Consider the following 115343-nt stretch of genomic DNA (forward strand, 5'->3'; position numbering starts at 1 on the left):
TTGGTGAGCGAACAGCCGGACCCATCGCCGAGCGACAAGCCGGGGACCGAATTCCGCTTCCACTACGACCCGGACCACAAGGTGTGGACTGAACTCCGGGCGTGGCGCGAGTTGCAGTACTTCGTCCTGGATGGCAACGGCAGGCTCCGCCACCGCGGAGAAGACCTGGAGACCGCACTCCGCATTTCACTCGTGCTCGCGATGTAACGCGTCACGCCTTTCCCGACTCCATACCAACCCAAAAGGAGACGAAAGATGACCCGAAGGAGCCTGCTTGCAGCGACCATGATCGCGCTGGCCATGACCATCATCCCGGTTACTCGCGACGCCGAGGCGACCCTCGGCGTGGGACTGTCGACGGCGGCGTGCGCCGAGGGCGGCTGCGGGTACTGGAATCCGCTCATGGACTGCATGTGCCCGGACATCCAGATACCCAACTACACGCCGCGCTGCGCATAGCATGCTGCGTCCCGCCCGCACCCTGTTGCGCCGCCCGGCGATCTGGCCGCTCGTCGTCGCCTCGGTCTGGGCGTGCGGCCCCGCGGATGGAGCCACGGTTCCAGGCCACGAGCCCCCGGTCGTGCTCGCCGCCGAGACCGCGTTCTCGGACGATGCCCTGGGGTGGATCGTGGATCTCGCAGTGGTTGGCGACCGGATCGTCGGGCTCGACGCAATGCTCGATCCGAGCGTTCATGTGTTCGACCCGGAGAGTCTGCGTCGCCGCGGTTCCTACGGCCGCAGGGGCGACGGCCCGGGCGAGTTCAAGGACCCCGAACAGATCGTGCCCGGGGCTCCGAACGCGTCTGGCGAAGTGTTGATTCTGGACGGCTTCCATCAGCGCCTGACCCGGCTGCGCCTGGACGCGATTGAAGCGGGTGTCGTAACGGACCCGCAGACGCTCTCCATGGATGGTCCCAACGCCGGGTCGCTCGTCCGCGCCCCGGATGGCCGGTGGTTCGCCGGGGGCTGGATCACGGAGGGGCGGGTCGCGAGCTACCGTCCCGACCGCAGCTACGATCGTACGATCGTGGGATTCCCGGCCGATGCGAAAGCAGCCGGAATGACGCTCGCGCAGGCGTACGAGAGCCGCGTGGTGGCCCACCCCGACGGGGGTCGCCTGGCCGCCGCGACGCTGCTCGGGGGATTACTGGAGATCTTCGACTACGAGGGCGTTCTCATCGCTCGCGCCGCGGTGCCCGACCCCTTCCGCCCCTCGTTTGAGCGGGGGAACTCCCGGGGCGACAAGCCGGTGATGTCAGTGGGCTCCGAGACCCGGTACGGGTTCACGGACGTGGCGGCGACGCGGCGCTATGTATACGGCCTCTTCTCCGGCGGGAGGGTCTTGGAGGAAGGGACGCCGTGGGCCACGAACGAGGTGCAGATCTACACGTGGGACGGCAAGCTCGCGAAGACCCTGTACCTGGACAGAACGGTGCATGCCGTCACCGTGGATGACTCGGATACGTGGCTGTACGCGAGCGGAGCGGAACCCGGCCCGTGGGTCGGTCGTTTCCGACTCCCGGAGCCCGGGCCTGACGACGCAACGTAAGGTTTCGCAGGCCTGCGGCATCCATGTATCAGGAGCACCCTTTTTTCGTGCGAATTCCGTACCGAACGACAAACCCGAAGGAGAGAGACATGCGACGTAACCACCGGCGCGGCGTCATCCGTCTCGGTTAGACGCGCGCGCACGACGGCTCCCCACGGAGCCACGCAAGGCACACGGCGGGCCTGCTCCGATCACCCGGGGCGGGCCCGCCGTGCGATGGGGCGTGCCGCCGCCGGCCGGGGGGAATTCCGTCGATGTCCGCACCCTCCACGCACCGACGGCGATCTCGTCGTCGACGTTGGCCAATCGGCGGAGGGCGCCCTGCTCTCGCCGATGGCATCTTCCGAAGCATCCGCTCCCCTATTGTGTTGCCAGAAATCCACTTAGCGATCAAAAGGACCCTCGTTCGTCTAACGGCGGATCGCGCTTCGCGCTTCGCTGGCGTGACGTTTGGCCCCTTCGTGGCATATGGAGGGTATGAGCAAGTACCTGCGTTTACCGAAACGCGCCTGCGGCGTCTGGCGGTCGAGGTTGCAGCCTCCCGCCCGGCACCGGCGAGACCGGAGGCAAGAATGCCCATTCACGATGACGGACGGAGATTCCCGTCGCGCCAACCGCGGAGTCTACGACGGTCGGTATCGCGCTCGTTGCCGGTGGCGGCATCGACCGCGCTGGCGCTTGCCGTCGGCGCGGATTCCGCCGTCTCCTCGCAGGTTGCGCAACAGCGGGACGAGAACTGCGGCGACCGGGCGTCGCTCGCCGTCACGGTCGGGGACGAATCCGGGCTTATTCGGGTTCCCCGCGCTACGGTCGTCTTGCGCTGGGCTGACGCGGTTCGGAGACCGGTGCGCGAAGCCGCCGATTCGGATGGGCACCTCCTCCTCTGCGTCCCCAAGGACGCCGAGCAGGCCACGCTGTGGGCCGAATTCGGCGATGCATCGAGCGAGGAGGCGGTCGTCACGTTCGAACCCGGAGCGGCGCACGAGGTCCAACTCCGGCTCCTGTTCGGAGAGACGAGAACCGGGCGGCTCATCGGCCAGGTTCGAGATGCACGGACCGATCAGCCCGTCGCCACGGCAGCGGTCTCCATCACGGGTCGCCCGGAGATGGTCGCCAGCGACGGACGGGGCCGCTTTGCCCTCAGTGGGCTCCCCGTCGGGGGGCACGAACTCTCGGTGCGGCACCTCGGATACGCTGCGCTGACGTACCCGGTTACCGTGACACGAGGCCTCACCACAGAGGTCGACATCGGCCTGTCGCCGGACCCCGTGGAGTTGGAGCCGCTGGTCGCGACCGCGACGAGACCGCGCCGCCTGGAGGTCAACGGCTTCTACGAACGCAGGTACTGGGGGGACTTGACCGGTAACGGCACGTACTTCACGGCGGCGGACATCGAGCGCCGGGCGCCCCTCCGCATCACGCACATGGTCGCGGACGCCCCGGGCGTTCGGCTCGCGAACTGCGGCCTCCAGGGACACGGCTGCAGATTGTACAGCACGAGGGCCTCGACCGGATTCTCGGATGAGGGGTGCCAGCTGAACGTATACCTCGACGGGAACCTCGTGGTTCGCGGAAGCGAAGAACGCTGGAGTCGCGCCGCAGGAGACGGTCCCTTCAGCAACAGGGCGCCCCCCGAACCACTCAACAATCTGGTCCTGCCGGTCGAAATCGCCGGGCTGGAGGTCTACGTGGGGGCGGCGGGACTCCCGGCCGAGTTCTCCGGCTCCGATTCTCGCTGCGGTGCTGTCGTGATCTGGACGAAGTAGCCACGGCTGGCGGACGGGGGATTGGAATCGATCCGCACCGGGTGGTGCCCCAGCCTCTGAAGACGGCGACCCCGAATTGACAGCTCCCTGGACTGTGTTGGCCGACTCGAATCGCATATACGTGCTGGACCCAGCAGCCTTCGGCGTCCACCAGTTCGACCGTCGCGGGCGGTGGATAAGCACCATCGGTGGCCGAGGGGACGGCCCAGGCGAGTTCCGGCGTCCGGTCGCCATGGGCCGGTTGTCCGATACGCTTTGGGTTGCCGACCGCGGCCGGAGCAGACTGTCCTTCTTCGGCGTGGATGGCGTTTATCTGAGATCAGTTCGGTTCAGTATAATATCTGGCCCAACCGTGGTGATGCCACAGAGAGCGTTTTCTGGGCGGCGGATCGCGAGCGTCCCCTACTTGTCGGCCGGAATAGCTGGCCAGATCGATTCACTTCCCATCTTGCTCTTCGACGAAGACGGAACGGTTCAGGATACGATTGCGTGGCAGACATTGGGCCAGGTCACCGTGTCCATCGCGACCCGGGAAGAGAACGGTGGGAGTGACGTCCGGACCATGTCGATCAATCATCCGTTCGACCGCCGAAGTCTGCTCGCGTACGATCCCCGAAGCCGTGGGCTATACTTAGGCACATGGCGCGCAGATTCTGCTGGCGCGGCTGAACTCGAGTTGCTTCAGCTCGCTTCCACCGGGGACACGGCGGCCGTTGCGCATCTTCCGTTGGGTCGTGCAACTCTATCGACGCGGGACGTTCGATCATATGCAACGCGGATTCACGGCGATCTGCCCGGATCGTTCCGCTCGCGAGTATCGGCAAGTGAGCTGGCGCGCGCGTTCATGCAGCAGATCGCCAAGCCTGCAGAGACGGCCGTTGATGCGATGATTGCTAGCGAGAACCGGACAATCTGGCTGCGTAGGACCGATCGAGCCTCAGTCGCGGCGCCCGAGTACTGGACTGCATACCGGTTCGGCGAGGGATTCACAGAATTGATCCAACTACCGATCGGGCATCAGTTGGTGGCCGCATCGGGACACATGCTCTGGACTGTGAGCCGAGACGAACTCGATCTGCCCACCGTTACGGGGTGGGTACCGGCATCGCCGGGAGCCGACAGCTGGGACCGAGGTTTCTCAAGAAACCACTAGCTTGGAGACGATACGGATGGTCCAGATGATACGAACGGCCCCGGCGATGTTGATCGGGGTTGTATCGCTGCTTGCGGCTGCCGCCGCTCCGGCGGCCGGGCAGGACACGGATGAATGTGGCGACCGCGCTTCGCTGCGCGTCGCGGTGCTGGACGAATCCGGGACCCTCCCCCTGCCGGGCGCCACCGTGGTTCTCCGCTGGAACGAGGCAAGGCGCAGGCCAGTGCGTGAAGCCGCCGATACGCAGGGCAGCTTCTTCCTTTGTGTCCCGCGTGACGCCAAGGAGGCGACGGTCTGGGCCGAGTTCGGAGACGCGTCGAGCGAGCAGGCAGTCGTGGCCTTCGACCCCGGGGCCCGGCGTGACGTGGAACTCCGGGTGGGTTTTGGGCAGATACGGTCGGGGCGGATCATCGGCCGAGTATATGATGGCGCGACCGGTGATCCGGTCGCCACCGCCGCCGTATCGGTTCGGGGTCGTGCCAGGCAGGCAGAGAGCAACCGGCGTGGCGGGTTCATTCTGTCCGGCGTCCCCGAAGGGCAACACGAGTTGGAGGTGCGACGCATTGGCTACGCCTCCCTTGGCCACCCTGTGACGGTGACGCGCGGGCTCACCACGGAAGTGGAGATCGGGCTGGTGCCCACGCCGTTAGAAATGGAGCCGCTCGTCGCGACCGTGACGAGATCTCGCCGCTTGGAGATCAAGGGGTTCTATGAGCGGAAGCTGTGGGGCGAACTCGTGAGCGGAGGCACGTTCTTCACTGAAGCCGACATTGAGCGTCGGCGGCCGCAGCGCATCAGTCACATGATCGCCGACATGTCTGGAATCAGGTTGGCATCAGGCGGGAAGTTCTACAGCACGAGACTGTCGGCCGGGTTCTCCGGCGGCGGTTGCCAGATCAAGACATTCCTCGACAATGTCGATGTGAGCAACGTCCCCATCCACACTCTCGTCCTACCAATAGAGGTAGCGGGAGTCGAGATATACAAGGGCCCGGCGTCGCTACCGGCCGAGTTCGGTGGCTCCGATGCGCGCTGCGGCGCTATCGTAATCTGGACAAAATAGCGCCCTGAGTCGGCCCCTCAGCCACGTTGCGCGGCGCGAGGGTTCGGGCGCCAACGCCAACCCCTCCGAAGCCGTCCACGGGGCGCCGGACACTTGATGGCTGTGGAGGCCGCGGACCGACGCCAGCCCCTCCATCGTCCCGTAGGCGCCCCTCGCCCTCGTCAACCTCTTCTGACAGTGCTGTGACGTTTTCCAGACTGGCGCTGTCAACGAAGATGGAGGCATCTGCTTCGGTCGGATGCAACGCGTGACGGAAAAAGAATGGGAGGCGAGATGTCTAAGCTGAAGCGGCACTGGCTGGCGGCGGTCGTCACCTTCGTCACTCTCTCTGGAGCGGACCTCGGTGCGGCCGCCGGACAGGAGGCGGACTGCGGTGACCGGGCCTCTCTCCTCGTCACGGTCCTGGACGAGTCCGGGAGTATCGTCCTACCCGGGGCCACGGTGGTTCTTCGCTGGATCGATGCGGAGCGAATGCCGGTGCGCGAGGCAACGGATGCCGATGGCCGTCTTCTCGTGTGCGTTCCACGCGACGCGAGTCGTGCGGTTGTGTGGGCGGAGTTTGGGGACCACTCGAGCGGACAGGCCGCACCCGAGGCACTCGTGTCCGGCGAGGACCGCGAGATCCGGCTACGGATTCTCAGTTCGGTGCCATCAGGACGTCTGATCGGGCGTCTGGTCGACCGGGAAACCGGTCGCCCCGTGGCGACGGCGGCGGTGAGTGTCGTCGGCCGGCCGGCGGAGGCCGCAAGCGACAGACAGGGCCGGTTCCGGCTGACCGGCGTGCCGGCTGGGCAGCACGAACTGCGGGTCCGACGGCTCGGTTACGCGCCCCTTCGCCACGCGGTCGACGTGACCACCGGTCACACGACGGAGTTGGAGGTCCGCCTTGTGCGGGACCCGGTGGCACTCGAGCCCCTGGTGGTGTCGACAACGCGGTCACGACGCCTGGAGATCAAAGGCTTCTACGAGCGGAAGCACTGGGGAGAGTTGCTCGGCCTCGGCACCTTCTACACGGCCGCAGACATCGAGCGCCGGAACCCGCTGCGAATCTCGCACATGATTGCAGAGCTCCCCAGCATCCGGATGGGGCTCCTCAACGCCCGCACTGGCTGTCGCTTAAGCGTTTATCTGGACAATGTGAAAGTCGGTGCCGACAACCTCGACGCGTTTGTGCTTCCGATCGAAGTGGCCGGAGTAGAGGTCTACAGAGGCGCGGCGTCGCTGCCGGCCGAGTTCGGGGGATCCGGGTCGCGATGCGGCGTGGCTGCCGTGTGGACCAAGTAGCTCGAGTTCGCCAGCCAGGCAAGGTGCCTCCGCGCCGTCACCACTCAGCAGACGCGGTTAGCTCACGCTCCTGGACGGCGGCGCGGCGGGCGTCATCGATTCGTACGAGCATCGGGCGAGCTGCATGGATACCGGCGGCGAGTCCGTTGATTTCGGCGCCGAAGGCGAAGGGGCCGGGCGAGTTCGGTGACGCGACCAGCGAGGAGAACGTGATCGCGGTCCCGCCGGGTGTGTCCCACGACGTGGAACTCCGTCTCCGCCTCGCGTCGGAGAGGACCGGGCGAGGGTTTCGTTGGGGTTGTCAGATTGCCGGCCACCCATTTCTTACTTGGCGTGACAGGGGAAACGATATGGACCGTGAGCTGGGACGAACTCGATCTTCCCACCATCACTCGGTGGGGATTCCAGGAGCCGAAGTGACCCCCGCGCACTATAGCGCTTTTCCGTGGTCAGCCAAGTGCCGAAGTCTAACGACGCGTACTACCCTCGCGTCAGTCGCTTTGTTGGCCACATCGGCCACGACCGGGGCCCAGCAGAGGGAGCAGTGTGGCGACCGAGCCTTGCTCCGTGTCAGGGTCGTCGATGAGTCGGGAACGATCTCGCTGCCGGGGGCCATCGTCGTCGTTCGGTGGTCCGACCTCGTCGAGAGACCGGCCCGGGCCGCTGCCGGAGCGGACGGCCATCTTTATCTCTGCGTCCCCGGGGATGTGGAGGGAGCCACGCTCTGGGCCGAACTCGGTGACGACTCGAGCCGGCAAGCGGTCGCGACATTCGAAGCGGGCGCGACTCGCGAGGTCGTGCTCCGTATCCTGACGGGGGGGATTCAGTCGGGACGCCTCATGGGTCGGGTTCTGGACGCTTCGACGGAAGCTCCCGTCGTCGCCGCGGCAGTGTCCGTGCGAGGTCGTCCGCTCGCCGTCGACACGGATCGGCAGGGACGGTTCGTCCTGACGGGCGTGCCGGCGGGGGAGCACGAAGTAGAGGTGCGACGGATCGGCTATGCCCCGCTGCAACATTCAATCACGGTGGATCGGGGACTGACTACGGAAATGGAGATCGGCCTGGTGCCCACGCCGCTGGAGATGGAGCCGATCGTAGCCACGGTCACCAGAGCGCGTCGGCTGGAGATCGTGGGGTTCTACGAGCGTAAGCACTGGGGTGAACTGACCGGGCTGGGCCACTTCATCACGGTCGACGAGATCGACCGCTGGCGTCCGCTCACCGTGAGTGGCTTCGTTTCCATGATGGTACCGGGAATGTCGGGGTTGGCGAACCGGCGGATGTCAACGGGATTCTCGAACCAGCCATGTCCGATGAAGCAGTACATTGACGGTGTTTTGCTCAGAAGCGGCGGGCTCGATCAGTACATACGTCCGTTCGAGATCGGCGCCATCGAGGTGTACAAGGGGCCTGCTTCGCTCCCGGCCGAGTTCACCGGCTCAGATGCCCGCTGCGGGGCTGTCCTGGTCTGGACCAGGTAACGGGGCCGGAGTAGAGGTGTACCGGGGGGCGGCGTCGCTCCCGGGCGAATTCGCCGGATCCGACGCCCAGTGCGGCATCGTGGCGATCTGGACGAAGTGAAGGAGAAACAGCCCTCCATCGTCCCGCAGGCGCCCGTCGCCCGCTGGTTGAGCTGGGTATCACGTCAGAGTGGAGGCGTCTTGGGCATACTGAGTTCGGCATCTCTGGCCTTCGGTTCGCTGCTCTGGGCGGCGTCGGTTACTGCCGCCCAGGTCGGCGATTTCCGCCTGGTCGAGGAACTCCAGTTGGGTCGTATCGAAGGGTTGGAGTCCGACCTGTTCGGCGATATCCACGACCTCGCTGTCGACGCCGATGGCCGGATCTACGTGGTCGACCCGGGCATGCAAAACGTGCGCGTGTTCGACCGCGATGGACAACTGGTCCGCGAGATCGCGCCCGAGGGCGAGGGCCCCGGCGAACGTCGTCATCGCCGCATGTCGTACCTCGGTCCCACCAGCTTGACGTGGGAACCGAACCGTGCGCGGCTCTGGATTGATGACGGTTTTCAACGGCAGGTGCTGGATTCGCTCGGGGTGGAGTACCGGCGAGACATGCGCACCGGCAACTTCTATACCAACCCGGATATTCCGGCCGGCAAGATCGCGCAGGTCGATGCGCAGGGCCATATCTACGAGTACCAGCGCCTGCCCATCGGGGACACCACTGTCTCATACATCGCCCGTGGCGTCCCGACGGCGGAGTACGGTGTGGTGTTCAGCGACACGCTCACCATCGATTCCCGGGCTCTCGAGAGCGGTGAGACTCGAACGACCGAGAGGACGATCGGCTCTTCCCGAGTCAGCATTGCCGTCTCCGACAAACGGCCCGAACGCGATGAACACGCTTGGACCGTCTCGACCGCGCGCGGCACGGTCTGGATATCCGTCAACGAGCGCCGCCAGTTGCACGAAATAGCGTTCACGGGCGACACGCTCCGCACGTTCGATCTGGACACGGCACCGACCGAATTGGATGTTTCGCCCGAGGGCTGGGTCTGGATTCGCCACAGCGGCGCCAACGCCGAAACTACATGGGACCTGCTGGACAACTGCGGCGAGCGCCGGGGTTCCGTCTTGCTTCCCGTTCCCGTCTCGTTGACGCACGTGGGCCGTGGCGGTGTAGTCCATGTGGTGTGGTCGGATGATCTCGACATCGAGTACATCATGCGCCTGCGACTGGAAGGTGACGTAGACCGCCGGACGTGCCAGGCAAACCAGACGCCCAGTGTGACTCAGGATTCCACGGTATGACAGCGCCCGCTTCCTGCGCCGCCGAGGCTCGACCGTGGACATCTACGATCGGCAGATGGGTGTGAAGCTGTATGAGGACGTACCGCTGCCGCAGCGTTCGCCGCGCCCGGTGCCGGACGGCTACTACGATGCCGAGATCGAGAAGCGGTTAGCCCGGCGGTAGCTCCGGGGTTGAACCCGCGCCGTCGTCCTCGCTCCCGGAGCCCACGGCGCGCTGCAGGACCTCCTGGATGTCGAGGCCCAGCACCGACGCGAGCCCCTCCATCGTCCCGTAGGCGCCGCGCACCCGCTGGTTGAGCGCGTTGGACACGCCCTCGCCCTGGCCCCCGTCCATGACGACGACGCGGTCGATGTCCACGCCCTCCACGGCGCCCACGGCGATTTCGAGCAGCTCGGGGAGCTTCTCGGCCATGAACACGGCGAACGCGGCCTCGCCTCCGGTCTGGACCTCGGCGTAGAGCCGCTTCAGGACCTCGACCTGGGCCTTCCCGCGCTCCAGGATGGGCGCCGCCTCGGCCTCGGCCCGCGCGAACGCGGCCATCTTCTCGGCCTTGGCGGGCTCGATCACGTCCGCCCGCAGGCGCTGCTCCTCGCGCTCGACGCGCTTCATCTCGAGGATCTTTTCGGCCTCGACCTCGGCCTCCTGCGCCTTCACGCGCGCGATCTTCTCGGCCGTGTCGCCCTCGCGGTGCAGTTCGGCCTTGCGCACGCGGAGTTCGTTCTGGGCTTCGGCGACCTTGATCGAGGCGGCGGCCTCCCGCACCTCCGCGCGCCGCCTCGCCTCGGCCTGGGCCTCGCGCGTGTCGGCTTCGGCCTGGGCTTCGGCAATCTCCGCGGCCCGGATCGCCTCGGCCGACTTCTCGCGCCCGATCGCCTCGAGGTAGCCGCGCTCGTCGCTCACGTTCTGGATCTTGAGCACGTCGAGGTGGAAGCCCAGCGACGCCAGATCCTCCCCCGCGTCCTCCGACAGCGCCTTGGCGAACCCCAGCCGGTCCTCGTTCACGGCCTCCGGCGTGAGCGTGGCGAGGACGCCGCGCAGGTTCCCGGTGAGCGTGTCCTGGGCCAGTTCGCGGACTTCCGTTTCCGTCTTCCCCAGCAGGCGCTCCACGGCGTTGTTGAACACCCACTCGGGCTCCGAGGCGATCTTCACGTTCGCGATCGCCTCCACGTTGAGCGGGATGTTCCCCTTCGAGAAGGCGTTGGTGACGAAGACCTCGATGGGGATGGTCTCGAGGTTCATGTGCTGGACCGTCTCGATGATCGGGATCCGGAGCGTGCGCCCGCCCGAAATGGAGCGGTAGCCGACGGCCTGGCCATCGGTCAGCATGCGGTTTCGGCCCGTGATCACGGCGGCGCGGTTGGGGGGAACGATCACGATCAGGTTCTTGATGGTGACGATCGCCACGAGCACGACGACGATGAAGACGGCCGCCATCGTGACGGGGGCGGCCAGGAGATTCAGAAAGTCTTGCATTTGGACCTCATTCCTCGAGCAGCTTCATGTCCACCGGCACGACGTTCGCGATGCCGTCCGTCATGCGCACGACGACGACCGACTGTCCGGCGCGCAGCGGCAGATCGTCCGGGCAGGTTGAGTCCAGGCGGGCCCGCACGCTGTAGCGGCGCTGCCCGCGCGACACCTTCACCGTACCCGCGCCGTCCGGCGCTATTTCCATCGTCACCTCGCCGGTCAACCCGGCCAGCGACTGTTCGCCGAGCGCGGTGCCGGCGCCCGACCGCTTAATGTAACGGAAGGCGGCGCTGATGAAGGCCCCGGAGGCCAGCCCCGTGATGCCGGCGACGACGCCCGTGACCGCGGGACCCGTGAACCAGTGCAGAATGGACCCGGTCGCGCCGAATCCGAACAGGGCGTAGACGATCGTCCGCAGCGAGAGGAGCCTCGCCACATCGGCCCCTCCTCCCGCGTCAAGTTCCGCGTCGACATCCACGTCGATGTCCATGCCGTCCAGGAAGTCGCCGAAGACGGACAGGGCAAGGAACCCGCCGCCTACCAGGAGACAGAAGACGTATATCGTGAACATGAACCGCTCTCCCTTCGGGACCGGGTGCGTCGAAACCTACCGGCCCGCCTCATGATGCGCCTCCGCCGGACCAGGCCGCGACCGTCTCGGCCACGAAGTCGTCGAACACGCGCGGCGCGTGACCCAGCACATGACTCATCGTCGCGAAGTCCTCCTCGGTCGCGATGAGCCCGTCGGAGAGGAAGTGCTCGGACATGACCCGCAGGTCCCTCACGAGCCAGTCCGGCAGGCGCCGGCCCGCGCGCGCCTCCCACGCGTCGAGGTCGTCGCCGACGTACTCGATCTCGCGGTCGAGGTGATCGCTCCAGACTCGGGCGACATCCTCGGACGCCAGGAGTTCGGGCCCGACGACCGGATACCGGATCCCGGCATGGCCGTCGTCGAGTAGCGCGTTCACGGTGGCGTCGGCGATGTCGCGCACGTCGACCCGGTGCAGTCCCACGGCCCCGAGCGGTGCGGGATAGACGCCGGCTTCGAGCGACCGCCTCAGCCACAGGTCGTTCTGGAAATAGTGGTTCGGTTCGATCGTCACCCAGGGGACGCCGGAGGTCTCGAGCGTCGCGAGGATCTCCATCTTGCTCGCGAAGTGGGGGATGTGGGGCGCCGCATGCGCGCGGTGCGCGGAATGGAAGACGATCCGCTCGACACCGGCCTCCGCGGCCGCGTCGATCGCCCCGATGCCGAGTTCCGCCTCGCGCGGGTGGAGCGCCGTGAGGAGGTGCATGCGCGACACGCCCTCGAGCGCCGGCCCGAGCGTGTCGGGCTGCTCCAGGTCGCCCAGTACGAATTCGACCCCGCCGTCCGCCGCCGCGGCCCCGTCCGCCGCTCGAACCCCGTCGTCCGACGCTCCGGCTCTGTCCGCCGAGCGCGTCAAGCACCGCACCGATACTCCGCGGGCCGCCAGCCCGTCGACGACCGGACGCCCAACGGTCCCTGTCCCGCCGATGCAAAGCACATCCGCCATCCATGCCTCCTGTTCTCCGTCGGTTCTCCGTGGCTCCGATTCGACTTCCGCAATCCCGCAGGATCCCGACGATACGCGGCATCCGGAGGGCAGGCGAGTGCCGTCAGGCGTCGCCCCGCCGCCGGTCCGCCGCGAGCGAGTTGAGGATCCGTTGATGGGCGGCCGGACTCTGGAGGTGAATCTCGGGAGGCACGGGGCGGAGGGTCCGTCCCGGAGGGTCGAAGCGGGCTGCGGCGGGACTGCGGCGGCCGCGACCCGGCCTCCCGAAGACCCGGAAAGGGAGGGGACGATGAAGACGATGAAGACGATGAAAGCCGGGCGCTGGGTGCTGCTTGGTTTCAACCTCGTGCTGGCGACGGCCATCCTGGCGCAACCCGGTCAGGCCGCGTCCGCGCGCGGGGGGGACGACTGCATGACGGAGTGTTTCCAGGGATGGACGGAGTGCGTCCTGGACCACATTTGGGGCTGCAATTACGAACTCAACCAGTGCATGCGGGGATGCCTGTTTCCCGTCTGGGGTCCCCCCACGGATCCCTATCTCTTCTGAATCGGTTCTGAACCGGTTCTGAATCCCTTCTGAACCCCTTCTGACGGTGATCACATGAAGCTCGATACCACGGGGGCCGGCCCGCGGCCCCGGTACTGGACGACACTCGCGGCGGCGATGCTGGCTGCCGCGTGTCTGGAAGGGGAGAACCCCGCCGACACGGTCGGTTCGGCGGAGCCGGGAACGGACATCGGAACGCACGTCGGAACAGACATCGGAACAGACGCCGGAGCGGACCCCGCGCACCTTCGCGCGGGGCCGCCCCGCGTGCGACTCGGAAGCCGGACCGGTGAGGGACACACGGACTTCTACGACATCGCCGGTGTCGTCGTCGACCGGTCGGCCGACGCTCTGATCGTAGCGAACCGGGGGGACGCGACCCTGCGCGCGTTCACCCTCGATGGGGAGTGGCGCAGCACGCAGGGAGGAGTCGGGAGCGGTCCGCGCGAACTCGAGGAACTGACGGCGCTGTTCGAATACCGCGGCGACTCCCTCGCCGCATACGATGGGGAACGGGGCGAGGTCTCCATCTGGCCGTATGCCGGCGGGGACGTGCGGCGAGTTCCCGTCCCGACCCCCTCGGGGGACACACTGCGGACCCCGGGGTTCCACGGTTCCACGGTCGACGGTCGGCTGGTGTGGTCGGTGTCGAGACTCGACCGGATCGTCGACGAGATCGGCGAGTCCCACCCGCGGCGCCTCGTCATCTTCCTGACGTCGCCGGAGGGAGCGGGCTTCGATCCCATCGCAGAGACCACCGGTGAACGGTTCTTCCAGTACGGGGGAGACACGTACATCTCGGGCAGGATTCCGTTTTCTCCCCGGGCCTTCGTGCTCCCACGCGACTCGGACATTCTCTACGGGTCCACGGAACGTCCGCGCGCGGAGCGCGTTGCGGATACCGGCGTCTCGCTGGCTCCGATCGCATTCTCGGTCACGGCGGCTCCCGTTACGGCCGCGCATCGGGAGACGGCGCTTGCGGGCATCCGCGCTCGGCTGGACCGGCCCCTCCCGACCTCGCTTCGGACCCTCATAGCGACCACGCTCGATGTGTGGGCGTTTCCCGACTCCTTCCCGGTTCTGGGCGATGTCGTGGCCGGCGAGGACGGGCGCGTGTGGGTGACCGGCTCCCGGCCGCCGGAGGCGGACCCCACCCGCGCGGCAGTAGAGACCACGGTCTGGCGCGTGTACGCGGGACCGGGAAGCCCGGGCCGGGACATCGAATTCCCCGGCGATTTCCGCCTGCTGTGGGCCGACGAAACGGAAGCCGTCGGAGTGGTGCGGGATGAACTCGACATAGAACACGTCCTGGTCCTGCCGCTTCCGTCGGTCGCCGGCCCGATGGACTCATGAAGCGGCCCGGAGTCCAGGACATCGGCCTGGCGGTGTGCTTCCTCCTCCTCGCTGCCATCGCGTTCCGGCCATCGGGGGTCGTGGGTAGCCGTATCCGGGAGTGGAACGCCGAGCGGCAGGTGCTCGCGCTGTATCGCGAGGAAGGGAAGAAGGCCGCTGCGACCAGGAAGAGTGTGCTCGGAAGCGGCGATGCCGCGCACGTGATCTTCGAGTTCAGCGACTACCGGTGCCCCTTCTGCCGCTCGTCTCACGAGATCGTGGACGAGTGGGTTGCCGGCGACAGCGTGAAGGTCGTGCTGGTTCACGTTCCGCTCTCCGATCGCACGCGAGAGGCTGCGCGGACGGCGATCTGCGCGGAAGAGAGCGGGGCCTTTCGGCGCCTGCACGACTACCTCATGACGAACGACGACTGGGAGTCCATGGACGTGGCCTGGGAGTCCGTTGCCGCAGCGGCCGGCGTTCCCGCGGGAACGCGGTTCGTCCGCTGCCTGGAGTCGGCGGCGACGACCGAGCGCCTCGCCCGCGACGCCGCGCTCGCCGCTCGCTGGCGGGTCACCGGCACCCCGACCTTCGTATCGGAGCACGCCCGGATCGCCGGAGCCGTGTCGGAGGCCGACCTCGCAGAGTTGCTCGGCCGGTAGGCCGGACGTCGTATGGACGAGATCGTGTTGAGACCGGGTTGACGCACGAAGCCAAGTATCCTCGTACAGCCCGGCAGGGCGGCGTCCACATGCGACTTCAACGACTGCACCTGCGCATGCCTGGAACTATGGGACAACTGCTTCACAGACTGGGACGAGGTACGGAAGTGCGACTGGTTGTACGGGATCTGCATGTGGTTTACGTCGTGCGAGGCGGAGCCGACACGACTCTGATGGTCGGCCCGTCAAGCACCGGTGCGAGGAGGATCGTAGCCATCGTGATGATGGCCGCGATCCTCTGCGCACTCCCTGGGTGCGGTGAGCCTCCGGTCGAGTGGCCGGAGTCGAGTCCGTTCCCCACCCGGTCCATTCACCTGGGTATGACGCATGGCGAATTGATGAGGGCACGTACCACGCTCTACGTCAACGAGGAGGGCAGGATCGAGGAAGCCGTCGTCCGAGGCTGGATGCACTACGGCTTCACGGCGTCGCGCCTTGGACCGCCAGACGCGGGCTCCAGACTCATCTACGTCGATATCGAGGAAAACGAGACGAATCGCCGGCGGGCAGAGACTCGATGGGCCGCACTCGTGGCCGACTTGGCGGACGATCTCGGCGTGGAGCCCGAGTGCATGGAACTGAAGTACGGGCGGCTCGACCTTCGGCGCGCGACGCTGCTCCCGCGCGATTCGACTCTCGCAGCGGCCGTCGAGGTCCACATCGAGTCGGAAGCTCCCGGGTCCGAAGTGGCCGGCGTGACCACCCGCATGTGGCTCCCGGAGCACCCGTCGTCGCTCGCCGACGGCACACGTCTCCCGGGCGCGGCACTGCCCGATTGGCAGCCTTGCGAGGAGTCGCCGGGCTTCCCGCCCGGTTAGCGCACTTCCGTCGGACGGGTCGCCCCGGGCCTCGCCCAGGCGGCGTCTCCCGTCGTGATGCGGGTCAGCGCGTTGTCGAGGTCGGCCATGTACCGGCCCACATCGACCTCGGCGATCGGGGGGCCGTGGATCGGCGCGATCCAGGCCGGGGGATGCCGTTCCAGCATGGTGCGCAGGGCGCCCATGACGCGCTCCGGGTCCGCGTAGCGCAGCCACGGCAGGGTCTGGGCGTGGAATTCGTGCACGCCTTCCGCGCGTCCGTCCTCCGGGATCCGTCCCCAATCGATGTCGCAGGCGCCGGGGGCGTGCAGTGTACCGAAGCCGTCCGCCACGAAAAGGGTGCGGGAGGCCTCGTCGTAGACCCAGGTCGTGTGGTTGCGGTCGGCGAGCGGGGGATCGAGGACGACGAAGCGTCGGCCCAGCACGTCGGTCACGTCCCCGATCTTCGTGCGGCGCGCGTATGGGAGTCCCTGCAGGTCGGGATCGCCGCAGGAGGCGATGATCTCGAAGTCCCCCCAGTCCCGGCGGAAAGCGGGGATGTTGCCCGAGTGGGGATAGTCGGAGTGGGAGAGCACGATGGCGCCGATGCCGCGCCCGGCGGTGACGTCGGTGATCCGGTCCGAGAGGCGCTGCCGGTGGTGGAACGAGCCGGAGTCCAGGAGGATCGCCCCCTCCGGCGCCTCGACGAGGTACACGGAGACGTGGATGTGGGCGTCCGTCTCGGGGAAGCACTCGTGGACCCAGGAGACCCCGCCGCCCAGATCGATGACGCTCACCGTGCGCCCCCGCTCAGGCGACGCGTCCGCATGCTCACAGGACGCCGCCGCGCCCGCCCGCCGCCACCCGCCGCACGACCTCGTTCAGGCGTTCGTAGTAGGGCGCCGCGTCCTCCCCCGGGATCGGGAGTCCGTGCGCCGGCGCGAACCCGTAGCCGTCAAAGCGGGTCGCAAGCGCGTCCGTCGCCGCGACGACCTTTGACGGAACCACGTACTGGAACCAGAACATGACGCGGCTGTGGAACTCCTCGAGGCGCCCCACGTCCACCGCCGTGTCGATTTCGTCCGTGCGGCGCAGGCACTCGCCGCTCTGGTGCGGGAACCCCATCCAGTCGACCGTGAAGAGCGTGCGGGTCGTCGCCTCGCTCATCCAGGTGTGGATGGCGGCGTCGAGGAAGGTCGCCTCCGGGAAGCGGACCCGGAGCCCGCCGAGATCGATTTCGTCATCGGGCCCCACCTTCATCGCGTCGTCGAGGTGGTACAGCGCGTGCGTCTCGCCGGTCGCCGGCGCCACGAGACGGCAGTCCGGGTAGCGCCGCAGCACCTGCATCGTGTTCCCCGCGTGCGGCACGTCGGGGTGTGAGAGGGCGAGGTAGTCGAGCGGCCGGCCTCCCAGCAGTTCATCGAGCGCCGGGAGAAGGATGTGGCCCGAGGCCGGGGAGAGCGTATCCCAGAGTAGCGTCCGCTCGCCCGCCAGCAGGTACGCGTTCTGCGGGACGTGAAGCTCGTTGCCGGGGGCGTACCAGTCCGCGCCGCTCGCCAGCACCGCGCGCGCGATCCCGGCCCGGTGTCCGCCGCACTCCTGGATCCAGTGGATGCCCGGCCACACGTCCCGCCGCCAGCCGGCCTCCGTGGGCGCCGTCGGCATCGGGGCCGCAGTCGGCGGCTTCGCGGCGGCGCTTCCGAGTTCGTTCATGCGCGGCAGTCTACGCGGCTCCCGCCCGTCGCCACCAGTCCGGGAGATCCGCGCCCGCCGGTCCTACCCCAGCCGGAAGTTCAGCGTCGCCGCAACCTCGGCCTGCCGTTCGTCGAGCGTGATGAACGAGATGGCCGAAGGCCGCGGGGCCACGTGCAGGGCGCACGCCACGTGCCAGAGATCCGCGCCCCGCAAATGGCCGGCCCGGAGCGCGGCCCGCATCTCTCGCGACAGAGGCCGGCTCGGCTGAATCCAGCTGAACCCGGCGACCAGATCCTTCGGAAAGGGCTGTCCCTCTCTGGCGCAGACGGATCGCAGTTCGGCTTCCAGGAGGTTGGATGACATGAGATCCCGAAATCCCCGCAACCGGCGGACGATCTCGTCCGCGCCCGCCTCGACGAAAGCGATCGAGACGATCGCGGACGTGTCCACATAGGCGGCGCTCACTCTCCCCGGTCGGCCAGAAAGCGTTCAAGGGCACCTGGCACCGGCGTACCGAGCTCGAGGGGCTTCCGGTGCTTCGGACGGGGCGTGAGGATCCCTCGCCGCTCCAGATCCGCCAGCCGTTCCTCGAGATCCGTGCTCTCGCGCCGAAGCGGTCGGATCTTGGCCACCGGCTCCCCCCGGTCCCGGGCTCCCGTGGCCTGTCCTCGACGAAGGCGTCACATTCCCTCCATGAATGTCAGAGGATGGTCCGCTCCATCATCCGCACGTCGACTCGCGTGGGCCGCGGCGGTCTTCGCGGCCGCCGGCTGTTCGCCGTCCGGAGAGGAGGCGGCGTTCCCGAGCCGGCCCATCGAGATCGTCTCCTGGGCGACACCCGGCGGACCGACCGACCTCCTCTCGCGGGCCCTGGCCGAGGCCGCGCCCCCGCACTTCGAGGGTCGGCGCGTCACGGTTATGACCCGGCAGGGCGGGGCGGGCGCCGCCGGCATGCAGTACCTGCAGGGGCGGGAAGGCGATCCGCATGTACTCGGGGTCTTCACGGCGAGCGGCACGGTGAACATGGCGACCGGGCGGATTCCGTTCTCTCCCGAGGACTTCACCCCCATCCTCCGCATCCAGATCGACCCCTTCCTGATCGCGGTGCGGGAGGACAGTCCCTTCCGCACGCTCGGGGACCTGTTCGCGGCGGCCCACGCCCGGCCGGGCGAGGTGTCGATGGCGGGGTTCGGGGCGGCGTCGGCCCACTTCCTCGGCTTCGCCCGTCTGAGGGCTGCGGCGGGCGACCCGGATGTCCGCTGGATTGCGTACGAGGGGTCGGCGGACGCGGTGGTGGCGGCGCTCGGCGGGCACACGGACGCGGCGCACACGAACTACAACATCGTGCGCGAGCACCTGAGAGCGGGGACGATGCGGGTGCTGGGCGTGGCGCTGCCCGTCGAGGCGCTGCCGGACACGCCGAGCTACGCGGAGCAGGGATACGACCTCCAGCCCGTCCATTGGCGGGGCGTCGTGGGACCGCCGGGGCTGGATCCGGGGATCCGCGCCGACATCCGCGCGCGGCTGATGGCCGCGATCGAGGACCCGGGGTTCCGCGAATACATGGAGCGGGCCGCGCTGGAATACGCGACGATGGCGGACGCGGACGCGTTCGGCGCCTGGATGGCCGAGGAGGTGGCGACGAGCCGGGACGTGCTGCGGCGGCTGGGAATCCTGGATGAGTAGTTCCTCCGCGGGCGGGGCCGCGCGGTTGCGCCTGCTCGCGGAAGCCGGATTGCTCGCCGTCGTGGCGGCGGGGGTTCTGCTGGACTCGCGCTTCTACCCGGGATCGCTGGCCGAGGGGGCGCCGGGTCCGGCCTTCTTCCCCCGGCTGCTCGCCGTGCTGCTCATGGGTTGCGCGGCCTGGCTCGCGGTCCGGGCCGCGCGACAGCCGCCGGAATCGGCCTCGGGACGTTCCCGCGGGAACGTCTCCGCGGGCCCCGGAGCCGGCCGCGGCGCCCGTCTGGGGCTGGGAGCCGCGTGGATCGCCGTCTTCCTCCTCGCCTGGCCACGGCTCGGGACCGTCGTGTCGGTGCCGTTCCTCGTGGCCGGGTTGATGTGGCTGACGGGCGAGCGCTCGCGGCTCGCGCTCGTCTCCGTGCCGCTCGTCTTCGCCGCCTTCATCTATCTCGTGTTCATGGTGGCGCTCGGCGTGCCGCTCCCGTCCGGGTTCTGAGCCGCCGCCCGTGTCCGCCTTCCTCGACGGCCTGCTGACGGCGCTCCAGCCGGGAAACCTCGCGGCCCTCCTCGCGGGAAGCCTGCTCGGCGTGTTCGCGGGCGCGATGCCGGGGCTGAGTTCGACGGTGGGCCTCGCGCTCGTCCTCCCGGTCACCTTCGCCCTCGACCCGACGCCGGCGCTCCTGATGATGGTCTCCATCTACATGGCGGCGGAGTATGGCGGTTCGATCACCGCGATCGCGATCGGCGTGCCGGGGAGTTCGCCCGCCCTCGCCACGACCTTCGACGGCTACGCGATGACCCGGCGCGGCGAGGCGGGACGCGCCCTGGGGATCTCCCTCTTCTCCAGCATGAGCGGCGGGCTCCTCGGCACCGTCCTCCTCGTCCTGGCGCTGGGGCCGCTCTCGCGGGCGGCGATCGCCTTCGGCCCGGCGGAGTACTTCGGGCTCGGCGTGTTCGGGCTTTCCATCGTCGCAAACCTCGTGGGAAAGGACCCGTTCAAGGGGGTCGTGAGCGCGCTCCTCGGGCTCCTCTTCTTCGTCGTCGGACTCGACGTGCTCACGGGGGCGCCTCGGCTGACGTTCGGCACGAACGCGCTCATGGACGGTCTCGGGCTCGTCCCGATGCTGATCGGCTTCTTCGCGATCGCCGAGGCGCTGGCGGCGGTGACCGGCCGGCGCAGGTCGACGCCCCCCGGCGGCGGCATCGCGGGCGCCCTCCCGAAGGCCCGCGAGTTGTTCGGACTGTGGCGCACGATTCTGCGGGGATCCGCCATCGGGGGTCTGATCGGCGCGATCCCCGGCGCCGGGGCGACGATCGCCTCCATCGTGGCCTGGAACGAGGAGCGTCGCGTCTCGAAGACGCCGGAGCGGTTCGGGACCGGCGTGCCCGCGGGCATCGCGGCGCCGGAGGCCGCGAACAACTCCTGCGTGGGGGCCGCGATGATCCCGCTCCTCGCGCTCGGGATCCCCGGTTCCGCCAGCGCCGCGGTCCTCCTCGGGGGCCTCACGGTGCAGGGCGTGGCACCGGGCCCGCTGCTCATGACCGAGCGCTCGGAACTCGTCTACGCGCTGTACGCGGGATTCGTGGTGGCGGTGCTGCTCATGCTGGCCGTGGGGCGCCTCGGGATCCCCCTGTGGACGCGCGTGGTCCGGCTGCGGCCGTCGATCCTCATGCCGCTCGTCGTCGCGATCTCGCTCGTGGGCACCTTCTCCCTGCGCGGCAACGCGGCGGATGCGTGGGCCGCCCTCTTCTTCGGGCTCGTCGGCTTCGCTATGCTGCGGGGCGGCTACCCGCTGGCGCCGGCGGTGCTCGGCCTCATCCTCGGTCCCATGATCGAGACGAACTATCGGCGGGCGTTGAGTCTGTCCTCCGGGTCGCACTCGATCTTCCTGGAGAGTCCGATCAGCCTGGTGCTGCTCCTGCTGGCGGCGGTGAGCTTCGCGGCCCCGGCGGTCCGCGGCCGCCTGATCTCCGGGAGGACGCGAGCGGCCGAACCCGGACCCGACACACACGACAACGAACCGCTGGAAACCGAACCCCGACAAAACGAACCCCGGCAAGAGGAATACGAGTGAGCGCGACGCGTGCGGTCATCGACTTCATACTCGAGACGACGATGGACGGCTTTCCGGAGCGGCTGCTGTCCGAGGGACGGCGCTGCGTCACGGATGGGACGGGCGTGATCCTCGCCGGGTCGACGGACGCCTGTTCCCGCATCGTCCAGGACCAGATCGCGGCGCAGGGCGGGAACGCGCAGGCGACGATCCTGGGTCCGCCGGACGTGCGCGCGCCGGCGTCGCTCGCGGCGCGCGCCAACGGAACGGCGGGCCACGCGATGGACTTCGACGACACGCAGCTCTCGAACGCGCCCGACCGCATCTTCGGACTCCTCACGCACCCGACGGTCGCGCCGCTGTCGGCGGGATACGCGATGGCGGAGCGGGAAGGGGCGACCGGAGCCGAGTTCCTGGAGGCGTTCCTCATCGGGTTCGAGGTGGAGTGCAAGATCGCCGAGGCGATCGACCCCAGGCACTACATGGAGGGCTTCCACTCGACGGCGACGATCGGGACGCTCGGCGCCTGCGCGACGGCCGCGAAACTCGCCGGACTGCAGGCGGACGACCTCGCCATGGCGCTCGGGATCGCCGCCAGCCTCTCGTCGGGGATCCGGCTCGGGTTCGGCACGATGACGAAGCCGCTCCACGCGGGGCGCGCCGCCGAGAACGGCATCCTCGCGGTCGACCTCGCCGCCCGCGGCTTCACCGCCGGGCATGACGCGCTCGAGGCGCCGTGGGGCTTCTTCCGCGTCTTCGGCGGCGGCTTCGAGGCCGAGCGACTCGTCGGCGCCCTCGGCTCGCCGTACACCCTGCTCGACCCCGGCGTCTCCGTGAAGCCGTTTCCGTCCGGGAGCCTCGGCCACCCCAGCATGGCCGCCATGCTCGAACTCGTCACCGAACACGACCTGGCGCCCGACGACATCGCGCACATGACCTTCCGCGCCGGGCACAACATCCTGAACCCGCTGCGGTATCCGCGCCCGCACAACGAACTCGAGGCGAAGTTCTGCATCCCCTTCGTCCTCTCCAGCATCGTCCTGCGGCGACGGGCCGGGATCCGCGAGTTTCACGACGACTTCGTCCTCTCCGACGAGGCGGCGGAGATGATGGACCGCGTGACCGTCCAGTTCGACGAGGAGATCGACGCCCGCGGCTACGACCGCATGCGGAGCGCGATCGACGTGCGGCTCCGTGACGGAACCGAGCTTCGCGCCGAGGCGGACACGTATCCCGGCGGACCGGAGCGGCCGCTCAGCCGGGAGGAACTGCACGGCAAGTTCCGCGACTGCGCGAGCCTGGTGATGGACGACGCGCGGATCGATGAGGCGCTGGACCGGCTCGAACGCGTGGACGACCTGGGCCACATCGGCGACCTCGTGGACGCGCTCTCGACGGCCCCGGTCGGCGCCCCCGCCAGAGGCCCCACCATAGGCCCCACCCTGGGCCCCCCTGGAGTCCCCGCGTGAGAGGCGCGAGGGTCGCGCTTCTGGGCGCGCTGTGGCTCGCGGCCTGCGGCGACGCGACCCGCTCCAATGAGGAGACACAGGCTGCCCTGTATGCGGCGGCGGACGCGGCCGGGCGCGGCCCGTACGACGCGCTCCAGGTCGAGACCGATCTCATGGTGGAGATGCGCGACGGCGTCCGCCTCGCGACCGATGTCTACCGCCCCTCCCGCGAATACGAACCCATCGCCGAGTCGTTTCCCGTCCTCCTCCACCGGACTCCGTACGACAAGACCTCGCGCGGACTCGTGGACCAGGCGCGCTGGTTCACGACCCACGGCTACGTCGTCGTGCTGCAGGACACGCGCGGGCTCTACGCCTCCGAGGGCACGTTCCAGAAGTACCACGAGTTCGACGCGCCCGACGGCTACGACACCATCGAGTGGATCACCGGGCTCGACTACGCGGAGGGATCCGTCGGCATGTGGGGCACCTCCTACGGCGCGCACACGCAGGCCGACGCCGCCAAGCTGAACCCGCCGGGGCTCCGAACGCTCGTGCTCACGATGGGAGGCCTCTCCGACTCCTGGACGCACAAGGTGCGCAACCACGGCGCGCTCGAACTCGGCCAGCAACTCGGCTGGGCCCACCTCCAGCTCGCGGCGGTGGCGGACGACCCCGAGATCCGCCTCCGGCTCGCCGAGGAACCGCCATCTGACTGGTTCCCGGACACGCCCTTCCAAAAGGGGGAGAACCCGCTCTCCGTCGCGCCGAATTTCGAGGACTACTACCTCACCATGCAGAACCACGGCGACTACGACGACTATTTCCGCGGCATCGGCCGCAACTGGGTCGAGTACTACGGCGAGACGTCGGACATCCCGATGCTGCATGTGGGCGGGTGGTACGACTCCTACGCCCCGGGCACGATCCAGAGCTTCGTCGAACTCTCGCGGCGGAAGTCGTCGCCCATGACGCTTCTCATGGGTCCGTGGACGCATGGGGGCAACAGCCGCTCCCATGCCGGCGACATCGAGTTCGGGGCCGAGGCCGCGGTCGAGGATTTCTCGCGCGAGTTCCACCTGCGCTGGTTCGACCGGCACCTCCGCGGGCAGGTCGCGAACGACCTGTTCGCGAGCGACGAGAGGCTGGCGGGCGAAGCCGCCGGCCCGGTCACGATCTTCGTCATGGGAGGCGGCGATGGCCGCCGGGACGGGAACGGGCGCCTCTTCCACGGCGGCGAGTGGCGCACGGCCGAGACCTGGCCGATCGAGGATACGGAAGCGACGCCCTTCTACCTCCGTGCGGGCGGCGGACTTGCGCGGGCGGCGCCCGGCGCGGACGAGGGATCGACGGCCTACACCTACGATCCCGAGCACCCGGTACCCACGATCGGCGGGGCCTTCTCCGGCGCGCTCAAGCGGGGCGGCTACGACCAGCGCGAGCGCACCTTCCGGTCGCTCGAGGGCGGCTCCGAGAACGGTTTCTTCGCTTCCGAGGTCGACGGCCGCCGCACCGCCGACCGGCCCGACGTCCTCGTGTTCGAGACCGAACCCCTGGCCGAGGATGTGGAGGTCATCGGCCCGGTCACCGTCACGCTGTGGGCCTCGTCGAGCGCCCCGGACACCGACTTCACCGCCAAGCTCGTCGACGTCTATCCGCCGAACGACGACTATCCCGAGGGATTCGACCTCAACATCACGGACGGCATCCTCCGCGCCCGCTACCGGGATTCCCGCGAGAGGGAGACGCCGATGACGCCCGGCGAGGTCTACGAAATGGAGATCCGGCTCTTCCCGACGGCCAACCTCTTCCGGGCCGGCCACCGAATCCGGCTCGAGATCTCGAGTTCCAACTATCCCCGCTTCGACGTGAACCCCAACACGGGCGAACCGCTCGGACGCCACACGCGCACGGTCCCGGCGAAAAACACCATCCACCACGCCGCCGCCCGCCCGTCGGCGATCCATCTTCCGCTCCAAAGGAGATAGACCGTGCACGACGTCAACTGGCTCGCCGTCCTGGTCGCCGGAATCATCCCGCTGGTCGTCGGTTTCCTGTGGTACGGCCCGATCTTCGGAAAGCAGTGGCTCTCGCTCATGGAGACCACCGCCGAGGAGATCCAGAAGGACTTCAACCCGGTGAAGACGCACGGGGGGAGTTTCGTCCTTTCGCTCGTCACCGCCTACGTCCTGGCGCAGCTTCTCGCCGTGATGGAGGGCTCCGGCGCCATGGTCGGGGTCCATGTGGGACTGCTCGTCACGATCGGGTTCGTCCTCAACGTCGGATACCAGGGCGTGGCCTACGAGCAGCGCAAGCCGGGCATCTTCTTCCTGAGTCTGGGCTACAACGGGGTCGCCCTCATCGGGCAGGCGGTGCTCCTCGCCGCCTGGCGCTGAACGAGGCGCTTGAAGGAGGTCGCCGAGGCGATCGGTCTCTCCACCCGGTCCACGCGGACTCGCCTGGCCCGGCTCGTCGAACGCGGGCTGGTGCGCGAAGTCGGCACGGGCCCGAACGACCCGAAGCGGGTCTACGTCAGGTCTTCCTCGCCCGTCGCGGATGATCTGGAGGATTTCCGGGGCTTCAGGACGAAGCGGTAGATGAGGTAGCCGGCGACGCCGAGCACGAGGACGGTCGGAATCCAGCCCAGGAAATTGAAAATCGTGCCCGCGGCGACGGCGGCCGCGATTCCCTCGATGCGTCCGACGATTCGGTGTCGCCGGCGGGCCTTGTCCAATTCCTGCCGGGAGTAGAGTTCGGGCAGGAGATCCGAATCCAAGTCCTTCATCGGGCATACCTCCGGTGTCCGGGGCTGGAAGATCCTACGATGGCGGGCCGCGGACCGTTTCCGCCACCGCCGCCACCGGCTGCGCTCTCTCCGCGCCCCCGGGCGCGCCCCGCCCGAATGCGCCGGCCCGAGCGCTCCCCGCCGAACCCTCTCCCGCGCGCGAGCGGATTCGGTAAGTTCAGACCGTCCCGCATTCCAACGGAGATTCCAGATGCGCGTTTCGACATTTCGCTCCAGGCCAGGCTCCAGAGCTTCCCGGGCGCAGCCGGCCGGTCTGCTCCTCGCGCTGACCGCGGCCCTCGCTCCGTCGCAGGCGACGGCCCAGGCGGCGCAGTCGGCCCACCCGCCGCACGACGGGTTCGCGGACGCCCAGCGGACGGCTGGGGCGATGCCCGTCATCCTCCCGCTGCGCGAGCGGGCCGCCGTCATCGACCGCTGGCTTGAAAGGCGGCTCGAGACCGTCGCGCCCGAGGTCATGCGGCGCGAGGGCGTGGACCTCTGGATCGTCGCCGCGCGCGAATACAACGAGGATCCGGTCATCGAGACGATGTTGCCCTCCACGTACATGGCCGCCCGCCGCCGCACCGTCCTCATCCTGCACGACCGGGGGCCGGGGCAGCCGCTCGAACGGCTCGCGGTGGCCCGGTACGACATCGGTCCCTTCCCGCGCGCCTGGGATCCGGACAGCGAGCCCGACCAGTGGGGGCGGGTGGCGGAGGTCATCGCCGAACGCGACCCGCAGCGCATCGCGGTGAACCGTTCCTCGACCTTCGCGCTGGCGGACGGGCTCACCGGAACGGAGTACGACGCGCTGATGGCCGCGCTGCCGGCGAAGTACCGGGAGCGGGTGGCCGGGACGGAGCGCCTCGCGATCGGATGGCTGGAGGCGCGGACGCCCGAGGAGATGGAGGTCTATCCCCAGATCGTCCGGATCGCGCACCGGATCATCGCCGAAGGTTTCAGCGCGAAGGTGATTCAGCCGGGCGTGACGACGACCGAGGATGTGGTGTGGTGGTACCGCGAACGGATCCTCGAACTGAAGCTCGCGACCTGGTTCCAGCCCAGCGTGTCCGTGCAGCGCCATGAGAAGGCGGGGGGCGCGAGGGAAGGGGAGGGGGATTTTTCCGCCCGTCCGGACGAGAACGTGATCCGCCCGGGCGACCTGCTGCATGTGGACTTCGGGATCAAGTACCTGCGGCTGAACACCGACACGCAGCAGCATGCCTACGTGCTGAAGCCGGGAGAGGACGCGGCCCCCGAGGGCCTCGTCCGCGCGCTGGCGGCCGGGAACCGCCTCCAGGACATCCTCACGGAGAACTTCGCGGAGGGGCGTTCGGGGAACGAGATCCTCGCGGGCGCGCTCGAGCAGGCGAGGGCCGAGGGGATCGACGCGACGATCTACACGCACCCGATCGGCTTCCACGGCCATGGCGCCGGACCCACGATCGGTCTCTGGGACAACCAGGGCGGCGTGCCGGGGCGCGGCGACTATCCGCTCTTCCCGAACACGGCGCACTCGATCGAACTCAACGCGGCCGTCCCGGTCCCGGAATGGGACGGACAGACGGTGCGCATCATGCTGGAGGAGGATGCGTTCTTCGACGGCGAGCGCACATGGTACATCGACGGCCGCCAGACCGGCTTCTGGCTCATCCCGCGATGACCGCGGCTCGGAGGCTGGCGTCGTCGTCGATCGTCGCGTTCGGAGCGCTGGCGGGGGCCGCTGCCGGCGAACTCGCCGCGCAGATGCCGGACGCGTGGGTCCTCGTCGGACAGGACGCCGCGGATTATCGCCTCAGGCTAGACCCCGAGGTGGCCCATTCCGGGTCTTCCAGCATGCGGCTCGAGGCGCGGGGCAACCGGCGCCGCAGCCAGTGGGCCGCGAGCGTGCAGCTCGTCGACGCCATCGCCTACCGCGGAAAGCGGATGCGCCTGTGCGGATATCTGCGGGCCGACGACGTCGACTCCGGCGGCCTCTGGGTGCGCGTGGACGGCATCCTCGAAGGGAAGTACGCCATGCTCGCGCTGGACAACAGCGAGGACCGGCGCGTCGAGGGAACGCAGGACTGGGAGACACGCGAGATCGTGGTGGACATCCCCCCGGAAGGCGTTACGATCCTCATCGGGGCGATGATCACGGGCGATGGAGAACTGTGGGTGGACGACCTCTCCTTCGAGGCGGTCGCCGAAGATGTGCCGCTTACGACGGAGCCGGAGGTCGTCATCACGGACCAGCCGTACGCTCGCCCGCCCGGCGTCTTCCCCACACCCACGAACCTGGATTTCGAACGAGAGATGAACGGGAGATGAACGCGAGATGAAGCATGCGATGGAATCTGGAGCCGAACCGATGAGGCGCGCAGTGTTGGCGGCCCTGGCCGTGGCGGCTTTCGCGACCGGTTGCCGCGGGGGTGAGCGCACCGGAGCGGCGGGAGACACCGCGCGGGCCCCGGAGCCCACCGAAAGCGCGCCGGCCGAGAGCGCGCCGGCCTCGTATCGCCCCCTTCCGGCGCTCGAGGTGACATACCTCGACGGCCGCTCCGCGGATCTCGACGAGTTCCGCGGCCGGGTCGTCGTCCTGAACCTGTGGGCGACCTGGTGCATCCCCTGTCGCGACGAGATGCCCGAGTTGCAGCAGATGCACGCCAGGTACGCGGCGGATCCCCTCGACGTGGTCGGGATCTCCATCGATGAGGGAGACGTGGCGCTCGTCGAGGGATTCCTCGAAGAGTTCGACATCACCTATCCCAACTTCCTCGGCGATGGTTCCGGACTCACGCAGGCGCTCGATCTCTACCCCGGCGTGCCGCACACGCTGCTGGTGGACGCGGAGGGTCTGATTCGGGGGTACTGGGGCGGCCGCTTCCACCCCTTCGAGCCGGAAACCGCGGCGCTCGTCGAGAGGGTTCTTTCGGAAGCCCAGTAACCCGCCGTGGAGACGTCGTCCCGAGTGAGACCGCCGAGTGGGACCGCAGCGTGAGACCGCCGGATGATCAGGATGATGGCGGGTTGACGCGTCCGGACATCCTCCGGATCCGCCCGCTCCGTCCCGAGGACTGGGGTCCGGTGCGAAGGATCTATGAAGAGGGGATCGCGACGGGGGACGCGACGTTCGAAACGGAGGCGCCCGGCTGGGAAGCGTGGGACGCGAGTCACATCGAAAGCTGTCGGCTCGTGGCCGAGCGGGAGGGGCGCCTCGTCGGGTGGGCGGCCCTTGCTCCGGTCTCCGGGCGTTGCGTGTACGGCGGCGTGGCCGAGGTGAGCGTCTACGTCGACGGGGACGCGCGCGGGGGCGGAATCGGCCTCAGGCTCCTGACCGCGCTCGTCGAATCCTCCGAGCGGGCCGGACTCTGGACGCTGCAGGCGGGGATCTTCCCGGAGAACGTCGCGAGTGTCCGCATCCACGAGCGAGCCGGCTTCCGCCGCGTGGGGCGGCGCCAGCGGCTGGGAAGGCTCCACGGCGAGTGGCGCGACGTCCTTCTGCTCGAGCGGCGCAGCCTCCGCGTGGGGACCGAGACCGACTGACACCCGGCTGACACCGGGCTGATATCGGGCTGATATCGGTGCCCCCCTTGACGTTTCGGGTACGAGAGGCGATCATTGCGCGCGTTCGGACGAGCCCGGCGGTGCCGGGTACGGCTGAATTGAGAAGGCAGGATCGCAGGATCGGGGGGGCCTCTCAACAACGGGTCGCCCCTTTTTCTTTAGTTTCTTTGGTTTTTTTCTGCGTGGCGAGTGCCACGACCCTGGCGCGGGGGAGACCGCGTCGAACAGGTCAGCGGTCGGCAGCGACGGGTTTCCCGAACTCCGACATGACTAACGAAGGAGTAGGAAATGCGTACGAGAGGTACCGTGAAGTGGTTCAACGACCAGAAGGGCTTCGGGTTCATTACCCCGGAAGAGGGTGGTAAGGACTGCTTCGTACACCACACGGCGATTCAGGCGGATGGCTTTCGGACCCTCAAGGAGGGCGAGGCCGTCGAGTTCGACGTTACGGACGGGACAAAGGGCCCGGCCGCGGAGAACGTGACCCGAGTCGCGTGATTTGCCGACCGCCACCAGGCGTAAGGTGAGTTCAGAAAGGGCCGCCCGGCGACGGGCGGCCCTTTTTTTGATATGATCCGGGGGTTCCCGGCCAGCGCGGACCCGATCCCACGGAGAACGTCATGACCGCCCGGCGCAGCAGTATCCGAGTCTCCTCCTTTTTCGTCGTCTTCGTTGCCGGCCTCGCGCTTCTTTCTGCCGCTCCTCCGGCGGCGGGGCAGGCGGGGGCCGAGTCCGGGCCGCTTCGCATGGAGGACATCTTCGAGGTCGAGATCGCGGGCGACCCGCGGATCTCCCCGGACGGGCACCGGGTCGTCTATGTTCGCCAGCGGGCCGACATCATGACGGACAGCCGCTTCTCGAACCTCTGGATCGTGGGCTCGGACGGGTCGGGGCACCGGCCTCTCACGACGGGGGACTTCAACGACAGTTCGCCCCGCTGGTCGCCCGACGGTACGCGGCTCGCCTTCATCTCGAACCGGAGCGGGAGCGCGCAGATCCACGTCCGCTGGATGGATTCGGGTGAGACCTCGGTGATCACGAACGTAACCGAGCCGCCCCGGTCGTTCGCATGGTCGCCCGACGGGACGCAGATCGCGTTCGGGAAGTTGGTGCCGACGCCGGCGCCGACGATCGGGGGGATGCCGACCCCGCCGGAGGGCGCGCAGTGGGCCGAGCCCGCGCAGGTCGTCGAACGGCTCGTGTACCGCTTCGACCAGTTGGGCGATCTCCCGCACGGGTTCGTCCACGTCTTCGTCGTCCCGTCCGAAGGCGGAACGGCCCGCCGGATCACGAGCGGCGACGGCCACTGGGCCGGGAACGGGATCGGCGGCACGCACTTCTCGTGGACTCCGGATGGCGCGGGCCTTGTCATGTCGCGCGACCCCCGCGGGGGCGACACGGAAAGCGTGTTCGTGGCGGACACGGAGGTGTTCGAGGTCTCCGTGGCCGACGGCACGGCCACGCAGCTCACGGATCGCCGGGGGCCGGACGACCGGCCGATCGTCTCTCCCGATGGCCGCCACATCGCCTACTTCGGCATGGACGACCGCTTCCAGGGCTACCAGCTCACACGGCTCTACGTCATGAACCGGGATGGGAGCGACCCGCGTTCGCTCTCCGACGGTCTCGACCGCGAGGTCTACGGGGCCGCGTGGACTCCCGACGGGTCGGGCCTGTACGCCCTGTACGACGACAAGGGGATGACGAAGCTCGCGCTCTTCCGCCTCGACGACGACGGGAGCGGCCACCGGGTGCTGACCGCGAACGTCGGCGGGGTCGGCCGCGCCTACGCCGGAGCGACGTACTCCGTGGCCGACGACGGCAGCTTCGCGATGAACTACACCACGCCGGCCGTCATCTCCGAAGTCGCGACGGGTCGCCCCGGGAGCGAGGTCCGCGTGCTCACGGGGATCAACGACGACCTGATGGCCAAGCGCGAGATCGGCGAGGTCGAGGAGATCCGGTACGAGTCCTCCCATGACGGCCGGCCGATCCACGGCTGGATCATCAAGCCGCCGGGCTTCGACCCGTCCCGCGAATATCCTCTCATCCTCGAGATCCACGGGGGACCGTTCTCGAACTACGGCGCGCGCTTCGACCTCGAGAAGCAGCTCATGGCAGCGCAGGGGTACGTCGTCCTCTACACGAACCCGCGCGGGAGCACGAGCTACGGAGAGGAGTTCGGGAACCTGATCCACCACGCGTACCCCGGCGACGATTTCTACGACCTCGTCTCGGGGGTGGACGCCGTCATCGACCGCGGCTACGTGGACCCCGAGCAGCTCTACGTCGTGGGCGGGAGCGGGGGCGGCGTCCTCACGGCCTGGCTCGTGGGCCGGACGGACCGGTTCCGCGCCGCGGTGTCGTGGTATCCCGTCATCAACTGGTACAGCTTCGTGCTCACCGCGGATATGGCGGCCTACGGCGTCAACTATTGGTTCCCGGGCTTCCCCTGGGACCATGTGGAGCACTACGAGTCGCGGTCGCTCCTGAGCGTGGTCGAGAACGTGACGACGCCGACGCGGATCGTGACGGGCGAGGAGGACTGGCGCACGCCGATGTCGGAATCCGAGCAGTACTTCAAGGCGCTCAAGCTGCTCGGAGTGGAGACGTCGCTCGTACGCTTCCCCGGCGAGCCGCACGGCATCCGGCGCCGCCCGAGCCACCACATCGGGAAGATGCTGTCCACCCTGGAATGGTTCCGCCGCTACTCCGCCACGACATCCTGATCGGCGACAGCAGAGGCTTCAGATCGGAAGATTGTTGAATATCGAACTCCTGGCGTCCGATATTCAACAATCTCCGCGTCTCAAGGAGGGGTCAGCGAGCCACCTGGAAGGGAACGGTCGCGACCTGGTCGTCCCACCAGATCGTGAACACGCCGCCCTCCTGCGTCATGTCCATGAACGAGATCGTAAGCTGGTCGGCCGACATCATGATCGTGTCCACATCCATCGTCGTGCGCAGCACGTCGCGGTCGGGCGTGTAGCCGTAGGATCCCCAGAGCGCGTCCGGGTTCTCCTCGCGGAAGTTGTCCTTCGCGCCCCAGTTCGAGAAGATGAGCGTCCACTCGGCCTCGGTGAGTTCCGCGAACACGCTGTACTCGCCGGCCGGCAGCCGCTCGCCGCCGAACATGAGGTCCACCTCGGTCATGAAGCGCGTGGACTGGTCCGCGCCGACGCGCCACAGCGGCGCTCCGCGAAGGAACTGCTGCCCATACTCATCGCCCGATCCGAACAGGTCTCTGCCGCGCAGGATGGGGCGGCCGTACGTCACGACGACCCAGGAGCCGCCCTCGTAGCCGCCTTCGTCGTTGACCGAGCCTCCGACCTGGGTGGCGGCCTCTCCGCGCGGGCTCATGCGCCGGTCCTGGGCCTCCCCGGCCGTGGCGAAAGCAAGGGCGACGCCGAGGGCGATCGCCAGACAGGGGACGGCGCGGAACATCTTCTTCATTCGTACCTCCAAGCAGGTTCAAGCGCGGCATCGCCGGCCGGCGATGCGCGAACAATCCCTAAGCGCGACGGGCATCCTACGGCGGCGCGCGCGAACCCGAAAGCCGGGCGCGTCGCCGCGGCACGCGGCCTCCGATACAATACCGACCCATGAAGAGAATACGGCCCGCAAGAGGAACGTTTCGGTTCATCCTTGCGGCGGGCGGCCTGGTCGCGGCGGCGGCGTGCGGAGGCCGGACGCCGGAGGTGGGCGAGACCGGCGGGGCGGTCGCCGTCGAGGCGGTGCGAGCGGAGATCGAGCGCGTCACCCGGCGTTGGGAAGCCTCCTTGATCGCGGGAGCGCCCGGCGAGGCCGTCGTCGACGTCTTTACGCCGGACGCGGTGCGTCTGCCCTCCGGGGAGCCGGCGGTGCGGGGGCACGACGCCATCGTGCGCGCGCTGGCCGGTTCCGCGCCGCTGCGCGAGGCCAGGTTCACGATCGAGGACATCGAAGTGGACGGAAACCTGGCGTTCGCGAACGGGACGTACCGGGTGCGCGGTCCCGACGATGTCGAACTCGATGGCAAGTTTCTCGAGGTGTGGAAGCGGCTCGAAACCGGGTGGCGTATCCACCGCGTCATGTGGGACTGACGCCCCCGTTCGAAGCGCTCGCGCGCGCGGCAAAACGTTCCCGCGGGAACGTCGCCGCGCGTTGCATGGCTCGTTGTATGGCCTGTTGTACGGCCTGTTGCTTGGCCCTTGGATGACTCCAGGAGATACGGACGAATGATGGGAACGGCGAGAACACCGGGAACACCGGGAACGGGAAGGGCGGCGTCCACCGACGCCGTGCACGCGGGCGAGCAGGAGCCGAGGCCCGAGGGGGCCGTCGTCACGCCGATCTACCAGACGGCGAACTACGAGCTTCGCGGCGAGGACTACCACGACATCGGGTACATCCGACTCAGCACGACGCCGAACCATCGCGTGCTGGCGGAGCGCATCGCGGCGCTCGAGGGGACGGAGGCGGCGCTCGCCCTCGCGAGCGGGATGGCGGCGATCTCGGGGTCGCTGCTCACGGTGCTCTCCTCCGGGGACCACGTGCTCGTGCAGGACACGCTGTACGGCGGCACGGCCAGCCTGCTGCAGCAGGACCTGCCGCGCTTCCGGATCGGGCACACCGTGATCGACCCGCAGGATCCGTCGGGCTGGGCCGCCTCGCTGACGCCGACGACGCGGGCGATGTACGTGGAGACGCTGACGAATCCGCTCGTGCAGGTGGCGGATCTCGAGGCCGTGGTGGCGTTCGCGCGCGAGCACGGACTCGTGACGATGATCGACAACACGTTCGCGAGCCCGATCAACTTCCGGCCGGCCGAGATCGGCTTCGACCTCGTCCTCGAGAGCTGCACGAAATACATGAACGGGCACAGCGACATCGTGGCGGGGAGCGTGGCCGGGCCGGCCGACCTGGTGCGCCGCGTGAAGGTGATGCAGGACCATCTTGGCGGCTCTCTCGACCCGCATGCGGCGTTCCTGCTCGAGCGCGGGCTGAAGACGCTGGGCGTGCGCGTCCGCGAGCAGAACGCCTCGGCCGGACGGCTCGCCGCGCGCCTCCAAGCCCACCCCGCCGTGTCCGTCGTGCACTACCCGGGGCTGGAGAGCCACGCCCAGCACGAGCGCGCCGCCCGTTTGTTCGACGGCTTCGGCGGGATGATGTCGTTCGAACTCGAGGGCGGAACCGACGCGGCCGAGGCCTTCATGTCCGCGCTGGAGATCCCGATGGTCGCGGCCAGTCTCGGGGGCCCGGAGTCGCTCGTCGTGAGGCCCGCCGCCGCCGTCCACGCGGGCATGTCCGCCGAGGAGCGGGCCAAGGCCGGCATCAGGGACGCCCTCATCCGCTTCTCCACCGGACTGGAGGCGACGGAGGATCTCGCGGCCGACCTCGACCGGGCGCTCGCGAGCCTGCCGCGGGCGGTCGCGGGCCTCACCGCGTGAAGCCTCCGGGGCTGCCGGAGATGAAGGCGGCACGGGAACGGGTCTACGCGGCGGCCCTCCGCTCGCCGCTCCTCCGCCTCGGCGTCGACGAGGGGCCCGAGATCTGGCTCAAGCTCGAAAACCTGCAGCCGATCGGATCGTTCAAGATCCGGGGATCCGCGAACGCGATCGGCCTGATTCCGCGCGAGGAGCTGGCGGCGGGGGTATGGACGGCGAGCGCGGGGAACATGGCGCAGGGCGTCGGCTGGAACGCGCGCCGTCTCGGCGTCCCGTGCTCGGTCGTCGTCCCGGAGACGGCGCCGCGGCTCAAGCTGGACGCGATCGCCCGCCTCGGCGCGACGGCCGTCAAGACCTCCGTCGCCTCCTGGTTCGAGGTGTTCCGCACTCACCGCTTCGATGGAATGAGCGGGCGGTTCGTGCATGCCTTCATGGACCGTGACGTGATGGCGGGGAACGGCACCATCGCGCTCGAACTGGTCGAGGATCTCCCCGACGTGGACGCCGTCGTCGTCCCCTTCGGAGGAGGCGGCCTCGCATGCGGGATCGCGGCCGGCATGCGGGCCGTCGCGCCGCACGTTCCCGTCTTCGCGTCCGAGGTCACGGGTCAGGCGCCGCTCGCGGAGTCGCTGCGCGCGGGCCGGGCCGTCTCGATCTCCTATACGCCCTCGTTCGTCGATGGCATCGGGGGACCGCACGTGGAACCCGCCATGTGGGAACTGGCACGCGACCTGCTCGCCGGCTCGGCCGAGATCGCGCTCGAAGACACCGCGGCGGCGATCCGACTGCTCGCGACCCGCAACCGCGTGGTCGCCGAGGGAGCGGGCGCCTCGTCCGTCGCGGCCGCCCTGTCGGGCGCGGTGAAGGGGGACAAAATTGTCTGCATCGTGTCCGGGGGGAATCTGGATCCGTCCAGCTTGGCCACCATCCTCACGGGAGGCGTGCCATGAGCGGCGCCGGCGCCGGACTACTCCCCGCCGGTCCTGAACGGCCTTTCAGGAGGCGTGACGCATGACCGAACCGCTCGCCCCCCGTGAGCCGCCCGCCCCCCGCGAGCCGCCCGCCCCCCGCGAGCCGCCCGCGACGCTCACCGCCTCACAGGTCTCGCAGATCCTGAAGCGGGCGGCCGAGATCGATGCCCGCGGCGATTCGATGACCGTCGAGGAGTTGGAGCGCATCGCCGGCGAGGCGGGGATCGACCCGCGTGCGACACGGACGGCGATCGCGGAACTGGTCGCGGAGGAGACGCCGGTGCCCGCTCCGGAGCCGCGACCTCCGGCGGTCCCCGCGGCGCGCACCGGAAACCCGGCCTCCCCCTCTCCCGGACGCATCATCGCGGGCGGGGCGGTCGGCGTGGCCTTCGCATTCCTCTTCGCGAGTTCACTCGGGGGCGCCATCGCGGGATCCGGCGGCACGGCGATCTACCTCATACTGCGCGCCGTGCAGGCGATGAAGCGCGGCAGCCAGCTCGACTTCCAGCTCCAGAACTTCATCCTCTGGTTCGTGTCGACGCTGATCATCGCGGCCGCGCTGGGGCCTGAGGGATTCATGTTGACCTTGCTCTGCTGGATCCTCACCTCGGTTATCGGCGGACTCCTCATCCGCTTCGGCCCCCGTGAGGAAGAGCCGGAGGAACCGGAGAAAGAGGTTCCACAGCTCGAATCCGGAGGCCGCTGACGCATGACCGACCCGCCGCTGAAGCTCACCACGTCGCAGGTTTCCCTCATTCTCCAGCGGGCGGCCGAGATCGACGCGCGCGGCGACACCTTGAGCGTCGAGGAGTTGGAGCGCATCGCCGCCGAGGCGGGGATCGACGTGCGGGCGACGCGGACGGCGATCGCGGAGTTCATCGCCGAGGAGATGCCCGTTCCCGCTCCGGAACCCGGCGTTCCGGCGGTCCCGCAGCCTCCGGCGGCCCTCCGCAAGCGCACCCGCAAGTCGAGTTCGCCTTCTCCCCTGCGCATTCTCTCGGGCGGAGCCGTCGGTGTCGCGTACGGCTTCCTCGTGACCGTCTCCGAGTCGGCCGCGTTCCTCGGTTTCGGCGCCGCCGCGCTCTACCTCGTGCTGCGTGCGGTGCAGAGCATGAGGCGCGGAGACCAGCTCGATTTCCAACTCCAGAACTTTGCCCTCTGGCTCTGCACGATGGTGAGCGGCATCACGGGTGTCATCGACGGTGAGGAGTTCACCGCGGCGGTCCTCTTCATCTGGCTGATCACGTCGTTCCTGGGCGGCCTCCTCGTCCGCTTCGGCCCCCATGAAGAGGAGACGGAGGAAGACGTCCCGCAGATCGAGGCCGGAGGCCGCTGACGCAGGGCGGTTTCGCCCAGCCCCGCATCGCCTTCGCAACTCCAGTTGACATCTGCATGCACTACGCCATCATTACGATATCAGAGGTCGAACCTGGAGCGTATCGGAGTATGGGAAACCTGACCGTAAGGAACCTGGACGACAGCGTCATCGCGCGGCTGAAGGCACAGGCGAGGGAAAACGACCGCTCGCTCGAGGGGGAGATCCGGCATGTGCTAAGAAGGGAAGCGTCGAAGCCTCGGCGCGCGGCCGAGTTCTTCGCGCGAGCCGATGAGTTGGCGGCGGCGACGGTTGGCACGCGGCAGACGGACAGTGCGGCCCTGGTCAGGGAGGATCGGGCTCGGTGAGAGTCACGGTGGACGCGAGCGTCGCCGTGAAATGGTTTGTCGAGGAGGAAGGGCGCAGCCAGGCCCTCACGTTGACAGCCCCCCGACTCGAAAGGCACGCCCCGGACCTCATGCTGCCCGAGTGCGCCAACGTGATCTGGAAGAAGCAGCGCCGCGGCGAGATTGCCTCGGCGGAGCCGTTCATCGACCAAATCGCGCAGCTGTCGGAAGTCATGACTCTTCACCCCGGTGCAGAACTGGTGCGCGAAGCGGTAGGGATCGCTCTGGAAGCCGGGCACCCGGTGTACGACTGCTTCTACATTGCGTGCGCGAAGCTTACGGACTCGGTCCTGGTGACGGCGGATCGTCGACTGGCAGAGATCGGATCGCGGTCGCCCCACCCGGTGACCGCCGTGACCCTCGACGACAGAGAAGAGATGGCCCGAATCGAAGCTGCCGGCGTCCGGCCCATCATCAGCCCCGGGAGGGTCGCGCAACCAGAGGGAGGTCGATGATGAAGAAGCTGGACCTCGACGAGCGCGCGGATCTGCTCGTGCCGGGCTGGGCAGGAAGGGGCGAGCCGATGACGCGACGACGGCTCCTGGAGCATGCGCTCCACATGGTTGACCAGTTGGACATCCGGTACATCGCGTACCTGGGTGGCCACTGGCGTGCAGGTCACGCGCGACTGGCCGGGTAAGCCTTCGAGCCAGGCGTGTACGAGGACCTGCACAGCGAGTACGGCTTCCATATCCTGGAGAGCTTCCTCGCGGCCCGGCTCGTGGTGGATCCGGGGATGAACTGTTTCGGCATGACCCGGGAGGAGGGGAGTGATGACGGCTCGTACGACACTCATCGCGCTGCTGGCGCTCGGGGTCGGGGCGGCGGAGGCCGAGGCGCAGGCGCCGGGTGCGATCCCGACGCCGGAGTCGGTGCTGGGGCATGCCGTGGGGGCGGACTTCCGGCTCGCGACCTATGAGACCTCCATCGAATACTTCCAGGCGCTCGACGCGGCGACGGACCGGCTGGAACTCAGGGAAGTCGGGCGTTCGTCGTTCGGCCGGCCGGTGTACCTCGCGCTGATCTCGAGCGCGGACAACCTCGCGAACCTCGACCGCCACCGGGAAATCGCGCGGCGGCTGGCGCATCCCCGCGGACTGACCGACGAAGAGGCGCGGCAGCTCGCGGCGGAAGGGAGAGCCCTGGTCTGGATCGACGGGGGCCTCCATGCGTCGGAGGTGGCGCACGCGCAGCACACCATTCAGCTCGCCTACGACCTGGTGACGGGTGACGCGGACCCGGAGATCGCGGCGATCCTCGAGAACGTCATCCTCCTGCTGTGGCCCTCGATCAACCCCGACGGGCAGACGCTCATCGCCGACTGGTACGACTCGAACGTGGGCACGCCGTACGAGGTCGCGCCCGCACCCTTCCTCTACCAGAAATACATCGGGCACGACAACAACCGGGACGGCTACATGATCAACCAGATCGAGTCCCGGTACACGACCCGCGTGGCGCGCGAGTGGGAACCCCACATCCTCTACAACCACCACCAGAGTTCGCCCTTCCCGACGCGGATCTGGATCCCGCCCTTCGCCGAGCCGATCTCGCCGCACGTACACCCGCTCATGTGGCGCATGGTGAACCTGATCGGGATGGCGATGTCGCAGGCGCTCGAAGAGCGGGGGCAGCGGGGCGCGACGCACATGGGCACCGGGTTCGACAACTGGTATCCGGGGTTCATGGATCACGCGCACAACTTCCACAACGTCGTGTCGTTCCTCACGGAGACGGCGCTCTACCGGTACGCGACGCCGGGCTTCTACACGATCGGCGACTTCCCGCCCTCGGACCGGGACCTGCGCCCGGAGTCGCTCTACTCCAGTCCGTGGGAAGGCGGCTGGTGGCGGCTGAGGGACGCCGTCGACTACATGCTCACCGCGTCGATCTCGGTGCTCGATGTCGCGGCGAAGTACCGGACGGACCTCCTCTACAACCGCTACCAGGCGGGCCGCGACATCATCGCCCAGTACGAGGAGGGTCCGCCGTACGCCTACTTCGTGCCGCAGGACCAGCGGGACCCCGTCGCGGCCGTGGAGCTGCTGCGCCGGCTCGCGTTCAACGGGATCGAGATCGACCGCCTCGCGCGGGCGGCGAGCCACGAGGGACTGGACCATCCGGCGGGCACGTGGGTCATCCGCATGGACCAGGAGTTCGCCAACTTCGTGCGCCAGTTGTTCGTCCTCCAGGACTATCCCGATCTGCGGGAATACCCGGAGGGACCGCCCGATCAGCCCTACGACGTCTCGGGGTGGACGCTGCCCCTGCAGATGGGGGTGCGGGTGATCGAGGCGACGTCCCCGCTCGGGTCGGACGTCCGTGACGCGCTGGAGCCGCTCTCGGGCGAGGCGCTCGCGTGGGATGCGGAGGTGGAGGATGCCTCGCCGTTCGATTCGCCCTTCGGCGTCGGGTTCGACTCGCATCCGGTGGCGGCGGCGATCGTGCCGCCTCCCGGGCGGGTCACGGGCGGCGGATCGGAACTCGTCGTGGACCCGGCCCAGAACAACGCCTTCAAGGCGGTGAACCGGGCATGGGCGGAGGGGGCGCGCGTCTCGTGGGCGCCGGGGGCCCCGGGGGCGGACGGCGAATCGGGGACCGGCGGCCGGTACGCGATCTCCGGGCTTTCGGGCGAGGCCCAACTCGTCCGCGACCTGGGGCTGCAGGCGACGCGCGGCTCGGGCAATGTGAATCTGCGCGCGCCGAGGATCGGCCTTTACCGCCCCTGGAACGCCAGCATGGACGAGGGCTGGACGCGCTGGGCGCTGGAGCGGTACGGGTTCCGCTTCGCCAGCCTCCGCAACGCGGACGTGCTCGCCGGCGACCTGGCCGACCGTTACGACGTGATCCTGTTTGCGGACATCTCGCGCGGCCAGATCCTTAACGGCTTCGCGAAGGGTTCCGTGCCGCCGCGCTACGAGGGCGGGCTCGGGCCGGAAGGCGTGCGCCGACTCGACGCCTTCGTGAGGGCCGGCGGCACGCTCGTCACCCTGAACCGCAGTTCGCTGTTCGCGATCGAGGAACTGCACCTGCCGGTGCGCAACGTCGTCGCGGGGCTCAGCCGCGGGGACTACTTCCAAAGCGGTTCGATCGTGGAGATGATCGTCGATCCCTCGCATCCGGTGATGGCGGGGATGCCGGAGCGGGCGGCGGTCGTCGTCGGGCAGAGCCCGGTGTTCACGACCGAGGAAGGGTTCGAGGGACGCGTGATGGCGAAGTACGCGGAGGAGGGGTCGCCGCTCCTGTCCGGATACCTGCTGGGAGCGGAACACCTCGCGGGTTACGCCGCGGCGGTCGAAGTGGCGCACGGAGAGGGACGGGTCGTGCTGCTGGGCATGCGGCCGCAGTGGCGCGGACAGCCGTTCGGGAACTTCCGCATCCTCTTCAACGCCGCGCTCTACGGCCGTGAACTCGCCGCCGCCGCGCCGGAGTCGCCCGAGTTCTGGACGGCCCCTGACGAGGAGGACGACGGGAGCGACGGGAGCGGGGGCAGCGGCGGGAGCGGGCCCCGGGGGGACGGATCATAGCGCTGCGGCGACCGCGCCCCGGCTGGACGGGCTGGATGCTCCTTTTTCTCCTCGCGACCGCGGTCCTGCTCGCCGCGTGGGCGTTCTGGTGGGAGCCCGGTCGACTGGTCCTCAACCGGACGGACCTGGAGGTGCCGGGGTGGCCCGAGGGGGAGGAAACCCGCATCGCGCTCATCGCGGACCTGCACGTGGGCTCGCCCCGGAACGGCCGGGACAACCTGCGTCGCGTCGTGCGACGGGTGAACGAGACGCTGCCGGATCTTGTTCTCATTGCCGGTGACCTGACGATCGACAACGTCATGGGCGGCCGATTCGTGCCGCCGGAGGAGATCGCCGAGGACCTCGCCGCGCTCGACGCTCGCCACGGCGTGTTCGCGGTGCTCGGCAACCACGACCGCTGGCTGTCGGCCGAGCGCGTGGAAGAGGCGCTCTCCGGCGTCGGGATCACCGTCCTCGACAACCGGGGCCGGCGGGCGCGCGTGCGGGGCAACGACGTCTGGATCGCGGGCGTGGCGGACTTCTGGACGGGCCATCCGTCGGTCGAGGATGCGCTCGATGGGGCCCGTGCCGGGGAGCCCGTGATCGTCCTCACGCACAACCCGGACATCTTTCCCGAGGTGCCGGCGCGGGCCTCCCTGACGCTGGCCGGGCACACGCACGGCGGACAGGTCGTCATCCCGTTCGTAGGGCCGGGGATCACCCCCTCCCGTTTCGGGGAACGATACGCGGCGGGTCATGTGGTGGAGGACGGACGACACCTCTTCGTGACGACCGGCGTGGGGACGAGCCGGCTCGGCGTGCGCTTCCTCGTGCCGCCCGAAATCGTCGCGCTCCGCCTCACGCGCTGCGAATCCTGCGAGTCGCCGCCGGAGTGACTATCATCCCGCCCACGCGGGCCCTTGCGGCACGGGCTGCCGGCCCGCGATTGGAACCTCGAACCGGATCCGAAATCGGAGCGACACCGAACATGCCGTATCATTCGACATCGCGCGTCCAAAGCGGGCGCGTCGTCGGCGCCGCGTGGCGCCTGGCCATCGCAATCCTGGTCCTGCTTCCCGTCGCCGCCTCCGCCCAGGAAGACAAGCTGCCGCCGCCCGAGGGCTGGCTCGCCCGCGCGGATCACGGAGGCGACGGAGTGGAGGCTCTTCAGGAAATGCCGCCCGGCTGGCACGTCACCACGGGGCCGGCCGGCATCTTCTACGATCCCGAGACCCGGGCGGACGGCGACTTTCGCGTCGAGTCCACGGTCTTCCTGTTCGACCCGGAAGGCCGGAACGAAGGGTTCGGCGTCTTCATCGGCGGGGCGGATCTCGAGGGAGCCGGCCAGGCCTACACCTACCTCCTCATCCGGGCGGACGGGAGCGTGATCGTGAAGCGCCGGGATGGCGACGGGACCTCCACGCTCCTCGACTGGACGAAGCACGAGGCGGTCGTCACCTGGGCGGCGCGGGGCGAGGGTGCGGCGACGGCGAAGAACGTGCTCTTCGTGGAGGCCGGGGGCGAAGAGGTGATCTTCGGCGTGAACGAGCAGGAGGTGTTCCGGACGGCGAGAACCGGGCAGCACGTCGACGGCGTCGTCGGGCTGAGGGTCAACCACGGCCTCAACCTGCACTTTTCCTCGCTGGAGGTGACCGATGGCTGAGTCCACCGCGGGGCCCGCCGGCTCCGGATCGGCGCGGCTCGAAGCGATCTGGCTCAAGTCGGCGCGGAAGGGCGCCATGGAGCCGGTACCGGGTGCCACCCTCGTCGCGGGGAAGGGTCTGGAGGGCAACGTCGACCGCGGCGGCTACCGGCAGGTGACCCTGCTCGACGCGGACGCGTGGGAGGCGGCGACGCGGGAGATCGGCGTCGATCTGGCTCCGGAGGCCCGCCGGGCCAACCTGCTCGTGCGGGGCGTCGACTTCTGCGAGACGGCGGACCGGGTGCTGCGGATCGCCGGCTGTCGCATCCGCATTCGCGGCGAGACGCTGCCCTGCGGGCGCATGGAGGACGCGGCGCCCGGGCTCAAGGCGGCGCTGGCGCCCGACTGGCGCGGCGGCGCGTACGGGATGGTGCTCGAGGGCGGCCCCCTCGCCCTCGGCGATGTGGTGGCCTGGGAATCCTGACGCCCGGCCCGCGGGCGCCGGCGAGCGGGTGAACCCGTGACGAGCGGCCGGCCGGCGGCGGTCGTCTTCGGCCTCGTCGTCCTCGCGGCGACCGTGGCGGGGTGCGGCGATCCGGGCTCCGAAGCGGGCCCGCCGACCCGAGCGGGCTCGCTCTCCGTCTTCGAGGCGGAACTCTTCTACCAGACGGTCGGGGTCGGAGAGCCCGTCGTCGTCGTGCACGGCGGGCCGGGCCTCGACCACTCGTACCTTCGTCCGTGGTTCGGACCGCTGGCGGAGACGCACCAGGTCATCTTCTACGATCAGCGGGGCCTGGGGGGGTCGAGGGCCGTGGTGAACGCGGCGAGCCTCTCGATGGAGCGCTACCTCACGGATATCGACCGGATCCGCGAACACGTCGCGCAACGCGAGAAGGTCACGCTGCTCGCGCACTCATGGGGAGCGATTCCCGCCCTCCTCTACGCGATGGAGCGTCCCGAGCGGCTGGCCGCGCTCATCCTCGTCGCGCCCGTCGAACCGGGCAGCCGCTTTCGCGAGCAGACCGACGAGAACCAGTTGGCCCGGCGGGACTCGGCCGACCTCGCGGCCATCGACTCGATTCGGGGAACGCCGGAGTTCGCGGCGCGGGAGGCGGAGGCCATCAGCCAGGTTTTCTTCCACGTTTTCCGCGGCACGTTCGCGGACGCGAGCGTCGCGGACCACCTGCTTCGTCTCTCCCTGCACGAGAGGACGGCGAGCCAGGGCCAGCTCGTCGCGACCCTGCTCATGACACCGCTCCAGGGGCTCGACTTCTGGGACCGTCTGGGCCAGATCGAGGTCCCGGTGCTCATCATGCACGGCGCGGAGGATCCGATCCCCACCGAGATGGTGGAGGAGATGAACAGCGCCCTGCCGAACAGCCGCCTGATTCGGGTCGACGGATCGGGGCATTTTCCGTTCATCGAGAAGCCGGCGCCGTTCTGGGACGGCGTGCGGGAATTTCTTCAGCAGCGGTTGCGGGAAGGACCGTGACCGCGGGCGGCCCGGCGCCGGGCCCGATCCGCGACCCGGCTCCTCTGCGAGGCGCCCTCTCCCGCCTCAATGAAGCGCGGCTCGCGCCCGAAGGCAGTTTCGCCCGCCTCGCCGCTCTGCTTTCGGGGTTCGAGGAGCTTGCCGCGGTGCTGCCGGGCGAGGACCGCCGGCCGGGGGCGGCGGGGGCGCTGGCGGAACTCGAAGCGCTGCTGGCCGAACCGGGCGCGGAAACCGGCGCCGCGGCGCTGCGCGGATACCTCGAACCCATCCTCGAACGGCTGATCGAGGCTCTGCTCGACCATCCGGAGCGGCGCCTGGCCGCGTACGGGTCCCTCCTACCCGGCGAGAACAACCATCATCACGTGGCGACGCTCGTCGGACGCTGGGTGGACGGGACGGTGGAGGGCACGCTTCACGACCGAGGCTGGGCGGCGCGGCAGGGCTATCCCGGGTTCGTCCCCGGAACGGCGGGCGACCGCGTGGGAACTTCCGGCGAGCGCGTGGCGGTGAAGGTGTTCGAAAGTCTCGCGCTCCCCGAGGCGTGGGATCGGCTGGATGCGTTCGAGGGCGCGGCCTACCGGAGGATCCTCGCCCCCGTGGAGACGAGGGTGGGAACCGGGGCCGGAAGCGAGACCGCGTGGCGGGTCTGCAACATCTACCAACTCACGGACCTCGCGCCCCGGCCGACCCGCGCGCCGGATCGCGCTTCGGATCGCGAGAGCGACCCCGCCTGAGCGGCGGCAGGCGGTCGGGGGTCCTACTCGTCGGCCTTCACTTCCTCCCACACGGCGTCGAGCGTCGCGAGATCCGCGCCCTTCCACTCGAGGCCGCGGCTCTCCGCCAGTTGGATCATGCGCCGGCAGCGACGCTCGAACTTCTCGACCGCGCCGAGAAGCGCGTTGGCCGGGTGGGCGCCGGCCCACCGCGAGGCGTTCACCACCGCGAAGAGCAGGTCCCCCACCTCCTCGACGACCTCCGGGCTCGCTTCTCCGATCCGGGGCGGCGCGGCCGATCCGGGAGAACCGGACGCGCCTGCTGCGGCTTCGGCGGCTTCGGCGGCGGCCTGCTCGAGTTCCGCCGTCTCTTCGCGCACCTTCTCCATCGGCCCCGCGAGGTCGGCCCAGTCGAAGCCGAACCCCGCCATCCGCTCCTGCACGCGCGCCGCGCGGCTGAGCGGATCGAGCCCGGCCGAGACCCCGTCGAAGGGGTCGTCCGGAGACTCGCGTTCCGCCGCCTTGAGCGACTCCCAGTCGGGTGGGGCGTCGGCGTCGCCGTACACATGCGGGTGACGGGCCTCCATCTTCGCCTCGAGCGCTTCGACGACATCGGCGGCCGCGAAGGCGCCGCGCTCTTCGGCGAGCACGATCTGGAAGGCGACATTCAGGAGCAGGTCGCCCAGTTCTCCCGAGAGGTCTCGGTCGTCTCCGGCCCGGATCGCGTCCGCGACCTCGTGCGCTTCCTCGAGCAGATACGGGCGGAGCGTCTGCGGCGTCTGCTTCGCGTCCCAGGGACAGCGGATGCGCAGGAAGCGGACGAGAGCGAGGGCGCGGGCGAGGGCATCATCCCCTTCGCGCGCCTCGTCCGCGTGGAAACGCTCGAGGTCGGCGGCGGCGGTTGGCTCCGGCATGATGGCGAAGGTATCACCCGGTGGCAGGACGCCGCTCCATTCGACAGGTTGCTCACCTCCGGGCCGGCCCCGCCGACGGGCCGACAGGAACCTTCTCCCGAACCCCCGGCGACGCTTGACCCGCAGCCGCGAAGACCCCCCGTACCGAGCGTGGCTCGAGGTCGATCTGGCCGCGCTGTCGCGGAACGCCCGGCGCATGGCGAAACATGTGGCCCCCGCCCGCTTCGTCCCCATGGTCAAGGCGGACGCGTACGGCCTCGGCGCCATCGAGGTCGCCCGCGCCCTGGACCGGCTGGAGCCCTACGCCTTCGGGGTCGCGACGCCGCCGGAAGGGGCGGAACTCCGGCGGAGCGGGATCGAGCGCCGCATCGTCGTATTCGCCCCCTCGGCCGCCGCCGAGATCTCCCAGCTTCTCGAGGCGCGGCTCGAGAGCGCGGCGCTGAGCCTGGCCTCGCTCGCGAAGCTCGAGGCCGCGGCGCGGGCGGCGTCCGCGCGGATGCCCGTCCATCTCGAGGTCGACACCGGCATGGGTCGCGCGGGCCTCCCGGGGGCCGAGGCCGCGGCGTGGACGCCCGAGGTGGCGGCGATCCTCTCGCGGGGCGGCGTGTCGCTGGCGAGCGTCTACACCCATTTCCATTCCGCCGGCACGGATCCGGCCGCGACCTCCCTTCAGTTGACCCGCTTGCGGCGGGCCGCATCGATCCTGGAGGAGGCCGGCGTCGAGGTCCCCTTCCTGCATGCGGCGAACAGCGATGCGGCGATGGGAGATGAGCAGTATCATCTGGGGCTCGTCAGACCGGGGATCTACCTGTACGGGGGACGGCGGGGAGCGGGCGCCGCGGGCGCGCCGGCGGACCCGGAGAGTGTGGCGCGGGTACGCGCGAGGGTCCTGGAAGTTCGTGACCTCGCGCCGGGCTCGACCGTCAGCTACGGGGCCACCTACACGACGAAGCGCGCCGAACGTCTCGCCACTCTCGGGATCGGGTACGCGGATGGGGTGCCGTGGCGCCTGTCGAACCGGGGACAGGCGCTCATCCGCGGAGTCCGGACGCCGATCCGCGGCGGCGTCTGCATGGACGTGACGTCGGTAGACGTTTCCGGCGCGCCGGGTGTCGAAGCTGCGGATGTGGCCACGCTGCTGGGCCGTGACGGAGGGGAAGAGATCGCGCTGGCGGACTTCGCGGAGACCGCCGGGACGATCGAATACGAAGTGCTGACGGCGATCGGACGGCGCCTGCCCCGACACTACGTGGGCAGGCCGGCCGACGCCGCGGATGGGAGCCGATGACGGAGACTCGAGTGACAGCCGGAGAGCCGCTTTCGTGGGAAGATCTCGCCGTCCGCGCGAGGGTCGCCCGCGAACGGGCGTACGCGCCGTATTCCCGTTTCCTCGTCGGCGCCGCGCTCGAGGCCGATGACGGCCGGGTCTTCGCCGGGTGCAATGTGGAGAACGCCTCCTACCCGGTGGGGACGTGCGCGGAACGCGTCGCGCTGGGGCACGCGGTCGTTTCGGGGGCGCGCGCCTTCTGCCGCATCGCCATCGCGACGAGCGGCGCCATCCCGGCCCCGCCGTGCGGCATGTGCCGCCAGGCGCTCGCCGAGTTCGGCCGGGAACTCGAGGTCATGAGCATCGGAACGAACGGGGAGTCGATCACCTGGCGGTTGCGGGACCTTCTGCCGGCGAACTTCTCGCTCGAGCGGATGGCCGCGCCGGCGGAGACGGGCCCGTGAGCGGACGGGGACTCGCAGCGCTCGTCACGATGGTCGTCCTGGTCATGCTGGCCGCCTGTGCGGAGGACCCGCTCTCCCTGGGCTCCGAGAAGGCGCCCGGCGCCGGCGTGGAGACGCGCGACGTCACCATCTCGGCTTCCGAACTGTTGTCCTGGCGGGATACGACGCTGACCGGTTTCGCCCGGCCCTCCACCGCGCCGTTCGTGTATGTCTCCGCCGAGACGGACGTGTCGAGTCGCGGGCTCGCGCGCTTCAACGTCCCCGACACGGTCCGGACGTTCGTCGACACGCTGCCGGTCGCGAAGTTCGAGGAGGTGGAGTTCCTGCTTCGCTTCGACACGATCCGCTCCGAGTTCACGACCTTTCCGCTCACGGTGAAACTCGTCGAACTGGGGGAGCGTTTCGAGCCTCATGATGCGACGTGGCGGGAGGCGGCCCCGGGGATCCCGTGGGCGGTGCCCGGGGGCGACCTCGGGGTCGAGATCGCGTCGGCGGTGCTGGAGGCGGTCTCGGATACGCTCCTCATGACGCCGGCCGTGGCGGAGGACTCGCTGATGAAGGCGTGGCAGCGGGCGGACGGGGGCAACGGCTTCGCCATCGTGCTGGACGGCCCGGAAACGAAGCTCCGGGTGACGCAGATGGTCCTCCGATACGATCCGACCCTCGTCGGGCGAACCCTCCCGGTACCCCAGTCCCAGTTGTGGGAAGAACACGCGTTCATCCTGGATCCTCCGCAGCCGCCGACCGGCACGGAGCTTCGCGTCGGCGGCCTCCCCGCCTCGCGCATCTACTTCGAGTTCGTGCCGCCCGGAATCCTCGGGGAAGCAGGGCTTGAAGGGGCTACGGTCAGCCAGGCCGAAGTCATCCTCCATCCCCTGGCCGCGCCCGATCCGTATGCGGCGGAGCGCAGCATCCAGGCCCGAAAGATCAGTCTGCTCGCCGACCCGTTCGAGGCCGGTGAAAAGACCCCGATCGGGAGCGGGGATCTGATCGCGACAACGCTCGATCCCGCCAGACTCCGCGAGGGTGAGCCGGTTCGCCTCGACATCACGCTCCTGATGGCGCGGGCCGTCCGGGATTCGCTGAGGCGCATCCGGATCGGCTTGCGGGCGGATCCGGATGCGCAGGCGCTGGGCTACTGGGAGTTCGGCTCCGCCGAATCGCCGCCGGAATTCCAGCCGCAGGTCCGCATCGTATTCAGTTCGGCGCCCCGCTTCACGGTGCCGTGATGCGGACCGTCCGAAGGTTCCGGGGCAGGGTCCGGGGAACGTTCCCGGGATGGGGTCGGGCCGGGTTCGTGCTCGCCGCGCTGGCGGCCTCGCCCGTTGCCCTCTCCGCCCAGACGCCGCTCACGGCGGTCGGCCTCGGCTATCCCGTCGCGCCCGTGGATGGCCGGTCGGCGGCGCTCGGTGGATCGGGCTCCGGCCTGCTCGGCGGATCATACAGCCTCACGAATCCGGCCGACCTGCTCCTTCACTCCGAACCCGGCTTCTCGGTCTCGCTGGCCAGCGAGGGTGTCACGCTGGAGGGCGAGAGCGCGTCGCTCGACACGGGGCGGGGGCGTTTCACGACGATCCGGGCGCTCGTTCCCTACAACGACTGGGCCTTCAGCCTGGCCTTCGGCGGCGAGTTCGACCAGGACTGGTCCAACATTCTGCAGGACACGCTGCGGCTGAACGATGGTTCGGTTCCCTTCGAGGAGACGCGGGAGCACAACGGCGGGATCAGCACGATCGATGCGTCGCTGGCGCGTCGCCTCGGGCCGCTGGGCATCGGGGTCTCGGCGCAGCGGCTGACCGGCTCCCTGCGGCAGTCGTTCTTCCGTCAGTTCGGCGATCCGATCGGGGGGGCGCCCACGCTCGGCGGCATCGCGGGGGCGAGGGAGCTGTCGTGGCGAGCCTGGCGCTTCCGGGCGGGTGGATCGATCCGGCTGGGGGACCGCATCGTGGCGGGCGCCGCTCTCGGGACGGGAGGGACGCTGTACGCGACCCCCGAAGGGGCGGACGAGCCCGAGGCGGAGTTCGACCTGCCGACCTCGATCCAGCTCGGCGGCAGCGTGCGTGTGACGGACCAGATCCTCGTCACCGCCGGCGGCGGCCGGGCCGGGTGGTCGGCCGTGGGGTCGCGCGATGCGGTGGCGGGCTCCGCGTTCCAATCCCACGACCTCGCATGGCTGGGCGGAGGGATCGAATACGGCGCGCTCTCCCTGCTCGGCGGAAGGCTGCCGCTTCGGGCCGGCTGGCGCAGGACGGGACTCCCGTTCAGCCGGGGTGCGGAAGCGCTCGACGAGTCCGCCTTCACCGGCGGTTTCGGCTGGGAGTTCCAGGATGGACTGGCCGTATTCGACCTCGCCTTCGAGAGCGGATCGCGCGGCGACGTCGCGGCGGCCGGCTTCGCGGAGAGCTTCCGGCGCGTCACGTTCTCCTTCTCCCTCCGCCAGCGCTGAGCCACCCGTGGAGAGGGCGAAGCTCGTCACCCTGAAGACGCCCGGCGCGGATCGCCCCCGCGGCCCCCGTCCGCTCGGGGGTCGGGTCTACATCGAGACCTACGGGTGTCAGATGAACATCAACGACACCGAGTTGATGGAGGGGCTGCTCGTCGACGAGGGCTTCGTGAGCGTGGATGCACCCGAACGCGCCGATGTGATCCTCGTGAACACCTGCGCGATTCGCGAGCACGCGGAACGGCGCGTTCGTGGCCGGATCGGCGAGCTGCAGCGCCACCGCAAGCGGCATTCCGGACTCGTGCTCGGGGTGACGGGCTGCATGGCGCAGCGGCTGGGCCCGAGGCTCATCGAGGAGGCGGCGGGCGTGGATCTGGTGGCCGGACCGGATGCGTACCGCGCCCTCCCGGAACTCATCGGTTCGATTCAGACGAACGCGATCGAGCGCGGACAGACGCTGCTTGGACTCGACGCGGAGGAGAACTACGAGGGCGTGGACAGCGTGAGGCGGGAAGGCGTAAGCGCCTGGATCACCGTCCAGCGCGGCTGCGACCACCGCTGCACCTTCTGCATCGTGCCCTACGTGAGGGGATCCGAGAAGAACCGCACGCCCGAGGCGGTCCTCGCCGAGACCCGGCGCGCCGTGGAGGAGGGGTTCACCGAAGTCGTTCTCCTCGGACAGACCGTGAATTCGTACGAGTCCGGAGACTGGAACTTCGCGACGCTGCTGCGGGCCGTGAGCCGCGCGGACGGCATCCGCCGCGTGCGTTTCACCTCGCCCCATCCCAACGACGTGACGCCGGAACTGCTCGAGGTGATGGCGGGCGAGCCGACGGTCTGCCGTCAGCTCCACCTGCCGGTGCAGTCGGGCTCCGACCGCGTGCTCAAGCGCATGGTCCGGCGCTACACGAGCGAGGGGTTTCTCGACAAGGTCGAGGCCGTCCGCCGCGAGGTTCCCGGCATCGCGCTCTCCACGGATGTCATCGTCGGTTTTCCGGGGGAGACGGAGGCGGATTTCGAGGCCACGCTGGAGCTGATGCGGGACGTGCGCTTCGACGATGCCTATCTGTACAAGTACTCGCTGCGCGAAGGGACGCCGGCTACGCGCTTCCCGGCCGCGGATTTCGTGCCGGACGAAGTGGGTTCGCAGCGGCTGGAACGCCTGATCGGCGAACACCGCGCGATCCAGCGCGAGATCAACGAGTCCGAGGTGGGTTCGCGGCGCGAGGTCCTGATCGAGCGCTCGGCGCGCTCACCCGGGGATGTGCTCGGCCGGACGGAGCAGAACAAGGTCGTCGCTTTCCCCGGAGACCCCTGCCGGATCGGCGCGTACGCGCAGGTGCGCCTCACGGGGACGACGGGCGCGACCTTCATGGGACGGCCCTGCTGATGCGCTTCGTGCTGCGGCTGCTCGCCTTCGTTGTCGTCATCCTCGCCGCGTTCTGGTTTACCGCGAGGAACGCGGGCGAACTCGTGAACGTCGTGTTGCCTTTCCTCCGCATTCGCGCGTCGCTCCCGCTCGTCGTCTTCGCCTGCATCCTCGGGGGGATGGGCCTCTCGGGCCTGCTCGCCTGGCGGGCCGAGCGCCGGACCCGGCGCCTGGCGGACCGGGCCGCGTCGGCGCGTCTCGCGCATGAGGCGCCCGCCCCGATGGAGTTCGCGACGGCGGCGGAGCCCCTGACGGCGGAGCCCCCGGCCCCGCCCGAGCCCCCGGAACGGTCGGAGCCGAGTCCGCTCCTCTGACGCTCCGTTGACGGACGGTTGACGGACGGTTGACGGACGGTTGACGGTCTCTCCGAGCGTAGAGGTGAACTCTGCGCCCGGAGGCTGATCGACGTCCCACTCCCTCTCGCCCCTGCTCCTGACGGCCCTGGCGCTCGCCGCCGGGGATGTCGCCGGGCTCGCGCTCGCCCGAGCCGACGCCGTCGCTTTCCATGCTCCCGCGGCGATCGCGGCGGGGCTCTCTTGCGTCATCGTCGGCCGGGCCGTGCTGCGGGCCGCCCGCCGGGCCCGCCCCGGCCGAGCCGGCGGCATTTCACCGCACGCGACGGTGGGTTTCTCGGTCGTGCTTGCCGCCCTCGCCGGGTTGCTGGCGGGTCTGCCGAGCGGCACGGCGGCGCTGCGGGCCTGCGTCGCCACGTTGGAGGCGGGCGCGCCGGTCGCGGTGGTCGGCACGCTCGCGGACGCGGCGCCGGAACGGCGGGCGGGCCGGGATGCCGGCCCGGTCCGGGTGTCGATCCGCGACGTCCACATCGTCTCGGGCGGGCGGATCTGCCGCCTGGGCGCGGTGCGCGCCTTCCTGCGGTCCGGAGCGGCGCACGAGGCGGGCACGGCGGTGCTCGCCCGGGGCACATGGCGCACGGCGGGCGGGACGAAACCCGAAGCGGCCCGACCCCGGCTGCCCCGTCCGCCCGCGACGATGGGCTGGATCGGCGGCGCGACGCTGGAGCCGCTGGAAGTGCCGGCGAACGCGGTGGGCCCGCGGGGTCTCGGCCGCCGGATCATCGAGTGGCGCGCCGGGCTGCTCGCCCGGCTCGACGCCCGGCTCGCCCCGGAGCACCGGGCGATCGGCAAAGCCCTGCTGCTCGCCGACCGCAGCACCCTCGACCCTGCGACGAGAGAGGCGTTCGTCGGGGCCGGGATCATCCACCTGCTCGCGATCTCCGGGCTCCACGTCGGCCTGATCGGGGCTTCGCTCTCCTGGCTCATCGGCCTTCGCGTGCGCGGTCCGCGGCGGCTGCTCTACGCCGCCGCCTGTACGAGTGCGTACGTATGCCTCATCGGCGCGCCTCCCTCGGCGGTGCGAGCGGCGCTGATGTTCTGGGGCTGGGCGCTCGCCTTCCGTCGGGCGCGCCCTGCGCGCATCAGCGATCTCGCGGCGCTCGCGGCGACGCTCGCCATTCTGGCCGACCCGCTCATCGTGACCGATCCGGGGTTCCAGCTCTCCTTCGCCGGTTTCACGGGCGTCGTGTTCGGGGGCCGCGTGCCGCTGCCGCGTTGGCTCTCCACCCGGCGCCTGCGGGGCATCGGGCGGGCACTCGCCGTGAGTTGCGGCGCCTTCCTCGTCACGGCGCCCATCGCGGCCTTCCATTTCGACCGCATCGTCATCGCCTCGATCCCGGCCAGCGTCGTGGCGGGCGCGGTGGTGGGTCTCGCGCTTCCCGCCCTCGCGCTCACGCTGGTCCTGCCGTGGGGTCTCTGGGTGCTGTTCGCCGGCGCCGCGGACGTCGCGCTCGGCTGCCTCGCGGCGATCGCGTCCTTCTTCGCGGGGCTCCCGCTGAGCTGGGCGGGCCCCGGCCTCGGCCCCCGCGCGTGGGCGGTCGCGGCCGCGCTCGTCGCCCTCGCGCTCGACCGTACGCGCGCCCGGCGCGGCCTCGGCGTCCTCTCGGTCGGGGCCGTGCTGGCACTCACGGTCGCCTGGCCCCTCGTCAGGGCCGGCCTCGAGCGGGGCACGGCGCTCGTCTGCACCCTCGCCGTGGGGCAGGGCGACGCCGCCGTGGTGCGGACCGGCGCCGGCCGATGGCTCGTCTTCGACGCGGGCCCGGGCTCGGCCTTCCGGACGGCCGGCACGGCACCCGGCCCGCCGATGGCCGACGCGGGAAGCCGCGTCGTCGTGCCCTTCCTGCGCCGCATGGGCGCCCGGACCGTGGAGCTGTTCGCCATCTCCCATCCGCACCTCGACCACTACGGCGGCGCCGCGGCGGTGTTCGAGGCCCTGCGGGTCCGCCGTGTGCTCGATCCCGGCGTCCCGGAGCCCAGTTCCTCCTACCTCGCCTTCCTCGAACGGCTTCAGATGGAGGGCGCCACCTGGCATGCGCCCCGCGCGGGAGATCGCCTCCGCATCGACGATGTCGAACTCGAGATCCTCTGGCCCGAGGGCCCGGCGGGCTCGGATGCGAACGAAGGTTCCCTCTCCTTCCGTCTCACGGTCGGCGGCTTCCGCTACGTGAACACGGGCGACGCCGGCGTCGAGGTGGAGCGCGAGATCCTGGAGCACCTTGCGCCGCTCCGTCCGGAGACGGATCTCCTCAAGCTCGGCCACCACGGCAGCCGGACTTCGAGTTCCGTCGAATGGCTGAAAGCGACGCAACCGGAAATCGCCGTGATCTCGGCGGGGACACGGAACCGGTACGGGCACCCGCACGCCGTGACGCTGGCGCGGCTCGACTCCGCCCGGGTACCGCGCGTGTGGCGGACGGATCTCCAAGGCCCCCTGTGCGTAGAGGTCGACGCGCGCGGATGGAGGATCGCGGACGCGCCTTGACGCGAAAAACCGCCCCTCCGTAACCTCTCAGCCCACCTTCCCCGAGTTCCGCGGAGCCACCTTGACCGGATCCATCGTCACCGTCGAGCACTTCATCGCCGAGCAGGAGCGCGAATATCCCCAGGCCACGGGTGCGCTGACAGACATCCTGCTCCAGATCAGCCTCGCCGCGAAGGTCATCTCCACGGCCGTGAATCGCGCGGGCCTCATCGACATCCTCGGCGTGAGCGGGAGCACGAACCTGCATGGCGAGGAAGTGCAGAAGCTGGACGACTACGCGAACGATGTCCTCGTGAGCCTGCTGGCGCGCTGCGGCAGCCTCAGCGGCATGGTGTCCGAGGAAGAGGAGGGATTTGTCCGCGTCCCCGAATCACGCGACCCCGGACCGTACATCATCGCCTTCGACCCGCTCGACGGAAGTTCGAACATCGACGTGAACATCTCCGTGGGGACGATCTTCTCCGTCTACCGGAAGCGGAGCGAGGGGCGCAAGGTGCGGAGACGCGACCTGCTTCAGCCGGGATCCGAACAGGTCGCCGCAGGCTACGTCCTGTACGGCTCCTCCACCATGCTCGTCTTCACGACCGGGGCGGGAGTACACGGCTTCACGCTCCACCCGGAGATCGGGGAGTTCCTCCTCTCGTACCGGAACCTGCGCATTCCCTCGCCCGGAAAGAACATCTACAGCATCAACGAAGCCTACTTCGACAAGTGGACGCCGGGTCAGCAGCGGCTCGTGGAGCGGTTCCGCCAGCCTCCCCGCGACGCGCCGTCGTTTTCCGCGCGCTACGTCGGGTCCATGGTCGCGGACTTCCACCGCACCCTCCTCCGCGGGGGGATCTTCATGTACCCGGGAACCGTCGCCAGGCCGGAGGGGAAGCTGCGCCTGCTGTACGAGGTGGCTCCCATGGCCATGATCTGCGAGCACGCGGGCGGCCGGGCCACCGATGGTCGGCGGCGTATCCTCGACATCGAGCCCGAGGGGCTGCATCACCGCGTGCCGACCTTCCTGGGCGCCCCCGACCTCGTGGAGATGGCGGGGCGTTACCTGGCCGAGGATTGACCCCGACGGGAACCCCGGCCCGCCAACCGACCGGGCCGGATGCAAACGACGGAGCCGGATGCACGAAAGGGGGCCCGAAGGCCCCCTCTTTCGTGCTCGCCGCGGGAGTCGCCGCTCCCGCTTCCTGCCGCAGCTCCTACCGCAGCTTCCTACCGCATCAGAACGAGATCCGCGCCCCGAGCTGAAGCGCCCAGCGCGACAGGATGTTGTCGATCGAGTACACGTCCTCGATGTCGAGCACGCCGTTTTCGTCGAGGTCGCGCGGCGAGAAACGGACGACCGGCACGCCCGTCTCCGAGTCGTAGCGCCGGAAGGACAGGATGGTGGAGGTTCCGAACTGCGTGTAACGCTGCCGGCCCCACTCGGAGTTCAGGAAGTTTCCGAGGTTGATGAAGTCGAGCGTGACCTGGATGTTTCGGCTCCCCGGCCCGGGAAGCGGCACATCCTGCGCGATCCGCAGGTCGAGGCTGCGCACCCAGGGTTCGCGCGAAGAGTTCCGGCCCACGATCCCGCCGCGGTACTCGTCCAGCCCCGGGATGTCGCTCACGAACGCATCCCACGCGGCGAAGTCCATGCAGCCGCGGCAGTCCGTCTCGAAGATCGCGTCATCGGCATCGCCCGGCACGAAGGCCAGGTCGTTGAAGCGCCGCCCGTCGTTGTTCGCGTCCCCGAAGTAGGTCCAGCTGAAGGGCCGGCCCGCGCGGGCCTCGTAGAACGCCGTGATTGTCGTTCCGACGTTCTCGCTCCACTCGATGCGCTGCGAGAGCGAAGCGATGATCCGGTGCTTGATCTCGAAGTCCGCCGTTCCCTCGCCGGGGTTGTTCGGGTCGACGCCGATCTCGTTGTACTGGAAGTTCGAGATCGCGCGGCTGGACTGCCCGCTGTTCACGTCCGTGGCGTCCGTCCACGTGTAGGCGAGACTTCCGAACATGTTCGGAAGGAAGTCGCCGCCGAAGCGCTTCTGCAGCTGCGTCGTGAACTGGATCTGGCGGCCCTGGTTCGTGTTGTCGAGCAGGAAGACGCCGGGCGAGAACTCCCGGTCCACGGGGTCGTCGGCGAAGAGCACGCGACCATCGCTCGTCCTACCCTCCGGCCGGATGCTGAGATCCTGGTAGAGGATGTCGTTGACGTTCTTCGTGTAGATCCCCTCGACCGTGAACACGACGCCGTCGCGCAACTCGCGGTCGATCCCGATCGTGGTCCGCCAGGCCTGCGGGAACTTGAAGTCCGTGTCCGTGAGGTCGACTTCGGTCGTCGCGATCTCGGCGCCGGGTACCGGCACCGGGGTGGGGTCGCCCGTGAACGGCGGCGGGGTGCAGCCCCGCCACGGGGCGCAGTCGATGCGGATGAAGTCCATCCCGGTGTTCGAGTACTGGTTCGAGAGCCACACGAACGGGTTACGGCCCGTGAAGATGCCGGTTCCGCCCCGGATCTGCGTCCTCCGGTCCTCGTCCAGCGCGGCGTTGAACCCGAGCCGCGGCGACCACATGACATTGCCGCTCGGCACGTCGCTCGTATGCCGTCCGAAGGCGGCGTAGAAGCTTGGGTTCTCGAGCGGCGCATCGGGCATCGCCATGATGTCGGCGCGCAGCCCCAGCGTGATGTTGAAGCGGTCGCTCAGGTCGATCTGGTCCTGGCCATAGAAGCCGAACTGCATCGCGGACCACGCCGCCCGCGGGAACGGATCCGAGAGCCGTGAGATGGACGCCCGGTACCGGGTCGCCATCCCGTTGCGGAAGTTCTCGAGCGCGTTCTCGCCATCGAACTCCCACTGACCGTACGCGTCCTGGATGAAGAGGTTCGAGAACGAGTAGAATTCGTTGTGCGTCCCGAAGGTGAACGTGTGGTCGCCCCGGAAGAGCGTGAGGTCGTTGGTGATCTCGAACACGTCCTGGTCGAGCGCGTTCTGCTGCGAGAAGCGCTCGATCCCCATGGTCACGCTCTCGCTCTCGCCATCGTAGGGCTCGATGTCGACCTCCGGGAAGATCGCGAAGTCGGGGGTCCGCGCGTCGCGCTGACGCTGGTACGAGAGGCGGAGCATGTTGGCGGTGGAGGCGCCCAGCCGGCTGTCGAGCTGGATCACCGTGGAATTGGACACGGCGTCGAACGAATACCCCTGGCCGGGCAGTCCGATCTCGCTCGAGTGCCGGCTGATCCCCCGCTGCGAATTGGCGTTCACATGGTTGTGCCGCACGATGAGGTGGTTGCTGTCCGAGAGGTTGAAGTCCAGGCGTGCGAAGAACTTGAGGTCGTCCGTCTCCCGCTGGAGGCTCTCTTCGAAGCGCCCCGGGTCGTAGTTGTAGACGGAGTTCGCGATGTCGACGATGTCGTTGATCGTCCCCAGGTCGACATTGATCGTGTTCGTCTGGCTGCTCCCGAGGAGCCCGAGCGCCAGCGGGCGGCTCGACTGCTTGATCTCGCCGCTCGTGAAGAAGTGGATCTTGTCGCGCTGGATCGGCCCGCCCGCGCGGAATCCGGCCTGCAGTTCGCTGAAGTCGGTGAGCGGGTTGTCGTCGAGGTTGCCCGTGAAGCCCTGGTTCCGTCCGAAGGCGTAGCCGGAGGCGTCGAAGTCGTTCGTTCCCGAGCGCGTGACGACGTTGATCGAGCCGCCGGTGAAGCCGCCCTGCCGCACGTCGAAGGGCGCGATCGCGACCTGGAACTCCTGAACCGCGTCGAGCGAGATCGGCTGCGAGTTGGCCTGGCCGCCGGGGGTGCCGCTGGCCGGGAGTCCGAACACGTCGTTCAGGATCGCGCCATCGACGGAGATGTTGTTGAAGCGGTTGTTCTTCCCGCCGATGCTGATCCCGCCAATGTTCTCGCTGCTCCCGATGTTCGTGCCCAGCGCCTGTGGCGTGAGCCGCGCGAAGTCCTGAATGCTGCGGGCGATCGTCGGAAGGTTCTCGATCTCGCGCGTGGTCACGGTCTGCTGCGGCCCCGTGCGTCCGCTCGAAAGGATCGCGCCCCGTTCCGCCGTGACGGTGATTTCGCCCACCGCGACGGCCTCGACACCGAGCACGAAGTCGATGCGCCGGTTCTCTCCCAGCGCGAGGACGAGGGCGTCGGCCGACTCGTCCCCGAAACCGATGAGCGAAACGGCGATCGCGTAGGGTCCGCCGACCCGCATGCCCGGGATGTTGAAGCGGCCGTCCTCGCGGGTGAGCGTCGAGTACGACGTCCCGCTGGGGCCGTGCACCGCGGTGACCACGGCGCTCGCGAGCGGCGCGAGATCCTGCCCGGTTACGCGCCCGTTGACGGCGGCGGTCGTGACGCCCTGAGCGAGCGCCCCGGACGGCGCGAAGAGGCCGCCGAGCGCCGCAACGGCGGCGAACGCCGCGGCTCGTAGGGAGAGGTTGTATTTCATGGCATGCTCCTGCTTGAAAGAGGACGAATCCGGGCTCGGTGCGCCCGGGATCAAGCTACCCAAAATCACGCGCAACATCGCGTTCGAATGTAACGACGGCCCGCGGTTTGCGTAACGGGTGCAGAGCGCCGAACGGGCACGCTATTCGTACCTCAGCGACTCCACCGGATCGAGCCGGGCCGCCTTGCGGGCCGGGAGGATCCCCGCCACCAGACCGATGGCCATGAGGATCCCCGCGCACACCGCCGCGATGGGGATGGAGAGCTTGGGGTTCACGATGTACTGCATGGCCGGATCGTCGATCGGCATCGCATCGACGCCGGTCACGAGGAGCGCCGCGATGCCGAGCCCCGCGAGACCCCCGCCGACGGCGATGAGGATCGCTTCGAAGAGGAACTGGCTCACGATGTGCCGTTTCCTCGCGCCGACGGCGAGCTTGACGCCGATCTCCCGCGTCCGTTCACGCACCACGACATACATGATGTTCGCGACTCCGACTCCGGCCACGATCAGGGTGAAGGCGCCCACCAGTCCAAGGAAAATCTGGATCCCGAGGCCGATCTGGCCCACGATCTTTTCGTCCTCGATGAAGTCCCAGATCGCAAGCGCCCGTTCGTCCGCCGCCGCGAACCGGTACCGGCCGCCCAGCACCCGGTACAACTCCTGCTTGGCGATCGGCGCGTCCCTCACGTCACGCGGCCGCAGGAGCAGGTGGTTCACGAACTCCTGCCCGTAGATGCTCCGGAACGTGGAGGCCGGTATCACGGCCCGGTCCTCGTCCGGCCCGTTGTTGCTCGAGTCCTGGAACTTCGACTCCATCACGCCGATCACGCGGAACGGAAGTCCGTCCAGCGTCACCGTGCGCCCCACGGGCGGCGCATCGCCGAACAGGCGTTGGGCGATGCCGTCTCCGAGGAACAGTACGCGCCGCTTCTCGTCGATGTCGCGCTGGTTGATGAACCGGCCGCCCGGAGCGGGGAACATGCGCCGCAACTCGGAGAAGACCGGGTTCACGCCCTCCATGTAGGTCGTCGTCTGGTTCTCCCCCACCTTCAGGTACGTCCGGCCCCGGCCGTAGGAGGGACTGCCCATCTCGAACTCCGGCACCGCGCGCAGAAGCAGGTCGAGATCTTCCTCCCGCAGCCGGATCCGCCGTCCCTTCGACAGCCCTTCGTGCTCCACGCTCGTCTGGCCGCCGTAGACCATGAAGATGCGTTCGCCGGCGTTGAGCAGCCCCGCCGAGAACTGGTTCCGGAGCCCCTGGCCGAACGCGAGCAGGAGCACGATCGAGATCGTCCCCCACACCACGGCGAAGATCGTGAGGAAGGCGCGGGTCTTCTGGGCCCGCAGGTCGCCGAGGAACTCTTCAAGGAGGATTTTCCACATGAGTCAGACCGTTGGCGGAGGGAGGGCCGCCGACCGCCCGTCGGCGAACCCGGCTAGTCGCGCAGACATTCGACGGGGTCGAGCGCCGCGGCGCGGCGGGCGGGGAAGAACCCGGCCAGCATCGCGATGAACGCGAGCAGCGCCATGGTCACCGCGGCCACCTGCAGCGAGATCGTCGGCGTCCCGACGAACTCCTGCATCGGGACCAGCGACATGAGTTTCACGATTCCGAGGGAGACGACGACGCCGAGCGCCGCGCCCGCGACCACGATGAGCATGCTCTCGGTGAGGAACTGCCACATGATGGAGCGCCGGGTGGCGCCGAGCGAGCGCTTGATCCCGATCTCGTCAGTCCGCTCGCGCACCACGATGTACATGATGTTCGCGACCCCGATCCCGCCCACGCTGAGCGTGAAGCTGCCGACGATCGCGAAGAAGATCTTGAACCCGAGGAAGAGGAACCCGAACATCCGTTCCCACTCGGCCGTGTCCCACACGCCCAGCGCGTCGTCATCCCCGGGGTTGAAGCGGTATTTCACTCCAAGGACCTCGTAGACCCGCGCCTCCACGGCCTCCGTCCGCGCCGCGTCCGCGGTCCGGTAGACGAGGTTGGAGACGAAGCGCGAGCCGAACAGGGCCGCGTGCGTGCCGGCCGGGATGAACACGCGGTCTTCGTCCCGCGAGTTGTACGACGAGTTCTGGATCTTGGGCTGGAGCACGCCGATCACGGTGAAGGGCGAATCGCCGATTCGGACCTGCTCGCCGACGGGGTCCGCGTCCCCGAACAGGACGCGGGCGACTTCGTCGCCGAGAAACACGACGCGTCGCCGCTCCCGCTGGTCCCGCTCGTTGATGAAGCGGCCGCCCGGGAGCGGGAAGATGTTCCGCATCTCGCCGTAGATGGGGTAGATGCCGGTGATGTTCGGGTTCACTCCGTTGCGGCCGTAGCGGACGGGCGCCGCCCGCGTCGAGTACTCCGGGCTGATCATCGTGATGTCGGGGATCCGCCGGGCGAGAATCTCCGCGTCCGCCTCCCGCAGCCGGATCGACCGCCCCTCCCGGAACCCGGCGTGAGGCATCGTCGTGCGTCCGCCGAAGAGGATGACGATCCGGTCGCCCAGCCCGTGAAACCGCTTGATCGTCTGCCGCTCGAGCCCCACGGAGAAGGCGAGCAGCACGACGACCGCCACGGTGCCCCAGGTGATGCCGAGCACCGTGAGCGTGGTCCGGACGCGCTGGGCCGACAGATCGGCCCACAACTGGCGCGCAGCGTCGAGCAATCTCACCGGTCGCCGGCCTCGCCCGCCGTCATTCGGCGGCTACGTGATCTCGCGTCGCGGGGGCTCCAGCACGCGCTCGCCCTCCGCCAGCCCGTCCAGCACCTCGACGCTGATGCCGTCGCTCAGTCCGGTGCGGATCTCGCGTTCCTCCGTCTCCTCGGGTCCCAGCCGAACCGTGACGAGCGTGCGCTCGTCTTCGAACCGGACCAGGCGCTCGGGGATGACCAGCACGTCCGAACGGCGCTCGATGATCACGTGCGCGTTGGCGGAATAGCCCGCCCGCAGCGCCGCGCCGTCCACCGGAACCACCGCGATCTCGACCGGGAAGAGCGTCGCGTTCTCTTCGTCGCGGCCCTTGAGCGAGATCTTCGTCAGCCGGCCCTCGATGCGCGCGTCCGGGAGCGCGCCGATCGTGATCTCCACCGGCATGCCCTCGGCCAGCCGCCCCACGTCGATCTCATCCACCGTGCCGCGGAAGAGCAGTTCGTCCATCTCCGCCATCGTCATGAGGGCGGTCCCTTCCTGGAACGTCGTCAGCGGGACGACGGGATCGCCGATCTCGACCATCTTCTCGAGGATGAAGCCCTGGATCGGGGAGGTGATGACCGTCTCGACGGCTTCGTCGCCGATGGTCACGCGGCCCTCGGAGAGGAGGGCCAGCCGTTCCGTCGCCATCTGGACCTGGAGCGAAGCCTCGTCGAACTGCCGGGCCACGGTCTCGTACTCCTCCTCGGACACGAAGCCGCGGCCGCGCAGCGCGGAGAGCCGGTCGCGCTGTCTCACGAGTTGCTGGAGTTCGATGTCCCGGAGTTCCACGTTGCGCCGGGCCTCGACGAGTTCGATCGGGGTGGGGTTGGGCTGGACCTCGACGAGGGGCTGGCCGCGCCGGACGTACTCGCCGGGCTCCTTGAACATCCGGCGTACGACGCCCGCGAGCTGCGACTTCACGCTCACTTCGACCAGCGGCTCGATGCGTCCCACGGCGAGCGCCCGGTCCACGATCTCGCCGCGCTCCACGGCCACGGTGCCGGTCTCGCCATCTTCGCTGCCCCCGGCGCTCGATACCGCGAACGCCGTCGCTCCGAGCCCGCCGATCACCACCGTGCAGGCCAGTATCTTCGTGCCTCGCTTCATGCGAACCCGCACTCCTCCGCCGGGATTGAAACAGGTCGGCCGTCCGCCCCGTCGGCCGCGGGGCGGGGACGGCCCTACGCGTGGGCCCTACGGAGAGCGACCGGCGTCGGGTTTCGTGCGAGACTCGATCCAGCGGGGGGCGCGTGGGATGGGGAAGGGTTGCGGCTGTGCCTCCAGATAGGCGACGAGCGCCTCCAGGTCGGCGACTTCCGTGGGGTCGATGACTTCGGCTTCGGCGAATGTGGCGTAGCCGCCGCCCCCGGTCGCGATGAAGTCGTTGGCCGTGATCAGATAGCGGTCCTCGGGCCTGAGCGGCGAGCCGTCATCGAGCGTCACGTCGAGAATCCGCTCGCCATCGGGCGCGGCCGGGTCGTAGCGGACGACGATGCCGCTCGCGTGCAGGTCCACCTCCCCGTCGCGCACGGAGTATTCGAGCGTCCGCAAGAGCTGCGCGCCGGTCATCGTGTGGCGGACCAGCATGTTGTTGAAGGGTTGAAGTTCGAAGAGGTCGGCGAAGGTGACCGGCCCGGCGGGCAGGGACCGGCGGATGCCGCCGTTGTTCATGAGAGCGACATCGGCCGCGCTCGCGTGCCGCTGCGCGTCGGCCACGATGCGGCCGAGCGGGAAGTCGCCGTCTCGCGGGGCGGGAAGCGCCTCGGGGAGCTCCACGATGACGCGGTCGACGAGGGCCGCGATGTCCACGCTGTAGGAGGCGACGAGCCGCTCGACGTCCGGATCCGGCGCGACCTCGTCTGCCCACACCTGTCGAATGCCGAGGCGGTGCGCGCTTACGGCCCCTTCCGCGCTCCGGTCGATGCGTCCGAGTCCGTACGCCGTCGTGTTCGAGTACGACTGGATGACGGGAACGCCCCGAATCTCGGTCTCCACGCGCGAGTGCGTATGTCCCGTGACCGCGTAATCGAAGCGTTCCGTCGCCGCGGCCAGCGCGTCCATGGCCGGGCCCCGGCACGCGGGGTCCGCCGCATCCCCCGCCGCACCGACGTTGCAGAAGGCGCCTTCGTGCATGACCGCGACGACGAAGTCCGCGCCGGCCGCCCGCACCTCCGGGATGTAGCGGTCGAGCGCGTCGGAAATCGGCCGGAAGTCGAAGTCCGCCACGAGCGAGGGCCGGGCGACGACCGGCGTGGACGGCGTCGTCATGCCGATGAAGCCGACCCGGACGCCGTCCCTCTCGATGATCGTCCACGGCCGGACCCACTCCGGGTGCCGGCCGGTGTCCTTGAGATAGATGTTCGCGCCGAGCATGGCGAAGTCCGCATCGGCCACGCGCTCCACGAGGATCTCGACGCCCCAGTCGAACTCGTGGTTCCCGATCGCGGCGGCGTCGTAGCCGATCCCGTTCATCGCTTCGATCGTCGAGCGCCCGTCCGTGAAGTTCGAGATCGGCGTGCCCTGCATGATGTCGCCGCCGGAGACGACGAAGAGGGGGCACTCGGGCGTCGCGGAGCGCTCCCGCGCCACGTAGGCCGCGAGCGCGGCGGATCCGCCGACCGGGCGTCCGTTCGACCAGCTCTGTGCCGCCGGCAGCAGCCGCCCGTGCGTGTCGTTCGTGGAGAAGATCAGCGCGCAGGCCTCCGGGTCCGCGGGAGCGCACGCCGCCGACGCCGTGATGACGGCGCAGAGCAGAGCGGGGAGGTAAGCGGGGAGAGCCGACCGGCAACGGGTGGCGGAGTGACGCGGCATCAGACCGTCTGCAACGTCTTCAACCGGTCCATGTCCACGAGGGGCGCGGCGTAGTTGCCGGTCCAGCAGGCGTCGCAGAACGGACCGTGATCCGCAACCGCGTCGCGCATGCCCTCCATGCTGAGATAGCCGAGCGAATCGACCTTCAGATGCTGCCGGATCTCCTCGACCGTATGGCTGGAGCCGATGAGTTCCTCTTTCGTGGGCATGTCGATGCCGTAGTAGCAGGGGGAACGCACCGGCGGGGAAGCGACCCGGAAATGCACCTCCCGCGCCCCCGAGTCCCGCAGGAGCCGGACGAGGCCGCTGCTCGTCGTACCGCGGACGAGCGAATCGTCCACGACGACGATGCGCTTGTCGTCGACGAGTTCGCGCACGGGGTTGTACTTCACCCGCACCTTGAAATCGCGCCCCGTCTGCGTCGGATGGATGAAGGTCCGGCCCACGTAGTGGTTGCGGATGAGCGCGAGCTCGAACGGGAGGCCGCTGACCTCCGAGTACCCGAGCGCCGCCGAGTTCGACGAGTCCGGCACCGCGAACACGCAATCGGCGTCGGCCGGGTGCTCGCGGGCGAGCTGGCGGCCGAACGCCCGCCGCGCCTCGTCCACGCTGCACCCCCACACGCGCGAATCGGGACGCGCGAAGTACACGAGTTCGAACAGGCAGGCGCTGGGCTCGGCGGGAGGCAGCGGCCGGAGCGATTCCACGTGGCCGTCGCGGACCTTCAGCACTTCGCCCGGTTCCACATCGCGCACGTAGGCGGCCCCGATGATGTCGAGGGCGCACGTCTCGGATGCGAAGACGACGGCTTCGCCCCGCCTGCCCATCACCATGGGCCGGAAGCCTCGCGCATCGCGTGTCGCGTACACCGTGTCGCCGATGCAGAGGAGGAGGGAGAAGGCGCCGACCAGCTGCGAGAGGGCGTCGTCGATCTTGCCGTCCAGGTCGCGGTGCCGGGAGCGGGCGATGAGGTGGACGACGACCTCCGAATCCGCGTCCGTCTGGAAGATCGAGCCGTCGCGGGCGAGCGACCGCTTGAGCTGGTGCGCGTTCGTCAGGTTGCCGTTGTGCGCGAGGGCGAGCGGCTTGTCCTCGTACTGCACGAGGAGCGGCTGCGCGTTGCGGAGGCTGGATCCCCCCGCCGTCGAATAGCGGACGTGCCCGATGGAGAGCGACCCCTCGAGGGCGCCGAGCACCTCGTCGTCGAAGACGTCCGCCACGAGGCCCATGCCCTTGTGGACCCTCGACCTGCCGGACTCGTCGACCGTGACGATCCCGGCGGACTCCTGCCCCCGGTGCTGCAGCGCGTACATCGAGAGAAACGCGAGTTCGGCGGCGGCGCCCGAGCCGCTGACCGCCACGATGCCGCACTCCTCGCGCGGCTTGTCCAGCTCGAACGCTCCGTCCGCCGCGCCCGCGACGCCATTCGTCGGGAGTTTCCTCATGACGTGAGTCCCGCCTCCTCGCTCATGCGGCGCGGGATCGCCTCTTCGTAGATCCGCGCCAGCTCGACGGCCGGCGGGGCGATCGCGTGGCCGGCGCCGGTCAGCCGGCACGGGCTGTCCGGCCCGTCCACGGCGCCCACGCGCGCCACGGGCACGCCGTGACGCCGCCCGTGCAAGGCGATCCGCTCGCCCTCGCCGGGCCGGCACGTCAGCACGACGCGCGAGTGCGATTCGCCGAACCAGCGTCCCGCGGCCAACACGTTCGCCCCGGCGGGCGCCGCGTCGAGATCGACCGTGCAGCCGAGCGGCCCGCCCGCCGCCCGCACCGCGCACTCCGCAAGCGCGACCGCCAGCCCGCCGTCCGAGCCATCGTGCGCCGACGCGAACGCCCCGTCCGCCGCTCCCTCGACGAGAAAGTCGACGAGGGCCGCCGCCTCATTCAGGTCCAGAGCCGGCGGCAGGCCGGCGACGACGCCGTGGCAGGCGGCGAGATACTCGGACCCTCCGATCTCATCGCGGGTGACGCCCGCGACCCAGATCTCGTCCCCTTCGCGCTGGAACGCCGAGGGGACGCGCCGCTCGAGGTCCTCGATCACGCCCAGCATGCCGATGACCGGCGTGGGATAGACCGGCTGGCCCCCGGTCTCGTTGTAGAGCGAGACGTTGCCGCCGGTGACCGGCGTGCGCAGCGCCCGGCACGCTTCTCCCATCCCCTCGACGGCCCCGGCGAGCTGGAAGTACACCTCCGGCCGCAGCGGGCTGCCGAAGTTCAGGCAGTTCGTCACGGCGAGCGGGCGCGCCCCGGAGCAGGCCACGTTGCGCGCCGCCTCGGCGACCGCCGCCCGGCCCCCGGTTTGCGGGTCGAGCCACGTGTGCCGCCCGTTCCCGTCCGTGGAGGCCGCGAGCGCGCGCCCCTCCGCGGGCAGTCGCAGCACGGCCGCGTCGGAGCCCGGTCCCTCGAGCGTGTTCGTCTGCACCGTGGTGTCGTACTGCTCGTAAATCCAGCGCCGCGAGGCGATGGAAGGGGCGTCGAGCAGCGTCCGCAGCGCCGCGTCCACGTCTCGGTCCGCACCGAAGGAAGCGTACGCGGCGAGGTCGGCGGACCGGGCTTCGGCCACGGCCGGGCTCATGACGCCCTCGCGCACGTACGTCGGACAATCGTCCACGAGCGGCTTCACCGGGATCTCGACGCGCACGACGCCGTCTTCGCGCACCCGGAACATCCCGTCGTCCGTCACCTGCCCGATCGTCGCCGCCTGCAGGTCCCAGCGCTCGAGCACCTCGCGCACCGCCTCCTCGTGCTCGGGCTTCGCGACGAGGAGCATCCGCTCCTGCGACTCCGAGAGCAGCATCTCGTACGGCGTCATCCCCTCCTCCCGGACGGGGAGGTACGTCACGTCGATATCGATGCCGGAACCCGAGCGCGCCGCCATCTCCGTCCCGCTCGAGGTCAGGCCCGCCGCCCCCATGTCCTGGATGCCGACGAGGAGGTCCCGCTCGATGAGTTCGAGGCTCGCCTCGAGGAGGAGTTTCTCGGTGAACGGGTCGCCCACCTGCACCTGCGGGCGGCTGTCCACCGCCTCCTCGTCGAGTTCCTCCGATGCGAAGGTCGCGCCGTGGATCCCGTCCCGCCCCGTGCGGGCGCCGACCGCCATCACCGGGTTGCCCACGCCTTCCGCCTCCCCCCGGATGAGGCGCTCGAGCGGGAGGACCCCGATGCACATCACGTTGATGAGCGGGTTTCTCTCGTAGGCCGGGTCGAAGATCGCCTCGCCTCCCACCGTGGGTACGCCGACGCAGTTCCCGTAGTCGCCCACGCCGCGCACGACCCCATCGAAGAGGTAGCGCGATTGCGGCGAGTCGAGCGATCCGAAGTGGAGGCTGTCGAAGATGGCGATCGGCCGCGCCCCCATCGTGAACACGTCGCGCAGGATCCCGCCCGACCCTGTCGCCGCGCCCTGGTAGGGTTCGACGGCCGATGGGTGGTTGTGGGATTCGATCTTGAACGCGACGCCCCATCCGCCGCCCACGTCGATGACGCCGGCGTTCTCCCCCGGACCCTGAACGACGGCGGCGCTCTCCGTGGGCAGTGTGCGGAGCAGGGGCCGCGAGTTCTTGTACCCGCAGTGCTCCGACCACATGGCGCTGAACACGCCGAGTTCCGTGAAGGTGGGTTCCCGCCCCATGAAACCGAGGATCTGCTCCCACTCCTCCGGACTCAGCCCGTGCTCCGAGACGAGCGCGGCGCTGATGACGGGATCGCCCGGCCGGGCCTCCACGCGTTCGAGCGAGGTCCGGGTCATGACGACACCCCCGCCCCCGCCACGGCTCCGGCCGCGAATTCCGCCGCTTCCGCCGCCGGATGGTCGGGATGGTCGCTTCGGCGTCCCCTCCCGCGGGAGACGGCCGCGAGCAGCGACTGGAACACGCCGAGTCCGTCCGTGCTGCCGAGCACCGACAGCGAATGTCGCTCCGGGTGCGGCATGAGCCCGAGGACGTTCCCCGCCGCGTTCATGATTCCCGCGATGTTGCGAGCCGAGCCGTTCGGGTTCGCGGCGTCCGTCGCCTGCCCGCGCCGGTCGACATAGCGGAACACGACCAGGTCCTCCGCCTCGAGTTCGTCGAGCGTCGGGGCTTCCGCGACGAACTGGCCTTCGCCGTGCGCGATCGGGATGTGGAGCAGGTCGCCCTCGGCGTAGGCCGATGTGAACGGCGTCGCGGCGTTCTCCACGCGGAGCCCGACGTCATGGCAGCGGAAGCGCAGGTTCCGGTTCCGGACGAGGGCCCCCGGCAGGAGGTGCGCCTCGCACAGCACCTGGAATCCGTTGCAGATCCCGAGCGTGAGCCCTCCGGCGCGCGCAAAGTCGATCACTTCGCCCATGATCGGGCTGAAGCGGGCGATCGCTCCCGCCCTCAGGTAGTCCCCGTAGGAGAACCCGCCCGGCAGCACGACGACATCCACGCCCTCGAGGTCCGTGGACTTGTGCCACAGGTAGGTGGCGCGCTCTCCCAGCCCCTCCGTCACGGCCCGGTACACGTCCGCGTCGCAGTTCGAGCCCGGGAACCGCACGATGCCTATCTTCATCCCCGCCTTCATCCGTTTACCCCTCCCGCACGCGCACGACGTAGTGTTCGATGATCGGGTTCGCGATCAGTTGTTCGCACATCTTCTCCGCGGACGCCCTGGCGGCCTCCGGCCCGTCGGCTTCGACCTCGAGGCGGATCAGCCTCCCGGCGCGCACGGAGTGGACGCCCTCGTACCCGAGGTTTCCGAGCGCCCGGCGGATCGTCTCTCCCGCCGGATCGAGGATCCCCTCGCGCGGCGTGACCCGGACATCCACGGACCAGACCCGGCTCATGAGGACGCCTCGTAGAGTTCGTGGCCCGCGATGCGGCGGAAGGCCTCGAGATAGCGCTCCGAAGTCGTGCGGATGACCTCCTCCGGGAGCGCCGGCGCCGGCGGCGTCTTGTCCCATTCCCCGCGCCCGACGATCTCCTGCAGGTGGTCACGCACCGGCTGCTTGTCGAGCGAAGGCTGGCCGCCTCCGATCCGGTACGAATCGGCGGGCCAGAAGCGGGACGAGTCGGGGGTCATCACCTCGTCGATGAGGATGATCCGCCCGTCGACCCCGCGTCCGAACTCGTACTTCGTATCGGCCAGGATGATGCCGCGCTCGCGGAGCGTGTCCCGGCCGGCGGCGTAGAGCGCGAGGCTGATGTCGCGCAGTTCCGTCGCGAGTTCCGTCCCCACGATGTCGCACATCTGCGCGAAGGTGATGTTCTCGTCGTGAAGCCCTTCCTCGGCCTTCGTGGAGGGCGAGAAGATCGGCTCCGGGTATGCCTCCGACTCCCGCAGGCCCTCGGGGAGGGGTTCGCCCGCCAGCGTCCCGTGGCGGCTGTACTCCTTCCACGCGGAGCCGGAGATGAAGCCCCGCACGATGCACTCGACGGGCAGGGGCCGCGCCTTCTCGACCAGCATGGCGCGATGTCCCAGGCTGGCGGCGGTGCCGGCGAGTTCAGGCGCCGCCTCGGCGATGGCCGCCGGGTCGCTCGCGACGCGGTGGTTGCTGACGATGTCCGTCGTCCGGTCGAACCAGAACGCGGAGAGCTGGGTGAGCACGGCCCCCTTGTGAGGGATCGGGTTCGGGATCACGCAGTCGAAGGCGCTGATGCGATCGCTGGCGACCATCAGGATCCGGTCGCCGAGGTCGTACATCGAGCGCACCTTCCCCTTGCGGAGAAGCGGCAGCGGCAAGTCGATCTCATGGAGTGCGGCCGGCGGGTTCCCGCCGAGCGTGGTCTGGGTCATGGCGTCCTTTCGAGTGTCGCTGGTGCGGGTCCGATCGCGTTCCCGCGGGAACGCCTCATACGCGGACCTCCTCGGCGGGCCGCGGCGCGTCCGCGGCCTCGAACAGCGGGTCGATCCTTGTGGTCAGGAAGCGCTCCACCTGGCGGGCGGAGCGGCCGACGAGCCGGTGCGGGTCGGCCAGCGCGCGGAGATCCTCCATGCCGAGCCCGAAGGCGTCATCGGCGGCGATGCGCGCGAAAAAGTCGTTGTCCTCCGCGCCCTCGTCGAGCCGTTCGCGCGCGGCGAGCGCGTGTCCCCGCACCCGTTCGTGCAGGTCCTGCCGGTCGCCGCCCCCCCGCACGCCCGCAATGAGGATCTCTTCGGTGACCATGAAGGGGAGGGCCCGACCCAGCCGGCGCGCCACGACGGCCGGGTGAACGACGAGCCCCGCGCTCACGTTGCGGGCGAGAATGAGGAGCGCGTCCGCCGACAGGTAGCCCTCGGGGAGCGAGATGCGGCGGTTCGCGGAGTCGTCGAGCGTGCGCTCGAACCACTGGACGGAGGCGGTCCACGAGGCGTCGAGTTCCAGCGTGCAGAGGTGCCGCGCCAGCGCGCAGATCCGCTCGCTCCGCATCGGGTTGCGCTTGTACGGCATCGCCGACGAGCCGATCTGCTGCTTCCCGAACGGCTCCTCGATCTCGCCGAAGGCCTGCAGGATCCGGATGTCGTGCCCGAAGCGGGCCGTCGAGGCGCCGATGCCGGCGAGCGCCGCGAGCGCCCGGTGGTCGACCTTCCGCGGGTACGTCTGACCGATCACATCGTACGTGCCGGCGAAGCCGAAGCGCGCCGCGAGCCGCTCGTTGAGCCGGTCCACCTTCTCGCCGTCCCCGTCGAACAGTTCGAGGAACGTCGCCTCCGTCCCCGTCGTTCCCCGGGCTCCCCGGAAGCGGAGTTCCGCCCGCACGGCTTCGATCTGCTCGAGGTCGAAGAGGAGATCCTGGAGCCAGAGGCAGGCGCGCTTCCCGATCGTCACGGGTTGGGCCGGCTGGAGGTGCGTGTAGCCGAGCGTGGGCTCGGCGGCCTGCTCGCGCGCGAAGGCCGCGAGATCCTCGATCGTGCCCAGCAGCCGGTCGCGCACGATGTCGAGACCCTGCCGGTGCTGGATGAGGCCGTGATTGTCGCCCACGAAGGCGCTCGTCGCGCCGAGGTGGATGTACTTGCGGGCCTCCGGGGCGACCTCGCCGAAGTGATGCACGTGCGCCATCACATCGTGACGGAGGTCGCGCTCGATCACCGCGATCCGGTCGAGGTCGATCTGCTCCCGCGCCGCGTGCATCGCCACGATGGCGTCGTTGGGAATCTCGACGCCGAGCGCGCGTTCCTCCTCGGCGAGCGCAATCCACAGGTCGCGCCAGACGAGCGCCTGCATGCGAGGGGAGAAGATCGCCGCCATCTCGCTCGAGGCGTAGCGGTCGATGAGAGGATGTGGGTAGTGACGTTCCGCCATCAGGCGCGTAGTCCGGATCCAGCGGCCCACCCGGGGCGACCTCGGTCGCCGTAAGGTCGCAGTCTAGCCTCTCGGCGTCCCGCGCAAAAGTCCCGGAGGGGTCAGCGGACGCGGAAAGGCTGGAGGTATCCGATCTCCGTCCCGCGCGCGATGTAGAGTTGCACCGAGCTGTCGCGGGACCGCGCGTAGTAGTCGAAGAGTTCGCCCGCGTCCTCGGCGGAGCGCACCTCGTTGCGGTTGATGCTGAGGATGACGTCGCCCTCTCGGAGCCTCGTCCCGCGAGCTTCCTCCCCGACGGAGGCGATGAGCGCGCCGGCGTCGACCCGCAGGTTGAGTTCCTGCTGGATCTGCGGCGTGACCGTGATCAGCCGGAGTCCCGCGAGGACTTCGATCCGCTCGGCCCGCCCCGTGGGTACCTCGTCCAGCCGGAATCGCGCCTGTAGTTCACGTCCCCCTCGGTGGAAGGTCACGTCCACCGTCGATCCCACTCCGGCGTCCACCAGTCCCACCTGCCAGTCGAGATCGTGATTGATGACGCGCCCGTTGAGCGTCACGATCTCGTCCCCCGCCCGCAGTCCGGCCGCGTCGGCCGGCGTGCCCTCCAGGACCTCGACGACGAGCGGCCGGCCGAAGACGGACTCGGGGTCGGGCCGGTCGGTGAGCACCTGAAGTCCCGCCCATGGCCGGCGCACGCGCCCGAACTGGAGGAGTTCCGAGGCGACGACGAGCGCCCGGTCGATGGGGATCGCGAAGCCCATCCCCTCCGATCCCCCGGAGCGCGAGAAGATCGAACTGTTCACGCCGATGACGTCGCCTTCCGCGTTTGCGAGCGGGCCGCCCGAGTTGCCCGGGTTGATCGACGCGTCGGTCTGGATCATGTCGGCGTAGAGCACCTCCTGGCCGCCCGCCGCCTGGATGTCGCGCCCGACGCCGCTGACGACTCCCGAGGTGACGGTCGCCTCGGTGTTGCGGAGGGCGTAGCCCGACGGATTCCCCAGCGCCACCGCGGGCTCCCCGATGAGAAGATTCGAGGAGGTGCCCAGCGGAGCCGCCGGCACCCGGTCGGGAGGAACCCTTACGACGGCGAGGTCGGTGAGTTCGTCGAAGCCGACCACTTCGGCCTCGAACCGCTGCCCGTCGCGGTCCACGACCTCGATTCGGTCCGCCCCGCTCACGACGTGTGCGTTGGTGATGATGGTGCCCGCGTCGTCGATGGCGAACCCGGAACCGAGGCCGGCCTCGACCCGGGAACGGCCGCGCCGGTTGAAGAAGCGGTCGAACATGTCCTGCGACTGAACCGCCCGCTCCGTCCGAAGGCTGACGACGGAGGGGAGCACGCGGACCGCGGCGATCACCGTGGGCGTCCGCCGGGCCCCGGAGATCTCGGCCACCGACTGGGGAGCGGTCCGGTTCGCGGGATCCGCGGGGTCCGCCAGCGACGTGCGGGCAAACCGGTTGTTCGCAGGCCGGCTCTCCTCCGGCTGCGGAGGCCCGTTCCCCAGTGTGGTGACGAGCGCCCCCACTCCGAGGCCGGCAAAGATCAGGACCGTGGCCGCGACGACCACGCGGGCGGCCGACACCAGCATTCTCCTGATCCGATTTTCCTCGTTCATCTTCCCTCGCTCATGGACCCCGCTACCCCGCATACGATAACTGTACGCCGAACCACCCCGCAGGGTTCACGTTCAATGCCCGCGGGCGGGGAGCCACGGGATCCCGGGGCCGGAATTCCATTCGCCGCCGTAGCGCACCCCCGTCAGGTAGAGTCCGCCGGGCGGGGCGGGGAAGACGGCCCGAGTCCCGGCCTCTCCCGCCAACAGTTGCTCGAAGTCTTCGAACGGTCGGCGCCCCGCGGCGATCTCCACGGAAGTCCCCACCAGGTAGCGCACCATGTGGTGGAGGAAGCGGTCGGCGACGATCTCGAAGAAGAGGAAGGGAGGACGATCGAAGCACCAGGCGGCGCTCGCGACGCGGCATCGCGTCCCCCGCCGGGGCTGCCCGGCGCGGGCGAACCGGTCGAACGACCGTTCCCCGGGGATGGCCGCCGCCAGCCGGGCGAGCGCGTCGCGGTCGAGCGGCCGCTGCGGGATCCAGGCGCGGTCGCGCAGGAACGGCCGCCTCCGGCCGCCCTCCGCGATCACGTATCGATAACGGCGCCCCTCGGCGTTGAAGCGCGGATGGAAATCGGCCGCCGCGTGACTCACTTTCCGCACGGTGATGTCGCCGGGAAGAGTGGCCCCCAGCGCCCGGGCCAGTGCCTCCGGGCTCCAGGCGGGGGGCGGGCCGAACGCGATTTCCTGCGCCGTCGCGTGAACCCCCGCGTCGGTGCGGCCGGCGAGGTCGACTCGGACAGGCCCATCGAAGAGTTTTCCGAGCCTTTCCTCCACCTCGCGCTGGACGGTGCGCACTCCGGGCTGTAGTTGGGATCCGTGGAACGAGGTCCCATCGTACTCGATCGTGGCCCGGAAACGGGCCGGCGGGGCCGTGGAATCCGACATGCGCGAAGATTAGCGACTTCCGGGCGGCGAGGGGAAACCGACGAGGGGAGACCAGTGTGGTGTCGCAGAAGTCCGCGAGCCACCGAGAGCGTCGAGGCGCCGAGTACTGCAAGGCGCTCCGACGAGGAATAGCTCTGCTATCTCGCATAGCAGAGCTATTGCGAGGAGGAGCAACGCCGCAGGGGCGGATGCATCGGCGCTCGAATGGCCGTGGGATTTCCGCGGCACCACACCAGGAGGCATCGAGGTGACGAACACGATCCGGCGCGTCCTCTCCGGGGAAACCCTGGATGCGGCGACCGCCGAAGCCACGTTCGACCGCTTCATGAGCGGCGAGGCCACGCAGGCGGAGATGGCCGCGCTCCTTGCGGCGCTCAGGATGCGCGGCGCAACGCCGGCCGAGGTGGCCGGGGGGGTCCGCGCGCTGCGGAAGGCCATGATCCCGCTTGCCCTCGATGACGATCGCATCATCGACACCTGCGGCACGGGCGGCGGCACGCTGACCACGTTCAACATCTCGACCGCCGCCGCCATCGTCGCCGCGGCCGGCGGCGTCCGCATCGCGAAACACGGAAACCGTTCGTTCACCTCCAAGTGTGGCAGCGCCGACGTGCTCGAGATGCTCGGCATCCCCATCGAGCTTCCTCCGGAAGATGCGAAGCGGATGTTCGAGGCGACCGGGTTCGTGTTCATGTTCGCGCCGGCCCACCACCCGGCCATGCGGCACGTGGGCCCGGTGCGCGCGGCACTCGGCGTGACCACGATCATGAACCTGCTCGGACCGCTCGCGAACCCGGCGGGCGTGCGCCGGCAGATCGTCGGCGTCGCCCACCGGGACGTTCAGCGCCTCGTCGCGGACGCCCTCCTCGAACTCGGCCACGTGCGCGCGCTCGTCGTCCACGGCGAGCCCGGCATGGACGAGTTGAGTCCGCTCGGCCCGACGCGGATCTTCCGCGTCGAGAACGGGACGCTGTCCGAATTCGAGGTTGCGCCGTCCGACTTCGGCTGGCCGGAATACGCGCCCGCCGATCTGGCCGGAGCCGAGCCGGAGGAGAACGCGGAGCGGGTCCGGCGCGTCATCGGCGGCGGCGAGGCCGGGGCCGGCCGCGCGGCCGTCGTGCTCAACGCCGCGGCCGCCTTCTGGGTTGCGGGCGCCGTGGACACCCTGGCCGCCGGCGTCGCCGCTGCCGAGCAATCCATCGATTCGGGTGCCGCAGAAGCGCAACTTCAATCCCTGCAATCGTTTCAACCGAAAACGTGACTCTTGTTGTGCCGGCGTGTGTGCCGGCGACGGGAACCTCCGCCCCGACGGTTGTTGTGGGAGGTGGGTGGCCGTCGGGACGGGAACTCTCGGGGAGTCGAGAGCGGTCCTCCGTCAGTTGCGCTGAGATGCCGCGTTCCGGGCGTTCAGTAGCGCCGGATCACTCCGATCACCACGCCCTGGACCGTGACCTGCGATGGGTGCAGGTATAACGGCGTGAGCGCCGGATTCGCGGGCTGAAGCCGAACCTGCCCGTGCTCCAGGTAGATCTTCTTCATGGTGGCGTTCTCGCCGTCGACGAGCGCGATCACCATCTCGCCGTTGTGCGCCGTCTCCCGCGACTGGACGATGACGTAGTCTCCGTCGCGGATCTGTTCGTCGATCATCGAGTCGCCGCGGACTCGCAGCACGTAGTGTTCGCTCAGGGAACCGGAGATCATGTCTTCGGGAACGGAGACCGTCTCCTGCTCCTCGATGACCTCTATGGGCTGGCCGGCCGCCACGTTGCCGTACAGCCGCAGTTCGACCGCGGCGACCTGGAGTTTTCCCTCCACCAGTTCGACCGACCGGCTTTCGTTGTAGTTTTTTCGTATATACCCCTTCGCCTGCAGGTTCTCGAGATGTTCATGGACCGTCGCGAGCGAGCGGTAGCCGAACTCCTCCGCGATCTCCTCGAAGCTCGGGGAATACCCGCGGAACCGTATGAAGCCCTCGAGGAAGTCCAGCATTTCGCGCTGTCGCTTGGTTAGCGCCATCGTTTCTCCCTCCGCTCGTGCTTCCGCGTTTGCGCGGCCCGCCGCAGACCCTTGCCGCGGACCGAATATTGTCCGAAGCTACCCGAATACGCACCGAAACGCAAGCTTCCGCGCGAACCGTCGCGACGGCCGGGGGTTTTGCGGCGGAATACCGACGGTCGCAGCTTGGCGCCCATGGCAACTCACACGATTCTTGAAGAGATCCTCGCGGCGAAGCGGGAAGAGGTCGCGCGACTCCAGTTGTTCCGGAGCGCGATCCGCGGCCAGGCGGAGGAAGCCGCGCCCCCGCGCGGTTTCGAGGCGTCTCTGCGGCGGCCCGGAGAAGTCTCCGTCGTCGCGGAGTTCAAGCGCCGCTCTCCCTCCGCCGGCGACATCAACCCGTACGCCCAGGCGGCGGGCGTGGCGAGCGTGTACGCCTCCGCGGGGGCGGCCGCGATCTCGGTCCTCACGGATGAACGCCATTTCGGCGGCTCGCTGGACGATCTCAGGTCGGCGAAGGACGCCGTGGGGGTCCCCGTTCTGCGCAAGGACTTCACGCTGGATTCCGTCCAGTTGTACGAGGCGCGGGCCGCCGGCGCGGATGCGATCCTGCTCATCGTGCGCGCGCTCGGCGACGCCCGGCTGCGGGAACTGCTCGAACTCGCGGCCGACCTCGGCCTCGCGGCACTCGTGGAGGCGCACGACGAGGAAGAGATGGAGCGGGCGCTCGAAGCCGGGGCCCGGATCATCGGCGTGAACGCGCGGGATCTCGCGACCTTCAAGGTGGACCTCGAGCGCTCGCTGAACCTGATCGCGGAGCTCCCGGCGGACGTCGTGGCCGTGGCGGAGAGCGGGATCCGGTCCGCGGAGGACGCGGCGGCGGCGGGCTCCGCGGGGGCCGACGCGGTTCTGGTCGGCGGCTGGCTGATGGCGGGCGATCCCTCGGCGGGGGTGGAGGCGCTCGTCGGCCATCCCAAGCGCCCCCGCAGCGCTCCAATGCCCCGGGGCGCGCCGTGAACGAGGTTCGGGTGAAGATCTGCGGCCTCAGGGATCCGCGGCACGCCGCCGCGGCTTCACGAGCGGGCGCGGACTACATCGGCGTGGTGTTCGCCGGCCGCGTGCGGGAGGTCACGGCCGAGGAGGCCGGCGCGGTCGTGGCCGCGTTCGAGGGCGGCACGCGGGCCGTGGGCGTGTTCCTGGACGCGAGCCCGGCGGAGATCCTCCGGACCCGGGACGCCGCGGGGCTCCACGTCGCCCAGCTCGCCGGCGCGGAGCCGCCCGACGTCTGCGATCGCCTGGGGGATGAGGGGCTGGGCGTGTGGAAGGGCCTCCGGCCCACGTCGAGCGACGCGCTGATCCGCGCGTGGGACGAGTACCGCGAGGCGGCGGACGCGATCCTCGTGGAGGGGTTCTCGCCGCGCGGACCCGGAGGTACCGGGACCGCCTTCCCGTACGAGTGGTTGTCGGAACTCGCGCGGGAGGGGTGTGCGCTCGCGCTCGCGGGCGGGCTGGAGGCGGCTACCGTGGCGCGCGCGATCCGCGACGCGCGCCCCGATATCGTCGATGTCTCCTCGGGCGTCGAGCGGGCCCCGGGGGAGAAGTCGATCGACCTCATCCTCGAATTCCTGACGGCCGCGCGGGGGGCGACGAACCCCGTGCCGCGCCCGGCCTCCCTCCCCGCCGAGGCGCGATGAGCAGCACGGCTCCCGGCTGGTTCGGCGACTTCGGCGGGCAGTTCGTGCCCGAGACGCTGATCCCGGCGCTCGACGAACTGACCGCGGCCTGGGCCGAGGCCCGCGACGATCCCGCCTTCGGGGAGGCTCTCGAGGCCAGCCTCGCGCACTACGTGGGACGGCCCACGCCGCTCTACCGGGCGCCGCGCCTGGGGGCGGATCTCGGGCTCGACCTCTGGCTGAAGCGCGAGGATCTCAACCACACGGGCGCCCACAAGATCAACAACACGATCGGCCAGGCCCTGCTCGCGAAGCGGATGAACAAGGCCCGGATCATCGCGGAGACCGGCGCGGGCCAGCACGGCGTGGCCACGGCCACCGCCTGCGCGGCGCTCGACTTCGAGTGCGCCGTCTACATGGGCGAGGAGGACATGCGCAGGCAGGCGCTCAACGTCGAGCGCATGGAGATGCTCGGAGCCGAGGTCATCCCGGTCTCGAGCGGGAGCCGGACGCTCAAGGACGCGACGAACGAGGCGATCCGCGACTGGGTCACGAACGTGGACACGACGCACTACATCATCGGCTCCGTCGTCGGCCCGGCGCCCTATCCGGCGCTCGTTCGGGACTTTCAGCGCGTCATCGGCGACGAGACGGTCCGGCAACTCGACGAGCACGGCGTGCGGCCGGACGCCGTCTTCGCGTGCGTCGGCGGCGGCTCCAACGCGATCGGCATCTTCACGCCGTTCATCGAGCGCAACCGCGACGTTCCGGCGGAGGCGCGCATCGCCCTCGTCGGGGTGGAGGCGGCGGGGCACGGCGTCGAGACCGGCCGGCACTCCGCGTCGCTCACGGCGGGCGAGCCCGGGGTTCTCCACGGCAACTACAGCTACCTGCTCCAGGACGAAGACGGCCAGGTGATTCCCGCCCATTCCGTCTCCGCCGGCCTCGACTATCCCGGCGTCGGGCCGGAGCACTCGTGGCTCAAGGAGACCGGACAGGTCCGCTACGAATCGGTGACGGACGAGGAGGCCCTCTCGGCCTTCCAGGATCTCTGCCGGCTCGAGGGGCTGATCCCCGCGCTCGAGAGCGCCCACGCGCTGGCGGGTCTGCGACGGGAAGCCGCGCGCTGGGCCGGGAACCGCGTCGTGATCTGCTTGAGCGGGCGGGGCGACAAGGATGTGGAGGAAGTCGCCCGCATCCTGGCGGCCGATCGCGAACCCGGCTCCGGCGCGCGCTGACCGTGGCCTTCATCGACTATCCGGATCCGGCGGGGATCCCCGAGGAGGACCGCGTCGCGGACGACGACAACATCATCCGCATTCACGGCGTCCACAGTCGCGTCATCCGGCTCCACTACGATCTCTACCGCGAACTCATGTACGGGCCGGGTCCCCTTTCCCGGATTCAGCGGGAGATGATCGCGGTCGCCGTGTCGGGGCTCAACGCCTGCCGCTACTGAATTGTCCATCACGGAGAGGGTCTCCGTCGTCTGCTCGAAGTCGCCGGCGCCGGCCGTTCCAGCGAGGAGAACGAACGCTTGATCGCCGCCCTCGCGACGGACCATGCGACGGCCGAACTGGACGATGAGGACCGGGCGATGCTCGACTACGCCGCGCGACTGACGCTCGCGCCCGGCAGTGTGAACGAGTCGGATGTCGACAGGTTGAAGGCGCACGGTTTCGATGATCGCGCGATCCACGATATCTGCGCGGTCACGGCCTACTATGCGTTCGTGAACCGGATCGCCGACGGACTCGGCGTCGAACTCGAAGACGAGGGAGGCTGACGGAATTGGCCATGCTTCCGCCGACACCGCCGGCGAGCGGACCGGGTGCCCAGAGCGACCCGGACGCCCAGGCCGTTCCGGCGAATCTCGACCATCTGCTGTTGGGGACCGCCGACCTCGAGGAAGGGGTCGCGTGGGTGGCCGACCGGCTCGGCGTCGAAGCCGCGTTCGGCGGGCGTCATGCGAACCTCGGCACCGCGAACTACCTCCTCTCGCTCGGGGGCGACATCTATCTCGAGATCCTCGGTCCGGACCCCGACGCGCCTCCCCGTGAAGCCCCGCTCCCGTTCGGGATCGAAGGACTCGACGAGCCCAGACTCGTCGCATGGGCGGCCCGGGGAACGGATCTCGAGGCGCTCGTCGCGCGGGCATCGGGCCGGGGCGTGTCGCTCGGGCCGGTGCGGCCCGGCTCCCGGCTGCGGCCGGACGGCACCGAACTGCGCTGGGAGATCACGGCCTTCACCGCCTTCCTCCACGACGGTCTCGTACCTTTCTTCATCGACTGGGGAGCGACGCCGCACCCGGCCCGCGCCACGCCGGCGGGCGGGCGGCTGATCTCGTTCCGGGCCGAACACCCGGACCCCTCCGCAGTACGATCCACCCTCGATGCGCTGGACCTGGCGCTCGAAGTGGACGAGGGGCCGGAGCCCGCCCTCGTGGCGCGGATCCGCACTCTCGGTGGCGACGAAGTGGCGTTGCGCTAGAGTTTTGGGGGCGCAATTTCACGGGACGTGCGGGACAGACATGTCTTCAGGTTCGAGGCGATATTCGTGAGACTTGCGAGTGGCACTGATCGAGCAGGGGGGTGGAACGGACGGCCAGAGCGGGAGCACGCGATGGTCCAACGGCTGGCAGAGGCGGGAGTGGTGAGGGCCGCGCGGATGCTCTCAGCGATGCTTGCGCTGGTGTTCCCAGGAACGCTCGCTGGCCAAGTAGCAGGGGAGTGGAGGGTAGAGACCGAGACGGACCCTATGACCGATGCACGGGAGGCGTCCGTCAAGCATGCGCGCGCCGATGAGGAGAGCGGCCAGCAGTATGGTATCATCTCCTATAGCTGCTCTTCGGCCACGAATGACGACGGGCAGCCGACCTCGGATAGTGTTTACCTAGGAGCCTGCGCCGCAGGAGCGCGGCGGAAGCGATCGGATGCCGCCCGCGGGGTCCCGCGAGCCGAAGTATCGGTCGTTTTCCGGGCGGGAACGCGTTGTTGGCGGGGAGACGGCCCGGCGGGCGGCGTTCGGGCGGGGTCGCGGACCCCTTCTTGTGCCCCGGGGAACGCCCGACACGGGTTTCCGGCCCCTCACGCGGCCCGAAGGATGTGGAGGCGCCGCACGTTGAGCGCCAGACACACGAGATCCCACTCGCCGCGCACGTTCTCCAGGCCCCTCATGCTGAACCGCCGGAACCCCATCGCCTCCTTGATCCACCCGATGGGAGCCTCCGCGATCCACTTGCGCTTCGCGTACACCGCCCGGCCCTCCGGAGTCTTCAGCCTCTTCGCCATGCGCGCCCTCGCCGGGCACGTCTCCGGGTCGGGCTCCGCGGCCGCCCCGCCCTCCCGGCCCAGCGCCACGTAGCCGTCGATCCCCCGCGCATCCAGAGCCGCCAGGTCCTCCTCGTTCGAGTAGCCCGCGTCGGCCAGCACCTCGCCCGGCGTCTCCCCCAACCGCCCGGACACCTCGTCAACCCGTTCCACCAACTGCCCCTGGTCGCTCGCGTTGTCGGTCACCTCCGCCCCCAACACCAGCTGGCTCTCGCCGTCGACCACCGCCTGCGCGTTGTAGCACTGCTGGTAGCCCTCCGTGCTCGTCCGCATGATCCGGCTCTCCGGATCCGTGAAGTTCGTCTGCGAGTCCGCCTCCGGCTCCCCGTAGTCCAGCTTGTACGGACTCCCCCCCTTCGGGTTGCGATCCCACTCCGGCTCCCGGCCCCGCGCGTCGTCGCGCTCGCGGGCCTCCGCCTCCAGACGAGCCTGCGCCGCCCGGATCGCCGCCAGCCGGTCCTCCCGCCGCTTCAACTCCTTCGGCAGCTCGTCGCCCCGAACGTCCTCCCCGTGCCGCTCGTCCTCCTCCGCGTCGGCCGCCTCCGCACGCGCCAGCAACTCCGCGATCTCCGCCTCCAGGCGCGCCTCCTCCGGACCCATCCGCCCGTAGCTCATCGCCTTCCGCTTGCTCGCGTTCGCCCGAACCTTCGTCCCGTCCACCGCCACCCGGCCCAACCCCGCCAGACCCAGTTCCCGCGCCAGAAGCACCACCTCCGCGAACAACGCACCGAACGCCTTCAGGTTCCTCTTCCGGAACTCGCACAGCGTCCGGTGCGCCGGAAAGTTCCCCGCCGCCAGCATCCTGAGCGGCACGTCCTCCTCCAGCTTCCGCGCCAGCTTCCGAGACGAAAACACCCCCGTCGCGTACCCGTACACCAGCACCTTCACCATCATCCGCGGATCGTACGGACTCCGCCGCCGCCCGTCCCCCTCGTAACGCGCGTAGAAAGCCGACAGGTCCGCCGCGTCCACCAGATCGCTCACATGATGCGCCAAGTGCCCCGCCGGCACCCACTCACGAAGATCCTGAGGCAGCAGCAACTGCTGGTCCGGATCGTACGGACGGAACCTCGTCCTCATCCTCTCCGGATCGTACGGTAGAGACCTCGCACTCATCGCCAACTCCCCGCGCCGAACGTGAACCCGTCACAGCACGGCATCACCATAGCCAGCCGAACCGCGCCGCACCATCGGCTTCTACGGCGCAAGCTCCTAGTCTTCGGCCGGGCTGATTCCGTGGAAGTACGATTCGACTCCAAGCCTATGGAACGTCACGGAATCATCGTGGATGCCGGTTTCCGCGCAACCGAGGATCGGGGCCTGCACCGCGCCTTCGTGGACAACCTACTCACGTCCGACGTCGTACACGTTCGGGCGTTGGGACGGCTCTATCGGTTCAGTCTCGAAGGTTTCGCACCGCTCTACCGTCGCGCCCGGGAGTGGTGCGGGTTAGAGGATGGCGAGGTGGTGTTGCAGCGGAGCTGACAGGTCCCACCATCGCCGAAACAGGCTTCAAAAGACTTGGCAACCCCGACCTTGAAGCGCTGGCCGAGAGCGCGTAAGCGGCGCTCTGAGCCTTCTTCGTTGACGGTGAGCCCGACGAAACGATGAGGATTCGATGGCGGGGACACGGAAGACGATGGCACGGTCGGACGCGACGTACCGAGCGATCTGGCTGTGCTATCTTGCGGCTAGACCGGAACGCCGTTCGTGGTGGGTTGGCCTCGCGATGCAAGGGCTGGATGCAGCCGAAGCCGCTGACTTCAGAATGAAGCTCGCGCTGGAGGCCGACCCGGACACGGGTTGCATGGCTGGCCGTGTCTGACGGGAGGGAACATCCCGCGGACCCCGATGCCTTGTCTCCAGAGATGCAAATGGTCTACGCGGACTGGCTCCGGGCCGCTGCCCGTGCGAAGGTGGCGGACGCAGAGGCGGGCGAGGCACTCGCGGACCGAGTGGGCGAGACGGGAGGAGGACAATGAAGAAAAGAGCGTTTTCGGGCGGGTGGGTGCCGGCTTGCCACAGCGGGATTTTGTCACCGGGTGCTGCTGGGACCCCAGGTTCGCGAAGGGCGTGGGGGCGGGATTCCTTCCGGGTCGAGGCGATTACTCATGAGCTACACGTATCGTGCGCGTCGAGCAGCCAACATTGGGCTGGGTGTCTTGGTCCTGACGCTGGCTCTGGTCGTGGCCGGCTGCGTGGACGACCCGACGGACCCCACCGGGCCGCCGCCGGACGAGGGAGGATCGATCACGCTGGCGGCGGCCGTCGCCGAGAGCGGGCGGCACGGTCCGGAAGGGATCGAAGTCGCCCGCGGGTATCGTCTCGCCGTCGAGATCCTCAACGAGAACGGCGGGATTCGCGGCCGGCCGGTGCAACTGGAGATTCGTGACGACGGGAGCGATGCCCAGGCGAGCGCGCGCCTGTACGCCGAACTCATCGCGTCCGGCACCGTCGATGCCCTGCTGGGACCGTTCAGCAGCCCGATCACGGAAGCCGTCCTCGCCGTCACCGAGGCCGCGGGGGTGCCGATGGTGGCGCCCATGGCGGCGGCGCCCTCGATCTGGTCCGAGCGGCAGCGGCAATGGAGCGTGCAGTCCCAGACTCCGGGACCGACCTACCTGCGGGGTTCCGTGGAGGTGTCCGTGTTCGGCGGCGCACGGACCGTCGCCATCGTGTACGAGAACACCTCGTTCCCGGCATCGGTGATCGAGGGCGTACGGGAAGCGGCCGGGCGTCATGGGCTGGAGGTCGTGCTGGATCGATCCTATGAGGTCGGAGCGGCCGACCACGAGGCGATCGCCGCCGCGGCACGGGACGCCGGCGCGGACCTCTTCATCGGCGGGGGCTATACTGCCGACGCCGCCGGCTTTGCCATCGCGGCGCCCGCCGTGGGCTACAGGCCGGTCCTCATGAGTCTGCTCCTCGGGCCCGGTCAGCCGCAGTTCGTCGACGCGGTGGGACCGGCCGCGCGCTGCGTCGCCGGCAACGCGCCGTGGCATCCGGCCATCCGGACGGGCGGGTTCATCGCGGACAACGAGACTTTCGTCCGTCGCTACGAGGCGGCGCACGGAAGGACACCGGGCTACCACGCGGCCGGCGGCTTTGCGGCGGTGGAACTCGTGGCCGAAGGCCTCGATCAGGCGATCTCCGGAGCGGGCGAACCCGATCGCGCCGCGCTGCGCGACTTCCTGTTCTCCGCCCGGACCGAGACCATCGCGGGTCCGTACGAGGTCTTCCCCATCGGCGACCCGGAGGCCGGAGCCCAGCGGGGGCTCAAGGGGTTGCAGGTCCAGTGGCAGGACGACGGCGCCGGCGGGCTCGTCCTCCGGATCGTTCACCCCTGGGCCGCTGCCGACGCGACCCCCTGCTTCATGCGCTGAACGGCCTGCGCTGAACCGCTATATGCGCCGAAGCGGCCGCGCCCGATCGCCGGACGCGGCCGCTTCAGGTCGTTTGGCGGGCCCCCCGCTAGTTCCCGCGGATCCCCGCGGCGGCGCCGGCGGCGTTCTCCTCCGCCGGCCGCTCCCTCTCGAGCGGTCGCGCCTCCGGGTAGATCTCGTCGAGCGTCATCCCGTCATACAGCCGTCCGTCCTTCATCACATAGCGGATGTCGACGGTGTTGCGCAGTTCGTCGAGCGGGTTCGAGTTGAGGACGACGATGTCCGCGAATTTCCCCTCCTCGATGCTTCCGAGCTGATCCCCGAACCCGATCGCCTCGGCGCCGAGGATCGTCGCGGCCCTCAGCATGTCGAAGTTCGACGCGCCGCCGGCCGCCATCGCCCACAACTCCCAGTGGTAGCCGACGCCCTGGATCTGCCCGTGGCTCCCCACGGCCATGCGGGCGTCCGCCTCGAGCATCTTCTTCACGAACTCGCCGTGACGCGGGAAGACATACTCTTCCTCCAGGAACCAGCCGCCTTCTCCGGGACTCCCCCCGGCGCCGGGCCCGCGCCGCCGGGCCCGCGCGTCGATGTTCGCCTTGGGCACGAACGTCGCGAGCTTCTCGTCCCCGAGCACGTCCTCGTGCGTGTAGAAGTAGTTCTCGCCGAACGGGCCGCCGTACGAGACGAGCAGGGTCGGGCTGTTCGTCGTCTCCGACGTCTTGAACAGTTCGACCACGTCCGAGTAGATGGGCGCGATCGGGAGATTGTGCTCGATGCCGGGGTATCCGTCGATCGCATGCGTGATGTCGATCTTGTAGTCGAGCCCGCCCTCCGTCGTGGGCATGAGTTCGAGGTCGCGCGCCGCCTGGATGATCCACTGACGCTGCTGGCGGTTGCCCGTCATGTACATCTTGAGCGTCTTCGTGTCGAAGTACTCCGCGTAGCGCCGCAGGATGGTCTTCGCGTGGTCCGCGTCGCGGAGGTTCTCGCCCGCGAACACGCCGGGTCCCGTCGAATAGATGCGCGGCCCGGTCATGCCGCCGGTCCGCACCCGGTCCGTGTAGCTGAGGATGTCGGTCGTCGCGGTCTGCGGATCGCGCGTCGTGGTGACGCCGTAGGAGAGCGTCGCGAGGTACTGCCACACCTCCTCCGGATGGATCTCCGGCACAAGCCACTGCGCGTGGTAGTGGGTGTCGATGAAGCCGGGGACGAGCGTCTTTCCGCTCACGTCGATGACGGTGGCGCTGTCCGGGACCTCGACCGAGTCGGCGGGGCCCACGGCGACGATGCGATTGTCCGTCACGAGTACCACGCCGTCCTCGATGATGTGCGGTTTCATGGCGGGTTCCGGCGGCTCCGCGGGGGTGTCCTCCTCCTCCTCCGCGGCTTCGGCCGCGCCCTCCGCGGCTTCCGACGGCGTCTCCGCCGGATCGTCCGGGGCCGCGCCCGCCGTGTCCGCAGGCGCCCCCGTAGTATCCGCCGCCGTCTCGTCCGGAACCTCGGTCATGGTGATGATCCGCCCGCCGGTGAGCGCCACCGTGCCGCGCGGGACGTCCCGCGGCAGCTGCGCCTCGATCCGGCGCTCGTGCGCCTCGTACGTCTCCGTCGTGTCGGCGAGGACCTCCTCGTCGCCCGCCCGCACCGCGGCCGATTTCGCGGCCACCTCCTCCGCCGCCTGCCGGATCGAGTCGGCGCGGGCCAGCAACGAGTCCGCCTCGACTTGCACGGAGTCGGCCTGGAGTCGGGTGATCTCGTCCTCCAGCTCCTCCGGTACCTCCTCGTCGGCGTTCTCGAGGCTGTCCGCCTCGGCGCGCTTTTCCTTGAGGGTGTCGGTGACCGCCGCCGCCCTGACGCGCAGGAGGGCGCGCGCGTGGGCGGTGGCTTCCTCCTCCTCTTCGTCCGCCTCGACGCGGTCCAGGTCGTACGTGAACAGCACGTTCCCCAAGGCCCAGTGCAGGGCGCCGCCGTCGGGCGCCCACGAGGCGAACTCACCGCCCACGTCCGTGACCTTGCGCACCGGCACCGGGGCGTCGTCCACCCGGAACAGCGTGATCGTCGGCGGGGTGTCGCCGACTTCGGCCAGGTCCGCCACGAAGAGGTCCCGTCCGAACTGCACGAAGGCGCGGTCGCCCGCCGGAGACAGCACGATCAGGCCGGCCGGCTGCGGTCCGCCCGGCTCCGCGGGCGGGTTCGGGTCCGTGGGGTCGGGACCCTGTCGCCAGGGGAAGACGCGTCGCGGCAGGAACTCCCACTCGTTCGGGTGCGGGTCGCCGATGCCGGCGATGCCCTGCCGCCCGCGCACGATCAGATGGCGCTTCACGTCCGTCCCGTCCCAGCGGAAGGACACCAGCCCCTCGACCGGGCTGTACGCGTAGATCCGGTCCAGATCGTCCGCCGCGAAGTGCGGCACGTCGCGGAGTCCCGTGGGTGAGATGACCTCCGCCTCCGCCGGCTCCGGTCCCGCTGTCGGCACCCACACGAACTCGCCGCCGATGGGGCCGAAGAAGGCCCCGGCCGCTTCCTTGAGCTGCCGGGCGGCGCCTCGCGAGGCGACGATCCGCTCGCCGTCGGGGGACCAGGCGACGTTGTAATAGAGGGCCGCCGTGGCCGAGAGCCGAATCGGTTCGCCGTCTTCCACCGCGACCTTCATGATGTGGCCGCCGTCGGAGTCGTCCCAGGTCGTGTAGGCGATCCAGCGGCCGTCCGGCGACCACTGGGGATGGAACTCGCCCGCGTCGCCCTCGGTGAGACGCCGCGGCTCGCCGTCGGGCAGATCGCGGATCCAGAGGCGGTCGAAGGCCGTGAACACCAACTGGCCACCGCCCGGGCCGACGACCGGACTCCGGATCTGGCTCGCCGTGACCATTGCCGTGGTGTCGATCTGGTACTCGAACTTCACCTGCGGGCCGACATCGAGTTCGACCTCCGCCTCGAACGGGATCTCCGTCGCCTCGCCCCCGTCCATGGGGACGTTCCAGATCTTGCCGCCATACGAGATCACGATCGCCGAGCCGTCCGGCAGGAAGGCGTAGCCCGGCATGACATCGAGCGGCGCCCGCGACTCCTGCTCGTCCCGCTGCACCGGATAGGCGAGCCAGCTCTCCTCTCCCGTTTCGAGGTCGCGCTTCCGGAGGCCCGTATCCGCGTTGTAGCGCGTGCCGTACACGAGCCAGCGGCCGTCGGGCGAGATCGCCGGCCGGAACGCCGACCCGTAGCGGTTGGTCATGGTCGTCGTGGCGCCCGTCTCGCGGTCGTAGCGGTAGAGCTGGTAGAGGGGCAGCACCGCGTTGTACGTCCAGTCCCCGAAGCCCCCGGCGTACCACACGTAGCGCCCGTCCGGGCTGAACGCCGCGCCGATCCGCTTGAGGAAAGACGATCCCGGCAGCGGCAGGGGAGACCCGCGCTCGGCGTGGTACATCGCGAGGGACGCGACGCCGCCCAGCCCGTTCGAGCGGCTGGCCACGATGTAGACGCCGTCCGGGCTCCATTCGGGCGACAGCATGAGGCTGGACCCGCCTCCGGCCACGCGGGTCGTGTCCGTGAGGTCGAGGCGCATCTTCCACAGCGCATCGCCCCCGCTGCGGTCGGAGATGAAGGCCACCGACTCGCCGTCCGGGCTGAAGCGGGGCTGCGTCTCGTAGGCCATCCCCGTGAGGAGGGGCGACGCCTCGCCGCCCTCGATCGGCATCGTGTACAGATCGCCCAGCAGGTCGAACACGATCGTCGTCCCGTCGGGACTCACGTCGAGCGAAATCCAGGTGCCTTCCGTCGCCGTGAAGCTCGCCGTGCGAGCGCTCCGCAACGGCAGCGGCTGCCGGCCTCCGGGCCCGCCGGGGCCCATCATCACCTGGGCCGCCGCCGGCGCGGCGGCCGCCGAAGCCACGAGCGCGGCGAGCGCCGCCGCCCGGCCCCTCCGTGCCAACTTCTCGGCCAGCCTCCCGCGGGGGCTCATCGGTCACCTCCCCGGGAGCCGGCGCCTACACTGGTCGTTACGGCGGGCGCGGTATCCCTCCACGGTTCGTTCGGGGCCGCCCGTTGCCTTGGCCACAGCTCATCGAGCGTGTCGCCATCGTAGAGTCGCCCGTTCATCATCACCTTGTCGATCGTGTTTGTGTTGCGGATGTTCGCGAGCGGGTCCGCGTCGAGGATCACGAGATCCGCGAGCTTGCCCGGTTCGATGGAGCCCAGGTCGCCGCTGAGGCCGATCGCGTCGGCCCCCATGAGCGTCGCGGCGCGCAGCGCGTCGTGCTCGTCCATGCCGCCGCTCTGGAGCGCCCACAGCTCCCAGTGATAGCCGAGTCCCTGCAACTGGCCGTGGCTGCCGACCCCGGTGTTCCCGCCGCCCTCCACGAGGTCCGCGAGCCACGCCGCGTGCTTCGGAAAGGCGTACTCCTCCTCGGCGAACCAGCCGCCCGGCCCCGGTCCGGTGAACAGCCCCAGACGCCGGGCCTTGATGTCGAGTTCCCGCTTCGGCGTGAAGTGGGTCAGCTTCTCATCGCCGAAGATGTCCCAGCGCGTGTAGAAGTAGTTCTCCGCCCACGGTCCCCCGTAGGAGACGAGGAGGGTGGGGGAGTTCACCGTACCCGACGTCGCGAACAGTTCGACGACGTCGTTGTACGCCGGAACGACCGGCATGGAGTGCTCGATCCCCGGATATCCGTCCATCGCGTGCGTCATGTTCAGGCGGTACTCGAGGCCGCCCTCGGTCGTGGGCATGAGCCCGAGTTCGCGCGCCGCCATGATGAGCCACTGACGCTGACGCCGGTTGCCCGACATGTACATCTTGAACGTCTTCGTGTCGTAGTACCGGCTGTACTTCCGCAGGACATCGAGCGCGTGCTCGTAGCTGCGGATGAAGTCGAACTGGAACACGCCGGGGCCCGTGTGGTAGACGCGCGGCCCCACCATCCGGCCCGCCCGCACCATGTCCTCGTAGGAGAGCACGTCGGTGGTCGCCGTCTGCGGGTCGCGGGTCGTCGTCACCCCGTAGGCGAGGTTGGCCTGGTAGATCCAGGGCCGCGCCCAGTGGAAGTCCCACAGGTTCCACATGTGGGCGTGCGTGTCCACGAACCCGGGCACGACGGTCTTGCCGCTGATGTCGACGACCTGCGCGCCCTCGGGGATCTCGCCGGGCCCCGCCCGCACCGACGCGATCCGGTTGTCGGTGACGACGATGTCGGCGTTCTCCACGATCTCGTCGCCGTTCATGGTGATCGCGCGCCCCCCCCGCAGGACCACGGTGCCGCGCGGAATGTCGCGCTCGGCCGTCACTTCGATCTGCTGTTCCGCCGGCGCGTAGGCCGTGTCGGCGAGGGCCGCGTCCAGATCGTAGGTGAACAGGGCGTTGCCCAGCGACCAGTGGATCGTGCGCCCGTCCGCCCCCCACACGGGGAATTCGGCCCCGAGTTCGTTGAGCTTCCAGGCGGGAACGCCCGCCGAGTCCGGTTTCGCGACGTCGATTCGCGGGAGCGTGGCGCCGAGATCCGGCACCGTGACCGCGTACAGGTCATCGCCGATGTGCGCCAGCGCGAGGTCGCCCTGCGGCGCCATGACGACCGACCCGGCCCCCAGTCGGAGGATGAGTTCGCGCGGCTCGTCGTGGTCGAACGTCGGCGGCATGGGCAGGTCCGACCGGGGAGAGCGGTCGTACCGCCCGGCCCGCGACGGGACGCCGCCCGCGTCGAGGTTCGCCCGCGACGTGACCGCCAGGTGCTGCCGCCGGTCCGTGTCGTCCCAGCGCGCGGATGAGAGCGCGGTCGTCGCGATGGGCGGGATGGGCGACCCGGGCACCGCGTCGGCCCGCGCCAGACCGTAGTAGTAGATGCGGTCCGGGTCCGCCGTGAAGTGCGGCTGCCGGCGTCCGCCCGTCGGCCCGATGCGGCTGAGTTCGCCGCCGTCCGCCGGGATCCAGACGAACTCCGAGTCCAGCCCGAATCCGATGAAGGGGTCGACGGCCTCCTGCACGTTCCGCCGCGAGGAGCGAATGGCCACGATGCGCCCGCCGTCGGGAGACCAGGCGGGTTGCTGATAGTAGGCCGGTTCCCGGGTGAGGTTCGTGCTCGCGCCGCCGTCCGCGGACACGCGGCGGATGTGGCCTTCGCCGGTGTCGTCGTCCCACGTCACGTACGCGACGGACCCTCCGTCCGGCGACCACACCGGGTGATACTCTCCCACGTCGTCGCCGGTGAGGCGGCGGGGAGTCCCGTCCGCCACGTCCGCGACGTAGAGCCGGTCCAGCGCGGTGAACGCCACGCGCGTCCCGTCCGGCGACGGCCGGGTGCTGCGGATCTGCTTCACGACGAAGGTCGGGGTGTCCTCGATCGGATACTCGAAATCAACTTCCGGGCCGACCGCGACCTCCGCGTTGACCGTGAACGGGATCTCGGCCGGCTCGCTCCCGTCAACGGGCACGCGCCAGATCCCGCCCCCGTAAGAGACGACGATCGCCTCCGAGTCGGGCGTGAACGAGTAGCCCGGCAGCACGTCCATGGTGGCCGTCGATTCCTGGTCGTCCCGCTGCACCGGGTAGGCGAGCCACCGTTCCTCGCCCGAGTCGAGTTCGCGCAGCCGGATCCCCGTCTCGGTGTCCTCGCGGGTGGCGTAGGCGAGCCATTCGCCGTCGGGCGAGAGGGCGGGGCGGAACGCGGAGCCGTACCGGCTCGTCATCGGCGTCCGGGTTCCCGTCCGGCGGTCGTAGACCCAGAGCTGGTACTGCGGGAAGATCGCGTTGTACTGCCAGGTGCCGAGGCGTTGCGCGTACCAGATGTAGCGCCCCTCGGCGTCCACCGCCGCGCCCAGCATGCGCTGCGCCCCGCTTCCGCCGACCATCTCGAGGCCGGTGCCGCCGTCCACGTGATAGAGCCAGAGCTTCTCGAGGCCGAAGAACGCCCGCGAGCGCGAGACGACGACGTACTTGCCGTCCGGCATCCACTCCGGCGAGAGGAAGACGCTCCCGATCCCCTTGCTGAGCTGCGTCGGCTCGCCCCCCTCCGCGTCCATGAGCCACACGTTCTCGTCGCCGCTGCGGTCCGAGACGAAGACGATCCGCGACCCGTCCGGACTGAAGCGCGGCTGCATGTCGTGCGGCAGGCCGCTCGTGAGCCGCGTCGCCTCGCCGCCCGTCATGGGCATCCGGTAGAGGTCGCCCAGGAGGTCGAAGACGAGCGTCTGGCCGTCCGGACTCACATCGAGCGAGATCCAGGTCCCCTCGTTCGTCGTGAAGCGGGCCCAGCGCGCCGGTTCGAGGGGAAGACCCCGGTCGGGATCCTTCTTCTCCTCCTCCTCCTGGGCCTGGGCCGGGAGGACGGAAACCGGTACGAGCAGGAGCAGCGTGGCCGCCCAGCGGCGACAGTGGAACGACAGCATACATCGACTCCGTTCGACGGGATTGCGGTTTGGACCCTTATGCTGTGAATGCTGTGGACCGGATGATCGTACGTACGAGCGGTATAGTAGTGTCGGCTCGTAATCGCCACCAACCGTAATCGTCACCAACAAAAGGAAACGATTCTTGGGCAACCATCGGGACATCGCGCTGATCTCCGTCTCCATCGACCTCGGGGCCGGGCGCCGGGGCGTGGACATGGGCCCCTCCGCCCTTCGCATCGCGGGAATCAGCCGGGAGATCGAAGCCGTCGGGCACAGGGTCACCGAACTCGGCACGCTGACCGCCGGCGGGCTGGAGACCAGCGAGGCCGGCGAGAGCGAGCTGCGTTTTCTGGACGAGGTCGCCCACGTCGCGGAGGGCACCCGCACCCTCGTGGGGCAGGGGTTGGACCGGGGCTGCACGCCGCTCGTCCTGGGTGGCGACCACTCGCTCTCGATCGGCTCCGTGGCGGCGGTCGCCGACCACTACCGCCCGCAGGGAGCGTCCATCGGCCTCATCTGGGTCGACGCGCACGCCGACATGAACCGCCCCCACACCACGCCCAGCGGCAACATCCACGGGATGTCGCTCGCCGTCCTGCTGGGACACGGGGAGCCGCGGCTGACGCTAGGCCGGGCAAGCGTCAGCCCGGAGAACGCGAGCGTCCTCGGCGCGCGGTCGCTGGATGCCGGCGAGAAGCGGCTCATCCGCGAGCTGGGCCTCCGCGTGTTCACGATGTCCGAGATCGACGAACGCGGCGTCGCGCCGTGCATGGACGAGGCGCTGGAGCGCGCCAATGCCGGGACCCGCGGCTACCACCTCTCCTTCGACCTCGACGCGCTCGATCCGCGGATCGCTCCGGGCGTGGGGACCCCGGTTCGCGGGGGACTGACCTACAGGGAAGGGCACCTCGTGTGCGAGAAGGCGTCCCGCTCCGGCCGGCTCCTCAGCCTGGAGCTCGTCGAACTCAACCCGGTCCTCGACGACCGCAACCAGACAGCCGAACTCGGGGTCGGCCTCGTCGCCTCCGCCCTCGGCGCCACCATTCTCTAGCGAAAGTCGTACCGCAGACAGCGAGGATTAATGCCGGAAGACAACCTGCTCGACTCCACTGATCGCACAAGTGATCGCACAAGTGATCGCACAAGGCGCGGAGGTCGCGCGACCCATCGCATCCCCTTCGGCCGCCTTGCGCTCGAGTTCGTGGTGATCGTGTTCGGAGTTCTGGTTGCCCTGGGCTTCGATCAATGGATGACGAACATCGACCACCGCCGGCTCGTCAACGAGACGCTCTACGCCCTGGCCGCAGAAATCGCCGAGAACACGGTAACCCTCGACCGTCGCATGGCATATCACGACCGGATCCTGCCGGGGCTCGTCGAGAATCAGCGGGCTGCCGAAGGAGGCGAACGCCAGAGCATGTCGATCAGCGGAGCACTGCCCGACGGACTCGGGCTCACGCCGTTGAGGAGTACCGCGTGGGAGCTCGCCAGCGTAACCGAAGCCGTGCGGCATTTCGATTTGCCGATTCTATCCACGCTCTCCCTCACGTACGCCCTTCAGGAATCGCTCCACGAGTACGACCGGATCGTTTCCGCCGGGATCATCCAACCGCAGTTCTTCGCGGCCACGGACCAGCCCGGCCCGATCATCTACCTTGGCGTCATGTTGAGCGACGTCCGGGAAAGGGAGGACGAGCTTGGGCGATTCTACGCAGAGACGCTCCGGCACGTGCGTCAGCGGCTGGATGATCCGGAGGCTGGCGCGGTGATTGAGGTCGGGTGACGGATGATGTCGAGACGACCGAACTGGTTGGCGGGGACGCGCAGGCGGCAGATCACGGTGCGCGTCCCCCATGCGATGGTCGAAGCCCTGGACGCCGCGGCATCAACGCTGAGGCGAAGCCGGGCGCATGTCGTTCGCCACGCCCTGGAGCGATATCTGGATATCTGGAAGATTTCGACGACCTGGCGGTCGCCGAGGAGCGGCTGCGCGATCCCGGCGATCCCGTGCTCGACTGGGATGACGTCAAGGTTGGCCTGCTTCATCCGCCGCCGTAGCCGACGGTCCGTCGCAACCCCTTTCCGGCTGGCCGCTCCTTCGCATATCTCCGATACTGACAGGTACTGACAGGCCCGACCCCGGGCCGGTCACGAAGCCGAAGGAGCGAAGGATGAAGACGACGTTCGGATGCGCCGCCCTGTTGACAGCCATCGCCGCCGGAGCGCTCGCCGCGGACGCGGCGGCCCAGACCCGCCGGCTGTCGCTCGACCACTACATGGACATGGAGTCGGTCTCCAACCCCCGGATCTCGCCGGACGGATCGAAGATCGTCTACACCCGCGGCTGGGTGGACAAGGTCAACGACCGGCGCGAGTCGTCCCTCTACATGATGAACGCGGACGGGAGCCGGAAGCGGGCGCTCGTCGACGGCGGCGGAGCGCGCTGGTCCCCCGACGGCACGCGCATCCTGTTCACGGCAGCGGGCGAGCCCTCCGGGAGCCAGATCTTCGTGCGCTGGATGGACGAAGAGGGCGCCACGACCCAGATCACCCGCCTCGAGAACGGACCGTCCTCACCCCGCTGGTCGCCCGATGGAGAGTGGATCGCCTTCACGAGCCGGGTGAACGACCGCGCGGACTTCGCCGGCGTCGACCTTCCCTCGCGGCCGGACGGAGCGACGTGGACCACCGGGCCGAAGATCGTCGAGCGCGCCGGCTACAAGCGCGACCGCCAGGGGTACGTCGACACCGGCTGGACCCATGTGTTCGTCGTCCCGGCGGACGGGGGCGCCGCCCGCCAGCTCACGACGGGGGACTGGAACCACGGCGGGATCGCCTGGAGCCCCGACGGGAGCGAGATCTACTTCTCCTCCTACCGGGCCGCCGACTGGGACCGGCCCGAACACTGGCAGGAGTCCGAGATCTACGCGGTCTCCGTGGCCTCCGGCGCGATTCGCCAGCTCACGGAACGGCGCGGCCCGGACGCGGGACCCGTTCCCTCGCCCGACGGCCGCCTCATCGCCTACAGCGCGGGGGACGAGCACCGCGACACCTACCGGAACAGCAGAATCCACGTCATGAACCGCGACGGGTCCGGCTCGCGGCTCATCTCCGGGGACTACGACCGGCAGTCCGGCGGCTTCCAGTGGGCGCCCGACGGGAGCGGCCTCTACTTCAACGTGAGCCGGGAAGGGTATCGGCAGCTCCACTTCGTCTCCGTCGATGGCGGCGTGACGCAGCTCACCGACGGGGCGCATCTCTTCTCCCTCTCCTCCTTCGCGGAGGACGGCACCGCGGTGGGCACGATCGCCACGGACCACGAGCCCGGCGACCTCTATCGGTTCTCCCTCTCGACCCCGGGCGAGGTCACCCGCCTCACGGAGGTCAACGCGGACGTGCTCCACGGCGTGACCCTCGGCGAGGTGGAGGAGGTCTGGTACGAGTCGACGGACGGCTTCCGGATCCAGGGCTGGATCGTGAAGCCGCCCGACTTCGATCCGGATCGCGAGTATCCGCTCATGCTCGCCATCCACGGCGGACCGCACGGCATGTACAACGGCGGGTTCAACTTCGCCTTCCAGGAGCACGCCTCGAACGACTACGTCGTCCTCTACACGAACCCGCGGGGAAGCACGGGATACGGGACGGAGTTCGCGAACGCGATCAACCACGACTACCCGGGCGCGGATTTTCCCGACCTCATGGGCGGCGTCGACGAGATGCTGCGGCGCGGCTACGTCGACGAGGACAACCTGTTCGTGTACGGCTGCTCCGGCGGCGGCATCCTCACCTCGTATATCGTCGGGAACACGGACCGCTTCCGGGCCGCCTCGGCGAACTGTCCGATCGTGAACTGGATGTCCGCGATGGGGACGTCCGACGCCATCGGCTACCTGCGCACCTTCGAGAAGCCCTTCTGGGACGATCCGGAGGAGTGGATGGACCGGTCGTCCATCTTCTACGTGGGGAACGTGACGACGCCGACGATGCTGATGACGGGGGAGATGGACCTGCGGACGCCGATGGGCCAGACCGAGGAGTTCTACCAGGCGCTTCACTACGAGGGCGTGCCGACGGTCATGGTGCGCTTCCAGGGGGAGTGGCACGGGACGAGTTCGCGCCCGTCGAATTTCCTGCGCACGCAGCTCTATCTGAGGAAGTGGTTCGAGAAGTGGGGGACGCAGCGCGCCTCGGTCACGACGGAGGACGGGGAGGACGACGGCTCTTGAGTGTTCCTGGCGGCAGAGCGCCTGCCGCGGCCCCCGCCGCCGCGTGGGATTTCGTGGCGGACGAGGTGAGCGGCACGCGCAGTTCGTGGCTCACGATCGCGAGGAACTCCGTCCTCATCCGCTCGAGTTCCTCGAACGGCGCCAGATCCTGCATCGTGACCACGACCGACGCCACTCCGCCCTCCGGCGCATCGATCGGCGTGACGTTGAGCAACGTCTTGACGCTCCGGCCGTCGGGAACCGAGAGCACCACCTCCTCGCTGCGAAGCGTCTCGCTGCTGCTCAACTGACCGGCCAGCGGGAACTCGGACAGAGCCACCTCGCGCCCGTCCGCCCGCCGGAACGTTATCTCCTCCGGCAACCGCTCCAACGAGCGGTCCGGCATCCGCAGGCCCTCGACGATCCGTCTCGCCTCGCGGTTGAGCGACACGATGCCGCCGGTCCCGGCGTCGAAGACCACCACGCCGACCGGCGAGGTCTCCACCAGGGCTTGCAGGTCGGCCCGGGCCCGCTGCTCGTCCCGGTAGGCCCGCGCGTTGGCGATGGCCGTCGCCGCCTGCGACGCGAAGAGCACGAGCACATCTTCGTCCCCGCTCGCGAACTCCCCCCCGCCTTCCTTTTCCCCGACAAAGAGGCTGCCCACGTGCGCGCCGCGATGACGGATCGGAGCGGCCTGCCCGGTCTTGTACGGCAGTACCTCGGCGCTGAACCCGTGCGAGCGAAGGTAACCGGGGACGTCTCGCACTCTCAGCGCCTCCGGAAGGTCCCGCAGGTGCTCGAAAAGCCGTGGCCCGTCGGCCCAGTCCGTCATTCGTCGGTGCTCGTCCGCCGTGATGCCGGAGCCGATGAAGCGCGCGGGCCGGCCGGCCTCGTCGATGGTCGTGAGCAGCCCGAAGCGCGCCCCGGTCAGGGCGCGGGCGCGGTCGACGATCTCCTGCAGGACGGTGTCGAGATCGAGGCTCTCGCTGATCCGCAGAATGGCTCCGCAAATCACTCCTCTTTCGGGCATCCGGCGCGCTCCGGCGCGGTCACGCCTGGAGTATCGCCACAATATCACCAAAATGATCCCGGTCTATCGCCCACGGATCGCATTCGCTGCCCTATATTGTAGCAAGGATTGGACGGCAACAATGCGCTGTCCTCTGAACGGTGCTCTGGCCTCGGGCGTGGCCGCTGCCGAACAGGTCGTGCAACTGCCGGAGTCGTCAGATTCGAGCGCCCGCCCCAATGAAGCAAACCGCGCGGCGATGAGCCATCGGGACCCGTCGACAGGACGGGATGGGGAGCTTCATCCGACACTGAAACGCAGCAGGAGGACACGATGAAGAAGCTCTTCGTGGCAGTGCTCGCGCTTGTTTCCGCCGCCGCCATGCCATCCGGTGCCGCGGCGCAGATTACGCTTGGACTCCACGCCGGCCCAACATGGTCCCGCATATCGACGGCCGACGACGAAGTGAGGATGGAGAACCGCCAGGGGATCAACGCCGGCGTATCGCTCACCGTACCGCTCTCGGGCGCGTTCAGTCTCCGGCCTGGCCTCCTGTACAGATCGGCCGGGTCGGAGGCGACCACGATGATCGAGCAGGTATCGGTAAGCGCGGTCGCCGAACTCGCTTACCTGGATTTCGGCGTCCTGGGGAGGCTGGATGTGCCGATTGCTGGTCGCGCGGTGTCGGCGTATGTGCTTTTCGGTCCCTCGGTGGGCTACAACCTCTCGTGCGAAGCCGCCATCATCATCGATGGCACCCGGGCCGGGGGCGACTGCGGTACAACCATGGACAACGGTCCCTCAGTCGAAGGATCGGTGCCGGACTTCGATGTGGGGCTCTCCCTGGGGTGGGGCGTGAGCCTCGCGCTGAGCCGCTCCCTGCGACTGGGCGCCGAGGTCGTCTACACGCGGGGCCTCTCCAACATCGGCGACGCCGACGATCCGTCGCGCAACCGAGGGATCATGGCCCTGGCGGGCTTCGAGTTCACGCTCGGAAGCTGACCCTATTCACCCTCTGGTCCTCGCCAATTCCTACGGCTCCCGTCTTCATCGTCGGCACCGGACGGTGCGGATCGACGATGCTGTCCAACATCGTCCGGCGGCACCCGGACATGCTCAGCGTGTCGGAGTTCTTTACGTCATTGGGCAGTCGGGCATTATTCGGCCGGCGATTGACGGGGGAGGCGGTGTTTCGGCGACTCGACACGCTTTCCGTTGAAGGTCGCGCCCTGCTGGAGAACGGGTTTCAAGTTGACGAGTTCCTCTACCGATTCGGTCCGGGGTCGCGCTACCGACGGCACAACGTGCCACCGATCATGGGCTCCACCCTGCCCCACATCACGGAGGACGCCGAGGGCACCTGGGACGAACTGGCCCCGGTATTGCGCCACCGGGGCAAGGAAACGCTTGCCGACCAGTACCGGTTCGTCTTCGACTGGCTCGCGCACCGCTTCGGGAAGTCCGTCTGGATCGAGCGCTCCGGCGCTTCGCTGCCGTTCGTGGCGACACTGGCCCGGATGTTCCCCGATGCCCGATTCGTGCATATCCACCGTGACGGACGCGACACGGCGATGTCGATGCGGCAGCACCACTTCTTTCGCTGGCGCGTGCTGGCCGCCGAGAGAATGCGTCGGCTCGGGATCGACCCGTTCCACGAGCGCAACCTGCCCGGCACGAGTCCATGGGTTCCGCTGCTCAGCCTGATCTGGTTCAAGCTGATCTTTCGGGCTGACCGCTATCGGCGCGAAGTCATCGAACTTGCCTCGTTCGGCCGGTTCTGGAGCGACATGATAGAGCGTGGCGCGGGGTACCTGAGCGCCCTTCCGCGGGAACGGGTCCTCACCATGCGTTACGAGAGCGTCCTCGCCTGCCCGCATGAGGAACTGGCCCGCTTCGTCCGGTTCGTCGGCCGGGAGTTCGAGGATCCGGTGTGGATCGATTCCGCAGCTGCCCTGGTGCGGCCGCAAGACGCCCGCTGGCCGGCGCTTGATCCGGAAGAGCATCGGGCTCTCGCGGACGCTTGCCAGCCCGGCCAGTCCATCCTCGGCTACGGTTCCGGGGCGCGGGAATCGGCATGATCGAGTCGGGCTTGCCGGGCCTGTCGCCGCACCCTCCGCTCTCGCCGGAACGAATTGCTGCGGCCCGGGCGAAACACGGGCACTCCGCCGACCGGTACCTCGAATACCTGCACAAGGGCGATCACCTCGCCGACGACCTCGTTGACCGCTTCGCCGGGATGAGGCCCCGGGAGGGCCGCCGCATGTTGATGCAGGCCATCCACGAGGGGATCGATTCGGTGAAGAATCCACCGGAGGAACTGGTGGCGCTCTTCGAGCATCTCGATCACGTTCCGTTCTGGGTCGATTGGGGCGGGATGAACCCCGCGAGCGCAAAGATCATGCGGAACGCGCTGCTGCCGGCCATGTCGTTCGCGGTCTATGCGCTGCCCCACGCCTATCTCGCGACCGGCAACAAGCCGCTGGCGTTTTCACAGGCGCTGCTCAACAACACGGCCCGGCGCTATGCCGTCACCACGCGGTTCATCACCGAAGTCTTCATGCCGGGCAGCCTGCGGCGTCACGCCGATGGCTTCAAATTCGCGGTCGTCACCCGGATGCTCCATGCCCGCAGCCGCCGCCGCATTCTCGACTCGGGCCAATGGGATCTGACCGCCGGACTGCCTCTGAACCAGGCACACATGGCGATGGGAACGATCGTCTTTTCCCTCCTCGTCATCGACGGGATGCGGCGTCTGGGAGGCCGCGTCAGCACGCGGGAAACCGAGAGCGTCCTGCTGATTTGGCGATACATCGGCTACCTGTTCGGCATCCATCCCGAGATGCTCTACACGTCCGAAGCCGAGGCCCGGCACCTGATGGACGTGGCGTACAGCCTGGAATTCGATCCGGACGAGGACTCGAAGCGGCTGTGCAAGGCGCTGATCGAGGCCGCTCCGGACTACATGAAGATCGAGTCCGATTTCGCCGCCCGGATGTTCGTCCGCATCCTCTATGCGCTATCCAGAAGGCTCCTGGGCGACCGCCTCGCGGATCGGCTGGGGTACCCGCGGGAACGGCACCGCGCGCTTTGCACCGCCGGGATCACGCTGGCGTGGATCCTCGAACGCTTTCCCATGCTGCGGCCCCCGGGCCTGCGTCGCTACATGGGCGTGAGATTCTGGATAGAACAGGGCGACTACGAGGTTCGGTAGGGATCACGACCCCTGGCTGCGCCCACTTGCCCTGACGGGGAGACCATCCCTGAAAGCGTAGGACGCCAGGGTATTCAACTTCGGAAACTCCTCAGATACGAGATCGAGCCGCCACTGCTGGGCGATGCCCGCCAGCGCGCACGTCAGGTTGGTCCGTCCGAATGCCTCGCCGGCACAGCCGCGAGTCCCCGAGCTGAACGGCATGTAGGAGCAGCGCGGTCGCGCGGGCTGACTCTCGAGCCAGCGTTCCGGCCGGAACTCGTCGGCGTGCGGGAAGTAGCGTTCGTCCCTCGGAGACGGGAAGCAGAAGAGCTGCACATTGGCGCCTGCCGGAATGAAGTAACCGCCGACGGTGCAATCCCGCGTCGCTTTCCGTCCGAGATAGTAGGCCGGCGGGGCAAGCCGCAGCACTTCGGAAATCACAGCGCCCGTGTAGCGGAGGCGTTCGCAGTCCTCGAAGGTCGGCACCCGTCCGTTCAACGTTTCGTCGACCTCGCGCTCGAGCCTCTCACGCGCCACGGGGTTCCGCGCAAGGTAGTAGGTTGCCCAGGTGATCGTCGTAGCGGTCGTGGTCAGCGATGCGATCAGCATTTCGATGACGCCGTCGACGACTTCCTCCTCGCTGAAGGCGTGCTCTCCGTCCTCATCCGTCGCACGGGCCAGGTACGACACGAGGTCAAACCGGGACGTGTCTTCAGCGCGAGCGGACTGGACCCCCGCCAGGACCTGCTCGGCCAGCTCCCGGTACGCACCCCGGAGCCGCCGAAACGACGACAGGATCAGGCGGCGCAGCCGACGGCTCGGAAGCATGGCCGAGGCGATGTCGATGCCGCACAGCTTGAGCACTCTCCGCAGCATTGTTGCATCGACCTGAAGTGTGTTCCCGAAGAAGATCTCCAGGGAAATGGACAGGGTCAGTTCGTGCGCCGTCCCGTCCATGTCGAGGATTTCACCGTCCCTCCATTCGTCCCTCGTCGCCACCACCTGTTCGGCCATGATGGAGGCATTGGCGTCGAGCATCCTTCTGTCGAAGTACGGCTGGACGAGCCGCCGCCGCCGTTTGTGGTCCTCCCCGTCTCCCGTGATGATCGTAGGGCGGGGCAGGAGCAGGCTCCGCTTGTACATGAACCCCTTCTCGAAGGACTGCCGCTTCGCGTAGAGCACCTCCTCGATCAACTCGGGATCGGAGAGGAGGCAGAACTCGAAACCCAGGATTCTGTACCGAACGATGGGTCCGTATTCACGGTGGAGCCAGCGAAAGAGGCCGAGCGTATCCCTGTATCGGGCGATCAGGTTGCGGAGGCGGCGCCCAGCCACCAGTGGCGGCGGACTGGTTCGGTCGATGGCGGCAGGTACGGGTTCTTAGCTCCGTGTTCAAGTTGTCGAATCCGACCGGAGCGGCATGGTTCCGGAACCGGTCCGGTCTCTGGGCCACGCCAGCAATTCCGGGCGACCGGAGTGGTGAAACCATACGGCGACGCGTGCGCCAAAGTCAAAAGTGCAGGCGCCCAAGCGCCGGTCGCAAACCCACGGACCTTCCGGCCGTTTCCGCACCGGGGCCTCGTCGGCGATCATGACCATGTGGCGGTTGCCGCACAGCGCCCGCAACGGTGTCAATCGTCTCGCGCTTCTCGTTTCCTACCCCGGCGGCTTAGGCGACGGAACCTAACGCACACAGACTTGTAACCGAACACAAGGTCGTAGGCGGACGCCTTGTCTTCCAACCGACGGCGCGCCGTCCTAGCTTGGCTGACAACCATGAAGCTCGTCTCGAAGGAGGAACGCACATGGTCGGTCTGACCAAGCCACTCTTCGAGCGTCGCGTTCCTCATGTGGTCTCCATCTACGCGGCCGCGTCCTGGGGATTGGTCGAATGCGTCGCCTTCCTGACGGACGAGTTTCTCCTTTCTCCCCACTTGCCTAGAGTGGCCGTGGCCACGGTCCTGCTCTTGGTGCCGACCGTAGTCATGCTCGCGTGGTACCACGGCCGGCCCGGGCGTGATGAAGTGCCGCTGGCGGAGAAAATCGGAGTTCCCGCGAACGTGATCCTCGCGGCCGTCGTGCTCCTGGTTCTCTTTGGCGGCGCGGATCTCAGGTCGGCGACGACGGCCGTCGCCGTCGAGACGGAGAGCGGAGAGACGGTCCAACGCGCTGTGGCGAAGCCGGAGTACCGGAAGCGCACGGCCCTGTCCCGGTTCGACAGGGGATCGGGCCTGGACACGGACGAGGTCTGGCTCACCTACATGGCGCCGCTGGCCCTCGAATTGGATCTCGCCGTGGACGACTTCTTCGATCCGATTCCGGTCTCCGAGTTCAATCGGTATCTGTCGGAATTCGAGCTTCCCGCTTCGGGCGACGTGCCGCTGGCGCTCAAGCGCGACGTGGCGGAGCAGTTCCGCGCGACGTTCATCGCCGCCGGCGTCGTCGATCGGGTGGGAGACGAGTATCGGGTGACACTGATGCTCCACAACGCGGAGAATGGCTCGCTGGTCAGCGAAACGGTGCACCAAGGCCCGGACTTTTTGGCGCTCATCGATCAGATGTCGGACACTCTCGCGGAGGCTCTTGACATCCCCGACCGGGACGAGATCGACGATCTTCCGGTTCGGCAGCGGCTCACCGAGGATGAAGCGGCCTTCGAGGCGTTTGGCCGCGCCTATGCGAAGCTGCTCTCCGATCCGCCGGACCTCGATCGCGCGCTCGAGGGGCTGAGCGCTGCGGTCGTCCTTGATCCGACATTTGCGATGGCGCAGTACCGCCGGTCGCTGGTGTTCCTGGACGCCAACCGTCCGGACGAAGCCGTCGCGGCGATGCAGGCGGCCATCGACCACGTCTACCGGCTCCCGGAACGGCTCCGCTTCCAGGCAAAGGCCGACTATTACTTCCTGACGGACCAGCAGGAGCTGGGGTTTGCCGTTATCGAGATGTGGGTCGCGCTCCATCCGGAGGATCCGGCCGCCCTCAGCCAATACGCCCTCGTTCAGTGGCTCCGGGGAGAGCGGGAGGAGTTGATCCAGACGTACCGGACGCTGCACCGGCTGAGTCCCGCCGACCATTCACTCCTCAAGGCTCTGGCCAGAGTTCACGAGGCGCTGGGCGAAGCCGACCAGGCCCTGGCGGCGCTGGCGCTGTACGTGGAACGGTCTCCGGAGGACTACACGGGCTACATGGAGATAGCCCGCATCCAGCGGCGTCGGGGAGCACACGGCACCGCGCGCGAGCATCTCGAGCGGGCGGTTGTCGTCGAACCCCTCAACCCGGAGCCGGTGAACGCACTCGCGTCGCTCGATCTCGACCTGGGCCGCTTCGAGGAAGCGCTGGCGGGATATGAGCGGGCGCAGCGCTTGGCGCGTGCACCCAGGCAGAGGGCCGCCGCGCTCGACGAACTGAGGGAGTACTACAGGTTCCGCGGCCAGATGGAGGACGCGATCCGGACGGCGGAGGCCTGGCGCGCCGAGGCCTCCGGTGTGTACTCCCCGCTTCAGATCGCCCAGCACAGGTTCACCGACATCGACGTCTATCTTGAGGCGGGCCGCTACAACGACGCCGTCAACCTGTTCGAGGAACTGCGGGATCCTCCTCCGGCGAGCGACTGGTTTGTCCGGCGTTGGGAGCTTCGCATCGCTATCGGAGCGGGAAAGAGCGCGGTGGCGCGCGATGCCTACCGCGACGCGCTGGAAAGTATCGAGGCGGCGGGTGCCGACGGGATCCGTCCGGCCCTGATCGGCGACCTCGGACGGATCGAAGAAATCGAGGGCGAATACGGACTGGCCCTTCGGCACTACCGGGAGGCGATGGCGGAGGATCCCAGCCTCAACTTCCATCGCCGGATCGGACGCGTGCTGCGGAAAGCCGGTCGCCTGAAGGAGGCCGAAGAGGAGTTGCGAGAGGCGCTCCGCCTGCGTCCGGCCGACCCGCGCGCCCAATTGGAGTTGGCTCGGGCACTGCGGGCGCGAGGTGATACCGCGGGAGCGCGGGAGCGCCTGGGGGGCGCGCTCGCAGCTTGGGAGACCGCCGACGAGTCCTACGAGCCCGCACGCGAGGCCCGCGCCATGCTGGCCGCGCGGGTGTCCGGCTAGCACTCCTGCAAGTCGCTTCAGCAGCGTACGGTCGACGGCAATACCGATCCGGGAACTCCGCCCATGACGGAAACACCGCACGAAAACGACAGTCATCGAACGCGCTGGGGAGGCCTTTGCATGGGAGAACAATAGATAGACAAAGTCGTCGAACCCAGAAGTGGAAACGTGGCTCTCCAACTCGTGATTGACGAGGCAACTGCTCGTGGACTAATAAGGGAACTGAATTACCTGAAGTTGGTAATGGATGCCATCTTCGGTACATCTTCGAGGGGGGCAGGCTTCCGTAATGAGATCGCATGGTGTTATCCTCCCAAGGGTCGTCCCCCACGATTGGGATTTCCCCGCAAGCACGACATTTTGTTGTATTTCGGGAAGCCGATGGACGGGAGCGGCGATACAAAGACTTTAAGGGTCGTCGAACATATCTTTCAGCCCCTTCCCGTGTGAGAAGCGCCGCGCGTCCTCGAGCAGCGCGATGGCTCTCGCGGTGAGAGGGACGCGATGAGTCCGGCCTGACTTCGCTCGCTCGGCCGGGACCGTCCACACGCGGGCCTCGATGTCCATCTCCGACCAGTCGGCCTGCCGGACCTCCCCGGGGCGGGAGGCGGTGAGGACCTGAAACTCGAACACCGCCGTGAGCGGCGGCCGGACATCGGCCGCGCGCACCGTCGCGACGGCTTGGGCGACCTCCCCGTGTAGGATGGCCTTGAAGTGCTTCTTCTTGACGCCGCCCTTCGGCAGGGCCGCGGCGGTCGCGTCGCCGGCGGGGTCGTCCGTGCGGTAACCTTCGGCGACGGCCCACTTCATGACGGCCCCGATCCGCTGCCGGACCCGCTTCGCCGTGGGCCGCTTCACGTTCCACATGGGAGTGAGGACGTGCATCACGTCCGTGGTCGAGACGGTGTCCACGGGCATCCTGCCGATGTGCGGGTAGGCGTAGGTCTCGAGAGAGGAGCGCCACTGCGCCTCGCTCGTCGAGCCCGTCCGCCAGGAGGCCCGGTGAATCGCGATCACCTTCTCAACGGCCTCCTTGAACGTCGGGATCCCGTTCTGGGCGCCCGGCTGGAGCGTCCGCGGGTCCCCGCCGGCCCGCCCCAGCTTCCGGAACTCGAAGGCGAGCTCGCGCGCCTCCGCGAGCGTCGTGTACGGATAGCCGCCCAGGCCGAGATCCACCCGCCGGGCTCGAACCGTCCGCGCCAGATCCACTGCCTTGACCCGGAGGGCCGGACGCGTAGGATCAGTCCGTGCTGGTCGCCGTACTTTCCGGGCGTCGTGACCGTGCGGACGAAGGCGGCCGTGAGTATGGAACGCCACGTCGTATATCGTGGGGAACACGGACCGTTTCCGGGCCGCCTCGGCGAACTGCCCGATCGTGAACTGGATGTCCGCGATGGGGACGTCCGACGCTATCGGCTACCGGCGCACGTTCGAGAAGCCCTTCTGGGACGATCCGGAGGAGTGGATGGACCGGTCGTCCATCTTCTACGTCGGGAATGTGACGACGCCGACGATGCTGATGACGGGGGAGATGGATCTGCGGACGCCGATGGTTCAGACCGAGGAGTTCTACCAGGCGCTTCACTACGAGGGCGTGCCGACGGTCATGGTGCGCCGCCAGGGGGAGTGGCACGGGACGAGTTCGCGTCCGTCGAATTTCCTGCGCACGCAGCTCTACCTGAGGAAGTGGTTCGAGAAGTGGGGGACTCAGCGCGCCTCGGTCACGACGGAGGACGGGGAGGACGACGGGCAGCGCGACGGGGCGGACGACGGCTCTTGAGTGTTCCCGGCGGCACAGCCCCCGCCGCGGCCCCCGCCGCGCGCGCCGGATCGCGGATCGGGGGCGCGTTCGAGGATCGGGACGCGGGGGCGGCGTTCATCCCCTTCCTGTCGAGCGGGTTTCCGAGACCGGAGGACACGCCGCGCCTGCTCGAGCGGTTGGCGGCGGATGGCGCCGACATCATCGAACTGGGGATCCCGTTCAGCGACCCGCTCGCGGACGGGCCGACGATCCAGGCCGCGAGCTGGCGGGCGCTGGAGCAGGGCGTGACGGTCGAATCCACCCTGGAGCAGTTAGCCGGGATATCGGCCGACCTGCCGCCCGTCGTCGTCTTCTCCTACCTGAATCCGATCCTCCGCATGGGAGTGGAACGCTTCCTGGCGCGGGCGGAGGCCGCGGGGGCGGCGGGACTCCTCGTCACCGACCTTCCCGTGGGTTCGCACCCGGAGCTGGAGCGGCGGTTGGCCGCCGGTCCGCTCGACCTCATCCCCCTCGCGGCCCCCACCACGCCGCGCGACCGCCTCGAGACCATCCTCGGCCACGCCTCGGGGTTCCTCTACTACATCTCCCGCCTCGGCGTGACGGGCGCGCGGGAGGCGCTGGACGCCGCGCTCGACGACCAGGTGAAACGGCTGCGCAAGACGGTGCGCCTGCCGGTGGCCGTGGGGTTCGGGATCTCCACCCCGGAGCAGGCGGCGGCGGTCGCGGGCATGGCGGACGGCGTCGTCGTGGGGTCCGCGCTCATCGCGGCGCTCGGCCGCAGCGAGGAAGCCTTCGGGGACTTGTCCGCCGCCCTCGCCGCGGCCGCGCACCGAAGCGGGTAGAGGGTACGCGAGACGCGCAGCCGGCAGGTGCTTGATGTGTCCGGGGTAGGGCCGTACCATGCTGGTATGGCCACCACTATGATAAAATCCACCTACTCACTCGATGTGGAGACGGTGCGAACGCTGGAAGCCCTGGCATCGCGGTGGAACGTTTCCAAGTCCGAGGTGCTGCGCCGGGCGGTCAGGACGGCGGCGGCGGAAGACAGAGGCGGCGCGGCCGGACCGCTGGCGGCCCTTCGCCGACTGCAGGCCGACGTGCTCGAGGACGGCGTGGACATCGATCGCTGGGTGCGCGACGTCATGGCCGAACGCCGTGCCTGGACGACGCCTCCCCACGCGGTCGAGGAATGATCCATCTCGACACGAGCTTTCTCATCCGGGCGCTGGTCGCCGGATCGACGGAAGACCGGCGGTTGAGCGGCTGGATCTCGGCGGGCGAAGGGATCGGCATGAGCGCCGTGGCGTGGGCGGAGTTCCTGTGCGGTCCCCTCTCGCCGTCCCGACTGCGAGTGGCCGACGCCATCGTTGGCCCCCGCGTCGATTTCACCGGTGTGGACGCCGTCGTGGCGGCCCGCCTCTTTGACGAGTGCGGGCGTCGGCGCGGATCGCTGCCCGATTGCATGATCGCGGCGTCGGCGCTCGGCGCCGGCGCACAGCTTGCCACGGCGGATGAGGCGGATTTCCGCCGTTTCAAGGCATTCGGAGTTCAACTGGCTTGACAGCTTCTGAAGAACGCGGAGCCGGGATGATGATGAGACGGGTTTTCCGGATCGTATTCGGCGCCGTTGCCGCGTGCGCGCCCGTGGCGGCGCAGGACGGCTTCGGCGCGGCGGTATGGGCGCCGGCGGCGGACGAGATCCTCGTCCTCAAGCCGGAGTTTGGTCGCGGGCCCGCGTCGGTGCTCGTGTTCGGGAAGGGCGACTCCGGCTGGTCGCAGGTCCAGGAAGTGTGGTCGGCGGGTTCGCTGCTCGGCGAGTCGTTCGGCCGGACGATGGCGCCCGTGGAGGGCGGGTTCCTCACCGCGAGCGGGGATCCGCAGGTGATGATCGGCGCGTACGGGTTCGCGCGCGGGGCCGACGGCGCCTGGGCGGAGTCGGGCACGCTGCCGCTCCGCGCCGAGGCCGCCGCCGCGCCCGAAGAGATGAGCATGGGCCGCGTGATGGCGATCCTGCAGCCGCCCGCGCGCGTCGTCGCCGCGGACGGGGGCGTGGCGCTCGTCTCGGCGCCGGGCGGGCAGGGCGCCGGGACCGCGGTTCGGGTCTATGCGCGCAGCGCGGACGGCGCGTGGAGCGCGACGGGCTCGCTGGAAGCCGGAGATCTCCGGGCGAGCGCGCGCTACGGAGCGGCGATGGCCGTTCGTGGCGGGTTCGCGGCGGTCGGGGCGCCGGGGCAGGGAGTCGCGGGCACCGTGTACGTGTTCGCCCGCGGCGCCGACGGGACGTGGAGCCGGGAAGCCGCACTCGCATCGTCCGTGCCCGGTCGGGGCGCCGGGCTGGGCGCCAGCGTCCTTTTCGTCGGAGATGACGAACTCGCCGCCGGAGCCCCGTCGGCGGAGGGATCGGCCGGCCGCGTCGTGCTGTTCGCTCGCGGGCCGGATGGCTCGTGGGCCGAGCGGGCGACGCTGATGCCACATGAATCGGGGCCGGGCCAGCGTTTCGGGATCGCGCTCGCCGCCGCCGGAGACGAACTGCTCGCCGGGGCGCCCGGCGCGGCGGACGGCCGGGGCCGGGTCGACGCTTTCACCCGCGTGGACGCGGACGGCCAGTGGCGCGCCGGCCGTTCCTTCTCGCCCGAGGACGCCGCCCTCGTCGCGGGCTTCGGATCCGCCCTCGCCCTCCGCCCCGGCCTCGCCGTGGTCGGCAGCCCCGAATCCGAGGGCAGCGCGGGGCTCGCCGCCGTCTACGAGTCCGCCGAGGACGGCTCGTGGTCGGAGCCGGTCTGGCTGCGCCCCGGGATGCCGCCGGCTGCGGTGACGTCGGCCGAGGTGCGCTGCGAGGACGACCGCGCCGCGGGCTTCGACTGCGCGGATGTCGACCTCCAGGCCTACCTCCCTCTCGCCTCCATCGGAGCCGAACCCGGGGAGCGGGTGAGCGACGCGTGGGGCTGGACGGACCCGGAAACCGGCCGCGAGTACGGCCTCGTGGGCCGTTCCGGCGGCGGCGCGATCATCGATGTCACCGACGCCGTCAACCCCGTGTATCTCGGCGTCATCCCCGCGAACCGCAGCGGCGCCCGCGACCTCAAGGTCTACGCCGACCACCTCTTCTTCACCGGGGACGGGGCCGGCGCCCACGGCCTCGTCGTCTTCGATCTCACCCGCCTGCGCGACGTGGCGAATCCCCCCGTGGAATTCGCGCCCGACCTGCGCTGGGACGGAATCGGGAGCGCCCACAACCTCATCATCGACACTGGCGCGGGCACCGCCTTCACCGTCTCCACGAGCGGGGACGGGCACACCTGCGGCGGCGGCCTCGTGATGATCGATATCCGCCAGCCGCTCGCGCCCGAGTTCGCCGGCTGCTACACGGACACCGAAGGGCTCATCTTCCAGGGGCGGACGCACGACGCGCAGTGCCTCGTGTACGACGGTCCCGACACGGACTACCGGGGCCGGGAACTGTGCTTCGCATCGAACGAGACCGCGCTCCGGATCGTCGACGTCACGGACAAGTCGAACCCGCGCCCGATCTCGGCCGCCGCGTACCCCGGCGTCGCCTACATTCACCAGGGATGGCTGAGCGACGACCGGCGCTACTTCTTTCTGGACGACGAACTCGACGAACTCGTCGGCACGACGGACCGAACGAAGACGATCGTGTGGGACGTGACGGATCTCGACGACCCCGTCGTGATCGCGGACTATTACGGACCCAACAACGCGACGGACCACAATCTCTACGTGAAGGGCGACCGGATGTACCAGGCCAACTACCAGGCCGGCTTCCGCGTCATCGACATCAGCGACCCGGAGAACCTGCGGGAGGTCGGGCACTTCGACACGACACCGTACGGAGCCGATCCTCCCGGTTTCAACGGGGCGTGGACCGCGTTCCCCTACTTCGAAAGCGGGACCGTGCTCGTGACGAGCATGCTGGAGGGCGTCTTCCTCCTCAGACCGAGGCGGACCGAACTCGTCCCCTGACGGCGGACACACTGCTGACGGCGGACCCACTGCGCAGGGAGATCAATGAGAGATCAATGAGAGATCAATGGGAGATCAGATGACGGCAAACGGATGCATCGTTCACTGCGGCGGCGACGGCCCGCTCCTCGTTCGAAGCCCACTCCGCGTGCGCATGCCGGGAGCGGAAGACGGCATCGCGAAGCCGAAGGCGGCCCTGTGCCGGTGCGGGAAGTCCGCGAACAAGCCGTTCTGTGACGGGGCGCACCGCGACATCGAATTCCGGGCCTCCGGACCGATCGACACGACCCGCGCGACGTCCGAGTCGGAGGCGACGTCCGACGAGGCGGCGGGGGAGGCGGCAGGGGAAGCCGTCGTCACGGCGCACGCGAACGGTCCGTTGCACTTCGACGGCGTCGTGGAGATCAGCGGCGAAGGGCACGAGGGGTCCGCCCGCTTCCTGCAGCCGTGGCTGTGCCGCTGCGGCGCCTCGAAGAACAAGCCGTTCTGCGACGGGTCCCACAAGGAGATCGAGTTCGAGGCGGAGGGCCTCTAACGCGTGGCCGAACCGGGGTCGCTCGCCTTTTTTCCGCTCCTCTACATCGCGTGGGCCGACGGGGAACTCGCGGCCGAAGAACTGGAACTGCTGCGCGGACACCTGCGTGAGGCCGGGGTGCGCGAGGGAGCCCTCGCCGAGTGGTTCGACCCCGAAGCGCCACCGTCGGCGGAGCGGCTCCTCCATCTCCTCGATGACGTGCGGCGGCGGGCGGCGGAGGTCTCGCCCGAGCGAAGGCGATCTCTCACGGAACTCGGCATCGCGATTGCGGAGGCCGACGGCAAACACCCGACGCCCGAAGAGCGTGCGGCCATCCTCCGCATCGAGGAGGCGCTGGGCCTGGGCGGTCCGGACGCGGTGGCGACGCTGTTTGACCCGGCGCGGCCGATCGCGCCGCTTCCCGACGTCCAGCCCCGGTTCGATCCGGACGCGATGGCGCGCTTCCTCCGTGGTCCGGCTCCCGAGACCCGGCAACGCGTGTGTGCGCTGCTTTCGGACGGCCGGTTCGAGACGGCGGTCGGTCTCTCGACGGCCGACTACCGCGCCCAGGTCTCGGCGTGGTGCCGGGCGCTGGCCGACGAGGGACTCGGGGCCCTCGGCTACCCCGCGGAGTTCGGGGGCGGGGACGATCCCGCGGCCTTCATCGCCACCTTCGAGACGCTCGCCTTCTTCGACCTCAGCCTGCTCACGAAGTTCGGCGTCCAGTTCGGGCTCTTCGGCGGCAGCATCCACCAGCTCGGGTCCCGGCGACACCACGAGAAATACCTGAGAGATGCGGGGACGCTGGCGCTCCCGGGGTGTTTCGCGATGAGCGAGACGCTGCACGGGTCCAACGTCTACGACATTCAGACGACGGCGGTCTACGACTCCGGGACGCGGGAGCTCGAGGTCCATACCCCGGTTCCGGGGGCGCGCAAGGACTACATCGGGAACGCCGCGCGGGACGGCCGGCTCGCCACGGTGTTCGCGCAACTGGAGGTCGAAGGGGAAGGGCGCGGCGTGCACGCGATCCTCGTCCCCATCCGCGGCGAAGACGGGGAGCCGCTGCCCGGGGTGACGATCGAGGACTGCGGCGAAAAGCTCGGCCTGAATGGCGTGGACAACGGACGCCTCTATTTTGATCGCGTGCGCGTGCCGCGCGAGAACCTCCTCGACCGCTTCGCGTCGATCGACGACGAGGGGGTCTATCGGAGTCCGATCGCGAGCCCGGCCCGGCGCTTCTTCACCATGCTCGGCACCTTGGTGAGCGGCCGCGTCGCCGTGGGGAGCGCGGCGCTCGGGGCGACGAAGGTCGCCCTCGTGATCGCGGTCCGGTACGGGGCCCGGCGTCGGCAGTTCGGGCCGCCCGGCGAAGCCGAGCGCATTCTGCTCGACTATCCCGCCCACCAGCGGCGGCTGCTCCCGCGCCTCGCCACGACGTACGCGCTCAATTTTGCCCTACACGACCTGCAGGCGGAGTACCTGGCGGCGGTGACCTCGGAAGCGGGGGACTCCGGGGAATCGGAGATCGGGAGCGCGGCGGACCGGCGACGCCTCGAGGCGGCCGCGGCCGGGCTCAAGGCCTGCGCCACGTGGCATGCGACGGACACCATCCAGGCATGCCGCGAGGCGTGCGGGGGGCGCGGCTACCTCGCGAACAACCGCTTCGCGGCGCTCAAGGCGGACAGCGACGTGTTCACGACGTTCGAGGGGGACAACACCGTCCTCATGCAGCTTTTGGCGAAAGATCTCCTCACGGGCTTTCGCCAGCAGTTCGGGGATCTCGGCGCGCTCGGCCTCGCGCGCTTCGCCGCTGGCCGCGCCCGCCGCGCCATCGCCGAGCGCAACTGGCTCATCTCACGGAAGACGAGTGAGGCGCACCTCCGCGACGCGGGGTTCCACGACGCGATTCTCGACGCCCGCCGCTCGGACCTCGTTCTGTCGCTCGCCCGGCGAGTCCGGCGCCGGGTCGCGCGCGGGATGACGTCTTTCGATGCCCTCACCGACTGCCAGCATCACGCGCTCACGGCCGCCCGGGCCCACGTCGAGTGCGAAGTCCTGCGCTCGATGACCGCGGCCGAGCGGCGGACGCCGAGTTCCGGCGTCGCGGAGTGGATCGAGCGCCTGCGTTCCCTCTACGCGCTCGCCACGATCGAGCGCGAGGCCGCGTGGTTCCTCGAGCAGGGCTACCTGGATCCGCCCAAGAGCAAGGCCATCCGCCGCACCGTCACCGCCCTCTGCGCCGAAATCCGCCCCCAGGCCATCCCCCTCGTCGACGCGTTCGACGTCCCCCGATCCTGCCTCGAAGGCTCGATCGGCCTCTGAGGGCGCCGCGTGACAGTTCTTCCGTGACGTCCCCGGAGCGCGTGAGCCGTCCCGATGATGGATGAGCGGATCTTGTCGGAAGAGACGCAGATTCACTTGTCCGTCGAGGGGGTATGCCGAAGGTAAGGGAGGCGATACGGTTGATAGAGCGGGATGGGTGGGAGTTGCTCAGGATTCGAGGAAGCCACCGACAGTACAAGCACCCCGAGAAGGTCGGACGACTGACCGTTCCGGGGAATGTGAACGATGACCTGGCCATCGGGACGTGGGGAGTATCCTGAGGCAGGCCGGGCTCAAGGAGAGACGCCAGCGATGAGATACGCGGTGGTTATAGAGAGAGCCGGAAGCAACTATTCGGCATACGTTCCAGACCTGCCGGGGTGCGTCGCGACCGGGGACACGAAGCGGGAAGTTGCCCAGAGAATTCGGGAAGCGATCGCCTTCCATCTCGACGGGATGCGAGAGGATGGGGTGCCGATCCCCAGCCCGCAGACTGCCACCGAACTGGTGGAGGTCCATTCCACGACGTAGTGCGAGGGCTTCCGGATTCCGACGACTCAGGTTGCGGGCCGGTGCGGGCGCAGGAGCTGAGCGGCGAGACCCGGGGCGTCGATCGGCCAGTACACCTTCGGACGCGGTCGCCTGACGCCGGGCCGGCCTGCTTCGGGGCGGCAGCGAAGGATCGCTTCGGTCCAGCGCGCGGGCACCGCGTCCAGCCCGTGCACCGCGCCCAGGAGCGCTCCGCAGATCGCGGCGTTCGTATCGGTATCGCCGCCCTTCATCACGCTTTCGATCACGCCCTCTTCGAGCGATGGGGCGTGTCGCAACTGCCACAGCGCGTTGCGGAGGGCGATCAGGACCCAGCCCATGTGCGTCATACAGTCATCCGGCGGCCCGCCCCCGGCCTCCTCGACGCACGCCCGCACCGCCGGGCAGATCTCCGCTTCGTTCGCCCACGTCAGGATCCGTTCGTACAACCCGTGCGGCGTCGGGCCGCGGTCGATCGCGTGAGCGAGCGCCATCGCGAAGAGGGCGTTCGCGTCGAGACAGACCCGATTCGGATGCGTGAGGCGGGCGTCTTCCCGCGCCCGGCGCGCGACCGTGTCGAGGGGGTGGGAGGCGCCGAAGATGCCCAGCGGGCTGATTCGCATCAGCGCCCCGTTGGCCTGGCTCTCGTGGCGCGGGTTCCCGAGCAGGCCGTCCCTGATCGTCAGGCCACAGTCGAACGGGTGCGAGTCGAGCCACTCCACGTAGGCGCCGTTGGCCGCCGCCGCGTCGTACGTCCCGCGAGCGATCAGCGTGCGGGCAAGCGCCAGGGCCATCTCGGAGTCGTCCGTCGGTTGTCCCGCCAGCGTGTCGAAGGTGCCCCCGTCCTCGAGGTCGCGGACCCCGTCGGGGTACCGGAGGCGGATGGCCTCGGGCGTTTGAAACTCGACGAGGCTGCCCAGCGAGTCCCCGGCCAGCTGCCCCATGAGGCATCCGCGCGCGCGGTCGAGCTTCGGATCCCGGGCGCGAGACGTTCCCGCGGGAACGTCTGCCGACGGCATGGTCATGCTTCCTCCATGCGCCGGACCATCGCCTTGACGAGATCCGAATCCGGTTCGACGAAGATCGTTTGAACGCGGTTCGGGGCCACCGTGCCCGGCGGAGACTTCCGCGGCTTGCGGACGTGCTTGCGGCGGGTCCAGACGACGGGGGCCGTGCGGTTGTGGCGCGCGCCGCTGTGGACCGCCGCCGCGGTCGCGGCCTCGAGCAGGTCGCGCCGCGGCGGATTCTCGTCCTTGCGCCCCCAGCGCAGAATGACGTGCGCGCCCGAGGCCTGAGAGGCGTGCAGCCAGATGTCGTCCGGCGCGGAGTGGCGGAACGTGAGGTCGTCGTTGTCACGGGGGCCGCGCCCGACCCGAATCTCGAGCCCCCCCGAGGACCGGAGCCGCGTGTAGGGTGTCCGAAGTTCCGGGCCGCCCGCCCGAGGTCCGCCTGCCGCGGGGCGCACCGGCTTCCCGCCCGCCGCGGCCCACAGCGTATCCGAGGGGCCGGCCTCGGCGAGCCGCTCGAGGTGGGCGTCGAACTCGGCCGCGCGCTCCCGCGCCGCCGCGATCGCGTCGGGCAGCCGCGCCAGCGCGCGCTCCCGGCGCCGGGCCTCGTCGAAGAAGGCCTCCGCGTTGGCGACCACAGTGCGGGCGGGATCGAGCGCGATCTCGCGCGGGGCGCCGCCGAAGTCCGGGAGCGTCACGGTCGAGGCGCCCTTCCGCACCTCATCCTTGCGGGCGAGGAGGATCTGGCCGAGGAGGCGGGGCTCGTCGGGCGGACCGGCCGCGGCCAGCTGCCGCTCGAGCGCGGCGGCGCGGCGCCGGTGCCGCTTCCGGCGGGCTCGCAGGCGTTTGCGGAGCCGTGCGGCCTCGTCCCCATCGTCGTCATCGGAGGCGGCCGCGGGGAGGGCCTGGAGGGCGGGGGCGGGGCCGCCGCCGGGCGCGAGCAGTTGCGCGGCCGCGGTCAGCAGTCCGGCGGCGGGCCCGCTGCCGGCCCCGGCGGGGTGCGGATAGGGCTGGGGGCCCCACGGGCGGTCGAGCACGAAGGCCGGCCGGGGCGGCATGCCCGGCGCATCGGACGCGGCCGGGCCGCGCGGGGGCGCCGCCGCGAGCGCGTGGAGGCCGCGATATCGCGCGTACGTCCCGGCCGTGTCGGCTGCGGCCAGGATCCAGTCCACGTTGAGCGCGCTCGTCCACGCCCACGTCCGCAGCACGGCCTGTCGGCGGTCAGCCTCGTCCCCGGCCAGCACGGCAGCCCATTCCGCTTGCGATGGTGGAGCGGC

At 69.3% G+C, this 115343-nt stretch carries 105 protein-coding genes and 1 pseudogene (2 of these 106 running past the window's edge); 74 read left to right on the top strand and 32 right to left on the bottom strand.

Translation table 11 applies throughout. The features are described from left to right. The 10 genes from ACOGXI_RS17160 to ACOGXI_RS17205 all read left to right on the top strand — a co-directional run. Positions 1-207 carry the final stretch of an anti-sigma factor family protein gene (locus ACOGXI_RS17160; protein ID WP_419940022.1) on the top strand. It extends 1905 nt beyond the left edge of the window, so 207 of the gene's 2112 nt are visible here — the last part of the coding sequence; its start codon lies beyond the left edge, outside the window; the stop codon is at positions 205-207. Between the two features lie 48 nt (positions 208-255). Then, positions 256-459 (top strand): hypothetical protein, encoded by a 204-nt coding sequence (locus ACOGXI_RS17165; protein WP_419940023.1) that lies wholly within the window; start codon positions 256-258, stop codon positions 457-459. Position 460: 1 nt separating this feature from the next. Then, positions 461-1549, top strand: a complete 1089-nt coding sequence (locus ACOGXI_RS17170) for a BF3164 family lipoprotein (RefSeq protein ID WP_419940024.1) — start codon at positions 461-463, stop codon at positions 1547-1549. 653 nt (positions 1550-2202) lie between these two features. Further along, entirely contained in the window at positions 2203-3315 is a 1113-nt protein-coding gene (locus tag ACOGXI_RS17175; protein ID WP_419940025.1) for a carboxypeptidase regulatory-like domain-containing protein, read from the top strand. A gap of 94 nt (positions 3316-3409) precedes the next feature. Then, positions 3410-4468: a 6-bladed beta-propeller gene (locus tag ACOGXI_RS17180; RefSeq protein WP_419940238.1), complete on the top strand. Its 1059-nt coding sequence runs from the start codon at positions 3410-3412 to the stop codon at positions 4466-4468. Between the two features lie 223 nt (positions 4469-4691). Further along, complete coding sequence (locus tag ACOGXI_RS17185; protein ID WP_419940026.1) at positions 4692-5531, top strand: carboxypeptidase regulatory-like domain-containing protein; 840 nt, start codon at positions 4692-4694, stop codon at positions 5529-5531. A 273-nt stretch (positions 5532-5804) separates the two neighbouring features. Continuing rightward, entirely contained in the window at positions 5805-6815 is a 1011-nt protein-coding gene (locus ACOGXI_RS17190; protein ID WP_419940027.1) for a carboxypeptidase regulatory-like domain-containing protein, read from the top strand. A gap of 560 nt (positions 6816-7375) precedes the next feature. Next, positions 7376-8296, top strand: a complete 921-nt coding sequence (locus ACOGXI_RS17195; protein ID WP_419940028.1) for a carboxypeptidase regulatory-like domain-containing protein — start codon at positions 7376-7378, stop codon at positions 8294-8296. Positions 8297-8476: 180 nt separating this feature from the next. Further along, entirely contained in the window at positions 8477-9586 is a 1110-nt protein-coding gene (locus tag ACOGXI_RS17200) for a 6-bladed beta-propeller (RefSeq protein WP_419940029.1), read from the top strand. A gap of 34 nt (positions 9587-9620) precedes the next feature. Then, a complete protein-coding gene (locus tag ACOGXI_RS17205) occupies positions 9621-9749 on the top strand; it encodes a hypothetical protein (protein ID WP_419940030.1) in 129 nt (42 codons plus the stop codon). On the opposite strand, the gene ACOGXI_RS17210 is transcribed toward ACOGXI_RS17205, so the two are convergent. Genes ACOGXI_RS17210 through ACOGXI_RS17220 form a run of 3 tightly spaced genes read right to left on the bottom strand, consistent with a single transcriptional unit; the run spans position 9735 to position 12592 of the window. Continuing rightward, a complete protein-coding gene (locus ACOGXI_RS17210; RefSeq protein WP_419940031.1) occupies positions 9735-11060 on the bottom strand; it encodes a flotillin family protein in 1326 nt (441 codons plus the stop codon). The two genes, ACOGXI_RS17205 and ACOGXI_RS17210, sit on opposite strands and share 15 nt — an antisense overlap. Positions 11061-11067: 7 nt before the next feature. Continuing rightward, the gene (locus ACOGXI_RS17215; protein WP_419940032.1) at positions 11068-11628 is read right to left on the bottom strand and encodes a hypothetical protein; all 561 of its coding nucleotides are present in this window, start codon (positions 11626-11628) and stop codon (positions 11068-11070) included. Between the two features lie 49 nt (positions 11629-11677). Beyond that, a complete protein-coding gene (locus ACOGXI_RS17220) occupies positions 11678-12592 on the bottom strand; it encodes an SDR family oxidoreductase (protein ID WP_419940033.1) in 915 nt (304 codons plus the stop codon). Between the two features lie 154 nt (positions 12593-12746). Between ACOGXI_RS17220 and ACOGXI_RS17225 the strand changes: the two genes are divergently transcribed. The 4 genes from ACOGXI_RS17225 (at position 12747) to ACOGXI_RS17240 (ending at position 16011) form a co-directional block, all read left to right on the top strand. Beyond that, a complete protein-coding gene (locus ACOGXI_RS17225) occupies positions 12747-13139 on the top strand; it encodes a hypothetical protein (RefSeq protein ID WP_419940034.1) in 393 nt (130 codons plus the stop codon). Positions 13140-13193: 54 nt separating this feature from the next. Beyond that, complete coding sequence (locus ACOGXI_RS17230) at positions 13194-14492, top strand: hypothetical protein (RefSeq protein WP_419940035.1); 1299 nt, start codon at positions 13194-13196, stop codon at positions 14490-14492. Next, on the top strand, positions 14489-15133 hold the full coding sequence (locus ACOGXI_RS17235; RefSeq protein WP_419940036.1) for a DsbA family protein: 645 nt from the start codon (positions 14489-14491) through the stop codon (positions 15131-15133). Before ACOGXI_RS17230 ends, ACOGXI_RS17235 begins: the two co-directional genes overlap by 4 nt. A 398-nt stretch (positions 15134-15531) precedes the next feature. Continuing rightward, positions 15532-16011, top strand: coding sequence for a hypothetical protein (locus tag ACOGXI_RS17240; protein ID WP_419940037.1), 480 nt, complete (start codon positions 15532-15534; stop codon positions 16009-16011). On the opposite strand, the gene ACOGXI_RS17245 is transcribed toward ACOGXI_RS17240, so the two are convergent. The 4 genes from ACOGXI_RS17245 to ACOGXI_RS17260 form a co-directional block, all read right to left on the bottom strand. Further along, entirely contained in the window at positions 16008-16787 is a 780-nt protein-coding gene (locus ACOGXI_RS17245) for an MBL fold metallo-hydrolase (protein ID WP_419940038.1), read from the bottom strand. The two genes, ACOGXI_RS17240 and ACOGXI_RS17245, sit on opposite strands and share 4 nt — an antisense overlap. 34 nt (positions 16788-16821) lie before the next feature. Next, positions 16822-17703: an MBL fold metallo-hydrolase gene (locus tag ACOGXI_RS17250; RefSeq protein ID WP_419940039.1), complete on the bottom strand. Its 882-nt coding sequence runs from the start codon at positions 17701-17703 to the stop codon at positions 16822-16824. 63 nt (positions 17704-17766) lie between these two features. Beyond that, positions 17767-18150: a PIN domain-containing protein gene (locus ACOGXI_RS17255; RefSeq protein ID WP_419940040.1), complete on the bottom strand. Its 384-nt coding sequence runs from the start codon at positions 18148-18150 to the stop codon at positions 17767-17769. Then, the gene (locus tag ACOGXI_RS17260; protein WP_419940041.1) at positions 18147-18317 is read right to left on the bottom strand and encodes a hypothetical protein; all 171 of its coding nucleotides are present in this window, start codon (positions 18315-18317) and stop codon (positions 18147-18149) included. The genes ACOGXI_RS17255 and ACOGXI_RS17260 overlap by 4 nt, the downstream gene beginning before the upstream one ends. A gap of 61 nt (positions 18318-18378) precedes the next feature. Here ACOGXI_RS17260 and ACOGXI_RS17265 point away from each other — a divergent pair, with 61 nt between their 5' ends. The 7 genes from ACOGXI_RS17265 to ACOGXI_RS17295 are packed head-to-tail and all read left to right on the top strand — an operon-like array spanning position 18379 to position 25464. Further along, positions 18379-19371, top strand: a complete 993-nt coding sequence (locus tag ACOGXI_RS17265) for a Bug family tripartite tricarboxylate transporter substrate binding protein (RefSeq protein ID WP_419940042.1) — start codon at positions 18379-18381, stop codon at positions 19369-19371. After that, on the top strand, positions 19364-19861 hold the full coding sequence (locus ACOGXI_RS17270; protein WP_419940043.1) for a tripartite tricarboxylate transporter TctB family protein: 498 nt from the start codon (positions 19364-19366) through the stop codon (positions 19859-19861). The genes ACOGXI_RS17265 and ACOGXI_RS17270 overlap by 8 nt, the downstream gene beginning before the upstream one ends. Positions 19862-19871: 10 nt before the next feature. Continuing rightward, positions 19872-21440 (top strand): tripartite tricarboxylate transporter permease, encoded by a 1569-nt coding sequence (locus ACOGXI_RS17275; protein ID WP_419940044.1) that lies wholly within the window; start codon positions 19872-19874, stop codon positions 21438-21440. Next, entirely contained in the window at positions 21437-22888 is a 1452-nt protein-coding gene (locus ACOGXI_RS17280; protein WP_419940045.1) for an MmgE/PrpD family protein, read from the top strand. The genes ACOGXI_RS17275 and ACOGXI_RS17280 overlap by 4 nt, the downstream gene beginning before the upstream one ends. Beyond that, a complete protein-coding gene (locus ACOGXI_RS17285) occupies positions 22885-24855 on the top strand; it encodes a CocE/NonD family hydrolase (RefSeq protein ID WP_419940046.1) in 1971 nt (656 codons plus the stop codon). The genes ACOGXI_RS17280 and ACOGXI_RS17285 overlap by 4 nt, the downstream gene beginning before the upstream one ends. Positions 24856-24858: 3 nt before the next feature. Beyond that, on the top strand, positions 24859-25263 hold the full coding sequence (locus ACOGXI_RS17290) for a DUF1761 domain-containing protein (RefSeq protein ID WP_419940047.1): 405 nt from the start codon (positions 24859-24861) through the stop codon (positions 25261-25263). A gap of 9 nt (positions 25264-25272) precedes the next feature. Next, the gene (locus ACOGXI_RS17295; protein ID WP_419940048.1) at positions 25273-25464 is read left to right on the top strand and encodes a winged helix-turn-helix domain-containing protein; all 192 of its coding nucleotides are present in this window, start codon (positions 25273-25275) and stop codon (positions 25462-25464) included. Here the strand turns inward: ACOGXI_RS17295 and ACOGXI_RS17300 are convergent. After that, entirely contained in the window at positions 25395-25652 is a 258-nt protein-coding gene (locus tag ACOGXI_RS17300; protein WP_419940049.1) for a hypothetical protein, read from the bottom strand. The two genes, ACOGXI_RS17295 and ACOGXI_RS17300, sit on opposite strands and share 70 nt — an antisense overlap. 211 nt (positions 25653-25863) lie before the next feature. Between ACOGXI_RS17300 and ACOGXI_RS17305 the strand changes: the two genes are divergently transcribed. The 6 genes from ACOGXI_RS17305 (at position 25864) to ACOGXI_RS17330 (ending at position 31927) form a co-directional block, all read left to right on the top strand. After that, on the top strand, positions 25864-27315 hold the full coding sequence (locus ACOGXI_RS17305; RefSeq protein WP_419940050.1) for a M24 family metallopeptidase: 1452 nt from the start codon (positions 25864-25866) through the stop codon (positions 27313-27315). Beyond that, on the top strand, positions 27312-27962 hold the full coding sequence (locus ACOGXI_RS17310; protein WP_419940051.1) for a hypothetical protein: 651 nt from the start codon (positions 27312-27314) through the stop codon (positions 27960-27962). Before ACOGXI_RS17305 ends, ACOGXI_RS17310 begins: the two co-directional genes overlap by 4 nt. A gap of 40 nt (positions 27963-28002) precedes the next feature. Then, positions 28003-28578 carry a TlpA family protein disulfide reductase gene (locus ACOGXI_RS17315; RefSeq protein ID WP_419940052.1) on the top strand — a complete coding sequence of 192 codons (576 nt, stop codon included), beginning with the start codon at positions 28003-28005 and terminating at the stop codon, positions 28576-28578. Between the two features lie 83 nt (positions 28579-28661). Further along, positions 28662-29177, top strand: coding sequence for an N-acetyltransferase family protein (locus ACOGXI_RS17320; protein WP_419940053.1), 516 nt, complete (start codon positions 28662-28664; stop codon positions 29175-29177). Between the two features lie 309 nt (positions 29178-29486). Next, positions 29487-29696: a cold shock domain-containing protein gene (locus tag ACOGXI_RS17325; protein WP_310757173.1), complete on the top strand. Its 210-nt coding sequence runs from the start codon at positions 29487-29489 to the stop codon at positions 29694-29696. A gap of 122 nt (positions 29697-29818) precedes the next feature. After that, positions 29819-31927 carry a prolyl oligopeptidase family serine peptidase gene (locus ACOGXI_RS17330; RefSeq protein WP_419940054.1) on the top strand — a complete coding sequence of 703 codons (2109 nt, stop codon included), beginning with the start codon at positions 29819-29821 and terminating at the stop codon, positions 31925-31927. Between the two features lie 91 nt (positions 31928-32018). On the opposite strand, the gene ACOGXI_RS17335 is transcribed toward ACOGXI_RS17330, so the two are convergent. Beyond that, a complete protein-coding gene (locus ACOGXI_RS17335) occupies positions 32019-32651 on the bottom strand; it encodes a DUF2911 domain-containing protein (RefSeq protein WP_419940055.1) in 633 nt (210 codons plus the stop codon). Between the two features lie 149 nt (positions 32652-32800). Here ACOGXI_RS17335 and ACOGXI_RS17340 point away from each other — a divergent pair, with 149 nt between their 5' ends. The 14 genes from ACOGXI_RS17340 (at position 32801) to ACOGXI_RS17405 (ending at position 44691) form a co-directional block, all read left to right on the top strand. Continuing rightward, positions 32801-33280 carry a YybH family protein gene (locus ACOGXI_RS17340; protein WP_419940056.1) on the top strand — a complete coding sequence of 160 codons (480 nt, stop codon included), beginning with the start codon at positions 32801-32803 and terminating at the stop codon, positions 33278-33280. 135 nt (positions 33281-33415) lie between these two features. Next, positions 33416-34627 (top strand): trans-sulfuration enzyme family protein, encoded by a 1212-nt coding sequence (locus ACOGXI_RS17345; RefSeq protein ID WP_419940057.1) that lies wholly within the window; start codon positions 33416-33418, stop codon positions 34625-34627. Between the two features lie 20 nt (positions 34628-34647). Beyond that, positions 34648-35574, top strand: a complete 927-nt coding sequence (locus ACOGXI_RS17350) for a threonine ammonia-lyase (protein ID WP_419940058.1) — start codon at positions 34648-34650, stop codon at positions 35572-35574. Positions 35575-35635: 61 nt separating this feature from the next. Next, complete coding sequence (locus tag ACOGXI_RS17355; RefSeq protein ID WP_419940059.1) at positions 35636-36301, top strand: hypothetical protein; 666 nt, start codon at positions 35636-35638, stop codon at positions 36299-36301. A gap of 3 nt (positions 36302-36304) precedes the next feature. After that, positions 36305-36931 carry a hypothetical protein gene (locus tag ACOGXI_RS17360; RefSeq protein ID WP_419940060.1) on the top strand — a complete coding sequence of 209 codons (627 nt, stop codon included), beginning with the start codon at positions 36305-36307 and terminating at the stop codon, positions 36929-36931. 110 nt (positions 36932-37041) lie between these two features. Then, on the top strand, positions 37042-37278 hold the full coding sequence (locus ACOGXI_RS17365) for a FitA-like ribbon-helix-helix domain-containing protein (RefSeq protein ID WP_419940061.1): 237 nt from the start codon (positions 37042-37044) through the stop codon (positions 37276-37278). Then, positions 37275-37772, top strand: coding sequence for a type II toxin-antitoxin system VapC family toxin (locus tag ACOGXI_RS17370; RefSeq protein ID WP_419940062.1), 498 nt, complete (start codon positions 37275-37277; stop codon positions 37770-37772). The genes ACOGXI_RS17365 and ACOGXI_RS17370 overlap by 4 nt, the downstream gene beginning before the upstream one ends. Further along, positions 37772-37957 (top strand): hypothetical protein, encoded by a 186-nt coding sequence (locus ACOGXI_RS17375; RefSeq protein WP_419940063.1) that lies wholly within the window; start codon positions 37772-37774, stop codon positions 37955-37957. Before ACOGXI_RS17370 ends, ACOGXI_RS17375 begins: the two co-directional genes overlap by 1 nt. A gap of 133 nt (positions 37958-38090) precedes the next feature. Beyond that, positions 38091-40844 (top strand): M14 family metallopeptidase, encoded by a 2754-nt coding sequence (locus ACOGXI_RS17380; protein WP_419940064.1) that lies wholly within the window; start codon positions 38091-38093, stop codon positions 40842-40844. Between the two features lie 35 nt (positions 40845-40879). Then, complete coding sequence (locus tag ACOGXI_RS17385; RefSeq protein WP_419940065.1) at positions 40880-41719, top strand: metallophosphoesterase; 840 nt, start codon at positions 40880-40882, stop codon at positions 41717-41719. A 92-nt stretch (positions 41720-41811) separates the two neighbouring features. Further along, entirely contained in the window at positions 41812-42486 is a 675-nt protein-coding gene (locus ACOGXI_RS17390) for a hypothetical protein (RefSeq protein ID WP_419940066.1), read from the top strand. Then, entirely contained in the window at positions 42479-42949 is a 471-nt protein-coding gene (locus ACOGXI_RS17395) for an MOSC domain-containing protein (protein ID WP_419940067.1), read from the top strand. Before ACOGXI_RS17390 ends, ACOGXI_RS17395 begins: the two co-directional genes overlap by 8 nt. 36 nt (positions 42950-42985) lie before the next feature. Then, positions 42986-43957, top strand: a complete 972-nt coding sequence (locus ACOGXI_RS17400) for an alpha/beta fold hydrolase (protein WP_419940068.1) — start codon at positions 42986-42988, stop codon at positions 43955-43957. Continuing rightward, positions 43954-44691, top strand: a complete 738-nt coding sequence (locus ACOGXI_RS17405) for a gamma-glutamylcyclotransferase family protein (protein ID WP_419940069.1) — start codon at positions 43954-43956, stop codon at positions 44689-44691. The genes ACOGXI_RS17400 and ACOGXI_RS17405 overlap by 4 nt, the downstream gene beginning before the upstream one ends. Before the next feature lie 23 nt (positions 44692-44714). On the opposite strand, the gene mazG is transcribed toward ACOGXI_RS17405, so the two are convergent. Then, positions 44715-45584 carry a nucleoside triphosphate pyrophosphohydrolase gene (mazG, locus tag ACOGXI_RS17410; RefSeq protein ID WP_419940070.1) on the bottom strand — a complete coding sequence of 290 codons (870 nt, stop codon included), beginning with the start codon at positions 45582-45584 and terminating at the stop codon, positions 44715-44717. A gap of 115 nt (positions 45585-45699) precedes the next feature. Here mazG and alr point away from each other — a divergent pair, with 115 nt between their 5' ends. The 8 genes from alr (at position 45700) to fbp (ending at position 55085) form a co-directional block, all read left to right on the top strand. Further along, on the top strand, positions 45700-46872 hold the full coding sequence (gene alr / locus ACOGXI_RS17415) for an alanine racemase (protein ID WP_419940071.1): 1173 nt from the start codon (positions 45700-45702) through the stop codon (positions 46870-46872). Then, positions 46869-47315 (top strand): cytidine deaminase, encoded by a 447-nt coding sequence (gene cdd, locus ACOGXI_RS17420; RefSeq protein ID WP_419940072.1) that lies wholly within the window; start codon positions 46869-46871, stop codon positions 47313-47315. Before alr ends, cdd begins: the two co-directional genes overlap by 4 nt. After that, positions 47312-48544 (top strand): hypothetical protein, encoded by a 1233-nt coding sequence (locus tag ACOGXI_RS17425; RefSeq protein ID WP_419940073.1) that lies wholly within the window; start codon positions 47312-47314, stop codon positions 48542-48544. Before cdd ends, ACOGXI_RS17425 begins: the two co-directional genes overlap by 4 nt. Next, on the top strand, positions 48544-49761 hold the full coding sequence (locus ACOGXI_RS17430) for a hypothetical protein (RefSeq protein ID WP_419940074.1): 1218 nt from the start codon (positions 48544-48546) through the stop codon (positions 49759-49761). The genes ACOGXI_RS17425 and ACOGXI_RS17430 overlap by 1 nt, the downstream gene beginning before the upstream one ends. Positions 49762-49768: 7 nt before the next feature. Then, positions 49769-51148 (top strand): tRNA (N6-isopentenyl adenosine(37)-C2)-methylthiotransferase MiaB, encoded by a 1380-nt coding sequence (gene miaB, locus ACOGXI_RS17435; protein ID WP_419940075.1) that lies wholly within the window; start codon positions 49769-49771, stop codon positions 51146-51148. Further along, positions 51148-51501 (top strand): hypothetical protein, encoded by a 354-nt coding sequence (locus ACOGXI_RS17440; RefSeq protein ID WP_419940076.1) that lies wholly within the window; start codon positions 51148-51150, stop codon positions 51499-51501. Before miaB ends, ACOGXI_RS17440 begins: the two co-directional genes overlap by 1 nt. 307 nt (positions 51502-51808) lie before the next feature. After that, positions 51809-54022, top strand: coding sequence for a DNA internalization-related competence protein ComEC/Rec2 (locus tag ACOGXI_RS17445; RefSeq protein WP_419940077.1), 2214 nt, complete (start codon positions 51809-51811; stop codon positions 54020-54022). 61 nt (positions 54023-54083) lie between these two features. Next, positions 54084-55085 (top strand): class 1 fructose-bisphosphatase, encoded by a 1002-nt coding sequence (gene fbp, locus ACOGXI_RS17450; protein WP_419940078.1) that lies wholly within the window; start codon positions 54084-54086, stop codon positions 55083-55085. A gap of 157 nt (positions 55086-55242) precedes the next feature. On the opposite strand, the gene ACOGXI_RS17455 is transcribed toward fbp, so the two are convergent. The 13 genes from ACOGXI_RS17455 to truA all read right to left on the bottom strand — a co-directional run bounded on the left by ACOGXI_RS17455 (position 55243) and on the right by truA (position 73688). After that, on the bottom strand, positions 55243-58446 hold the full coding sequence (locus ACOGXI_RS17455; protein ID WP_419940079.1) for a TonB-dependent receptor: 3204 nt from the start codon (positions 58444-58446) through the stop codon (positions 55243-55245). Positions 58447-58587: 141 nt separating this feature from the next. Then, positions 58588-59832 carry an ABC transporter permease gene (locus tag ACOGXI_RS17460; RefSeq protein WP_419940080.1) on the bottom strand — a complete coding sequence of 415 codons (1245 nt, stop codon included), beginning with the start codon at positions 59830-59832 and terminating at the stop codon, positions 58588-58590. Between the two features lie 53 nt (positions 59833-59885). After that, positions 59886-61118: an ABC transporter permease gene (locus ACOGXI_RS17465; protein WP_419940081.1), complete on the bottom strand. Its 1233-nt coding sequence runs from the start codon at positions 61116-61118 to the stop codon at positions 59886-59888. Between the two features lie 33 nt (positions 61119-61151). Next, entirely contained in the window at positions 61152-62246 is a 1095-nt protein-coding gene (locus tag ACOGXI_RS17470) for an efflux RND transporter periplasmic adaptor subunit (protein ID WP_419940082.1), read from the bottom strand. Positions 62247-62333: 87 nt separating this feature from the next. Further along, complete coding sequence (locus ACOGXI_RS17475; RefSeq protein ID WP_419940083.1) at positions 62334-63950, bottom strand: bifunctional metallophosphatase/5'-nucleotidase; 1617 nt, start codon at positions 63948-63950, stop codon at positions 62334-62336. Continuing rightward, positions 63950-65395 carry an amidophosphoribosyltransferase gene (gene purF / locus ACOGXI_RS17480; RefSeq protein ID WP_419940084.1) on the bottom strand — a complete coding sequence of 482 codons (1446 nt, stop codon included), beginning with the start codon at positions 65393-65395 and terminating at the stop codon, positions 63950-63952. The genes ACOGXI_RS17475 and purF overlap by 1 nt, the downstream gene beginning before the upstream one ends. Further along, positions 65392-67698 carry a phosphoribosylformylglycinamidine synthase subunit PurL gene (gene purL, locus ACOGXI_RS17485; protein ID WP_419940085.1) on the bottom strand — a complete coding sequence of 769 codons (2307 nt, stop codon included), beginning with the start codon at positions 67696-67698 and terminating at the stop codon, positions 65392-65394. The genes purF and purL overlap by 4 nt, the downstream gene beginning before the upstream one ends. After that, entirely contained in the window at positions 67695-68480 is a 786-nt protein-coding gene (gene purQ, locus ACOGXI_RS17490; protein ID WP_419940086.1) for a phosphoribosylformylglycinamidine synthase subunit PurQ, read from the bottom strand. Before purQ ends, purL begins: the two co-directional genes overlap by 4 nt. Before the next feature lie 16 nt (positions 68481-68496). Next, positions 68497-68754 carry a phosphoribosylformylglycinamidine synthase subunit PurS gene (gene purS / locus ACOGXI_RS17495; protein WP_419940087.1) on the bottom strand — a complete coding sequence of 86 codons (258 nt, stop codon included), beginning with the start codon at positions 68752-68754 and terminating at the stop codon, positions 68497-68499. After that, positions 68751-69704, bottom strand: a complete 954-nt coding sequence (locus ACOGXI_RS17500; protein WP_419940088.1) for a phosphoribosylaminoimidazolesuccinocarboxamide synthase — start codon at positions 69702-69704, stop codon at positions 68751-68753. The genes purS and ACOGXI_RS17500 overlap by 4 nt, the downstream gene beginning before the upstream one ends. A gap of 55 nt (positions 69705-69759) precedes the next feature. Beyond that, positions 69760-71190, bottom strand: a complete 1431-nt coding sequence (purB, locus tag ACOGXI_RS17505; protein ID WP_419940089.1) for an adenylosuccinate lyase — start codon at positions 71188-71190, stop codon at positions 69760-69762. A 101-nt stretch (positions 71191-71291) separates the two neighbouring features. Continuing rightward, positions 71292-72803 (bottom strand): trypsin-like peptidase domain-containing protein, encoded by a 1512-nt coding sequence (locus ACOGXI_RS17510; RefSeq protein ID WP_419940090.1) that lies wholly within the window; start codon positions 72801-72803, stop codon positions 71292-71294. Positions 72804-72875: 72 nt separating this feature from the next. Further along, a complete protein-coding gene (gene truA / locus ACOGXI_RS17515; protein ID WP_419940091.1) occupies positions 72876-73688 on the bottom strand; it encodes a tRNA pseudouridine(38-40) synthase TruA in 813 nt (270 codons plus the stop codon). Positions 73689-73935: 247 nt separating this feature from the next. Between truA and trpD the strand changes: the two genes are divergently transcribed. After that, positions 73936-74949 (top strand): anthranilate phosphoribosyltransferase, encoded by a 1014-nt coding sequence (gene trpD, locus ACOGXI_RS17520; protein ID WP_419940092.1) that lies wholly within the window; start codon positions 73936-73938, stop codon positions 74947-74949. Positions 74950-75095: 146 nt separating this feature from the next. Here the strand turns inward: trpD and lexA are convergent, their stop codons facing one another. Further along, the gene (gene lexA / locus ACOGXI_RS17525) at positions 75096-75704 is read right to left on the bottom strand and encodes a transcriptional repressor LexA (RefSeq protein ID WP_419940093.1); all 609 of its coding nucleotides are present in this window, start codon (positions 75702-75704) and stop codon (positions 75096-75098) included. A 174-nt stretch (positions 75705-75878) separates the two neighbouring features. Between lexA and trpC the strand changes: the two genes are divergently transcribed. From trpC to ACOGXI_RS17555, 6 genes are all read left to right on the top strand, one after another. Continuing rightward, on the top strand, positions 75879-76700 hold the full coding sequence (gene trpC, locus ACOGXI_RS17530) for an indole-3-glycerol phosphate synthase TrpC (RefSeq protein ID WP_419940094.1): 822 nt from the start codon (positions 75879-75881) through the stop codon (positions 76698-76700). Between the two features lie 11 nt (positions 76701-76711). Continuing rightward, positions 76712-77377 carry a phosphoribosylanthranilate isomerase gene (locus ACOGXI_RS17535; RefSeq protein WP_419940095.1) on the top strand — a complete coding sequence of 222 codons (666 nt, stop codon included), beginning with the start codon at positions 76712-76714 and terminating at the stop codon, positions 77375-77377. Next, positions 77374-78594, top strand: coding sequence for a tryptophan synthase subunit beta (trpB, locus tag ACOGXI_RS17540; RefSeq protein WP_419940096.1), 1221 nt, complete (start codon positions 77374-77376; stop codon positions 78592-78594). The genes ACOGXI_RS17535 and trpB overlap by 4 nt, the downstream gene beginning before the upstream one ends. A gap of 2 nt (positions 78595-78596) precedes the next feature. Beyond that, positions 78597-78815, top strand: coding sequence for a hypothetical protein (locus ACOGXI_RS17545; RefSeq protein ID WP_419940097.1), 219 nt, complete (start codon positions 78597-78599; stop codon positions 78813-78815). 78 nt (positions 78816-78893) lie between these two features. Beyond that, entirely contained in the window at positions 78894-79142 is a 249-nt protein-coding gene (locus tag ACOGXI_RS17550; RefSeq protein ID WP_419940098.1) for a carboxymuconolactone decarboxylase family protein, read from the top strand. A gap of 11 nt (positions 79143-79153) precedes the next feature. Then, entirely contained in the window at positions 79154-79846 is a 693-nt protein-coding gene (locus ACOGXI_RS17555) for a VOC family protein (RefSeq protein ID WP_419940099.1), read from the top strand. 596 nt (positions 79847-80442) lie between these two features. On the opposite strand, the gene ACOGXI_RS17560 is transcribed toward ACOGXI_RS17555, so the two are convergent. Next, positions 80443-81765: an IS1182 family transposase gene (locus ACOGXI_RS17560; protein WP_419937292.1), complete on the bottom strand. Its 1323-nt coding sequence runs from the start codon at positions 81763-81765 to the stop codon at positions 80443-80445. 1031 nt (positions 81766-82796) lie between these two features. Between ACOGXI_RS17560 and ACOGXI_RS17565 the strand changes: the two genes are divergently transcribed. Next, complete coding sequence (locus tag ACOGXI_RS17565; protein WP_419940100.1) at positions 82797-84068, top strand: amino acid ABC transporter substrate-binding protein; 1272 nt, start codon at positions 82797-82799, stop codon at positions 84066-84068. An 88-nt stretch (positions 84069-84156) separates the two neighbouring features. Here the strand turns inward: ACOGXI_RS17565 and ACOGXI_RS17570 are convergent, their stop codons facing one another. Both ACOGXI_RS17570 and ACOGXI_RS17575 read right to left on the bottom strand, forming a co-directional pair. Next, positions 84157-88023, bottom strand: a complete 3867-nt coding sequence (locus tag ACOGXI_RS17570) for an amidohydrolase family protein (RefSeq protein ID WP_419940101.1) — start codon at positions 88021-88023, stop codon at positions 84157-84159. Then, positions 88020-91436 (bottom strand): amidohydrolase family protein, encoded by a 3417-nt coding sequence (locus tag ACOGXI_RS17575; protein ID WP_419940102.1) that lies wholly within the window; start codon positions 91434-91436, stop codon positions 88020-88022. Before ACOGXI_RS17575 ends, ACOGXI_RS17570 begins: the two co-directional genes overlap by 4 nt. Positions 91437-91581: 145 nt before the next feature. Here ACOGXI_RS17575 and rocF point away from each other — a divergent pair, with 145 nt between their 5' ends. From rocF to ACOGXI_RS17595, 4 genes are all read left to right on the top strand, one after another. Then, positions 91582-92490, top strand: coding sequence for an arginase (gene rocF / locus ACOGXI_RS17580; RefSeq protein WP_419940103.1), 909 nt, complete (start codon positions 91582-91584; stop codon positions 92488-92490). Between the two features lie 30 nt (positions 92491-92520). After that, on the top strand, positions 92521-93222 hold the full coding sequence (locus ACOGXI_RS17585; RefSeq protein ID WP_419940104.1) for a hypothetical protein: 702 nt from the start codon (positions 92521-92523) through the stop codon (positions 93220-93222). 75 nt (positions 93223-93297) lie between these two features. Beyond that, complete coding sequence (locus ACOGXI_RS17590; RefSeq protein ID WP_419940239.1) at positions 93298-93567, top strand: hypothetical protein; 270 nt, start codon at positions 93298-93300, stop codon at positions 93565-93567. 43 nt (positions 93568-93610) lie between these two features. Next, a complete protein-coding gene (locus ACOGXI_RS17595; RefSeq protein WP_419940105.1) occupies positions 93611-95668 on the top strand; it encodes a S9 family peptidase in 2058 nt (685 codons plus the stop codon). Here the strand turns inward: ACOGXI_RS17595 and ACOGXI_RS17600 are convergent. Further along, positions 95634-96677, bottom strand: a complete 1044-nt coding sequence (locus tag ACOGXI_RS17600; RefSeq protein ID WP_419940106.1) for a GAF domain-containing protein — start codon at positions 96675-96677, stop codon at positions 95634-95636. The genes ACOGXI_RS17595 and ACOGXI_RS17600 overlap by 35 nt on opposite strands. A gap of 312 nt (positions 96678-96989) precedes the next feature. Here ACOGXI_RS17600 and ACOGXI_RS17605 point away from each other — a divergent pair, with 312 nt between their 5' ends. From ACOGXI_RS17605 to ACOGXI_RS17615, 3 genes are read left to right on the top strand one after another with little or no spacing between them, the layout of a single operon-like run. After that, positions 96990-97658 (top strand): porin family protein, encoded by a 669-nt coding sequence (locus ACOGXI_RS17605; RefSeq protein ID WP_419940107.1) that lies wholly within the window; start codon positions 96990-96992, stop codon positions 97656-97658. 47 nt (positions 97659-97705) lie between these two features. Next, positions 97706-98734 (top strand): sulfotransferase family protein, encoded by a 1029-nt coding sequence (locus ACOGXI_RS17610; RefSeq protein WP_419940240.1) that lies wholly within the window; start codon positions 97706-97708, stop codon positions 98732-98734. Continuing rightward, positions 98731-99867 (top strand): oxygenase MpaB family protein, encoded by a 1137-nt coding sequence (locus ACOGXI_RS17615; protein WP_419940108.1) that lies wholly within the window; start codon positions 98731-98733, stop codon positions 99865-99867. The genes ACOGXI_RS17610 and ACOGXI_RS17615 overlap by 4 nt, the downstream gene beginning before the upstream one ends. Positions 99868-99870: 3 nt before the next feature. Here ACOGXI_RS17615 and ACOGXI_RS17620 read toward each other — a convergent pair whose 3' ends face one another. Continuing rightward, positions 99871-101184, bottom strand: coding sequence for a cytochrome P450 (locus ACOGXI_RS17620; RefSeq protein WP_419940109.1), 1314 nt, complete (start codon positions 101182-101184; stop codon positions 99871-99873). Positions 101185-101654: 470 nt separating this feature from the next. Here ACOGXI_RS17620 and ACOGXI_RS17625 point away from each other — a divergent pair, with 470 nt between their 5' ends. Further along, a complete protein-coding gene (locus ACOGXI_RS17625; protein WP_419940110.1) occupies positions 101655-103946 on the top strand; it encodes a tetratricopeptide repeat protein in 2292 nt (763 codons plus the stop codon). A 408-nt stretch (positions 103947-104354) separates the two neighbouring features. On the opposite strand, the gene ACOGXI_RS17630 is transcribed toward ACOGXI_RS17625, so the two are convergent. Further along, positions 104355-105155: a tyrosine-type recombinase/integrase gene (locus tag ACOGXI_RS17630; protein ID WP_419940111.1), complete on the bottom strand. Its 801-nt coding sequence runs from the start codon at positions 105153-105155 to the stop codon at positions 104355-104357. A gap of 118 nt (positions 105156-105273) precedes the next feature. Between ACOGXI_RS17630 and ACOGXI_RS17635 the strand changes: the two genes are divergently transcribed. The 9 genes and pseudogenes from ACOGXI_RS17635 to ACOGXI_RS17675 all read left to right on the top strand — a co-directional run bounded on the left by ACOGXI_RS17635 (position 105274) and on the right by ACOGXI_RS17675 (position 113062). Beyond that, positions 105274-105726, top strand: a complete 453-nt coding sequence (locus ACOGXI_RS17635) for an alpha/beta hydrolase family protein (RefSeq protein ID WP_419940112.1) — start codon at positions 105274-105276, stop codon at positions 105724-105726. Then, positions 105723-106550, top strand: coding sequence for a tryptophan synthase subunit alpha (gene trpA / locus ACOGXI_RS17640; protein ID WP_419940113.1), 828 nt, complete (start codon positions 105723-105725; stop codon positions 106548-106550). The genes ACOGXI_RS17635 and trpA overlap by 4 nt, the downstream gene beginning before the upstream one ends. A 78-nt stretch (positions 106551-106628) precedes the next feature. Then, a complete protein-coding gene (locus ACOGXI_RS17645) occupies positions 106629-106901 on the top strand; it encodes a ribbon-helix-helix protein, CopG family (protein WP_419940114.1) in 273 nt (90 codons plus the stop codon). Continuing rightward, positions 106898-107269 (top strand): type II toxin-antitoxin system VapC family toxin, encoded by a 372-nt coding sequence (locus ACOGXI_RS17650; protein ID WP_419940115.1) that lies wholly within the window; start codon positions 106898-106900, stop codon positions 107267-107269. The genes ACOGXI_RS17645 and ACOGXI_RS17650 overlap by 4 nt, the downstream gene beginning before the upstream one ends. Positions 107270-107298: 29 nt before the next feature. Next, positions 107299-109692 (top strand): choice-of-anchor B family protein, encoded by a 2394-nt coding sequence (locus ACOGXI_RS17655; protein WP_419940116.1) that lies wholly within the window; start codon positions 107299-107301, stop codon positions 109690-109692. A gap of 79 nt (positions 109693-109771) precedes the next feature. Beyond that, the gene (locus ACOGXI_RS17660) at positions 109772-110227 is read left to right on the top strand and encodes a CDGSH iron-sulfur domain-containing protein (protein ID WP_419940117.1); all 456 of its coding nucleotides are present in this window, start codon (positions 109772-109774) and stop codon (positions 110225-110227) included. 3 nt (positions 110228-110230) lie between these two features. After that, positions 110231-112531 carry an acyl-CoA dehydrogenase gene (locus ACOGXI_RS17665; RefSeq protein ID WP_419940118.1) on the top strand — a complete coding sequence of 767 codons (2301 nt, stop codon included), beginning with the start codon at positions 110231-110233 and terminating at the stop codon, positions 112529-112531. Between the two features lie 113 nt (positions 112532-112644). Next, positions 112645-112847: pseudogene (locus tag ACOGXI_RS17670) on the top strand (type II toxin-antitoxin system HicA family toxin). Continuing rightward, positions 112844-113062: a type II toxin-antitoxin system HicB family antitoxin gene (locus ACOGXI_RS17675; RefSeq protein ID WP_419940119.1), complete on the top strand. Its 219-nt coding sequence runs from the start codon at positions 112844-112846 to the stop codon at positions 113060-113062. The pseudogene ACOGXI_RS17670 and the gene ACOGXI_RS17675 overlap by 4 nt, the downstream one beginning before the upstream one ends. Positions 113063-113088: 26 nt before the next feature. On the opposite strand, the gene ACOGXI_RS17680 is transcribed toward ACOGXI_RS17675, so the two are convergent. Together ACOGXI_RS17680 and ACOGXI_RS17685 are read right to left on the bottom strand one after the other, a co-directional pair. Next, the gene (locus ACOGXI_RS17680) at positions 113089-114084 is read right to left on the bottom strand and encodes an ADP-ribosylglycohydrolase family protein (RefSeq protein ID WP_419940120.1); all 996 of its coding nucleotides are present in this window, start codon (positions 114082-114084) and stop codon (positions 113089-113091) included. Further along, positions 114081-115343, bottom strand: partial view of an NFACT RNA binding domain-containing protein gene (locus ACOGXI_RS17685; protein WP_419940121.1) — the 3' portion only. 567 nt of this gene lie beyond the right edge of the window; only the last 1263 of its 1830 coding nucleotides appear in the window; its start codon lies beyond the right edge, outside the window — the gene reads right to left on this strand; the stop codon is at positions 114081-114083. The genes ACOGXI_RS17680 and ACOGXI_RS17685 overlap by 4 nt, the downstream gene beginning before the upstream one ends.

Origin of the sequence: Candidatus Palauibacter sp., from assembly GCF_965208055.1 — a bacterium.
In the GTDB taxonomy this organism is placed as follows: Bacteria; Gemmatimonadota; Gemmatimonadetes; order Palauibacterales; family Palauibacteraceae; genus Palauibacter.

Coding starts and splice junctions, on each gene's coding strand:
- ACOGXI_RS17165 (WP_419940023.1), top strand. CDS start 256: ATGACCCGAAGGAGCCTGCTTGCAGCGACCATGATCGCGCTGGCCATG.
- ACOGXI_RS17170 (WP_419940024.1), top strand. CDS start 461: ATGCTGCGTCCCGCCCGCACCCTGTTGCGCCGCCCGGCGATCTGGCCG.
- ACOGXI_RS17190 (WP_419940027.1), top strand. CDS start 5,805: ATGTCTAAGCTGAAGCGGCACTGGCTGGCGGCGGTCGTCACCTTCGTC.
- ACOGXI_RS17210 (WP_419940031.1), bottom strand. CDS start 11,060: ATGCAAGACTTTCTGAATCTCCTGGCCGCCCCCGTCACGATGGCGGCC.
- ACOGXI_RS17215 (WP_419940032.1), bottom strand. CDS start 11,628: ATGTTCACGATATACGTCTTCTGTCTCCTGGTAGGCGGCGGGTTCCTT.
- ACOGXI_RS17220 (WP_419940033.1), bottom strand. CDS start 12,592: ATGGCGGATGTGCTTTGCATCGGCGGGACAGGGACCGTTGGGCGTCCG.
- ACOGXI_RS17225 (WP_419940034.1), top strand. CDS start 12,747: ATGGGCGGCCGGACTCTGGAGGTGAATCTCGGGAGGCACGGGGCGGAG.
- ACOGXI_RS17230 (WP_419940035.1), top strand. CDS start 13,194: ATGAAGCTCGATACCACGGGGGCCGGCCCGCGGCCCCGGTACTGGACG.
- ACOGXI_RS17235 (WP_419940036.1), top strand. CDS start 14,489: ATGAAGCGGCCCGGAGTCCAGGACATCGGCCTGGCGGTGTGCTTCCTC.
- ACOGXI_RS17240 (WP_419940037.1), top strand. CDS start 15,532: ATGAGGGCACGTACCACGCTCTACGTCAACGAGGAGGGCAGGATCGAG.
- ACOGXI_RS17250 (WP_419940039.1), bottom strand. CDS start 17,703: ATGAACGAACTCGGAAGCGCCGCCGCGAAGCCGCCGACTGCGGCCCCG.
- ACOGXI_RS17265 (WP_419940042.1), top strand. CDS start 18,379: ATGAATGTCAGAGGATGGTCCGCTCCATCATCCGCACGTCGACTCGCG.
- ACOGXI_RS17270 (WP_419940043.1), top strand. CDS start 19,364: ATGAGTAGTTCCTCCGCGGGCGGGGCCGCGCGGTTGCGCCTGCTCGCG.
- ACOGXI_RS17300 (WP_419940049.1), bottom strand. CDS start 25,652: ATGAAGGACTTGGATTCGGATCTCCTGCCCGAACTCTACTCCCGGCAG.
- ACOGXI_RS17305 (WP_419940050.1), top strand. CDS start 25,864: ATGCGCGTTTCGACATTTCGCTCCAGGCCAGGCTCCAGAGCTTCCCGG.
- ACOGXI_RS17310 (WP_419940051.1), top strand. CDS start 27,312: ATGACCGCGGCTCGGAGGCTGGCGTCGTCGTCGATCGTCGCGTTCGGA.
- ACOGXI_RS17315 (WP_419940052.1), top strand. CDS start 28,003: ATGAGGCGCGCAGTGTTGGCGGCCCTGGCCGTGGCGGCTTTCGCGACC.
- ACOGXI_RS17325 (WP_310757173.1), top strand. CDS start 29,487: ATGCGTACGAGAGGTACCGTGAAGTGGTTCAACGACCAGAAGGGCTTC.
- ACOGXI_RS17330 (WP_419940054.1), top strand. CDS start 29,819: ATGACCGCCCGGCGCAGCAGTATCCGAGTCTCCTCCTTTTTCGTCGTC.
- ACOGXI_RS17335 (WP_419940055.1), bottom strand. CDS start 32,651: ATGAAGAAGATGTTCCGCGCCGTCCCCTGTCTGGCGATCGCCCTCGGC.
- ACOGXI_RS17340 (WP_419940056.1), top strand. CDS start 32,801: ATGAAGAGAATACGGCCCGCAAGAGGAACGTTTCGGTTCATCCTTGCG.
- ACOGXI_RS17345 (WP_419940057.1), top strand. CDS start 33,416: ATGATGGGAACGGCGAGAACACCGGGAACACCGGGAACGGGAAGGGCG.
- ACOGXI_RS17350 (WP_419940058.1), top strand. CDS start 34,648: ATGAAGGCGGCACGGGAACGGGTCTACGCGGCGGCCCTCCGCTCGCCG.
- ACOGXI_RS17355 (WP_419940059.1), top strand. CDS start 35,636: ATGACCGAACCGCTCGCCCCCCGTGAGCCGCCCGCCCCCCGCGAGCCG.
- ACOGXI_RS17360 (WP_419940060.1), top strand. CDS start 36,305: ATGACCGACCCGCCGCTGAAGCTCACCACGTCGCAGGTTTCCCTCATT.
- ACOGXI_RS17365 (WP_419940061.1), top strand. CDS start 37,042: ATGGGAAACCTGACCGTAAGGAACCTGGACGACAGCGTCATCGCGCGG.
- ACOGXI_RS17375 (WP_419940063.1), top strand. CDS start 37,772: ATGAAGAAGCTGGACCTCGACGAGCGCGCGGATCTGCTCGTGCCGGGC.
- ACOGXI_RS17380 (WP_419940064.1), top strand. CDS start 38,091: ATGACGGCTCGTACGACACTCATCGCGCTGCTGGCGCTCGGGGTCGGG.
- ACOGXI_RS17385 (WP_419940065.1), top strand. CDS start 40,880: ATGCTCCTTTTTCTCCTCGCGACCGCGGTCCTGCTCGCCGCGTGGGCG.
- ACOGXI_RS17390 (WP_419940066.1), top strand. CDS start 41,812: ATGCCGTATCATTCGACATCGCGCGTCCAAAGCGGGCGCGTCGTCGGC.
- ACOGXI_RS17395 (WP_419940067.1), top strand. CDS start 42,479: ATGGCTGAGTCCACCGCGGGGCCCGCCGGCTCCGGATCGGCGCGGCTC.
- mazG (WP_419940070.1), bottom strand. CDS start 45,584: ATGCCGGAGCCAACCGCCGCCGCCGACCTCGAGCGTTTCCACGCGGAC.
- cdd (WP_419940072.1), top strand. CDS start 46,869: ATGACGGAGACTCGAGTGACAGCCGGAGAGCCGCTTTCGTGGGAAGAT.
- ACOGXI_RS17430 (WP_419940074.1), top strand. CDS start 48,544: ATGCGGACCGTCCGAAGGTTCCGGGGCAGGGTCCGGGGAACGTTCCCG.
- ACOGXI_RS17440 (WP_419940076.1), top strand. CDS start 51,148: ATGCGCTTCGTGCTGCGGCTGCTCGCCTTCGTTGTCGTCATCCTCGCC.
- ACOGXI_RS17455 (WP_419940079.1), bottom strand. CDS start 58,446: ATGAAATACAACCTCTCCCTACGAGCCGCGGCGTTCGCCGCCGTTGCG.
- ACOGXI_RS17460 (WP_419940080.1), bottom strand. CDS start 59,832: ATGTGGAAAATCCTCCTTGAAGAGTTCCTCGGCGACCTGCGGGCCCAG.
- ACOGXI_RS17470 (WP_419940082.1), bottom strand. CDS start 62,246: ATGAAGCGAGGCACGAAGATACTGGCCTGCACGGTGGTGATCGGCGGG.
- ACOGXI_RS17475 (WP_419940083.1), bottom strand. CDS start 63,950: ATGCCGCGTCACTCCGCCACCCGTTGCCGGTCGGCTCTCCCCGCTTAC.
- purF (WP_419940084.1), bottom strand. CDS start 65,395: ATGAGGAAACTCCCGACGAATGGCGTCGCGGGCGCGGCGGACGGAGCG.
- purL (WP_419940085.1), bottom strand. CDS start 67,698: ATGACCCGGACCTCGCTCGAACGCGTGGAGGCCCGGCCGGGCGATCCC.
- purQ (WP_419940086.1), bottom strand. CDS start 68,480: ATGAAGATAGGCATCGTGCGGTTCCCGGGCTCGAACTGCGACGCGGAC.
- purS (WP_419940087.1), bottom strand. CDS start 68,754: ATGAGCCGGGTCTGGTCCGTGGATGTCCGGGTCACGCCGCGCGAGGGG.
- ACOGXI_RS17500 (WP_419940088.1), bottom strand. CDS start 69,704: ATGACCCAGACCACGCTCGGCGGGAACCCGCCGGCCGCACTCCATGAG.
- purB (WP_419940089.1), bottom strand. CDS start 71,190: ATGGCGGAACGTCACTACCCACATCCTCTCATCGACCGCTACGCCTCG.
- ACOGXI_RS17510 (WP_419940090.1), bottom strand. CDS start 72,803: ATGAACGAGGAAAATCGGATCAGGAGAATGCTGGTGTCGGCCGCCCGC.
- truA (WP_419940091.1), bottom strand. CDS start 73,688: ATGTCGGATTCCACGGCCCCGCCGGCCCGTTTCCGGGCCACGATCGAG.
- lexA (WP_419940093.1), bottom strand. CDS start 75,704: ATGGCGCTAACCAAGCGACAGCGCGAAATGCTGGACTTCCTCGAGGGC.
- trpC (WP_419940094.1), top strand. CDS start 75,879: ATGGCAACTCACACGATTCTTGAAGAGATCCTCGCGGCGAAGCGGGAA.
- trpB (WP_419940096.1), top strand. CDS start 77,374: ATGAGCAGCACGGCTCCCGGCTGGTTCGGCGACTTCGGCGGGCAGTTC.
- ACOGXI_RS17555 (WP_419940099.1), top strand. CDS start 79,154: ATGCTTCCGCCGACACCGCCGGCGAGCGGACCGGGTGCCCAGAGCGAC.
- ACOGXI_RS17560 (WP_419937292.1), bottom strand. CDS start 81,765: ATGAGGACGAGGTTCCGTCCGTACGATCCGGACCAGCAGTTGCTGCTG.
- ACOGXI_RS17565 (WP_419940100.1), top strand. CDS start 82,797: ATGAGCTACACGTATCGTGCGCGTCGAGCAGCCAACATTGGGCTGGGT.
- ACOGXI_RS17570 (WP_419940101.1), bottom strand. CDS start 88,023: ATGAGCCCCCGCGGGAGGCTGGCCGAGAAGTTGGCACGGAGGGGCCGG.
- ACOGXI_RS17575 (WP_419940102.1), bottom strand. CDS start 91,436: ATGCTGTCGTTCCACTGTCGCCGCTGGGCGGCCACGCTGCTCCTGCTC.
- ACOGXI_RS17585 (WP_419940104.1), top strand. CDS start 92,521: ATGCCGGAAGACAACCTGCTCGACTCCACTGATCGCACAAGTGATCGC.
- ACOGXI_RS17590 (WP_419940239.1), top strand. CDS start 93,298: ATGGTCGAAGCCCTGGACGCCGCGGCATCAACGCTGAGGCGAAGCCGG.
- ACOGXI_RS17595 (WP_419940105.1), top strand. CDS start 93,611: ATGAAGACGACGTTCGGATGCGCCGCCCTGTTGACAGCCATCGCCGCC.
- ACOGXI_RS17600 (WP_419940106.1), bottom strand. CDS start 96,677: ATGCCCGAAAGAGGAGTGATTTGCGGAGCCATTCTGCGGATCAGCGAG.
- ACOGXI_RS17605 (WP_419940107.1), top strand. CDS start 96,990: ATGAAGAAGCTCTTCGTGGCAGTGCTCGCGCTTGTTTCCGCCGCCGCC.
- ACOGXI_RS17615 (WP_419940108.1), top strand. CDS start 98,731: ATGATCGAGTCGGGCTTGCCGGGCCTGTCGCCGCACCCTCCGCTCTCG.
- ACOGXI_RS17625 (WP_419940110.1), top strand. CDS start 101,655: ATGGTCGGTCTGACCAAGCCACTCTTCGAGCGTCGCGTTCCTCATGTG.
- ACOGXI_RS17645 (WP_419940114.1), top strand. CDS start 106,629: ATGATAAAATCCACCTACTCACTCGATGTGGAGACGGTGCGAACGCTG.
- ACOGXI_RS17650 (WP_419940115.1), top strand. CDS start 106,898: ATGATCCATCTCGACACGAGCTTTCTCATCCGGGCGCTGGTCGCCGGA.
- ACOGXI_RS17655 (WP_419940116.1), top strand. CDS start 107,299: ATGATGAGACGGGTTTTCCGGATCGTATTCGGCGCCGTTGCCGCGTGC.
- ACOGXI_RS17660 (WP_419940117.1), top strand. CDS start 109,772: ATGACGGCAAACGGATGCATCGTTCACTGCGGCGGCGACGGCCCGCTC.
- ACOGXI_RS17675 (WP_419940119.1), top strand. CDS start 112,844: ATGAGATACGCGGTGGTTATAGAGAGAGCCGGAAGCAACTATTCGGCA.
- ACOGXI_RS17680 (WP_419940120.1), bottom strand. CDS start 114,084: ATGACCATGCCGTCGGCAGACGTTCCCGCGGGAACGTCTCGCGCCCGG.